The organism is Microbacterium sp. ARD31 (assembly GCF_031844425.1).
The window spans coordinates 340,292-443,742 of record NZ_JAUZVE010000004.1; the positions used below are offsets into that span (position 1 = coordinate 340,292).

Consider the following 103,451-nt stretch of genomic DNA (forward strand, 5'->3'; position numbering starts at 1 on the left):
GGGATCTGATCGGCGAGCCCCGTTCCTTCACCCACCCTGTGAAGTTCTACGAGAAGGGCGATCGGCCGCTCGAGATCGTGTCGACCCGCCAGTGGTACGTCCGCAACGGCGCGCGGGACGAGCAGCTCCGCGAGCGGTTGATCGGTCTCGGTCGTGAGATGCGATGGTTCCCCGACTTCATGCGGGTCCGATTCGAGAACTGGACCAACGGTCTCACCGGCGACTGGCTGGTCTCGCGTCAGCGGTTCTTCGGGGTGCCGATTCCGGTCTGGTACGGCCTCGACGCCGACGGGGAACGGGACTACGACCGCGTAATCGTGCCCGATGCCGCGCAGCTTCCGGTGGATCCCACCACGGACGTTCCGCCCGGTTTCAGCGCGGACCAGCGCGGCGTGCCCGGCGGGTTCGAGGGCGAGAGCGACATCTTCGACACCTGGGCGACCTCTTCGCTCACTCCGCAGCTGGCGGGCGGATGGCAGCGCGACGAGGAACTGTGGCAGCTGGTGTCACCCTTCGACCTGCGCCCGCAGGGTCAGGACATCATCCGCACGTGGCTCTTCTCGACGATGCTGCGCAGCGCCCTGGAGGATGCTCGCGCGCCGTGGCGGGATGCCGCCATCTCCGGCTTCATCGTCGACCCCGACCGCAAGAAAATGTCGAAGTCCAAAGGCAACGTCGTCACGCCCGCGGACATCCTGACCCAGCACGGTTCGGACGCTGTCCGCTACTGGGCGGCGTCGAGCCGCCTCGGAACCGACGCCGCGTTCGATCCGCAGAACCCGACGCAGATCAAGATCGGCCGGCGCCTGGCGATCAAGGTGCTGAACGCCGCCAAGTTCGTCTTGTCGTTCCCCGCCGCCGACGCCGCCGAAGTGACCCATCCTCTCGACGCGTCCATGCTCGCGACGCTCGACGGCGTCGTCCGTGAGGCCACGAAGGCCATGGAAGGCTACGACCACGCGCGGGCGCTCGAAGTCACCGAGTCGTTCTTCTGGACGTTCTGCGACGACTACCTCGAGCTGGTGAAGGAGCGCGCCTACGACCAGGCAGATCCGGGACAGGCATCCGCCGCCCTCGCGCTCCGCAGCGCGATGTCGACCATGCTCCGGCTGTTCGCCCCCGTGCTCGCGTTCGCGTCCGAGGAAGCCTGGTCGTGGTTCAACGACGGCTCGATCCACTCGTCCGCGTGGCCCGAGCCGCTGGGTATCGACGGAGACGCCGCCATCCTCTCCACCGCGAGCGAAGCGCTCATCGGCGTCCGCCGCGCCAAGACCGAGGCCAAGGCATCGCAGAAGACCCCCGTCGCCGCGCTCACGCTGCGCGCGGACGACCGCAGGATCGAGGCCCTGCGTCTGGCCGTCGACGATCTCAAGGCGGTCGGCCGGATCGCGTCACTGGAGCTCGTGCCGGGCGGTGACGGCCTCGCCGTCGACCACATCGAACTCGCACCACAGGAGGTCTGACATGCAACTCGGAACCCGATGGACGTCCGGAGACGAACCGCCGCGCGCGGTGCCGGACAGCCTTGCTCGCGGCATCCGCGATGTGGACTCCGTCATCCCCGGCGACCAGCTGGGGCAGCCGCGCCCGCGCTGGACGCTCACCTGGCTCGAGGGCAAGCCCATCGCCGAGCTGGACAGCGGCGTGCTGGTGTCACTCGACGACGACGGCAACGCGGTCGTCTCGCACGTCGGGGACGAGTCCCCGCTCAGCTGACGGTCGCCGGCGCGGTGGCCCCGTGCTCCGTCTGCTGCGACGCCTGAAGCAGCAGACGGGCAGCGACGACGACGGCTGTCAACGTCACGATCGCGGCGATCAGGTAGGGCAGCCGAAGATCCGTGCGGGCGACGAGCCCGCCCAGGAGCGTCGCGAAGGGGAAGACACCCCACGTGACGGTGCGGATCGTCCCGAGCACGCGACCGAACATCTGCGGAGGCACGAGGGCCTGGCGCAGCGACGCCCACGGAACGTTCCAGCACGATACCGCGCAGGCCATCACCGCGTACGAGACGATTCCCGCGGCGATTCCGGGCGCCGCCCACACCCCTGCGAGGCCGATCGCCGCGACGACGTTGGCGCCGAGCATGACCGGGCCACGGCCGAAGCGCGCCACCAGCCGCGGGGCGATGAGCGACCCGCCGAGCGCGCCCAGACCGATTCCGGCCGTGACCAGTCCGATCGCAACCGGCGCCACCGCGAGCTCGTCGAGGAAGTACAGCACGGTGGGCGCCTGCGCGAAGGCGAACGCCGAGCCGACGACCGCGGTGAAGCCCACGAGCGAGCGCAGGAATCGGTGGCGGCGGAGATAGTCCAGTGCCTCCCGGGTGGTCGGCTGTCGTTCCCGATCGCCCCGCGCGCCGCCCTCCCCGCCCAGGTGAGCCTGCAGCGCCCGTGACGCGCTCAGTGGCAGCAGCACGGCCAGGACGACCGGCACGAGGTATCCGCCGGCCCCGACCCACAGCGGAAGGGCGAGTGATACGGCGAAGAGCACGCCCCCGATCGGCGTCGCGATGAAGCTGTCGATCGTCACCTGTGCAGCCTGCATCCACCCGTTGGCCCGGTCCAGCGAGCGGCGCTCCACGATCGCGGGCACGATCGCATTCGCGGCGTTGTCGAAGAGCGTTTCGCCCAGACCGAAAACCAGGACCGCGAGGAACAGCCACCAGATCGTCAAGGTGCTGCTGACGGTCAGAACGGCGAGCACCAGAGCGACACCCGCGCGCAGGACGTTGGCGACCGCCATCATCCGGCGCCGATCGAACCGGTCCACGAGCATGCCCGCGGGAAGGCCGAACACGAGCCAGGGGACGAACGCGAGCGCCCCGATGGCGGCGATGGCCACCGGATCCCGCGTCAACGTCGTCGCGATCAACGGGACCGCGGTACGGCCGATGCCGTCTGCGAGGTTGCTGAAGGCGGCTGCGGTCCAGAGCTTTCGGAAGTCGCGGCCGAGCGGCGATCGCACCGTGTCGTCTCGGACCGCGTCGGAGGCGACCGTTCCGGTCATCGTGGAAGCATCCCGAGGGCACCGAGCGCCTGCGCGCGACGCCGTGCGTCGTCGGCGCGCTCCCACGCGCGGGCGGCGTCGATCGCGTCCACTCGGCGGACGATGCGGGCGGCGACGAGCCGGTCGATTCCGGATGCCGCCCGCAGGAGCATCCGATCGAGCGAGGTCGTGCCGAGGACGGTGTGGGTTGCGGTGAGCGTGCTCATGACGCGTCTCCTAGTTGGGGAAGGGGGAAGACGTCCGCGCGGATGGTGACGGGGCGGACGTCTTCCCCCGTCTGGTCGCGATACCGGTCGACGGTCTCGTCGATGATCGCCATGATGCGGTGCGTGAGCTCGTTGCTCTGCTCGGGCGTGAGCCGCGCCGTCGCGGTGGACACCATGCTGCCCTCGTGCCAGTCGCCGCCCTCCTCGGCCATACCCGAGCGCAAGAACCGCATCAACTGCTCCTGTCGATTGCGCAGGAACTCGCTCATGATCAACTGCGTGGCGGAGCGGCCGGCGGGCGTCTTCATGGCCTCGGGGTTCGCGAACGACACCCCGCCCACGGGCCGCTCCCACCAGCGCTCCCGAGCGGTGCCGCGCCCCTCGACCTCCCTGATGAGATCGTGCTTGGCGAGCGCCCGCAGGTGGTAGCTGGTCGAGCCGCTCGACTCTCCCAACCGCTCTGCGAGGGAACTGGCCGTCTGCGGTCCGTACTGGCTGAGGATGTCGTAGATCTGCACGCGCAGCGGGTGCGCCAGGGCGCGGAGAGCGCCGGTATCGAGCACGCGGTCGCCACGGTGACGCTCTTCCACGCGGGCGATCGCGTCGTGCACGTCAGCGGCGGCGCCTGGTTCTTCGCTCATGGTCACAGAGTATTACTACAAAGGGACCTTTGCAAGCATTCCTTTGCAATATTTTCTCTGCATGCCGGCTTGATCGGCGGAGTCGGCACCATAGGCTGGCTCGCATGCTCGACGACAACCCGCTTCTCACTCCGTCACCCCTCCCCTATCTCCTGCCCGACTACCCCGCCATCCGCGCCCATCACTACCTTCCGGCCTTCGAGCGCGCGTTCGCAGAGCAGACCGCCGAGGTGGCCGCGATCGTCGGTTCGCCGGACCCCGCGGACTTCGAGAACACCATCGAGGCGCTCGAACGCAGCGGGCGGCTTCTCGGCGATGTCGCGCGGACCTTCTACACGGTGTCTTCCGCGGACGCCACGACAGAGATCCAGGCGGTGGAGCAGGAACTCGCGCCGCTCATGTCCGCGCACCATGATTCGATCCAGCTCGACGCGGGGCTCTACGCGCGGGTGTCGGCGGTGCACGCGGCACGGGAGGATCTCGCGCTGACCCCCGAGCAGCGCTATCTCGTCGAGCGCCTCCACCGCGAGATGACTCAGGCCGGCGCGGGACTCGACGCGGAGGCGAAGGCTCGTCTCACCGAGATCAACCAGCGTCTGTCAACGCTGACGACCGCGTTCGAGAAGAACCTCCTGGCCGACACCAATGACCTGGCGGTGGTGTTCGAGGATGCGACCGAACTCGAGGGCCTCGGCGAAGGCGAGTTGTCCGCAGCTTCGCGCGCGGCCGCAGACCGAGGTCTGGACGGGGCATTCGTGGTCACGCTGACCCTGTTCACCGGTCACCCCTACCTCGCGTCGCTGACGCGGCGCGAAAGCCGCCGCCGGATCCTCGACGCCTCACGAGCACGGGGAGCCCGCGGCAACGAGCATGACAACCGCGACACCCTGCGTGAGATCGTCCGGCTCCGCGCCGAGCGCGCCGCGCTGCTCGGACACGACTCGCACGCGGCCTACGTCACATCCGACCAGACGGCGGGATCCCCCGCGGCCGTCCACGATCTGCTGCGCCGGCTCGCGGCACCGGCGGCGGCGAATGCACATGCCGAGCAGTCTGCCCTGCAGCGCATCATCGACGCCGAGGACGAGCCCTTCGCCCTGGAAGCGCACGACTGGGCCTACTACACCGAGAAGGTGCGCGCCGCGGAGTACGACCTCGACCGGGCTGCTCTGCGTCCGTGGTTCGAGGCCGAGCGCGTGCTGCACGACGGTGTCTTCCGCGCTGCGACCGCACTGTACGGCGTCACGTTCAGCGAGCGGCCGGACCTGCCGGCGTATCACCCCGATGCCCGGGTGTTCGAGGTTCACGAAGCTGACGGATCCGCGCTGGGGCTCTTCATCCTCGACCTCTACACGCGGGACACCAAGCGCGGTGGCGCCTGGATGAACTCGATCGTGTCGCAGTCCCGCCTGCGCGGCACCGCTCCCGTCGTGGTCAACAACCTCAACGTCTCACGTCCCGGTCCCGGAAAACCGACCCTGCTCACGCTGGACGAGGTGACCACCCTCTTCCACGAGTTCGGCCACGCCCTGCACGGGCTCTTCGCCACCGTCACCTACCCCCACTTCGCCGGCACCAACGTCTTCCGCGACTTCGTCGAGTTCCCCAGTCAGGTCAATGAGATGTGGATCTTCTGGCCGGAGGTCCTCGCGGCCTACGCCCGCCACGTCGAGACGGACGAGCCGCTCCCCGCGGACGTGGTCGACCGGCTCCACGCATCGGAGCGCTTCAACCAGGGCTTCGCCACCAGCGAGTACCTGGCTGCCGCATGGCTCGATCAGGTGTGGCACTCGCTCTCGGTCGAGGAGGCGTCGACCGACATCGACGTCACGGCATTCGAGGCTGCGGCACTGCGCGACATCGGCTTGGACAACCCTGTGGTCCCGACGCGGTACTCGTCGTCCTACTTCGCCCATGTCTTCTCCGGCGGGTACAGCGCCGGCTACTACTCGTACATCTGGAGCGAGGTGCTCGATGCGGACACGGTCGAGTGGTTCCGCGAGAACGGCGGACTCACCCGCGAGAACGGCGAGCGATTCCGTGAGCGGCTGCTCGGCGTGGGCGGATCGAAGGACCCCCTCGAGGCCTACCGCGACTTCCGCGGTCGCGATGCCGACATCGCCCCGCTGCTGGATCGCCGCGGGTTGAACGCCTGACGCCGGGAGCGCCCGACGGCCTCCGGCCGTCGGGCGCTCCCGGCTGTCGGTCGCGGAGAGCGTCAGGCGCTCTTGCGCTTCTGGCGCAGGACCAGTGTGGGGGCTGCGCCGTCCTGCACCGCCGCGCGGGTGATGACCACCTTGTCGACATCATCGGTCGACGGGATCTCGAACATGATCGGCCCGAGCACGTCTTCGAGGATCGCGCGCAGGCCACGGGCGCCGGTCTTGCGTGCCACGGCGAGGTCGGCGATCGCCTCGAGCGCTTCGATGTCGAACTCCAGCGCCACGCCATCGAGCTCGAACATGCGCTGGTACTGCTTCACGAGGGCGTTCTTGGGCTCGGTGAGGATCTCCATGAGCGCGGCGCGGTCCAGCGGCGAGACGGATGCGACGATGGGAAGGCGACCGATGAACTCCGGGATGAGGCCGAACTTGTGCAGGTCCTCGGGCTGAACCTCGCTGAAGAGGTTGAGGTCGTCGCCTTTGCTGTGCAGCGGTGCACCGAATCCGATGCCGTGCTTGCCCACGCGCGACGAGATGATGTCCTCGAGGCCGGCGAACGCCCCTGCGACGATGAACAGCACGTTCGTCGTGTCGATCTGGATGAACTCCTGATGCGGGTGCTTCCGGCCCCCCTGGGGCGGAACGGATGCGACCGTGCCTTCGAGGATCTTCAGCAGCGCCTGCTGCACGCCCTCGCCGGACACGTCGCGGGTGATCGAGGGGTTTTCGGCCTTCCGGGCCACCTTGTCGACCTCGTCGATGTAGATGATGCCGGTCTCCGCGCGCTTGGTGTCGAAGTCCGCCGCCTGGAGCAGCTTGAGCAGGATGTTCTCGACGTCCTCCCCCACGTAGCCGGCCTCGGTGAGTGCCGTGGCATCGGCGACCGCGAACGGGACGTTCAGCCGCTTCGCGAGCGTCTGAGCGAGGTAGGTCTTGCCGCAGCCGGTCGGTCCGAGCAGGAGGATGTTGCTCTTGGCGACCTCGATGTCGTCCGCCCGCTGTTCAGCGGTCTGCAGGGTGCCGTGGGCGCGGATCCGCTTGTAGTGGTTGTACACCGCCACCGACAGGGCCCGCTTGGCGTATTCCTGTCCGACGACGTACTCCTCGAGGAACGCGTAGATCTCGCGGGGCTTGGGGAGATCGAACTCTGCGACCTCGCCGGTGGCGGACTCCGCCATGCGCTCTTCGATGATCTCGTTGCACAGCTCCACGCACTCGTCGCAGATGTAGACGCCGGGCCCCGCGATGAGCTGCTGGACCTGCTTCTGACTCTTGCCGCAGAAAGAGCACTTGAACAGGTCGGCGCTTTCACCGATGCGTGCCATTGCGCTCCTCCTTCTCCGCTCAGGGAGAGTGCTCCCCGAACCGTCCTCCGAGCCTAACCGGTGCCGCCGACAAGCGCGGGGATTGCGACGCCCCGTCGTCACACCCGCGTCGGATCCCGCCGGCTGCACGCCGAAGCCCCGCCCCGGATTGCGTCCGGAGCGGGGCTTCGAGGATCGGCATCCGCTGCTACGAGGTCAACGCCGCCGGCACGCGCTTGCGCGTCGTGAGCACCTGGTCGACGAGGCCGTAGGTGACGGCCTCCTCGCCCGAGAGGATCTTGTCGCGGTCGATGTCCTTGTGGACCTCCTCGACGGACCTGTTCGAGTGCTTCGACAGCGTCGCCTCGAGCCATGTGCGCATGCGCATGATCTCCGCCGCCTGGATCTCGATGTCCGACGCCTGACCGTGACCCGCCTCGCCCATCGCGGGCTGGTGGATGAGCACGCGAGCGTTGGGCAGAGCCAGACGCTTGCCCGGCGCGCCGGCCGCGAGGAGCACAGCGGCAGCGGAAGCCGCCTGTCCCAGCACGACCGTCTGGATCTGCGGCGAGATGTACTGCATCGTGTCGTAGATCGCCGTCATCGCGGTGAACGAGCCGCCGGGCGAGTTGATGTACATGATGATGTCGCGGTCGGGGTCCTGGCTCTCGAGAACCAGCAGCTGAGCCATGACATCGTCGGCGGATGCGTCGTCGACCTGCACGCCGAGGAAGATGACGCGGTCCTCGAACAGCTTGTTGTAGGGATCCTGACGCTTGTAGCCGTACGCCGTGCGCTCCTCGAACTGCGGGAGGATGTAGCGGCTTCCGGGCATCTGGACGCCCTGACCGGTCGACGGGCCGAAGGTGGGGGTGTGCATTCCGGGTTCTCTCTCTTTCGCCTTCGGATCGTCAGTTCGCGGTTCCGCCGCCGCCGATGACGTCGGTCGCGGATTCGCGGATGTGGTCGACGAAGCCGTATTCCAGGGCTTCCTGAGCGCTGAACCAGCGGTCCCGGTCACCGTCGGCGTTGATCTGCTCGACCGGCTTGCCGGTCTGCGACGCCGTGATCTCTGCGAGACGCCGCTTCATGTCGAGGATCAGCTGCGCCTGGGTCTGGATGTCGCTGGCGGTTCCGCCGAACCCGCCGTGGGGCTGGTGCAGCAGCACACGCGCATTCGGCGTGATGTAGCGCTTGCCCTTCGTCCCGCTGGTCAGCAGCAGCTGTCCCATCGAGGCGGCCATCCCGATGCCGACGGTGACGATGTCGTTCGGCACGAACTGCATCGTGTCGTAGATCGCCATGCCGGCCGTGATCGAGCCACCCGGGGAGTTGATGTACAGGTAGATGTCCTTCTGCGAGTCCTCCGCGGCGAGAAGAAGGATCTTCGCGCAGATCTCGTTGGCGTTCTCGTCGCGCACCTCCGACCCGAGCCAGATGATGCGGTCTCTCAGCAGCTTGTCGAAGACGCTCGTCGCGACAAGGGGTTCTGCGGCCATGTGTGCTCCTGTTTCCTCGGCTTCGCATCGAATCTACCGGCGCGGCACGGACGACCCGCCCGTGTTCGCCCTCGGCAGATCGGATGCCGGATACGACGAAGGACGGATGCCGGAGCACCCGTCCCTCATCGGTGACTTTCGCGATTACTCGGCGTCGGCCTTCTCGGCCGGAGCCTTCTTCGCGGGCGCCTTCTTGGCCGGAGCCTTCTTCGCCGGAGCCTTCTTCGCCGGAGCCTCGTCGGCCGAGGAGTCATCGGCTGCGGCATCGGCGTCGTCGGCCTCGGCAGCTGCCGCCTTCTTCTTCGCGGGGGCCTTCTTGGCGGGGGCCTTCTTCGCGGGCTTCTCCTCGACGGCGTCGGCCTCGGCGGCGTCGGCTGCGTCATCGGACTCGTCCTCGACCGCGACGAATCCGGTCAGGTCGACGGCCTTGCCGTTGGTGTCGACGACGGTGACCTTGCCCAGGGCGACCGCGAGGGCCTTGTTGCGAGCCACCTCGCCGACCATCGCGGGAAGCTGGTTGTTCTCCTGGACGGCGTTGACGAAGTCCTGCGGGGCCATGCCGTACTGAGCCGAGGACTGCACGAGGTACTGGGTGAGCTCCTCCTGCGAGACCTGGACCTTCACCTTCTCGGCGATCGCGTCCAGCAGCATCTGCGTCTTGAACTGCTTCTCGCTGGCCTCGGCGACCTCCGCGCGGTGGACGTCGTCCTCGAGACGCCCCTCGCCCTCGAGGTGGTTGTGCACCTCGTCCTCGATCAGCTGGGCCGGGACGGGGATCTCGACCTGCTCGAGCAGCTGCTCGATGAGCTTGTCGCGCGCAGCCGAGCCCTGTGTGAAGACGCTCTGCTGCGAGACGCGCTCGGACAGGCTCTCGCGCAGCTCGGCGATGGTGTCGAACTCGCTCGCGATCTGTGCGAAGTCGTCGTCGGCCTCGGGGAGCTCGCGCTCCTTCACCGCCTGGACGACGACCGCGACCTCAGCCTCTTCGCCGGCGTGGTCGCCTCCGACGAGCTTCGAACGGAACGTGGTCTCCTCACCCGCGGTGAGCGAGTCGATGGCCTCGTCGATGCCCTCGAGGAGCTCGCCGGAGCCGACCTCGTACGACACGCCCTCGGCGCGGTCGATCTCGGCACCGTCGATCGTCGCGACCAGGTCGAGCTCGACGAAGTCGCCCGAGGCCGCCGGACGGTCCACCGTCACGAGCGTGCCGAATCGGGCGCGCAGGCGGTCGAGCTCCTCGTCGATCGCAGCCTCGTCGACCTCGAGCGCCTCGACCTCGACGGTGGTGCCCTCGAACGCAGGGAGCTCGAACTCGGGGCGGACGTCCACCTCGACCTGGACCTCGAGGTCGCCCGAGAAGTCCTTCTCGTTCGGCCACTCGGTGACCTCGGCGTTGGGGCGGCCGAGCACGCGCAGCTCGTTGGCGGTGACGGCCTCACGATAGAAGGCGTCCAGCCCCTCGCTCACCGCGTGCTCCAGCACGGCCACGCGACCGATGCGCTGGTCGATGATCGGCGCGGGCACCTTGCCCTTGCGGAAGCCGGGGATCTGCACGTCCTGTGCGATGTGCTCGTACGCGTGGGTGATGCTCGGCTTCAGCTCTTCCGGGCTGACCGTGATGTGCAGCTTCACCCGGGTCGGGCTGAGCTTCTCGACGGTGCTGGTGACCATGCCTGTTCGTTCTCCTCGTCTGTTCCGCGCGCATGCGCGGTCGGTCGTAAGGTGTGGATGCCTGAATTCTCGGGGGCCGCGAAGTCGGGGCGACAGGATTTGAACCTGCGGCCTCCCGCTCCCAAAGCGGGCGCTCTACCAAGCTGAGCTACGCCCCGGGCGGGCTGCGCACGCGGACGCACGCCGAACGGCCCACGCAAGTCTAGCCGACACACCCGCCGCCTGCCCGCGCTGTCCGAGAAGCGGCTCCGGTGCCGCTAGACTTGACCAGCCGCAGTTCGCTGCTGCGGGGATGTAGCTCAATGGTAGAGCCTCAGTCTTCCAAACTGATGGTGCGGGTTCGATTCCCGTCATCCCCTCCATACCGCGATCAGCCCGCCTGCGGGCTCGATCGACGTCTCGCCTCGAGGTGTGTCGCCGTGTGGGCGCGATACGCGTCGGCGTTGCGCCGAAGCCTCTCCCGCTCCTCGGCGGTGAGCGAACGTCGCACCTTCGCCGGGACCCCGGCGACGAGTGAGCCGTCGGGGATCTCGGCTCCTTCGAGCACAACCGCTCCCCCGGCGACGAGGCACTCCACGCCGATGCGGGCCCCGTTGAGCACCACCGCCCCCATCCCGATCAGCGATCCGTCGCCGATCGCGCAGCCGTGGATGACCGCGTTGTGTCCCACCGATACGTCCGCCCCGATCACGGCGGGGAAGCCGCGGTCGACGTGCACGGCGACCCCGTCCTGCACGTTGCTGCCCTCGCCGACGGTGATCGTCGCAGCCTCTGCTCGGAGGACGGCGTTGTACCACACGCTGGCGGCGGGGCCGAGCGTCACGTCGCCGACGATGCGGGCACCGTCAGCGACGAACGACGTCGGGTCGAGCCGGGGATCCCTCCCGGGAAGGGACAGGATGCTGGCACCTTCGGCGACGGTCATGAGACCGCACTCTACGGCGCGCTCGAGCTCAGCGCCTCTTCGATGGCGGCGGTGTACCAGGGCGCGAGCGTGTCGGCGAAGGTGACCGTCAGATGATCCTGGTCACGATAGATGTTCGCGCCGCCCACGACAGTGCGGCACCTGTCGGCGTCGCAGAACACGTCGGTGAAGTCCAGCAGCGTGACCCCCGGCATCCCCTCGGCGGCTTCGCGGAGCGGGTCGTCGGCGACGAGCACCTCACCCCGGCCGGCATCGCACTCGGCCTGGTCGCGCGTGCGCAGGCACTTGTTCGGGTCGGTCTCCCACACCGGATTGTCGACCACCGTCACCACCGGGATGCCGCGATCGAGCACCTGGCTCCATGCCTCGCGGTAACCGGCGACCGCGGCCTCGGCGGTCGACCCGAAACCGGCGGACGCGTATGGCGTGGTCGCGATCGCCGCGGTGAAGACCGCGTCGATCTGCTGCTCCGACATCGCGGTCGTCACGCCCTCGCGCCATTCACTGCACGCGGCGCCGAACGCACCCGGAGTGGCCAGCGGCGTGTTGTTCCACGGGCACGCGCCCTTGAAGTAGGTGATCAGCCGCCAGCCGTTGTCGTCTGCCATGCGCTGGAACGTGCTCAGCAGCTGGAAGGCATGACTGTCGCCGACGAGCGCGACGGTGGGGGCGTCCTCGGCGTCGGAGCCGAATTCGCACGAGACCGGGCGGGCATCGTTCAGCTGAACGAAGCACTGCCCGTCGGCCGGTCGATCGACGCCGGCGAACCCGGGGGCGGGGAGGATCGAGTCCGACGGCGCGGCATCCGCGCACCCCTCCTCCAGCACGGCGGCGGCGCCGAAGCAGTCCGGCGGGTCGGCGCGGAGGTCCTCGATCGCCTGCACACCCTGGCGGTACGCCGGTGCATTGACCGCCCACGCGCCGCCGGCGACGCCCGCGACGAGGACCATCGCGCCGAGAGAGGCCCACAGCGTGACCCGCGACGGACGCGAGGTGAGCACCCGCCACGATCTCACCGGGTCCTCGACGAAGCGTTTGGTGAGCCACGCGAGGACGAAGCACAGGGCGAGAAGGGCGACACGGTGGTAGATCGTCAGACCCCAGAAGGGCACGGACGGCGCGATGATGATGAGCGGCCAATGCCACAGGTACAGCGAGTACGAGATGTCGCCCACGAACTGCGCCGGACGCAGCGCGAGCACGCGCGTCGGGTACCACCACCGGTCGGTGTTGGACGCGGCGATGATCGCGGCCGCGCCGAGCGTCGGGGCCAGGGCCGCGTATCCGGGGAAAGGCGTCTGGCCGTCGAAGCGGAACAGCACCGCCAGCAGCGTCAGCACCCCACCCCAGCCGAGGACGAAGCTGATCAGCGGGTGGCGCACCCGCAGCAGCGGGATGAGGGCGACGAACGCCCCTACGCCGAACTGCCACATGCGGGTGAACGTCACGAAGTACGCCGGCGCCGGATCGGTCAGCGTGAAGACGACGCAGAAGACGAAGGATGCCGCCGTCACGACACCGAGGGCAACGAGGACGGCACGTCGGCGGGTGGCCCGGAAGTGCTTCACGCCGAGCCACGCGGCGAAGAGCAGGATCAGCGGCCACAGGACGTAGAACTGCTCCTCGAGCGACAGCGACCAGTAGTGCTGCACCGTCGTGGGGTCACCCGAGTGATTGAGGTAGTCCGCCGAGGTGAAGGCGAGATACCAGTTCTCGACGTAGAACGTCGCCGCGATGATCTCGCTGACCTCGTTCGGCAGCGCCGACAGCGGCATCAGGTAGGGCGAGCCCGCCACGACCGCGCAGAACAGCAGGACCAGGAGCGACGCGGGCAGCAGCCGGCGGGCGCGTCGGGCCCAGAACTGCGTCAGCCGGACCGTGCCCGTCTGCATCAGCTCGCGCGTCAGGTGCGCCGTGATGAGGAACCCCGAGATGACGAAGAACACGTCGACGCCGACGTACCCGCCGGGGAAGCGCCCCGGCCAGAAGTGATAGAGCACCACGAACAGCACGGCGATGGCGCGCAGTCCCTGGACGTGCGGGATGAACCGCGACGACGTCGCGTGCTCGGGAGACTGTTCGGAGCGCTTCGGCGAAGCCAGGGCATGATCGGCGGACGGCACCCCTCGACGTTAGTGCCTGATCCCGGTCGGCCCGTTCAGCGAACCACGGCTGCGGCACGTCGTTAGCCGAGCCTTCGCTTGCTTGCGGAATGGGAAGCGCTGAGTAGCGTTGCACCCAACGTGGCCGGCGCATCTCCGTCGGCCGAGAGGGAGGCAACCGTCATGACCGATATCACCACCACCCCCGCGACCGCCGCCGACCCCACCGTCGCCGCCGGCGTCGCACAGTTCCTCACCCCGGTCGTCATCGGACTCCAGGCACTCGCCGTGAACGGCAAGCAGGCGCACTGGAACGTCCGCGGCGCGAACTTCATCGCGATCCACGAACTCCTCGACACCATCGTCGAGAACGCTCAGAGCGGTGCCGACACCGCCGCGGAGCGCATCGTCGCTCTGGGTCTCCCCGTGGACGCGCGCGTGTCCACGGTCGCGGCCAAGGCGCAGGCGACCGCCGTCGCCGCCGGCTTCTCGCCCTGGACCGACACCGTGCGCGCCGTGATCGCCGACATGGACCGCGTCATCGTCGATGTGAAGGCCGCGATCGAGGGGCTCGACGAGATCGATCTGACCAGTCAGGACCTCGCGATCTCGATCATGCACGCCCTCGAGAAGGACCGCTGGTTCCTCTTCGCGCACGTCGCGGAGTGACGCTCAGACGCTGACGTGCGTCACGCGGCCGCCCACGATGGTCGCCGCGACGCGCTGACCCCGCAGCTCGGCGTCGTCCGCGATCAGCGGGTTCCGCTCGCACAGGACGAGGTCCGCCGCCGCGCCCGGCTCGATGCGATCCGGTTCCGACGAGCCGCCGTGGGTGGATGCCGCGAGTGCGGTGGCGGCATCCACGCGCTGGTCGGGCTGCCAGGGCGCGCGACCGTCACGGGTGCGATGCACGGCGGCCGAGATGGCGGCCCAGGGATCCAGCGGCGACACCGGTGCGTCCGAGCCGAAGAGCAGGTTGGCGCCGGAGTCGGCCAGCGCCCGCAGCGGGTACGGGCGCGCGGGCTGATCCGCCCACAGCGCGTCGGTCAGGTCACGGTCATCGACCGCGTGCTCGGGCTGGACGCTGGCCCCCACTCCCAGTCGCGCGAACCGCGGGATGTCGGTGTGGGCGACGAGCTGTGCGTGCTCGATCGTGCCCCATGCCCCTGTCGCCGCGAAGGCGTCGAGGGCGTGGGTGTTCGCGATGTCGCCGATGGCGTGGATGGCGCACGACAGCCCGGCCCCTGCGGCTCGCGCCATGAGATCGCGGAGCTCGTGCGGAGGCACGGTCAGCAGACCGTGTGGATCGCTTCCGCCGGCGTAGGCGTGGGAGCACGCGGCGGTGCGGGTACCGAGCGAGCCGTCGGTGATGACCTTGAGGGGTCCCACCCGGACCAGATCCGAGTCGGCGCCGCGCACCGGATCGCCGGATCTGAGCCCCTCGGCGATCGCGCGGTCGAGCATCGCCGGGTAGATCCCGAACTCGACGCGGAGGACGTCGAACCCGGCCTCCAGGCGCCGCGCCCACGCTTCTTCGTTCCATGCCATGTCGAGGTCGACGAGGCCGACCACGCCCCGTGCCGCCGCCTCACGAGACATGCGCTGGACGGCACGATCCGCCGCCTCGGGAGCGACGGCGTTCAGGCGACGTGAGATCTCGAAGGCGGGTTCTTCGCGGAGCACGCCTGTGGGGGACGGGTCCAAGCCCTCACGGCGCAGCGCCGCGGAATTCAGCCAGACGCTGTGGACGTCGGCGTTGATCAGGTAGGTGGGGGTCTCCCCCGTCCGCGCGTCCAGCACAGCGAGTGTGGGTTCGTCCGGCCAGAGCGCGTCGCGGAACCCCGTTCCCACCCGGATGCCGGTGTCACGCGGGTCCGCCTCGCCCATGATCGCAGCGGCATGCGCCGCGGACTCGGCGTGACCGAGCTTCACCCGCTCGGCCGCCAGCGCCCACTGCACGACGTGGACGTGGTGGTCCCACAGTCCCGGCACGAGCCAGCACCCGTCACCGTCGAGGACCGGCCCGTCGAGCGTGAGGAACCCGGCCGGCGCGATATCGAGGATCCGGCCCTGCGCGAGCACCAGGTCCATCGGGCCGGGCTCGGGCAGCAGCTCGCTGCCAGGGCCGACGATCCGGACGTTGCGCAGGCCCGAGACCGCGTCGCCGACGGCGTGCCTCATCGGCGTCCCCTCGCCTCTTCCGCCCGGCGCATCTCGTCGGCGAGGGCGGAGTCGAGCGGCAGGCCGCGCGCAGCCACTTCGCGCGCGATGGTCTCGACGGTCTCGACGGGCTTGTTCTGGCTGAGCTTGCGCTTGGCCACCACGCGCGACGGGGTGAGCCGGAACCCGACGGTGCCGCGCTCGAGACGGGTGACGAACTCCTCGTCGTTGGGGAGCTCCCACAGACCGCGCGGCTGCGGCATCCCCCGCTCGAAGCGATCGACGAGGCGCTCGAGGACACGGAGGTTCTCGTCGGCCGAAAGGATCTCGGGCACGCCCGACAGGTGCGCCGACACGAAGTTCCAGGTCGGTACCGCCGCGACGTCGCCGTACCATCCGGGCGAGATGTATCCATGGGGGCCCTGGACGACGACCAGCAGTTCGCGTACGCCCAGACCGTGGACGAGATCGTCGGGCTTGCCGACGTGACCGACGATCGTGAGGTCGTCCCGCTCGCCGTCGAGCATGACGGCGTAGTGCGAGGCGACCAGGCCGTCCTCGGCATGACTGACGAGGGTGACCCACGGATTCTCGTCGATCAGCCGTCGAAGCTCGGCGACGTCGGTCATGGCGAAGCTGGGGTTCTGCCGCATGGAGTCAGCCCTTCTGACAGTTCGGGCACCAGTACAGCTTGCGCCCGGCGGCCTCCTCGACGACCACCTCGGTCCCGCACACGCGGCACGGCAGTCCTGCACGGTGGTACACCCAGTGGCGGTCGTCGCGGTGAGCCATCGCCCGACGGTAGTCCTCGGGCGAGAGATCGTCCATGGTCATCATCTGACCCGTCTCGACACCGATCGACAGCAGGCGAACCCAATCGCGCCAGATTCCGCGGAGCACGTCGACGGGGACGTCCTTGCCGGGAGAATGAGGATCGAGCCGGGCGCGGAAGAGGAGCTCTGCGCGGTACACGTTCCCGATGCCGCTCACCACAGCCGGGTCCATCAACTGGAGGCCGATCGCCGTTCGCTTGGCGCGCACGGTGTCGACGAAGCGCGCCTCGCCCTCCTCGACGTCGTCCACGAGGGGATCCGGACCCAGCCGGGCGATGGCGGCGGCGACCTCGTCCGGCGTCTGCAGCTCGCACGCGGTCGGCCCGCGCAGGTCGGCGCACGTCGTCTCGGTGAGCAGCCGGAGCCGGACCTGTCCCACGACCGGCGGCGGCCACGTGCCGTCGTCATCCTGAAGGCCCGTGGTCTGCTCCGACATCCGGACGTGACCGCGTGCCCGACGGGGCGCGCCGATCGAGGTCAGCGAGTTCTCGCCGGCGGTGTCGAACACGGCATCGCCGGGGACGACGGCGCCGCGCTGGTTCGTCTGCCCCATCCGGCCGTTCGCCGCGGCGATCGTGGCGTCGATCGATATGTCGCCGGCGAAGTCCCACGCGCCGTACATGCCCAGGTGCACGCGGAGCCAGATGTCACCGTCGAACTCGAGGAACATCTGCTTGCCCACGGCCCGGACCGAGGTGGCCGTCCGCCCGTCCACGACCGAGGCGCCCTCGGCGAACCGGCCCTGCGGGCTGGAGGCCGACACGGCACGACCCACGATGTTGCGGTCGAACTGTCGGGCGATGCGGTGGACCGAATGCCCTTCGGGCATCGGGTCAGCCCGCTTCGGGGTCGAACGAGCTGTCGTCGGCGTCGAGGACGTCGGGCACACCCGTGACCGCACGCGGGTCGGGCTCCAACGTGCCGTCGGTCTCGTAAGCCGCAAGCTGCCGGATCCGCCTCGCGTGGCGCTCCTCGCCCGAGAACGGGGTGGCGATGAACCGGTCGATGAATGACAGCGCCTCATCGAAGGTGTGCTGGCGCGCGCCGATCGCGATGACGTTGGCGTCGTTGTGCTCGCGCGCGAGTTCCGCGGTCGCCACACTCCACACGAGGGCGGCACGCACCCCGCTCACCTTGTTCGCCGCGATCTGCTCGCCGTTGCCCGACCCCCCGAACACCACCCCGAGCGCCTCGACACCGGCCCGCTGGTCGGTCACGACCGCCTGCGCCGCGCGGATGCAGAAAGCGGGGTAATCGTCCAGCGGGTCGTACTCGACGGGTCCGTGGTCGCGGACCTCGTGGCCCTGCGTGGCGAGGTGATGCTGCAGCTGCGTCGAGAACTCGAGGCCGGCGTGATCGGTCGCGATGTGGATGCGCATGAGCCCAATCCTAGAGTCGCCTAGGGGGCGATCCCGGCCGCCGCCGGCTTGAAGCCGGCCCGGATGTTCTCGCAGCAGCCCGGCCGGCACACGTCGTACCAGGGGCCGAGCGCGGTGCGGTGAGGACGCTCCGCCGCCGGGGTTCCCCGAAGCCGCTCCTCGACGAGATCGATCAGCCCGCTGACGAAGGCCGGATCGATCCCGGGCGTGGGCGTGCGCACCGCGCGAAGGCCGGCGTCGGCCGCCGCCTCCATCGCCTCGGTGTCGAGATCCCACAGCACTTCCATGTGGTCGCTGACGAACCCGAGGGGCACGATCACGACGCTGGTGACGCCCGCGTCGGGGAGGGTCTCGATCACGTCGCAGACATCGGGCTCGAGCCACGGCTGGGTGGGCGGACCGGACCGCGACTGGTACACGAGATCCCACGCGATGCCGAGGGCTCCGTCGACCTCGGCGGCGACGGTGTCCATGACGACGTGCGCGACGGCCATGTGCTGTGCGGCATAGGCGCCGCCCTCGCCGAGCTCGAGATCGCGTGGACCAGATCGCTCCGCGTCCGCGAGGGGGATGCTGTGCGTGGAGAAGAGCACGCGGATCTCCGCGGCAGGCACACCCTCGGCCAGCAGCCCGGCGATCGCATCGCGCACGCCGTCGACGAAGGGGGCGACGAAGCCGGGGTGGTCGAAGAACTGGCGGACCTTGTCGATGGTCACCGTCTCGCCCAGGCCCGTGGCGGTCAGGACGCGGGCATAATCCTCGCGGTACTGCCGGCAGCTCGAGAACGACGAGTACGCGCTCGTGGCCAGCCCCAGCAGCGTGGTGTGCCCGGCCTCGGCGGCGTCGGCCACGGCCTCCTCGAGGTACGGCGCCCAGTTGCGGTTGCCCCAGTACACCGGCAGGTCGATGCCGCGGCGTGCGAGCTCGGCCTCAAGGGCCTGCTTGAGCGCGCGGTTCTGGGCATTGATCGGGCTCACGCCGCCGAAGTGCCGATAGTGATGGGCGACTTCTTCCAGGCGCTCATCGGGGATGCCGCGGCCGCGCGTCACGTTGCGCAGGAACGGGATCACGTCGTCCTGCCCTTCCGGGCCTCCGAATCCCGCCAGCAGCAGCGCGTCGTAGGCGACCGGGACCTCGACGTGGCGAGGACCGCCGGATGCGGCATCCGAAGAGAACAGGACGCGGTCGGAGGTGGCGGCGGGGGGCTCGGGATGCTGGTTCGCACTCACCCCACCATCCTGACACCGTTCCGGAGGGGCTGGCGTAGGCTTGAGCGGTTGCCGCCGGCGCCAGCAGCGCCCGCGTGCGGCACCAGAGCTCAGCTCATCGAAGCATCCACCCTCACCCATGGGAGCAAATGCAGTGCCTGGAGAGAACCTCACCCGCATCGAGGCGCAGGAGCGCCGCGCGATCATCGACCCGACCGCCGGTTCCGGCCTCACGTACGAGGTGGCCCTCGATCTGAACCGCGGGGCCGAGGTCTTCGGATCCCGCACCGTCGTGCGCTTCGCCGCGACCGAGGGAGCGTCGACATTCATCGACCTCATCGCCGGCGACGTGCGCGAGATCGTGCTCAACGGCCGCGCCCTCGACCCCGCCACCGTTTTCGCGGACTCGCGGATCGCCCTCGACGGCCTGGCTGCCCACAACGAGCTCGTCGTGGACGCCGACTGCCTCTACACCAACAGCGGTGAGGGCCTGCACCGATTCGTCGACCCCGTCGACGGCGAGGTCTACCTGTACTCCCAGTTCGAGGTGCCCGACTCCCGTCGCGTCTTCGCGGTGTTCGAGCAGCCCGATCTGAAGGCGACCTTCCGCTTCACGGTGAACGCGCCGGCGGCGTGGAAGGTCGTGTCGAACTCCCCCACGCCCGACCCGGTCGAGCACGGCGACGGCACCGCGACGTGGTCGTTCGCGCCGACCCCGGTGATCTCGTCGTACATCACCGCCCTCATCGCCGGCCCGTACCAGGCGACCTTCTCCGAGCTCACGAGCGCGTCGGGTCGTGTCATCCCGCTCGGCGTGTACGCCCGCAAGAGCCTGTGGCAGCACCTCGACGCCGACTACGTCTTCGACAAGACCCGCGAGGGGTTCGCCTACTTCGAGGACAAGTTCGACTACCCGTACCCGTTCGCCAAGTACGACCAGCTCTTCGTCCCGGAGTTCAACGCCGGTGCGATGGAGAACGCCGGAGCGGTGACCTTCACCGAGACGTACGTGTTCCGCAGCAAGGTGACCGACGCCGTGCGCGAGCGCCGCGTCGTCACGATCCTGCACGAGCTCGCGCACATGTGGTTCGGCGACCTCGTCACGATGAAGTGGTGGAACGACCTCTGGCTGAACGAGTCGTTCGCCGAATGGGCGTCGACGATCGCCACGGCCGAAGCCACCGAGTGGACCGAAGCCTGGACCACCTTCAACGCGATGGAGAAGACCTGGGCATACCGCCAGGACCAGCTGCCGTCGACGCACCCCGTGGTCGCCGAGATCAACGACCTCGAGGACGTGCAGGTCAACTTCGACGGCATCACCTATGCCAAGGGCGGCTCGGTACTCAAGCAGCTGGCGGCCTGGGTGGGGACCGACGCCTTCTTCGCCGGCGTCGCCGCGTACTTCAAGAAGCACGAATGGTCGAACACCGAGCTGGTGGACCTCCTCACCGAGCTCGAGACCACCAGCGGTCGCGAGCTGTCGGGCTGGTCGCGCAAATGGCTCGAGACCGCGGGTGTGAACACGCTGTCGCCCGAGGTCAGGGAGGACGCGAACGGCACCATCACCCGGTTCGCCGTCGTCCAGACCGCGCCTGCGGACTACCCCACGATCCGGCCCCACCGGCTCGGCATCGGCCTGTTCAACCTCGAGGGCGACGCCCTCGTGCGCGTTCACCACATCGAGCTCGACGTGGACGGCGACCTCACCGAGGTCGCCGAGCTGAAGGGTCACGCCCGTCCCGACCTCATCCTGCTGAACGACCACGACCTCGCCTATGCGAAGATCCGGCTCGACGAGCGCTCGCTCGCGACCGCGATCGCGCATCTCGGCAAGATCGCCGATCCCCTCGCCCGCTCGCTGGTGTGGGGTGCGGCGTGGGATCAGACCCGAGACGCGGAGGCCGCGGCATCCGACTACGTCGATCTGGTGCTGGGGAACATCGGCGCCGAGACCGAGTCGACCACGGTGCGCACGACGCTCGCTCAGCTGCTGCTGGCGGCGAACGCGTACGTGGCTCCGGAGCGACGCGATGCCACCCGCGCGAAGGTGGCCGACGGCCTGTGGGCGCTCGCCCAGAGCGCGGATGCCGGCAGCGACAGTCAGCTGCAGTTCGTGACCTCCTTCGCGGCGGCCTCGGCCACCGCGGCGCACGCCGAGACGGTGCGGGGCCTCCGCGACGGCGAGATCACCCTGCCCGGGCTGGAGATCGACACCGACCTGTCGTGGCAGCTGCTGGTGTCGCTCGCCGCGTCGGGCGCCGTGACCGCTGACGACATCGACGCCGCCCTCGCGGCGGACAACACCGCCAAGGGCGGCGAGTTCGCCGCGCAGGCGAAGGCCGCACTGCCCACTGCCGAGGCCAAGTCGCTCGCCTGGGAGTCCCTGATCGACAACGACGATCAGCCGAACACGATCGTGCGCTCGACCGCGCTGGGCTTCGTGCACCCGGCGGGGCTCGCGCAGCTCGAGGCGTTCGTTCCGCGATACTTCGACATGCTGCTGCCGGTGTGGGAGTCGCGCTCCTACCAGATCGCGCAGTACCTCATCGTCGGCCTGTACCCCGCGCCGCTGGCGAACGTCGAACTGCGCGAGGCCACTCGCGGCTGGCTCAAGGCGAACGCGGACGCACCTGCCGCGCTGCGGCGCCTCGTCCACGAGAACCTCGCCGGCGTCGAACGGGCGCTCGCCGTCCAGGAGCGCGACGGGGGCTGACCCGCGACCACGCACGGCTCGGACGCCTCGGCTGCACACAGGTGCCGCCGAGGCGTCCGTCGTTAGGATCGACCCGATGATGCCCCTCGCCTTCGACACCGCGCTGACCGACCCCGCCCTCTGGCAGGGGGTCGGCGCCTTCTTCATGAGCGTCGGATGGAACGTGTTGACGATCGCAGCGATCATCGTCGGCGCGCTCGTCCTCAGCGCCGTCCTTCGCATCGTCATCCGCCGCGTCGTGGACCGCATCGTGAACGGGGCGAAGTCCAAGGCCAACGTCGATGACACGCAGGCGCTCGAACGTTCTCCGCTGGCGTCGGTGCGACTGGTGCAGCGCACCCGCACCCTCGGCTCCATCCTGCAGAACGTCGTGAACGTCGCGATCGTCATCGTCGCGCTACTGCTCATCGTCGACGTCATCGCCCCCACGGCGCTGGGGTCCCTCACGCTGCTGACGGCGGCGATCGGCGCCGGACTCGGATTCGGCGCCCAGAACATCGTCAAGGACGTCCTCAACGGCATCTTCATCGTCGCCGAGGACCAGATCGGCATCGGCGACGTCGTGGACCTCGGGCTCGCAACGGGCATCGTCGAGTATGTGAGCGTCCGGGTCACGCACGTCCGCGACGTGAACGGCACGCTGTGGTACGTCCGCAACGGCGAGGTGACGCGCATCGGCAACATGTCGCAGGGATGGTCGCGGGTGATCGTCGACCTCGGCGTCCCGCCGGACTCCGACATCGAAGAGGTGGAGTCGGCACTCCTCGAGGCCGCGACGGCGCTGGCGAAAGACCCGAAGTGGCGCACGCGGATCATCGACAAGCCGGAGATCTGGGGCCTGGAGTCCGTGAGCGGCGACGCGCTCGTCATCCGCGTCGTCATGAAGACGCGCGCCGCGGCCAAGGACGATGTCGCGCGGGAACTGCGCGTGCGCCTGCGCGCGGCCGTCGACGCCATCGGCGTGGCGCTCCCCCAGCTCGCATCCGTCACGCTGAGCGGCATCGAGGGAGCCCAGCGCGTCCGCGGCGCCAATCCCCCCAAGACCAGGCCCAACCCGACGACGCCGGCCACCGACGAGGTGCCCGTGCGCCCCGTATGGCGACCGAAGCGTCAGACGAAGAAGCCCGGCACCACCGAGCCGCCGGCCCGCGGCCCGGCCACCGGCGGCGCCGAGCCGGCGAAGGAGAGCGAATGACCCCCGCCCCCATGTCCTTCTACGACGAGATCGGCGGTCACGACACCTTCGTCCGCCTCGTCGACGCGTTCTACCGAGGGGTCGCCGACGACGAGGTCCTGCGGCCGATGTATCCCGAAGAGGATCTGGGGCCCGCCCGGGAGCGCCTGACGCTCTTCCTCGAGCAGTACTGGGGCGGTCCGACCACGTACAGCCAGCAGCGCGGTCATCCGCGCCTCCGCATGCGCCACGCACCCTTCCACGTCAATCCGGAGGCTCGCGATCGATGGCTCGCCCACATGCGGGCAGCCGTCGACGAGCTCGCCCTGCCGCCGGTGCACGAAGCCACGCTGTGGGACTATCTCGAACGCGCGGCGTACGCGATGGTCAACACCTTCGAGCCCACCGGCATCGGCCCGTCGGCGGGGGCACGATCGAATTCATCGCTGCCGCTGCGCGCGGCGCCCGAGTCGCCGGCCTCAGGCCGGTGACGATCCTCCGGTCGCCCGGACAGCGGTGAGGCCGGACCTGACCGGGCCTCGCACCAGCACGTGGCCGCGGTCGAGGGTGAGCCGCCTCCAGGCGGGTGCGGTGAACACCCGGGCCTGCTCCTCGCCGGCGACGAAGCCCAGCGCGAACGCGGCGAAGGCCGCGCCCAGCGGGAGCTGATCGAGGGCGTCGTCGGCGACGCCCCACACCGATGCCCGGATGCTGCGCACGACGTCCTCGCCCGGATTCTGCGGCATCGCCTGGGCCACCGAGGCTATCCCCCACTGCGCCCGCTGCGCGAGGACTGATGCGGGGATGGGCGCGCCGGTCTGCCAGCCGGACCGCGGCGGAGAGACCCCCGCCCACGAGGCGGTCACCGCCGTCTCGGGGAGCACCAGAGCCGTGGCGTCATCGCCCGCACCGGCCACCTGGGCCGCGTCGACGACGAAGTCGCACTGCAGCTCGGGATCGATGGCCAGTGTCCGCATGCCGATGATGGTCGGGGTGGTGTCGAACAGTCCGCGCGGTGCGAGCGGGGCGCACGTCATGGCGAGCACGCCGCGCTCCGCCCGAAGGCGTACGGTTCCCTCGCCGAGAGACGCGGATCGCGCACAGAAGGTGAGGGCGTCCGCGGCGCCCGCGGCATCGGGGAAGAGAAGGCGCTGCGACATCCGCCCTAAACTACCAAGCGATCCGGGGACCACCGGACCGCGCGATACGAGAGGCGGACATTCTGTGACCGACGAGCATCCGATCGATACCCCGGTGTCGTCGAGCGACAGCGATCCCGTCGCGTCCATGCTCGCCGTGCTCGACCTCGCCGGATCGGACGCCCGCACCACAGAGGACATCTTCACGGGAGTGTCGCAGTCCATGCCGCTCGGCCGCGTGTTCGGCGGGCAGGTCCTCGCACAGGCCATCGTCGCCGCGGAGCGGACGCTGCCCGACGAGCGCATCGTCCACTCCATGCACGGATACTTCCTCCGCCCCGGCGACTCTGCGAAGGGCATCACCTTCGCGGTGGATCGGATCCACGACGGACGTTCCTTCTCGACCCGTCGGACCCAGGCGTTCCAGGACGGGGTCCCGATCTTCTCGATGATCGCGTCGTTCCAGGACGAGGACCCCGGCGTCGATCATCAGGCGGACATGCCCGCCGGCATTCCGGGTCCCGACGAACTGCCCGACATCGAATCGCACCTGAAGGGCCTGCATCCGATGTCCAAGCGGCTGTTCACGGATCGCCCGATCGACCTGCGCCACGTGCCCGGGCCGATCTACCTCGCCGCTGACGACACTCGTCGGCCCCATCAGGCGGTCTGGGTGAAGGTGCGCCGGCCGATCACCGACGATCCGGCCGTCCACCGTGCCGCACTCGCCTATCTCAGCGACCTCACCATCCAGGAGTCGATCCTGCGGGCCCACGGTCTGTCCTGGGCCACACCCGGACTGAAGGTGGCGAGCCTGGACCACGCGATGTGGTGGCATCGCTTCGGCCGCGCCGACGAGTGGATGCTGTACGCGCAGGAATCGCCCAGCGCCCGCGGCGGGCGGGGTCTCGCGACCGGGCGGATCTACTCGGCTGAGGGCACGCTTCTGGCGAGCGTCGCGCAGGAGATCATGGTGCGCACCCCGGCCGACGGCGGTGGCCGTCCGGCGTGACCGGCCGGCTAACCGCGGTGCGCGTAGTCGATCGCGGGCCCGAGGTACGGCTCCCAGGCGGCGCGCTCCTGCGCCGAAAGCCGCATCGGGCGTCCCGATCCGGCATCCACCTTGACCACGACGGTCGTGGCGCGCGCGTACAGGGTCTGCGCACGGCCGACGGGGCTCATCACGTCGTAGCAGACCTCGATGCTCGACCCGCCGAGCTTGCCGAACCACATCTGCACGTCGAGCGGGTCCCGCTGATACGGCACCGGGGCGAGGTACTCGATCTCCTGGCGCGCGATGAGGGTGAGCACTCCACTGTGGATGCCGGACTCCAGCACCGCCGTGGGCGGGGCCTGTTCGCCCAGGCCCGGGAGCCAGAACGCCCGCACCCGCGCCTCTTCGAGGAGCTTCAGCATCGCGGTGTTGTTGACGTGGTTGAACGCGTCCAGGTCACCCCATCGCAGGTGGATGGGGATGTGCAGCCGCCGCGCGCGAGGCTCGGCGGCTGCAGGCGCGGACGCGTCAGTCACGAGTGAGCTTGCGGTACGCGGAGCGGTGGGGCGTGGCCGCATCCGGTCCGAGGCGCTCGATCTTGTTCTCCTCATAGGCCTCGAAGTTGCCCTCGAACCAGTGCCAGCGGTCGGGGTCCTCGTCGGTCCCCTCGTAGGCGAGGATGTGCGTGGCGATGCGGTCGAGGAACCACCGGTCGTGCGTGATGACCACCGCGCAGCCGGGGAACTCCAACAGGGCGTTCTCGAGGGACTGCAGGGTCTCGACGTCCAGGTCGTTCGTCGGCTCGTCGAGCAGGAGGAGGTTGCCGCCCTCCTTCAGGGTCAGCGCGAGGTTGAGGCGGTTGCGCTCGCCGCCCGACAGCACACCGGCCTTCTTCTGCTGGTCGGGGCCCTTGAAGCCGAACTTCGAGACATAGGCGCGCGAGGGGATCTCGGTCTTGCCGACGGTGATGATGTCGAGCCCGTCGGACACGACCTCCCACAGCGTCTTGTTGGGATCGATGTTCGCGCGGGACTGGTCTACGTAGCTGATCTTGACGGTCTCGCCGATCTTCAGATCGCCGCCGTCGAGCGGCTCGAGTCCGACGATCGTCTTGAACAGCGTGGTCTTTCCCACACCGTTGGGGCCGATCACACCGACGATGCCGTTCGGCGGCAGACTGAAGCTCAGCCCGTCCATGAGCGATCGGTCGCCGAAGCCCTTCTTGAGATTCTTCGCCTCGATCACGATGCTCCCGAGCCGCGGACCCGGCGGGATCGTGATCTCCTCGAAGTCGAGCTTGCGAGTGCGGTCCGCCTCGGCGGCCATCTCCTCGTAGCGCGCGAGGCGCGCTTTGGACTTGGCCTGGCGGCCCTTGGCGTTGGAGCGCACCCACTCCAGTTCCTCGGCGAGGCGCTTGGCGAGCTTCGCGTCCTTCTTGCCCTGGATCGCGAGGCGCTCGGACTTCTTCTCGAGATACGTCGAGTAGTTGCCCTCGTATCCGATGAGGCGCCCGCGGTCGACCTCGGCGATCCACTCGGCCACGTTGTCGAGGAAGTACCTGTCGTGCGTGATGGCGATGACGGCACCGGGGTACTTCTGCAGGTGCTGTTCCAGCCACAGCACGCTCTCCGCGTCGAGGTGGTTGGTCGGCTCGTCCAGCAGCAGCAGGTCGGGCTTCTGGAGCAGCAGCTTGGTCAGCGCGACGCGCCGCTTCTCGCCGCCCGAGAGGGGGGCGATCTCCGCATCCCCGGGAGGAGTGCGCAGCGCGTCCATCGCCTGCTCGAGCTGGGAGTCCAGGTCCCACGCGTCGGCGGCGTCGATCTCCTCCTGGAGCGTCCCCATCTCGGACAGAAGCGTGTCGAAGTCCGCGTCCGGATCGCTCATGAGTGCGGAGATCTCGTTGAAGCGGTCCAGCTTGGCCTTGATGGCGATCCCGTCCTGGATGTTCTCCAGAACGGTCTTGGTCTCGTCCAACTCGGGCTCCTGCATGAGGATGCCGACGCTGAACCCGGGGCTGAGCTTGGCCTCGCCGTTGGAGGGTGTGTCCAAGCCCGCCATGATCTTGAGGATCGTCGACTTTCCGGCGCCGTTGGGGCCCACCATGCCGATCTTGGCGCCCGGGAGGAATGCCATCGTGACGTCGTCGAGGATCAGCTTGTCGCCGACCGCCTTACGAGCGCGGACCATCGAGTAGATGTACTCAGCCATGCGGGTTTCTGCTTTCGTCGGTCTTCACACGTCAGCCCCCCAGCCTACCGGCCGTGCTGTGGACCGACGTTCGACCGATCGCGGCAACGGTCGGCGGGCGCGGCTACCAGTCGATCGGACGGGTCTCGCCGACGAGGCAGCGCCCCTCGACGAGGACGGGCACGACGGTAGACAGCGGCTCGCCGGTGGCCGGGCCCACCTGGCCGATGAGGCAGTCATCTCCCCACCGCACCGAGAACTGGATGCTCTCGGCGGGATTTCCCACCGTCGAGGTGTCGGGCGTGAGCTCCATCTGCGTCTTGTCGAAGCCCGCCGTGACCAGCGCGTCGATGTAGGCCCGTCCCGCAGCCCGGTCACCGCTCCCCCACACGTCTTCCACCACCCCGCGGAACACCGGCAGGTTCGCTTCGGCCGACGCCTCCGGGTCAACCGTCGTCGGCTCCGGAACCGGCGTGGTCCCCGGTGAGGCCGACGGTGCCGGACCGGCGCTCGACGAGGCGGTCGTGGGCTCGGGTTCAGGCGTCGCAGCGCACCCGCTGAGGACGATCAGCACCGCCAGCGCGGCGACCGCCCGGCCCGCAGCCCGGGGTCGTGGACGATGATGCTCGAGGAATCGGACCACGGGGCGAGTCTAAAGCGCTCCGCGAAAGGGCTCCGACACCGCCCGCCTCGACGTTCAGAACGGCACCGGATCGGCGGACGTGCTCTCCGGCTCGGCGATGGCGTCGAGAGAGTCCGGCAGGGAGGTGGTCTCCCACGCGTCGGTCGACTCCGGTGCGGATCCGGGCACCGCCCATGCCTGCGGGCCCGCCCCGCCGTCGGATGCGCCGGCGTGCGGACGGGAGCGCTTCACGAACGCGCTCGTGCCGAAGCGCAGGTCGTGGCCGATCGACTCGGCATCGATGTCGACGGACGTCCCGCGCTTGGAGTCGTTCTCCCACTCCCGAACGAGCGGGCGGCCGGTGACGAGAACGCTCTCTCCCTTCTGCAGCGACGCCGCTGCGTGCTCGCCCAGTTGACGGTACGCCGATACCGAGTACCAGGACGTACCGGTGTCGATCCACTGACCGCTGTCGCGGTCGAGTCGACGCCGATTGCTCGCCAGTCGGAAAGAGGTGACCGTCACCCCGCTGGGCAGCGTCCTCTGCACCGGCGGCGTGGCGACGTTTCCGGTGATCGTGATCGTGTCGTACATGTCATCTCCCGTTCGTTGATCCGGGGACCGTCCCCGGTGGCATCGGTGGCCGGGTGCCCGCCGGTCACCGATGCCACGATCAGACTGTCCTGCCCGACGGGCGAACCCGACGCGGGAGCCGGCGCTGTGGAGGATCGCGACCGGGATCGGGGCTGGGGAGGACAGGGGGCGACACGGCCGGCCGCGAATGTCGGAGCCTGCCCATAGCGTGGGCGGACACGACAGGAAACGGGGCAGCCGATGCACACGCCACCCGCCCTCGCCGAGCCACGCACGCCGCCGGCGCTCGGGCGCCCCCGTCCGGTTCGCCTGATCGGCGCCGGCCCTTCGCTATGGCGCGTCGTCGACGGACGCGGGGTGGTGATCGGCCACCTGCAGCGCCTCGACGACGACCGTTACCGCGCGCGACGACTGCGTTTCGCGGCGCACGGATTCGTCGACATCGGCGATTTCTGGTCCGCCGACGACGCCGTCTCGGCGTTGCACGACAGCCGCTGACCCGTCGACGTCAGATGACCGGCTCCATCTGGCGGTGGACCGAGGTGGGGGCGCTGTCGCGCACGCGGGGCCACGCCTCGGCGAGGATCTCGACCGCGCGGACGAGGTCGCCGCCCGGCGCCGTGAACGGAATGCGCAGGTGACGCTCGTGTCCGCCGTCGACGGAGAACCTCGGCCCCGCCGAGAGCAGCAGTCCGCGTGTGCGCACATCCATGACGAGCGCCGGGCTGAGGGGAGCATCCAGCTCCGTCCACAACGACACACCCCCATGGACCTCCGGCACCCGCCACTGGGGCAGCGCCGCGCTCAGCGCGGTCACGAGCGTGTCCCGCCCCGCGCCGAGAAGCTGGGCTCGCTGCATGACGATGTCCTCGAACCGTTCCAGCAGGGACACGGCTACCGCCTGCTCGAACTCCGGAGTCCCCAGCTCGTGCGCGGGCCGCGCCGCAGCGAGCCGACGGATGAGTTCCGCATCGGCGCGGATCCAGCCCACACGGAGCCCGCCCCACACGGTCTTGCCGAGCGACCCGATCCGCACGATCCGTCTGTCGTTGAGCGGATCGCCCGCCCCCATAGGCGGCCGGTCGATGTCGAGCTCGGACGTGGTCTCGTCCACGACGATCACGGTGCCCGCGCCGTCGGCGGCGCTGCGGATCGTCGCCCGTTCGAGCGGAGACATCGACCGGCCCGTCGGGTTCTGGAAATCGGGCATCAGGTACGCCAGCACCGGGAGCGTGCGGGCGAACGCCTGCTGCGCACGATCGAGATCCCAGCCGTCGTCCGTCGTCACGGGGACCCCGACCAGCCGGGCCCCGGCGCGACGGAGCGCCTCAGCCGCGTGCGGATAGGTCGGAGTCTCCACGAGCACGCGGTCACCCCGACCGAGGAGGACCGCCGCCAGGAGGTGGATGGCGCTCTGCGCCCCGGTCGTGATGAGGATGTTCTCCGCACGTGTGTCGATCCCGCGCCGTGCGTAGCGCTCGGCCACGGCCGCGCGGAGCCCCGCGTTGCCGACGACGTCGTAGCCGACGCGGGCAACAAGCGCGGCGGCACCGCTCGCGGCCTCGGACATCACCCCCGCCAGGCCTGGCCACGCGGAGGGACTGGCCTGCTGCAGGTCGATCGCACCGACCCCGGGCTCGACGAGCGCGGGGTCGTGGCGACGAAGCGGCAGAGTGACGCTCCCCGACCCGCGCAGACTCGCGATGTGACCTGTGGAGCGCAGGCTCCCATACGCGGCGGCCACCGTGCTGCGACTGAGCTGCAGGATCGCCGCGAGCTCGCGCTCGGCGGGCAGCGTCGTCCTCGGGGGCAGACGATTGTCCAGACACAGCAGGCGGATGCCGTCCGCGAGCGCCTCGTACGCGGGTTCTCGCGTCCGCCAGCCCCCCAACGCCGACGCCAGCGCGCGAGCCGAGATGCGAGAGTCCATCCGGCCACGATATCTGAATTGGACTGCCGCGCAGCATCCAATAGTGGAGTTGGATCGACCTGTGACGAGAAGGATTCTGCAGCTGGTGGTCGGGCTCGCCCTCTACGGCGCCGGATGCGCACTCACGGTGCGCGCCGGACTGGGTGTGGACCCGTGGACCGTCCTCGCGGAGGGGATGTCGGCACTGACAGGCGTCGGTGTCGGGTGGGTCACCAACATCATCGGACTCGCCGTCCTGGCGGCGTGGATCCCGCTTCGGCAGCGACCCGGGATCGGCACCATCGCCAACATCCTGCTCGTCGGAACGTCCATGCAGCTCACGCTCGGCGCCCTGCCGCTGGCTCAGGGTCTCGTCGGGCAAGGGGCGATGCTTCTGGCGGGGATCGTGATGGTCGCGATCGCGTCGGGCCTGTACATCGGGGCGCGTTTCGGGCCGGGTCCGAGAGACGGGCTGATGACGGGCCTGCACACCCGCTTCGGATGGCCCATCTGGGCGTGCCGCGCCGGCGTCGAGCTGTCCGTGCTCGCGCTCGGATGGTCGCTCGGCGGCACGGTCGGCGTCGGAACCGTGCTGTTCGCGGTGCTGATCGGCCCGCTCGTGCACGTCGCGCTGCGCGCGCTCGACACCAGGCGCCCATGGCGGACTGCCGGCCGGAGCGGCGGATCCGATCGATCGCGCCGACGCATCGCCCCGGTCCGGTGATCCTGCGGCCGGCTGCCGGGACGGGTGGGGTCAGTGCTCCCGGAACTGAGGCCAATCGCTGCCCGGCGTCATGTGGGAATGCAGCGCGCCCTTGGCGATCTCCATCGTGGGATAGGTGCCGGCGGCCTCGTCGGCCCCGGCCATCGTGACGGTGTATCCCTCGTCGCTCTTGCGGATCGTGCCGACGACGCCGGACGCCCCGTAGGCGACCCAGAGGGCGTGGTGGGTTTCCGTGGTGCTCATGGGAGAACTCCTTCCGATGCTCCTGACACGAACGCTACGCCAGCTCACGGGTGGGCGGAAGACCCGATCCGCGATGTGCGAACCGGTAATCTGGAACGCGACCCCCAGTAGCTCAGTGGATAGAGCAGCGGCCTTCTAATCCGCCGGTCAGGTGTTCGAATCACCTCTGGGGGACGCGCGGACGGCGACCGTGTCCCGCCCCGTGGCTAGGATGGTCCCCATGGTGGGGGGCTCCGACAACGATCGTCTCGTATGGATCGACTGCGAGATGACGGGACTCGACCTCGCGGTCGACGAACTCGTCGAGATCGCCGTCGTGGTGACCGATTTCGAGCTTCGACCACTCGACCCGGGATTCCAGATCGTGATCCGCCCCGACGCCTCGGCGCTCGAGCACATGAACGACTTCGTGACGAAGATGCATGCCTCGTCCGGGCTGCTCGATGAGATCCCGCATGGCGTGACGGTCGCCGACGCCGAGTTCCAGGTCCTCGAGTACATCCAGCGGTTCGCCCCCATCGAGGGAAAGGCTCCGCTGGCCGGGAACACCATCGGCACCGACCGCATGTTCCTCGCCAAGTACATGCCGCGCGTCGACCGCTGGCTCCACTATCGGAACGTGGATGTCTCGAGCATCAAGGAGCTCTCGCGACGCTGGTACCCGCGTGCGTACATCCATGCGCCGGCCAAGGACGGCGGCCATCGCGCGCTCGCCGACATCCTCGAGTCCATCCGCGAACTCGCCTACTACCGGCAGGCCGTTTTCGTGCCCGAACCCGGTCCCACGAGCGACGGCGCACGCGCGGCCGCGGCCTCGGTCGTGTCGTCATTCGCGTCCGGAATATGAGAGAATCGTCTGGTTGCCCACGCGAGTGGGAGACATGGTGGGTATAGCTCAGTTGGTAGAGCACCTGGTTGTGGTCCAGGGGGCCGCGGGTTCAAGTCCCGTTACTCACCCCAATGCTTGAGATGGATGCCGTCGCGTTCGAACAGCTGGTCGTCGCCGAACTGGATGCGCTTCCGGACGACATGGTCGACGGACTGGACAACGTCGTGTTCGTCGTCGAAGACCGTCCCGACGACGGCAGTCTCGACCTGCTCGGGCTGTACGACGGATGGTCGCTCACCGAGCGCGACCGCTACGGCTCCGCGGGAGAACTGCCCGACCGGATCATCGTCTACCGCGAATCGCACCTGGCCGCATGCACCGATGAGGACGAGCTGCGCGACGAGGTCCATACGACCCTCGTTCACGAGATCGCCCACTACTACGGGATCGACGACGCCCGCCTGCACGAACTGGGCTGGGCGTGATGTCCCGCATCGCAGCTCCCCTCACCGACCTCGACCTCGACCTCGAGCGGGTCGTCGACCCGGACGTGCCGTGGCAGACCGTCGTCTGGGACGACCCGGTCAATCTGATGAGCTACGTCACCCACGTCTTCCAGGAGTACTTCGGCTTCCCCAAGGACGTCGCCGAGCGGCTCATGCTGGCGGTTCACCGAGAAGGCCGCGCCGTCGTGGCCGAGGGCGCGCGCGAGCAGATGGAGCTGCACGCGCAGGCGATGCACGACTACGGGCTGTGGGCCACGGTGAACCGGGTGTCGACGTGACGGGGCGCATCGTCGTCGTCGACATCACCCGTCTCGAAGCACGGCACCTGCGGCTCCTCGTGAAGCAGTTCCGCGACCTCGTGGCCGAGACGGACGCCGGCGGCGACGACCCCGCCCTGCGCCGCCTGTCACCCCCCGCCTACCCCGACGACGCCCGAGCCGCAGCCGAGTTCCGCTCGCTCACCGCGTCCGATCTCCTCGAACGGCGTCGCGCGGACGCCGAGACCGTCATGGAGTCGCTGACAGGTGCGGCGACCGTTGCGGACGACGATGCGGACGCGACCGACACCGTCGGGCTGGTGCTCGACGAAACCGAGACGCAAGCGTGGCTTCGCACCCTCGCAGCCGTGAGGCTGGTGCTCGCGACTCGTCTCGGCGTCGAGGAGGGCACCGCCCATGACGACGACGACCCTCGCTTCGGCGTCTACGAGTGGCTCGGCTACCGCCTCGAAGGGCTCGTCCGCGCCGTCGACGGCGCGAACTGAGTCACGGCACCTCGAAGACGTGGGTCGCTCGTGCCCGCGGGTCGTCCCGGTCGATGTGCACGCTCTCCTGATGCGCCCAGCGCTCCCAGTGGGGCCGGTACGCCTCCCCGTCGCGGTCGAGCGCACGGCGCCGTCGTGCGGCAGCCGGCGCGTCGAGCCACACGCTGACGTCGGCCAGCCTGGCCGTCTTCTCGGTCAGGATGCCCGCACCCTCGACGATCAGCGGAAGCGACGGATCGATGGCGTGGGCCTCCGCATGCTCGCTCCGCTCCCAGTCCCACCGCTGCCAGACCCCGATGAGCCCTCGCGCGTGCGGATGCAGGATCGAGGCGAAGGCGGCCTCGACCCCTGCGTCGAGGCCGTCCCAGCCCGGATAGATCGAATCCATGGCCACGGATTGCACGCGTCCCCGCCCAGGCCAGCGCGCCACGAGCCGGCGGGCGAGCGAGGACTTGCCGGCGCCGCTGCGACCGTCGATCAAGATGACCGGATTCGCGGCGGACAACCTGACGACGTCCGCCAGCACCTGCGTCGCGGCGGTGTCCAGCGCGCGGGCGAGGGGGTCCGGCTTACTTCTTGAGGGCGCGGATGACACGGCTGAGAGCACGTCCGGCGACCCAGACGAACGGGATGCCGACGGCCAGCAGCGATACCAGGTTGGGCTCGAAGCGCAGGTCATCGCCCCGGCGCACGTAGGCGCCGACCGGGAACGTGTATCCCCCTCCCCCGCCGCCGCCGTTGCCGGACTCGTCGGAGCCGCCGCCGAATCCTGTCCACGTAAGGGCGACAGGGATGAGCTTCACCCCATCCACGTCCTGCTGCTCTCCATAGGCGCTGGTGACTCCGAGCGCGGCGGACTGCTTGGCGAGTTCGAGTGCGATGTTGGGCATGTGTCCACGCTACTCGTCAGAGGCGCGCCTGCCCAGGCGCGCGCGATCGGTGTCCGATCCGTTCTCCTCGGGGTGCGGCACGCGTGGGTGCGAAGGCAGCGTCCCACCGCCTCGGGCGGTGCCGAGCAACGCTGCACGCGTCACAGCCCCCCGCCCGAATCGCGCTGCCGCTCCGTCGAGGGCGTCCTCGACCCGCCGCCACTCCTCGTCATCGTCCCAGAGGGCCGGAGGCGCCGCTCCGGCCGGGACCAGCCGTTCGGCCCGTACACCGATCAGCCGGACGGGAAGGGCCTGGTCCACGGCGGCGAACAGATCCAGAGCGGCCCGACCGATGCGTTGTCCGACTGCGGTCGGCTCGGACAGCGTCAGTGACCGGGAGATGGTGGTGAAGTCGGAGAACCGCACCTTGACAGCCACCGACGAAGCCTCCCACCCGCCGTGACGCAGGCGGGCACCCACCCGATCGGCGAGCCGACGCAGTTCGGTACGCAGGACGACGGCGTCCGTCACGTCCTCGTCGAACGTCTCCTCATGGCCGACGCTCTTCTCGACGCGAAGGGTGTCGACCTGTCGAGGGTCGATTCCGCGGGCGAGATGCCAGATCCGCTCGCCCATCGCGGGGCCGAGCGCCCGCTCGAGCACCGGCCGGGGAGTGGCGAGGACGTCGCTCACCGTCCGGATGCCGCGACTTTCCAGCGCCTCGGACGCCTTGGGGCCGACGCCCCAGAGGGCACGCACGGAGCGCGGCGCGAGGAATCGAGCGGTGTCCGCCTCCGCGACGATGAGGAGCCCGTCCGGCTTGCTGATCGTGGAGGCCATCTTGGCGACATGCTTCGTGGCCGCCGCGCCGATGCTGCACGTGAGTCCGGTCTCCTCCTTCACCCGGCGGCGAAGGTCACGGGCGATGACACCCGGGCTTCCCCACAGCCGTCGCACCCCCCGCACGTCGAGGAAGGCCTCGTCGATCGACAGCGGCTCCACCAGCGGCGTCACGTCTCGGAAGAGCTGCATGACCTGGCCCGAGAGCTCGACATACCTGGCGAAGTGCGGTGGCACCACGATCGCGGTCGGACAGAGGCGCAGAGCCTGTCCCACCGGCATCGCGGAGCGCACCCCGAACCGTCGAGCCTCGTACGACGCGCTCGAGACCACGCCCCGCCCCTCCGGGGCGCCGATGATGATCGGCTTGCCCCGCAGCGAGGGGTCGTCGAGCACTTCGACGGCGGCGTAGAACGCGTCCATATCGACGTGGAGGATGCCGGCGCCGGTGTCGTCGGCATCGGCCGCCGACACGAGCCGACCGGTTCCGTCTCCTCGTCCCATAGGCCGATTCTCTCCCGGACCGCCGACTCGCGCCGGGTGGACCGCGGCTACGCCGAGGCGCGCTCCAGCACGAGCTCCCGCACACGGGCGGCATCAGCCTGCCCGCGCATCGCCTTCATGACCGCACCGATGATGGCTCCGGCCGCCTGAACCTTGCCGTCGCGGATCTTGGCGAGGACGTCCGGCTGGGCGGCGAGGGCTTCATCGATCGCGGCGAGGAGCGGACCGTCGTCCGAGACCACGGCGAGTCCCCGGGCATCGACCACCTCCTGCGGAGTGCCCTCGCCCGCGATGACGCCCTCGAGCACTTGCCGGGCGAGCTTGTCGGTGAGCGTCCCGGTGTCGATGAGGCCCTGCAGGGCCGCGACATCCGCCGGAGACACGAGCTCGGCGGCTTCGCGTCCGGACGCATTGGCGAGTCGTGTGATCTCGCCCGTCCACCATTTGCGCGCGGAAGCGGGCGCGGCGCCGGCGGCGATCGTGGACTCGACCTCGGTCAGCAGACCTCCGTTGACCACATCCTGGAACTCCAGGTCGGTGTATCCCCACTCCGCCTTCAGACGGCGACGGCGGGCGGCCGGCGGCTCCGGCAGGGCTGCCCGGAGTTCTTCGATGAGATCGTCGGTCGGCTCGACGGGAAGGAGGTCGGGCTCGGGGAAGTAGCGGTAGTCGTCGGCGTCGGACTTCGGCCGGCCGGCACTGGTCGTGCCGGTGTCCTCATGCCAGTGACGCGTCTCCTGGATGATCGTCCCGCCCTCGGCGAGGATGGCCGCCTGACGCTGGATCTCGTAGCGGACAGCACGTTCGACCGAGCGCATCGAGTTGACGTTCTTCGTCTCGGTGCGGGTTCCCAGGGGTGCGGGTGCCTCTCCTTCGGGAGTGCGCGGTCGCAGTGACACGTTGGCATCGCATCGCAGATTGCCCCGTTCCATGCGCGCCTCGGATATGCCCAGCGACAGCACGATGTCGCGGATGGTCTGCACGTACGCCTTGGCGATCTCGGGAGCGCGGTGCTCGGCGCCGAAGATCGGCTTGGTCACGATCTCGACCAGAGGCACACCGGCGCGGTTGTAGTCCACGAGGGAGTACTCGGCCCCTTGGATGCGGCCGGTCGACCCGCCGACGTGCGTGAGCTTGCCGGCATCCTCCTCCATATGGGCGCGCTCGATCGGGACTTCCACGATCGAGCCGTCGGTCAGCTCCACCTCGATCCGACCCTCGAACGCGATCGGCTCGTCGTACTGGGAGATCTGGTAGTTCTTGCCGAGGTCCGGGTAGAAGTAGTTCTTGCGCGCGAACCGGCTGGAGGGCGCGATGGAGCATCCCAGCGCGAGGCCGAGGCTGATCGAGGATCGCACCGCATCGGCGTTGACGACGGGGAGCGCACCCGGAAGCCCCATGTCGACCGGCGCCACGAGCGTGTTGGGGCCGGCGCCGTGGTTGTCGGCGTGGGCGGGGTTCGCCGCCGCCGAGAACATCTTCGTCCGGGTGTTCAGTTCGACGTGGACTTCGAATCCGAGGACGGGCTCGAACAGTTCCAGTGCCTTGTCGAAGTCCATGAGATCGGCCTTGGCCATCAGCGGGCACCTCCCAGCGCCGGAGCGCGGTCGAGAAGACCGCCGCCCCATGAGTCGACGAGAAGAGCCTCCAGCGCGGCTCCGACGCGGTACAGGCGCGCGTCCTCGCGAGCGGGGGCGAGGAACTGGATGCCCACGGGCAGACCGTCTTCCTCGGCGAGGCCGGAGGGGATCGAGATACCCGGCACTCCCGCGAGGTTCGCCGGAATGGTGGTGACGTCGTTGAGGTACATCTGCATCGGGTCCTCGAGCTGTTCACCCAACCGGAAAGCCGTCGTCGGCGCCGACGGCGTCGCGATCACGTCCACCTCGGCGAACGCACGGTCGAAGTCGCGCTGGATGAGGGTTCGGACCTTCTGCGCCGAGCCGTAGTAGGCGTCGTAGTATCCGGCGCTGAGCGCATAGGTGCCGAGGATGATGCGGCGCTTCACCTCGTCGCCGAAGCCGGAGTCGCGGGTCGCCGCCATGACGTCCTCGACGGTGCCGCCCGGCACGTCCACCCGCATGCCGAAGCGCACCGAGTCGAACTTCGCGAGGTTGCTCGATGCCTCCGCGGGGAGAATGAGGTAATAGGCGGCGACTCCATACTCGAAGTGCGGCGCGCTGACGTCGACGAGTTCGGCGCCCTGCGCCTGCATGAGTTCCAGCGCGGCCCGGAAGGATGCCGCGACGCCCGGCTGGAAGCCGCTGTCAGGCAGCTCCGAGATGACGCCGACGCGAAGCCCCTTGAGGACGTCGCCTCGGGCACCCTCGCGCGCGGCGGCGGCGAAGGAGGGCCAGACGTCGGTGAGCGAGGTGGAGTCGTGAGGATCGTGACCGCCGATGACATCGTGCAGGATGCCGGCATCCAGCACGGTGCGGGTGACGGGCCCCACCTGGTCGAGGCTGGAGGCGAGCGCGATGGCGCCGTATCGGCTGACACCGCCGTAGGTCGGCTTGAGCCCGACGGTGCCCGTGACGTGCGCGGGCTGACGGATCGACCCGCCGGTGTCGGAACCGAGGGCCAAAGGCGCTTCGAACGCGGCGACCGCCGCGGCCGAGCCTCCTCCGGAGCCGCCGGGGATGCGATCCAGATCCCACGGGTTGCGCGTGGGTCCGTAGGCCGAATGCTCCGTGGAGGAGCCCATGGCGAACTCGTCCATGTTCGTCTTGCCCAGCGGAACCAGGCCGGCCTCGCGCGCACGCCGCACGACGGTGGCGTCGTAGGGCGACATGTAGCCCTCGAGGATCTTCGATCCGCTCGTTGAGGGCATGTCGGTGGTGACGAGCACGTCCTTGATGGCGAGAGGCACACCGGCGACCGGCCCCAGCGCCTCGCCTGCGGCACGTCGGCGATCGATGTCGGCCGCGACCTCGAGGGCGTGCTCGCTCACGTGGAGGAACGCGTGGATGTCGCCGTCGACGGCGGCGATTCGGTCGAGGTGCGCCCGGGTGGCCTCGACACTCGAGACGTCCCGCGCGGCGAGTCGGTCGGCGAGGTCGGCCGCGGTCAGCTTGGTCAGATCCGTCATCGTCATCCTTACTGCTCCTCACCGAGGATGGCGGTCACCCGGAAGCGTCCGTCGGCGGCATCCGGGGCGTTGGCCAGCACCTCGGCCTGGCTGAGCTGGTCGCCGACGGCGTCGGCGCGGAAGACATTCGTCAGCGCGATCGGGTGGCTGGTCGCCGGCACGTCGGGCGTGGCGACCTCGGACACCTTGGCGATGTTGTCGACGATGACATCGAGTTGACCGGTCAGGCGCTCGACCTCCTCGTCGCTCAGCTGGATCCGGGCGAGCACGCCGAGGTGGCGCACGAGATCTGGGGTGATTTCCGACACCCCACCATCCTACGAGCGCCCGCGGCGCACCCTGGACCGTGCCGGTGTGCTCACCCGGCATCCGGGGCGGGCTCAGCCAGCGCGGCGGGGCCTTCGGTCACCAGGCGATGGAACTGGTCGGCATCGATGATGCGGACGCCGAGCTCTTCGGCCTTGGCCAGTTTGGATCCGGCGCCCGGGCCCGCCGCGACGAAGTCGGTCTTCTTCGACACGCTCGAACCCGCCTTGCCGCCTGCACGGATGATGGCCTCCTGCGCGCCTTCGCGGGTGTACCCCTCGAGGCTCCCGGTCGCGACGACGGTGACCCCGTCGAGGACACCGCCGCTCGCGGCGGCGGCTCCGGGCCCGGGGTGGCCGGGCGTGCTCAGCTGCGCGCCGGCGGCAGCCCAGCGTTCCACGATGTCGCGATGCCAGTCGACCTCGAACCACTCCGTCACCGCGTCCGCGATGATCCCTCCCACGCCGTCGACCGCCGCCAGCTCGTCGCGCCCGGCTGCACGGATAGCGTCGAGCGAGCCGAACCACTGCGCGAGCGCGCGGGCGGCGACCGGGCCGACGTGCCGGATGTTCAGGGCGACGAGGAAGCGCCAGAGCTCTTTCGTCTTGGCCGTCTGCAGGTTGGCGAGCAGTTCGACAGCCGACTTCGACAGCACCGATGTCGCGTCCCCGTCGAACGGCAGGGACTCGTCGAAGGGAGGATCGGACTTCTTCCGCTGCCGCCGGAAGGGCGATCGGGTGTCGGGCGTCCCGTCTGCCAGCAGGCGCGGCAGACCGGTCTCGGCGTCGCGGACGACCACGTCGATGCCGAACAGGTCCTCGGCCCGGAGATCGAACAGGCCCGCCTCGGTGACCAGCGGCGGGGTGTCGGGGCGGACCGGCTGGGTGAGGGCGGCGGCCGAGACCTCCCCCAGACCCTCGATGTCGAGCGCCCCTCGGGAGCCTATGTGCTCGACGCGACCACGCACCTGCGCCGGACACGAGCGCGCGTTGGGACAGCGCAGATCGATGTCGCCCTCTTTGGCGGGGCGGAGCGGCGACCCGCACTCGGGGCACTCCCGAGGCATGACGAACGCGCGCTCGGTGCCGTCGCGCAGCTCGACGACGGGCCCGAGCACTTCGGGGATGACGTCGCCGGCCTTGCGGAGCACGACCGTGTCGCCGATGAGCACGCCCTTCGCCTTCACGACGTCCTGATTGTGGAGTGTGGCCTGCCGAACCACAGAACCGGCCACGCGCGCCGGTTCCATCACGGCGAAAGGCGTCGCACGACCGGTCCGCCCGACCGAGACGACGATGTCGAGCAGAATGGTGTTGACCTGTTCGGGCGGGTACTTGTAAGCGATCGCCCACCGCGGCGCGCGGCTGGTCTGTCCGAGTTCGGCCTGCAGAGCCAGCTCGTCCACCTTGACGACGATGCCGTCGATCTCGTGCTCCACGTCGTGCCGATGCTGCCCGTAATGGCGGATGAAGTCCGCGGCCTCCTCGGCGCCGGCTGCCACACGGAAGTACGGACTCGTGGGAAGGCCCCAGGAGCCCAGCAACCCGTACACCTCGCTCTGGGTCGTCACGGGCGGGTTCGGCCACGCGCCGATGCCGTGCACCGTCATCCGCAGGCGCGAAAGGCGCTCGCGCATCGCGTGCAGCTGGCGTTCGTTCTTGCCCTCGGTCTTCTGCCGGAGCGAACCGGATGCGGCGTTGCGCGGGTTGGCGAAGAGGCGGTCCCCCTGCTCCTGCTGGAACTCGTTGAGCGCCGCGAAGTCCGCGACGGTGAAGAACACCTCGCCGCGCACCTCGACGAGGTCGGGATGACCGTCGCCCGCAAGCGTCTCGGGTATCCCCGCGATACGCACGACGTTCTCCGTCACGTCCTCCCCCACGCGCCCATCACCACGGGTCGCCGCCGAGACCAGCCGGCCGCGCCGATACCGCAGCGACAAGGCCAGGCCGTCGATCTTCAGCTCGCACAGGAACGGCACATCCCGTCCCGCCGCCTTCTGCACGCGCGCGGCCCAAGCCGCGAACTCCTCGTCGCTGAAGACGTTGTCGAGGCTGAGCATGCGCTGCGCGTGCTCGACGGGCGCGAACAGCGTCTGCGTCGCGGCGCCGACGGTGAGGGTCGGGGAATCCTGCCCCTGGAGCTCGGGGTGGAGTCTTTCGAGCGCTTCGAGCCGCAGCATCCATCCGTCGTAGGTGGCATCGTCGACCAGCACCGTATCGGAGCCGTAATACGCCTCGCGGGCGTCGAGGATCCTGTCGGTCAGCAGCCGCGCCTGCGCGCGTGCGTCGTCGAGGCCCAGCGCCTCGAGCTCGGATGCGTCGATAGATTCGCCAGCCACCCGGCAAGTGTAGGCGCGGGCGCCGACATCACGCGGGGAGGGCCTCCGCGGAGACCGTCGTGTCGATCGTGAACTGGCCGATCACGCGTGTGCCGTCGTAGAGCACCGCGGTCTGCCCCGGGGCGACACCGTCGAACGGGACATCGGGGACCACGGCCAGGATGCCGTCCGCGAGGGTGGCGACCGCGGGGACGGGGTCGGCGTGCGCGCGGATCTGCACGTCGCAGACGAAGACGCCGTCGGGCTGCGGCCGACCCGCCCATGAGTAACGGGCGCCGGAGATGCGAGAGGTGGCCAGCGCCTCCTTGGGGCCGACCACCACGGTGTTGGTGATCGGGCGCACCTCCAGCACGAACCTCGGCTTGCCGTCCGGTGCGGGCACACCGAGCTGCAGGCCGCGACGCTGGCCGACGGTGAACGCGTGCGCCCCCGGGTGCGACCCCACCACCGCTCCCGTGCGGTCCACGATCTCGCCCGTCTCGGCCCCCACGCGCTCCGCCAGCCAGCCGCGCGTGTCGCCGTCCGGGATGAAGCAGATGTCGTGACTGTCGGGCTTCTGCGCGACCGTCAGGCCGCGCTCCTGCGCCTCGGCGCGCACCAGGGCCTTGCTGGGCGTGTCGCCCAGCGGGAACAGCGTGTGGGCGAGCTGCTCGGCGGTGAGGACGCCGAGGACATAGGACTGGTCCTTCGCGGCGTCGGACGCCCGGTGGAGCTCCCGCCCGTCGGGTCCGTCCACGAGCGCGGCGTAGTGACCCGTGCAGACCGCGTCGAAACCCAGTTCGAGCGCACGTTCGAGCAGTGCGGCGAACTTGATCCGCTCGTTGCAGCGCATGCAGGGGTTCGGCGTGCGGCCGGCCCGGTACTCCGCGACGAAGTCCTCGATGACGTCGTCGCGGAAGCGCTCCGAGAAATCCCACACGTAGAAGGGCATTCCGAGTCGGTCGGCGGCACGGCGGGCGTCCATCGCGTCCTCGATCGTGCAGCATCCGCGGCTGCCGGTGCGCAGGGTCCCGCCCGCGCGCGACAGCGCGAGGTGCACCCCGACGACATCGTGTCCGGCATCGACGGCACGCGCGGCGGCGACCGCGGAATCCACTCCACCGCTCATGGCCGCCAGTACACGCATCCGCCCAGTCTACGAATGCCCGGCTGAACGGGGGCCGGATGCACTCCCCCGGGCCCGCGCGACCGCGTCCGGGAGCGCGGCCGCCAGGGCAGCCACGTCGGCCTCGGTGGTCGTGCGCCCCAGAGAGATGCGCAGCACCTGGCGGGCCTCCTCTTCGGAGCGGCCCAGCGCCCGCACCACGTGCGAGGGCTCCGGCACGCCCGCCTGGCAGGCCGAACCCGTCGACACGCTGATCCCGGCCATGTCCAGGAGGAAGAGCAGCGACTCGCCTCGCGCTCCGGCGAACAGCAGATGCGCGTTTCCGGGAATGCGCTCCTCGGGGTCGCCCAGCAGCTCGACCCCGGGGATCGACGTGGCGGACGTCACGAGTCTGCGACGCAGCGCGGCCAGCCGCACCGCCTCCTGCGCGCGCTCCCGCTCGGCGAGTTCCGCCGCCACGGCGAAGGCTGCGGCCCCGGCGACATCCTGAGTGCCGGCGCGGAGCCCGCGCTGCTGTCCCCCGCCGCGGATCAGCGGTGCGAGGACCACCCGCCGCGACACCACGAGCGCGCCCACACCGGTGGGTCCGCCGACCTTGTGCGCCGACACGCTCATCGCCACCAGCCCCCCGCGGCCGGCGGGATCCCCCCGCCAGTCGGCGAAGTCGACGGGAACGTGTCCGAAGGCGGCGACGGCGTCGACATGGAGGGGGACGGCGGCCGCGGCTGCGGCGGCGGCGAGCGCGGCCACGTCGTTCACGGTGCCGACTTCGTTGTTGGCGGCGAGCGCGGTCGCGAGGCGCGCCTCGCCCAGCGAGGCTTCGAACGCGTCGACCGGGATGCGTCCCCGCCGGTCGAGACCGACCGGCCGGACCTCGGCCCCCTCGCTCTCGGCGAGGCCGGCGACGGTGTCGAGCGTGGCATGGTGCTCGCCGTCCGGGAGCACGATCGCCTGCCCTCGTGCCGCGGGAGCTCGCCACAGCCCGGTGACACCGAGATTGACCGCTTCGGTCCCGCCGGATGTGAACACGATCTCGATCGGGTCGCAGCCGAGGACGCCGGCCAAGCGCTCCCTCGCGTCCTCCAGCACGCGCCGCGCGGCCTGTCCGGACCCGTGGATCGACGACGCGTTGCCGGTCGTCTCGGCCGCGGCGATCCATGCCTCACGCGCCTCGGCCCGCAGAGGCGAGGTCGCCGCATGATCGAGGTAGATCACGGCCTTCACCCCCGTTCCGCCGGTACCCGAGCGACTCTTGGCGTCACTACTGTAGATCGCATGTCCCGACCCGAGCTGTCGGCCCTGGCAGCACCGGGCCTCCTCGCCGCCGATCTGGACGACCTCGGCGTCGTCCTCGGTCCTGCCGGCGGCACCCTGCGTGTGTGGTCCGGGCACGCCCAGGCGCTGGAACTCGTCGTCTTCGACGACAGCGACATCGATTGGGCCGTGGACGTCATACCGCTGGAACCGGACGCCGGCGGCGTCTGGACCGTGACGACGCCGCTCCTTCGTCCGGGCACCCGCTACGCCATCCGGGTGGACGGCCCGACCGGTCCGGGGAACGCGTTCAATCGCGGCGCACTGCTGGTCGAGCCGTATGCGAGGGGCCTCGTCGGCGACGGCATCGCCGACTGGCGCGCGGTGGTGGTCGACGGCGGCTTCGATTGGGGCGGCGTCCGCAAACCCGCCACCCCCATGGATCGCACCGTGATCTACGAGGGCCACCTGAAGGGTCTGTCCAAGCGGCACCCCGATGTCCCCCCGGCCCTGCACGGCACCTACGCGGGGCTGGCTCACCCGGCGATGATCGAGCACTTCCTCTCGTTGGGCGTGACGGCGGTCGAACTCCTCCCCGTCCACGCCTTCGCGACGGAGCCGCGCCTGCTCCAGCACGGGCTGTCGAACTACTGGGGCTACAACAGCGTCAACTTCTTCACCCCGCATGCTCCGTACGCGACGGAGAACGCGCGCCGCGAGGGCCCGGAGGCCGTGCTGCGGGAGTTCAAGGGCATGGTGCGGCTGCTCCACGAAGCCGGGCTCGAGGTCATCCTCGACGTCGTGTACAACCACACCGCGGAAGAGGGCTTCGGCGGGCCGCGCACCAGCCTTCGCGGCATCGACAACCGGTCGTACTACCGGCAGCAGGACGACGGGGCGTATGTGGACGTCACCGGGTGCGGGAACTCGGTGAACACCGCGACGGATGCCGCCGCGCGGCTCATTCTGGATTCCTTGCGGTACTGGGCGAACGACGTGCAGGTGGACGGCTTCCGATTCGACCTGGCCACCACGCTCGGGCGGGACGGTGCCCACCACTTCACTCCGGAGCATCCGCTGCTGCGGGCCATCCGCGAGGACCCCGCACTCGCGGACGTCAAGAAGATCGCCGAGCCCTGGGACGTCGGCATGGGCGGCTGGCAGACAGGCAACTTCGGTCCGGGCTGGCACGAGTGGAACGACCGGTACCGCGACCGCGTGCGCAATTTCTGGCTGAGCGATGTCGACTACGCCCGGCGGGCCTCGACGGCCCCCGTCGGCATCGGCGGCTTCGCCACACGTCTGGCGGGATCGTCCAACACCTTCACCCACGAGCGCGGCCCCCTGGCCAGCATCAATTTCGTCACCGCCCACGACGGCTTCACGCTGCGCGATCTCGTCTCGTACGACGTCAAGCACAACCTCGGCAACGGCGAGCAGAATCGCGACGGAGCCGACACCAACCGCTCCTTCAACCACGGCGCCGAGGGGCGCACGGACGACGAGGGCATCCTCGCCACCCGCAGGAAGGCGATGCGCAACCTCCTCGGCACCCTGCTGCTGTCGGCGGGCGTGCCGATGCTGACCGCCGGCGACGAGTTCGGACGCACTCAGCGAGGGAACAACAACGCCTACTGCCACGACTCCGCGCTCACCTGGCTGTCGTGGGACCACGCGCCGTGGCAGCGGGAACTCCACTCGCACGTGCGCCGCCTGATCCGGCTGCGTCAGGAGAACCCCGCACTGCGCCCGAGCCGGTTCGCCCGCGACGACGAGTACACGCCCTCGGCATCCGTGATGGATTGGTACGACGAGCACGGCGAGACGATGTCGATCGAGCGGTGGACCAACCCCGCCCACCGCACACTGCAGTACGTGGCGGCGTCCACCCCCGAGAACGAGGACTTCAACCGCATCCTGCTGATGATCCACGGCAACGAGACCCCGATCGAGGTGACCCTGCCCGCCATCGACGGCGTGAAGCGCTACGTGTCGCTGTGGTCCAGCGCGGACGAGATTCCGGACGAATCCTGCCCGGTTTTCGACCCGGGTGACATCGTCACCCTCACGGGTACGACGATGCGCCTGTTCCGCGCCGAGTGAGCCCGCACCCGGCCGGGCGGGTTCCGACCTGGCCCGACGGACGATAGGTTCGGAACGTGGCCAGCACCTCACGCACCGCGCATCCCCAGCCTTGGAAGAGCGCCTCGTCCATTCCCGTCCGCGATACCCGAGACCAGCAGCCCGTCCGGCAGACCCGCTCCTCGCGCATACCGATGGCCAAACCCGTTCCCTCGGTCCCCTGGGGCGATTTCCGGCCCAAGGCCTTCAGCGGCGAGGTCGTCCCGTTCCGCGTCACCGCCTTCCGCGAGGGACACGATCGCATCGGCGTGCAGCTGAGGTTGACCTCCCCCGGCGGAGACGTGTCGCTGCACCGTCTGACCTCGCTGGAGAACGGGCTCGACCAGTGGCAGACGCTCGTCGCCCTGTACGAGCAAGGCGTCTGGCGCTTCCGCTTCGAGGCCTTCGCCGACGACTTCGGCACCTGGAAGCACGCCGCCGCGCTGAAGATCGCGGCCGGCGTCGACGCGCCCCTCATGCGTGAGATCGGTGCACGGCTGTTCGATCAGGCGGCTCGGGAGCGGACCCGGCCGGCCCCGCAGCGCCGACTGCTTCAGGACGCGGCCGAGCGCCTGCGGGACGCCGGCGTGGATGACGCCGCGGCGCTCGACATCGTCGCGGATCCGGCCATCGCCGCGTCCTTTCACGATCGGCCCCTCACCTCGCTCATGACCTTCGGCGACGAGCTCGAGCTCCTGGTGGAACGCGAGCGGGCCGGAGTGGGCGCGTGGTACGAGTTCTTCCCGCGCTCCGAGGGAGCCAAGCTCATGAAGGACGGGTCGATCAAGAGCGGCACGTTCCGCACGGCCACCCGTCGCCTGCCCGAGGTCGCGCGGATGGGGTTCGACGTCCTTTACCTGCCCCCGATCCACCCCATCGGCCGCATCAATCGCAAGGGCCGCAACAACACGCTCGACCCGCAGCCATCGGATCCGGGCTCTCCCTGGGCCATCGGAGCCGCCGAGGGCGGTCACGACGCCGTCCACCCGGATCTCGGAACGCTCGCGGACTTCCGCGCGTTCGTCCGCGCGGCGCGCGCCGAGGGCATCGAGGTCGCTCTCGACTTCGCCCTCCAGGCCGCACCGGACCATCCCTGGGTGGCCGAGCACCCGGAATGGTTCACGACGCTTCCCGACGGGTCGATCGCATACGCCGAGAACCCGCCCAAGAAGTATCAGGACATCTATCCGATCAACTTCGACAACGACCCGGAGGGCATCCGCGCCGAAGCCCTGCGCGTGGTGAGGCACTGGATCGCCCAGGGAGTCAAGATCTTCCGTGTCGACAACCCCCACACCAAGCCGTTGCAGTTCTGGGAGTGGCTGATCGGCACGATCAACGCCGAAGACCCCGATGTCGTGTTCCTCGCCGAGGCCTTCACGCGTCCCGCACCGCTGCAGAGTCTCGCCTCGGCGGGCTTCCAGCAGAGCTACACCTATTTCACGTGGCGCAACACCAAGACCGAGCTCGAGGAGTTCCTCAGCGGACTCGCCCACGACACCGCGGACTTCCTGCGCCCGAATCTCTTCGTCAACACGCCTGACATCCTCACGGAGTACCTTCAGTTCGGAGGGCGACCCGCGTACCGGATCCGTGCGGCGATCGCCGCGACCGCCGCCCCCACCTACGGGGTGTACGCCGGCTACGAGCTCTACGAGAATGTCGCCCGCCCGGGCTCGGAAGAGAACATCGACAACGAGAAGTACGAGTACAAGCTGCGGGACTGGGCCGGAGCCGAGGCGCACGGCGATTCGCTCGCGCCGTATCTCGCGCGACTCAACGAGATCCGTCGCGCTCATCCGGCGCTGCGCCAGCTGCGCAACCTCAGCGTGCATTGGAGCGACGACGACGCGATCCTCGTCTATGCCAAGCACATCGACGCGGCGCTGTCGCCCGAGGGCAGAAGCGACACGATCATCGTCGTGGTCAATGTCGATCCCCACTCGGTGCGGCAGACGATGGTCCACCTCGACTCGCGTGTGTGGGGTGTGCCCCTCGGCGAGCCGTTCGAGGTCGAAGACCTCGTCACAGGCGAGCAGTGGACCTGGTCCGATCACAACTACGTCCAGCTCGACGCCTTCCGCGAGCCCGTCCACATCCTGCATGTCAAGGAGTCCCGATGACCATCGCACCAGAGCTGCTCGACGAGATCGCAGCCGGCGCCCATCACGACCCCCACGCCGTGCTGGGCCTGCACCCCATGACGGTCGACGGCGCCCCGGCGTGGACCGTCCGCACCCGCCGGCCGCTGGCGCGAACGGTCACCGCCGTGTTCGCAGACGGCACGCGCGTGCCGCTCGAGCATCTGCACGCCGGCATCTGGGAGGGCGTGAAGAAGGGGACCGGCGGACGTTACGAGATCGAGACGACCTACGAGGACGGCTCCGACTACGTCGCCGACGACCCGTACCGCCACCCGCCGCTGCTCGGCGACCTCGACCTCCATCTCATCGCCGAGGGCCGTCACGAGCAGCTCTGGCAGGTTCTGGGCGCGCACGTGCGCGAGCACGACGGCGCCACGGGCACCGCGTTCGCCGTCTGGGCCCCCAACGCGCGCTCGGCACGCATCGTGGGCGACTTCAACGGGTGGGACGGCTCCGGCCACGCGATGCGTTCGATGGGCGCCAGCGGAATCTGGGAGCTCTTCATCCCGGGCGTCACCGCCGGCCAGAACTACAAGTTCGAGTTCCGCACGCGCCACGGGCACTGGGTCGTCAAGGCCGACCCCATGGCGCGCTTCGCCGAGGTCCCGCCCGCCACGGCATCCGTCGTCGTCGACGATTCGTCGTACCGCTGGCAGGACGACGAGTGGATGACCCGTCGCGCCCGCTCGACGCCCCTCTCCCAGCCCATGTCCGTGTACGAGCTCCATCTCGGATCGTGGCGCCCGGGCCTCGGCTACCGCGAGGCCGCCGACGCCATCGTCGACTACGTCACCGACCTCGGCTTCACCCACGTGGAGTTCCTGCCACTGGCCGAGCACCCCTTCGGCGGCTCGTGGGGGTACCAGGTGACCGGGTACTACGCGCCCACCAGCCGCTTCGGCAACCCCGATGATCTGCGTTACCTGATCGACCGGCTGCACCAGGCGGGCATCGGCGTGATCATGGACTGGGTGCCGGGTCACTTCCCGAAGGACGACTTCGCCCTCGCCCGATTCGACGGCGACCCGCTCTACGAGCACGCCGACCCGCGTCGCGGCGAGCATCGCGACTGGGGCACCTACATCTTCGACTACGGCCGCCGCGAAGTGCGCAACTTCCTCGTCGCCAACGCCCTCTACTGGTTCGAGGAGTTCCACGTCGACGGGCTGCGCGTGGACGCGGTGGCGTCCATGCTCTACCTGGACTACTCCCGCGAAGACGGCGAGTGGGTGCCGAACGTGCACGGCGGCCGTGAGAACCTCGAGGCCATCTCGTTCCTGCAGGAGGTCAACGCCACCGCCTACAAGCGCTATCCCGGCATCGCCATGATCGCCGAGGAGTCGACGAGCTTCCCCGGCGTCACCGCCCCCACCGACCACGCCGGACTCGGCTTCGGGTTCAAGTGGAACATGGGGTGGATGAACGACTCGCTGCAGTACATCTCGCGCGACCCGATGTATCGCTCGCACCACGAGGGTGAACTGTCGTTCTCGTTCGTGTACGCGTTCAGCGAGAACTACCTCCTGCCCATCAGCCACGACGAGGTCGTGCACGGCAAGGGGAGCCTGTTCACCCGGATGCCGGGCGATCACTGGCAGAAGCTGGCGAACATGCGGGCGTTCCTGGCCTACATGTGGGGTCATCCCGGCAAGCAGCTGCTGTTCATGGGCCAGGAGTTCGGGCAGCTCTCCGAGTGGTCGGAAGGACGCGGCCTCGACTGGTGGATCCTCGACCAGCCGTCCCACGCCCAGCTGCACAGCTTCGTCGGGACGCTGAACAGCACCTACCGCTCCCTCTCCGCGCTGTGGGCGCGCGACACCGACGGCGCCGCCTTCGCACGCCTGGGCTCGCCCTCGTGGAATCCCAACGTCCAGGCCTTCGCCCGCCGCGACTGGCACGGAAACGCCGTCGTGGTGGTGTGCAACTTCTCCGGAGTGCCGATCCACGGGTTCGAGCTCGACATGCCCGAGCAGGGCGCGTGGCACGAAGTCCTCAACTCGGACGCCCAGGAGTACGGCGGATCGGGAGTCGGCAACCTCGGCATGGTCCACACCGACGCCGCCGGGCGGGCCCACATGGTCCTGCCGCCACTCGGAGTGCTGTGGCTGCGGCACGATCCGCAGGCGCACATCCCCTCGCCGACGCGCGGCTGATCATTCCGGCCCGGCGTCTGAGGCGCCGGGCCGGAATGATCAGAACATCAGCGAAGCCAGGCGAGCCCGGGCACGGACGACACGGGGGTCGGTGTCGCCGACGACCCCGAACAGCTCGAGCAGTCGCTCGCGGACCGGCCCGCGCTCATCGGTGGGGAGTGCGCCGAAGAGGTCGAGCAGTCGCCCGAAGGCGTCGTCGATGTGCCCACCCGCGACATCGAGATCCGCAACGGCCAGCTGCGCGTCCGCGTCGGCGGGATTCTGCGCGGCCGCAGCGCGGACATCGCTGAGGCCGGCCTGCCGCACCCGCTCGAGAAGGCGCACCTGGCCGAGCCCGGCACGAGCATCCGCGTCTCGGGGATTCTCTGCGAGGGCCTTCTCGAACGCCGCGATGGCACGGGGATAGTCCCCCGCCTCGATCGCATCGTGCGCCTCCGCATGAAGCGGGGGCAGCGGAGGCTCCTCTGGAGCCGCCTCGTCCGCGGCCGGCGCATCGCCGACGGGAACGACGCCGGTGACCCCGTGCTGGCCTGCGAGCTGGAGCAGCTGAGCGAACACGTCGCGGACCTGCTGCTCCGGGACCGCGCCGTTGAACAGCGGGACCGGCTGACCGGCGACCAGGGCGACCACCATCGGGATGGACTGGGCGCGGAAGGCCTGAGAGATCTGCGGATTCGCGTCGACGTCGACCTTCGCCAGAACCAGACGGCCGCCGAGCTCCTGCACCACACGCTCGAGGACGGGACTCAGCTGCTTGCACGGGCCGCACCACTCCGCCCACAGGTCGAGGACGACCGGCACGGTCCGCGACAGCTCCATGACCTGGGGGAAGGACTCGTCCGTGACGTCCATCACGAGCGAGACGTCGGGCGCGCCCGGCGACGCGCCCTGAGCCACCGCCGGGTCGGGGCGGTTGCGGAGAGCGGAGAGGTCCACGGCGCCGCGCATCGCGGCCCCGGCGGCTACATCGGTCACTTGATCACCTTCGCGTCGAGGATGTCGGATGCATAGCCGAGAAGACGGATCTTCTCGGTCGAGCCCTGTCCGGGCACGTAGAAGAAGAGCTGGTCGCTGAATGTCGTCGTGAACCCGGTGGCCGACTGCTCTGCCCCGGCGAGCGTGCGCACTGTCGCGTTTCCGTCGAGCTTGATCACGGCTTCTTCGTTCGTCGGCCTCACCGTGTCGGTCTCGTTGATGGTGACGGCCACGACGGCGCCGCTCTCGAGAGTGGCGATCGCGAACGGGTCGTACGCCCCGGGCTCGGACGAGAACGTCAGGCGACCGGTACGGGATGCCGTCTCGTTGAACTCCTCGAGTCGGCGTTCGCGGTCGGCGGTGATGCTCGCGCGGAACTGATCGGTCTCGGCGTCGAACATCGCCGCGAACTCGCTCTCCTCGCCGTTGTTGATGACGTCCGAATAGGCCGCTGCGATCTGCTCGGGGGGCATCACGAGGAATGGGGAGTCCGGCGCCACCTGGGTCGCCCCGATGTAATAGGGGGCGAGATCCGGCATGAGCGTGTCGGCTTCGAGGCTGGCGAGATAGCTGAGCTTGTAGCTCGACCACGGATCGTCCTGCGTGAGGACCATGATGCTCGACGTGCGCGTCTCGGCGTCGTCCACCACGGTCAGGACCGATCGAGGCCAGCTGTCGGAGGCCTGAGGGAGGACGAGCGACAGGTCGCCGTCGAGGATCGCCGCCGGCGCCGCGTAGTCGTCGATCTCCGCTCGCAGCGTGTAGTTGGTCTCTCGGGCGGCCAGAGGGGCGCCGACGAGCCGGGTGGCGGCGAGGTCGATGTCGAGGTCCTCGTCCGCCTGCGCGACCGTGGTCGCGACCCGGGCGAGGATCCGCTCCGCCTGCACGGCCGTGACCGCGGGCGCCTGCTGGCCTTCGGGGACGATCACCGAGGCGCTCGGCGACGGGGTCGGCGAGGCGCCGAGCTGGGGCCAGGCATCGGCCGAGCAGCCCGAGACAGCCAGAGCCGACACCGCGATGACCGGGAGGGCCATGCCCACGCGGCGGCCGCGGGTGAGGGCGCGGCGGGCACGCGATGTGGAGCTGATCATGCCTTTGCCCTCGGCGTCGTCCGACACGTCTATGGGCTGCGTCTGCTGCAGCGGCAGCCCCTTGCGCCGCGGGCCGCGCGAGCGCCGGGCATGGCGGATGCCGAGGATGTAGAGCAGGACGCCGACGGCCATGACGACGCTTCCGGCGAGGATGAGCGGGCCGGCCCACGGCGTGGTGCTCGAGATCGGCCACGACACGCTCACGCTCGAGGGGGCGGGTGCCGTGCCGTCGGCGGCGAGGATGACGCTCATCTCCGAGGGCAGCTGCAAGGGTGCGACGAGTTCGTCCGCCTGGACGAACTCCTCGAGCCAGAGGTCCGACCCCGCCGGGTCGCGACCGGCGTCCGCGGCTGCGTCGTCGGCCGCGGCACCTTCGGACTCCTCCGGCGCATCGGTCGCGGTCGTCTCGGGCGTCGGCGTCGCAGCCGGCGCCTCCTCTTCCGGAGCCTCGGGCTCCACGAGGGCGACCGACACGGCACCTGCCTCATCAACGGTGACGGCGTTGTACGAGTCATCCGACAGCCAGGCGCGGACGTCGGCCGTGCGACCGTACGCGGCGAAGATCTCTCCGGTGCCCTCGGCGCGCAGCGACTGGGCACCGGGCAGCCGGTTCAGAACAGCGCCGTCGACCACCAGATACGGTGCCTCCTGCTCGGCCTCCACGGCCACCGTCTCGGTGTCGGGTCCTTGGAAGAGGGTGCGCTGGGCGATGCCCGCACCGATCATCAGAGCGGCGAGGACGAATGCCGCAACGGCCCACACGAAACGCACTCGAACACCTCTCATGAGTCCGCGCATAGGCGGCGCGGACCCTCGACTCGACGTTCCAGCGTAGCGAAAACGACCTGAAAGCGCCGTGGGAGGAGCCATTGCCGGGCTCGACGACTTCCCCTGCGTATCCTGACACCATCGAGTCGGCGCATCGCCGAGAAGGGCTGCGCGCCGATGAAGATCCACAACCCGTTCCGGGTCGCCCTGGTCGCGACTCTGGGCGTCGGCCTGGGACTGCTGCTGATCGGAAGCGTCCAGACGCTGTCGACGATCCTGCTGTACGTCGGCACCGCGCTCTTCCTCTCACTGGGCCTGGATCCGGTGGTCGGCTGGCTGGAGCGGCGGAAGCTGCCGCGCTGGGCCGCGGTGCTGGTGACGATCCTCGGCGTGCTCGCCGCCTTCGCGGGCATCATCCTCATGATCGTGCCGATCATCGTGCAGCAGATCTCCCAGCTCGTGGCGCAGATCACCGAGCTCGTCGAGGACGGGTCCTGGGACCCGGTGTCGGAGCTGCGGCAGTGGATGACCGAGAACTTCCCCCAGCTCGCCGTCGACGACGTCTTCGAGTACGTGCAGGAATGGCTGAACTCGCTGGACTACAGCCAGATCGGCGAACAGGTGGGCGGCAGCATCATCGTGATCGGCGGCGCGATCCTGGGTGGGCTGGCCGGGGCGTTCATCGTGCTCATCCTCACGATCTACTTCACCGCCTCCACGCCGAGCCTGAAGCGCGCGGTCTATCAGCTCGTGCCCGCCTCCAAGCGCGAGAGGTTCATCGATCTCGGCGAGCAGATCACCGACTCGGTGGGATATTTCGTCATCGGGCAGCTGAGCCTCGGGGTGATCAACGGCGTGCTGAGCGCGATCTTCCTCTCCATCATCCAGGCACCGTTCCCGGCGGTCCTGGCCGTGATCGCGTTCTTCTTCTCGATCATCCCGCTGGTGGGAACGCTCACCGGATCGACGATCATCGTGCTGACGTGCCTCATCCCCGGTCTCGGATCGCCGCAGACGGCGCTCATCGCCGCGATCTACTACCTCATCTACATGCAGATCGAGGCGTACGTCATCGCTCCCCGGATCATGGGCCGTGCGGTCTCGGTGCCCGGCGCCGTCGTGGTGATCGCCGCTCTCGCCGGCGGCTCGCTGCTCGGGCTCCTGGGCGCGCTCGTGGCTATCCCGGTGGCGGCCAGCATCCTGATCATCTACCGCCAGGTGATCATCCCTCGGCAGAACGAGCGCTGACTCAGTCCCGGTGCGCCGCGCCGCCGTGCCACTCCACGGGCAGCGGCAGCGCCTCGGGATGCACCGCGCCGACGATCTCGGTGAGCACTCGCCGCGTCTGGTGCTCGCCGACCCACAGGTGCTTTCCGCCCTCGACGGGGATGAGCGTCGCGTGTGGGACGGTCGAGAAACGGCGCATCGCGGCATCCGGGCGCAAGTAGTCGTCGAACTCGGGCACCAGCACCACCATGGGCCGCGTGTCCCCCGCCCACGCCGCCACGTCGTCGTCCGTCGCCCGATGCAGGGGCGGCGAGAGCAGGATGGTTCCCTCGATCTCGTGATCGCGCCCGTACTTCAGCGCCAGCTCGGTCCCGAAGGACCAGCCCACCAGCCACGGTCGCGGGAGTCCGCGCTCCCGGACGAAGTCGACAGCCGCGGCCAGGTCGAACGCCTCGGCCCGGCCGCCGTCGAACTCGCCGTCACTGCGCCCGCGCGGAGACTCGGTACCGCGGGTGTTGAAGCGCAGCACGCCGATGTCAGCCAGTGCGGGAAGGCGAGCCGCCGCCTTGCGCAGGATGTGGGAGTCCATGAATCCGCCGGCGGTCGGCAGCGGATGCAGGGTCACGAGCATCGCCCGCGGTTCACCGTTCTCGGGCAGCGCGAGCTCGCCGACCAGCCGCAGACCGTCGATGGTCTCGAGCTCGATGTCCTCCCGCCGCGCAGGGAGCATGAGGGGTCCGCGTATCTCCATATCAGCCGATCCTCCAGCAGTGTCCGTGCCAATGCCGCCGCGCCGCCAGGTCGGCCTCGTCTCCGAGCACGCCGTCCGCTCGCCAGGTCACCACATGCGCGACCCCGACGTCGATGGATCGACCGCATCCCGGACAGATGTAGGACTTCTGCGCCTGAGCCGCCGAGACGGGCTGCACGGTCCATTCGACACCGCGGCGCAGTTCCGTCCGCTTCCACCCGGCGAGCAGCCGCTCGAAGGAGTCGTCGCCGGCCGGTTCGGGCCGGCGACGGTGAGATCGCGGCATCGGATCAGTACCAGCCGACCGACTGCGAGTGCGCCCACGCGCCGCAGGGAGCGCCGTAGCGGCCACTGATGTAGCCCAGACCCCACGTGATCTGCGTGGCGGGGTTCGTCTCCCAGTCCGCACCGGCGGTGGCCATCTTGCTGCCGGGAAGGGACTGAGGGATGCCGTAGGCACCGCTCGAGGCGTTGTAGGCGTTCACACGCCAGCCCGACTCCTTGTTCCACAGCGCGACGAGGCAGGAGAACTCGTCGTCGCCCCAGCCGCGGGCCTTGACCATGTCGTACGCGATCGCCTGCGCTGATCCGGGATCCGGCGTCACGAACGGGGGCGTCCACACGACCGGTTCGGCGGGAGCGACAGGCTCGGCCGGCGCGGCAGCGTCGACGGCCGTGATGACGGGCTCGGGCTCCGGCTCGGGAGTGGGGGTGGGCTTCGGTTCGACGTAAACCGTGTACCCGCCGCGATCGAGGTCGCGCGGCTCCGCCGGCTCGGCATCGCCGGCGACGACCCGGGTCTGGATGTCGGCCATCGAGCTGGCGTACAGCGACATCGGGGGCGCCTCCTCGGCGCTCGCCTGCGATATCGCGAGGCCCGTGGGTCCGGCGTACGCGGCGACGAATCCGAAGGCGGCGAAGGCGGCGAACACGCCCAGCACGCTGCGACGGCGTGACCACCGCTGCGGAGCCGAACTGCTCGCCGGGACCTGCCGAGAGGAGGACCGCGTGACGCGCTCCGCGTGGGTGCGGAGCTCGCGTCGTGTCGGAAGGATCTCGTCGCCGGAAGTCACAGTGAGCCGAGTCTAGCGACCAAGTCCGACGCCTGCCATCCGGCAGGACGGGCTACCGGACGGCGAGCATCACTTCCACGACCGCGTCCAGAACCGCGTCGACCTGGAGCTCCCGGTAGCCCCCGCGCTGCATGCGGAACGCCACCGAACGCACCTGGTCGACGGTCACGGCGTCACCGCGCTCGAGGTAGCGTGCCAGCTTGTCCGCCACGAGGTCGACCTCGTCGACGCGGTAGCCGTAGTGGAGGGCGCCGACGCGGTCGAAGCGCTGCCCGCGGGGCCTGCTGAGACGGTCCAGCACCGTCTGGCCGGTCTGCTTCACGCGGCCGACCCACGCACGTGCACCCGCGGCGGACAGCGCGTGCTCGCGCTCCCGCGCCGCGAAGGCGTCTTCGATCCGGCTGAGCGCATTGTCGACTGCATCCACGACGTATCCGTGGCGGACGAGGGGGAAGGCGACGGAACGGACGTCCGCGGCGGTCAGCGGCGACGCCGTGCCCTCGAAGGCACCGCGTGCCCGCGCGAGGAACTCGTCGACGGCTGCGACGTCGTAGCCCTTGGAGCGCCCCACGGCGCGCGGAAAAGTCGCCGCGGCGGCGACGGTCTCTGCGGCGGTCACGACACCGCCAGCGGCGAGAGCACGTAGTACATGGCCAGAGCGGCGGTCACCGACGGGAGGATGGAGTCCAGCCGATCCAGGACGCCGCCGTGGCCGGGCAGCCACGAGCTCATGTCCTTGATGCCGAGGTCGCGCTTGATCATGGATTCGCCGAGGTCGCCCGCCGTCGCGGTGCCGAGGATGACCAGGCCGAAAACCACTCCGGTCCACCACGGCAGGCCCAGCATGAACAGCGCCAGCAGGACGCCGGCGACCGTGGCGGCCACTGCCGCCCCGGCGAATCCCTCCCACGTCTTCTTCGGGCTGATGTGTGGCGCCATGGGGTGGCGGCCGAGCGTGAGCCCGGCGATGTACGCGCCGGTGTCGGAGGCGACCGCGACGATGATGAACGCCAGCACCCACCACTCGCCGCCGTCCTGGCGGAGAAGGACGACGCACAGGCTGGCGAGGAAGGACACGTACATCTGGATGAAGCCGGCGACGAGCACGTCCCCCAGCACCTGGTCGTAGTCGCGTCCGTCCGCGGTCACCATCTGGGCGACCAGACGCCACACCACCACGAATGCCACCGCGACGAAGACCATCACCCAGACGAGCCACAGATCCAGCAGATAGCCGGACACCACCAGCACGACGGCGGCCGCAAGCTGCGGAATGACATCCACGCGTCGTCCGGCGCCGATGAGAGCTCGCGAGAACTCGAACACCCCCAGCAGTGCGGCGGCCAGTGCGAACAGCACGAAGAGCGCCTTCACGAACAGCAGGCTCGACAGCACCACCGCCCCGATGGCGAGACCGATCGCGATCGCGACGATGAGGTCGCGGCCGGTGCGGGCCTTGATGCGCTCGTTCGCCTCTTCGAACTCCGCGCGCGCGTGGGCGACCTGGTGCTCGAACTCGGAGCGGGCCGCCCGCACGTGCGACTGGAAAGCCTGCGAGGGGTCGGCCGCAGCATCCGCTCGACGCGCCTGCGCGAAAGCACGCCGAGTGGCCGGCGGTTCAGCCGGACTCGGTTCGGGCACTCCCCCGGGCACGTCGGACATGGACCTGCTCAGACTTCGAGGAGTTCGGCTTCTTTGCGCTTGAGCGCGTCGTCGATGGCGTCGACGTGAGCGCGCGTGAGGCTGTCGAGCTCCTTCTCGGCCCGCACCAGCTCGTCCTCCCCGACGTCGCTCTTGAGCGCGTCGAGGTCGTCCTTGGCCTTGCGTCGGATGCCGCGGACGTGGACCTTCGCGTCCTCGCCCTTGGTGCGCACGAGCTTGACGTACTCCTTGCGGCGCTCCTCGGTCAGCTCCGGCATCGTCACCCGGACCAGATTCCCGTCGTTGGTCGGGTTCGCCCCGAGATTGGGGGTGTCGCGGATCGCCTGCTCGATCGCCTTGAGGGCCGACTTGTCGTACGGGGTGACGACGATCGTGCGTGCTTCGATGTTGTTGAGCGACGCCAGCTGCGCCAACGGCGTCGGGGAGCCGTAGTAGTCCACCAGGATCTTCTGGAACAGCTGCGGGTTCGCCCGTCCCGTGCGCACCGTCGCGAAGTCCTCCTTCGCAGCCTCTACGGCGCGGTCCATGCGCGCTCCGGTATCGGCCAAGACGTCCGCGATCACTGTGTCTCCTTCGCGTTGATGAGCCCGTTCAGTCTACTCAGGCGGGCCGCGTCACGCCGTGACCAGCGTGCCGATGGTCTCGCCGCGCAGCGCCTTGGTCACGTTGCCCGCAGGCTCCATGCCGAACACCCGCATGTCCATCTTGTTGTCCATGCACAGGCTGAACGCCGTCGAATCGACGACCTTCAGTCCCCGCTGGAGGGCATCCCGGTAGGTGATGCGGTCGATGCGTGTGGCGGACGCGTCCTTCTTGGGGTCGGCGGTGTACACCCCATCGACGCCGTTCTTGGCGACCAGGACCTCCTGCGCGCCGATCTCGAGGGCACGCTGCGCGGCGACGGTGTCGGTCGAGAAGTACGGCAGACCCGCGCCCGCACCGAAGATGACTACGCGGCCCTTCTCCATGTGACGGGCCGCACGGCGCGGGATGTACGGCTCGGCCACCTGTGTCATCGAGATCGCCGACTGCACGCGCGTGGCTGCGCCGGCCTGCTCCAGGAAGTCCTGCAGGGCGAGCGCGTTCATGACCGTCCCGAGCATCCCCATGTAGTCGGCGCGCCCGCGGTCCATGCCGCGCTGGCTGAGTTCCGCGCCGCGGAAGAAGTTTCCGCCGCCCACCACGACCGCGATCTCCACGGTGTCGACGGCGGCGGCGATCTCGCGCGCCATCTGGCTCACCACGTCCGGGTTGACTCCGAGCTGGCCCCCGCCGAACGCCTCGCCGGAAAGCTTCAGAAGGACGCGACGGCGCCCGGTCGACTCACTGCTCACAATTGGTCCTCTCGTCACCTTGGAAACTACCGAACGCATGAGAAAAGGCCCGCATCGCGACTCGATGCGGGCCTTTCCGGAGTGTTACGCGCCGACCTTGAAGCGGGCGAACCCGGTGAGGGTCAGCCCCGCGTCCTTGGCGACCTGCGCGACGGAGAGCTTGTTGTCCTTCGCGTAGTCCTGGTCCAGGAGCGACACCTGCTTGAAGAACGCGTTCACGCGCCCCTCGACGATCTTGGGCAGCGCCGCTTCGGGCTTGCCCTCGCTGCGCGAGATCTCGGTCACGATCTCGCGCTCCTTGTCCACATCGGCCTCGGGGACCTCGTCGCGGTTCAGGTAGGACGGGTTGGCGAACGAGATGTGCTGCGCGAGGCTGCGCGCGGTCTCGGCGTCATCGCCCGAGTAGGCCAGCACGACGCCGACCTGCGGGGGAAGGTCCTTGCTGGTCTTGTGCAGGTAGACCTCGAACTTGTCGCCGGAGAGCGTGCGGACGCGTCGCAGCTCCACCTTCTCGCCGATGATGGCGGCCTCGTCGTCGATCAGCTGCGCGACGGTCTGGCTGCCGGCGGGGGCGGCGAGAGCGGCGTCGACCGAGTCGGCGGCCACGGCGGCGACAGCGTCGGCCACCTTGTCCGCGAGGGCGATGAAGCGGTCGTTCTTCGCGACGAAGTCGGTCTCGCACGCCAGCTCGATGAGGGTGACCTTGTCGCCCTGCTCGCGCGCGGCGATGAGGCCTTCGCTCGTCGAACGGTCAGCGCGCTTGGCGTTGCCCTTCGCGCCCTTCAGACGCAGGATCTCGACGGCCTTCTCGACATCGCCATCGGCCTCTTCGAGGGCCTTCTTCGTGTCGACCATGCCGGTGCCGAGCTGCTCGCGCAGCGCCTTGATGTCGGCGATCGTGAAGTTTGCCATGGGTGGCGGCTCCTATGTTGTGATGCGTTCTCGTGGATGCCTCGGCGGGATCCCGATCGGGAATCCCGCCGAGGCGATGATCGTGCGGAGTGCTTACTTCGCGGCGGTCTCGTCGGCGACCGCGGTCTCGGCCTCGGGCGCCTCGGCCTCGGGTGCCTGAGCTTCCTCCGTCTGGCCCTCGGCGACGATCTCCTCGGCCTCAGCCTGGGCGACGTTCTCGTCGGCGACCTTCTCGGTCTCAGCGGACGACTGCTCCGGCGTGGGCTGCTCGAGCAGCTCGCGCTCCCAGTCGGCGAGGGGCTCGGCGGCCTCGGCCTCGTCGGAGGGCTGGTGACGCTGGATCAGACCCTCGGCGGCGGCGTCGGCGATGATGCGGGTCAGCAGGCTGACCGAGCGGATCGCGTCGTCGTTGCCGGGGATCGGGTACTGGAACTCGTCCGGGTCGGCGTTGGTGTCGAGGATGCCGATCACGGGGATGCCGAGCTTGACCGCCTCGTCGATCGCGAGGTGCTCGCGCTTGGCGTCGACGACCCAGATCGCCGACGGCGTCTTCTGCAGGTTGCGGATGCCGCCCAGCGACTTGTGCAGCTTGTCGAGCTCGCGCTTCTTCAGCAGGAGCTCCTTCTTCGTGAAGCCGCTCGCCGCGGGGTCTTCGAAGTCGAGCTCCTCGAGCTCCTTCATGCGCTGGAGTCGCTTCGACACCGTCTGGAAGTTGGTGAGCAGTCCGCCGAGCCAGCGCTGGTTCACGTAGGGCTGGCCGACGCGCGTCGCCTGCTCGGCGATGATCTCCTGCGCCTGCTTCTTGGTGCCGACGAAGAGGACGGTGCCGCCGTGGGCGACGGTCTCCTTGACGAACTCGTACGCCTTGTCGATGTACGACAGCGACTGCTGCAGGTCGATGATGTGGATGCCGCTGCGCTCGGTGAGGATGAAGCGCTTGACCTTCGGGTTCCACCGGCGGGTCTGGTGTCCGAAGTGCACGCCGCTGTCGAGCAGCTGGCGAATGGTGACGACGGCCATGGCCGTTCTCCTTCTCTGGCGCACGGGGCGCCGTTCTTGCGGTTGATTCGCGTCGTCGTGTTCGACGACGTGCCTGGTGCCCGGCGCACGCCCGCCTCGAGGTTTCGAGGACCGATGGGGGTGGATGCCGCGCCGCACGCTTCTTTCGAAGGTGCCGCGCTCTGGGCACGCGGAGTCATCCCGACGAGCGGGATGCGGGGTCCAGTGTATCAGTCACCGGTTCCTCCACAGGCTCGCGCGGGCGACGGTTCGTCCACGGTGGCCGGGCGTCGGGTCGGGGACACGGCACGGGCCGTCACGCTGTGGAGATGTTCCTCCGTGGTACCCGGATCAGAGCCGCGCGCCGGGCGGCGGGCGTCGTCCTGGCTGTGGCCGTCGCGCTGCTTCCCACGAGCACGTGGTCGCGCGATCCGCCGGTGCCGACGCCGCCGGCGCCCGACGGCGGCGCGACCTCGTCTCGATGGTCGTGGCCGCTGGAGCCGTTCAGCCTGGAGCGACCCTTCGAGGCGCCGGCGCACCGGTACGCCAGCGGTCACCGCGGGGTCGACGTGCGGGCGATGGGCGTGCTCACGGTGCGCGCACCCGCCGGAGGCGTCGTCGCCTTCGCCGGTCGGGTCGTGGATCGCGACGTGCTCACGATCGATCACGGCGGCGGGCTCGTCACCACGCTCGAACCGGTGACATCCGCCCTGTCGCCCGGCGAACCCGTCGCCGCGGGCGACACCGTCGGGAAGCTCTCCGTCGGCGGACACACCGAGCCCGGCGCGCTCCACATCGGCGTGCGCATGGATGGGGAGTACATCAACCCGATGACTCTCTTCGGCGAGGTGCCGCGGGCGGTGCTTCTGCCCTGCTGCTGAGACTCCCCGTTCAGGCGCGCGGGTGCGCGAGCCGGTAGGCCGCGTTCAGTCGCTCGCTCGAGACGTGCGTGTAGATCTGCGTGGTGCCAAGGCTCGCGTGCCCGAGGATCTCCTGCACCGTGCGCAGGTCCGCGCCGCCGTCGAGCAGATGGGTCGCCGCCGAGTGCCGCAGCGAATGCGGGCCGGTGTCTCCGCCCACGAGCGGGCCGACCGTGCGGGCGACCAGGTCGTACACCGCGCGCGGGCCGATACGGCCGCCGCGGGCACCCAGGAAGACGGCGCCCGCCGGCACCGGACGTTCCACCGACGACCGTGGTCCACCGGCATCCCGAGCAGCACCCCGCGGGCCGACCTCGGCACGCGCCGCCAGGGCCGGACGCCCCCGCACCAGGTATGACTCGAGCGCGCGGGATGCGGGAGCCCCGTACGGCACCACGCGTTCCTTCGCGCCTTTGCCGGTGACCCGCACGGTTCGGCGCTCGCCGTCGACGTCATCGATGTCGAGCCCGCACAGTTCGCTCACACGGACACCGGACCCGTACAGGATCTCGAGGATCGCGTGATCCCGCAGAGCGACCGGGTCGCCGCCGGCGGCTCGCGTCGCCATGTCTTCCAGCAGGTTCCCGAGATTCGCTGCGGTTGCCACGGTGGGCAGCGTGCGACCGCGTTTGGGTGCCACGAGACGCAGGCTGGGGTCCTGCGCGACGTGGCCCTGCTCGAGTGCCCAGGCGAAGAAGCCGCGAGCGGTCGCGGTGCGGCGGGCGACCGTCGATCTGGCATCGCCGCGCTCGGTCGACCGCCACAGCCAGTCGCGCAGATCCTCGAGGTCGAGTGATGCGACGTCGCGGTCGTCGCGGGTGGCGGCCAGATCGGCGAGATCGGCGCGGTACGCGCGCACCGTCGCCGGCGAGAGCCGTCGCACCCGGGCGAGGTGCTCCGCGTACCGGTCGGCGGCTTCGGACAGGCGCATACCGTCAGTGTGCCAAGAAGGCCCGGGTGTGCTCGCGGGGCGCACCGCGGCGGCCGGATCGCGTCAGCGGGCCCGCGCGCCGTTGGGGCGGCGCCACCCGGCTGAGCCGTGCTCGGCCGTGCCTTCGAGTTGCAGGAGGCCGAGGACGGCCGTCACCTCGTCGAGGGGCATCCCGCAGCGTGCGGCGATCTCGTCGATGGAGCGGTGCGAGCGCGACGACAGCGCATCCCGCACGCGTGTGACGTCGTCGGTCCTGCCGTCGCCCGTGAGCGAGAGCGTCGGGCGGTCGACGCCCAGCATCTCGCGCACGTCCGCGGCGCCGGTGACGCACACGGCATCGTACTCGCGCAGCAGCCGATGCGTCCCCGCCGAAGCGGCGCTGGTCACCGGACCGGGAACCGCACCCAGCAGGCGGCCGAGGGCTGCAGCGTGCCCGGCCGTGTTGAGCGAGCCGCTGCGCCAGCCGGCCTCGACCACGACGGTGACATCGGAGAGCGCGGCGATCAGCCGATTCCGCTGGAGGAACCGCCATTTCGTCGGCGCACCGCCGCACGGCACCTCGCTCATCACCGCGCCTGAGCGGGCGATCCGGTCGGACAGCTGGGCATGACCCGACGGATAGGGGCGCTCCACCCCACCGGCCGAGAGCGCGACGGTCGTCCCCCCTGCGCCGAGTGCGGCCCGGTGCGCTGCGCCGTCGATGCCGTAGGCGGCACCCGACACCACCAGGATCCCGGCGCCGGCGAGCTCGGCGGCGAGTTCGCCCGCGACGAGCTCTCCGTACGAGGTCGCCGCGCGGGCACCCACGATCGCCACGCTCGCCGCGGCGCTCGCCGCGGCGGGGTCTCCCCGCACCCACAGGCAGGCCGGCCCGTGTATGCCGAGGTCGTCGAGCCGCCCGGGCCATTCCTCGTGCCCGGGGGTCAGCAGCCTGATCCCGGCGGCGCGGGCGGTGGCCAGCCCCGCAGCGATGGCGCGCTGATCGAGCCGGGGCTTCCAGCGCGCGCGGGCTCGATCGAACTCTTCGCGCGTGACGCCGGCCGACGCCGGCACCGCCTCTCCGTTCAGCCCGACGCGCAAGGCGGCCTCCGGCCCGAGCGCCAGGCGCAGGCACCCGGCGATCCCGTCGCCCGGCTCGGCGAGGAACGACCAGATCGCCCGCGCGTAATCGGCTACCGCGTCCGTCGACCGGCTGTCGGGAGTGAGCCCCCGCAGGGCCGCGCGTGCCGCGGTCTCGGTGAGATCGGTTCCGGCGTTCATGCGGCGATCCCCTTCTTCAGGTACAGCGCCCGGCCGATGTGGGCGGGCGTCAGCCGGCTCTCCTCTTCCAGATCGGCAAGGGTCCAGGCGACGCGCAGGACGCGGTCGTACCCGCGCAGCGTGAGCGCTCCGCTTCGCAGTGCCGTGTCCAGCGGACGCCGCACGTCGGGCGCGGGCGCCATCGGGCCCGTGCGCAGCCACGTGCCCTTCACATGCGCGTTGACCCGCCACGGCGTGTCCTTCAGCCGGCGGGCCGCGCGGGCGCGCGCCGCAGTGACGCGCACGCGCGAGCTCGCGGTCGTCGGGCGCGGGACGGAGTCATCCGCATGGGCGACGACGACGCGGGTCAGCGAGAGCTGGATGTCCATGCGATCCAGCAGCGGACCCGAGAGCCTCCCCAGATAGCGGCGGATCGCGGAGGGCGGGCAGGTGCAGTCGCCCCCGCGTATGCCGTAGTCGCCGCACGGGCAGGGGTTGGTCGCCAGGACCAGCTGGAAGCGGGCGGGGAAGGTCGCCGTGATCCCCGCGCGATCGATCGTGATCTCGCCCTTCTCGAGCGGCTGGCGGAGCGCGTCGAGGCAGTGCGCGGGGAACTCCCCCGCCTCGTCGAGGAAGAGCACCCCCTCGGACGCACGGGCGATGGCACCCGGCCGGACGATCCGCGAGCCACCGCCCACCAGTGCCGCGACGCTCGCGGTGTGATGCGGCGCCTCGAACGGCGGCGTGTGCGAGATGCTCGCGATCGGCTGGCCCGACAGCGATCTGATGGACGCCGCCGTCAGGGCGGCGGCGTCGTCGAGGTCGGGGAGGATGCCGGGGAGCCGACGCGCCAGCATGGTCTTCCCGGCCCCGGGCGGGCCGCACATCATCACGTGGTGGCCGCCCGCCGCGGCGGCCACCATCGCCTCGACCGCCTCCCGCTGTCCGATCACGTCGGCGAGGTCCACGTCGTCGCCCGACGCGGGCGCCGCCGCCTCGTGGGTGACCGGCTCCATCGGCACCGGAACCACATCCGCGCCGTGCCATGCGGCGACCTCGGCGAGGTTCACCGCGCCGAGCACCTCGACGCCCCGGATGAGCTCGGCTTCGGCGCGGTTCGCGTGCGGCACGACGACGCGGTGCACGCCGGCCTGCGCGGCGGCGTGCACCGCCGGAAGCACCCCCGGGACAGGACGCAGCCGCCCATCCAGCCCGAGTTCGCCGACGTGCATCGTCCGACTGAGCCGCAGCGCGTCCATGCGCATCTCGGTCGCGAGAGACGCGATCGCGATCGCCACGTCGAACGCAGAGCCCTGCTTGGGAACGCTCGCCGGCGACAGGTTCACCGTCAGCCTCCGTCGCGGAAGCGGCAGTCCGTTGTTCGCGCACGCGTTGTGCACCCGCTGCACGGCTTCGCCGAGCGCCTTGTCCGGCAGTCCGATGATGCGGAACCCCGGCGTCTGGTTCGACAGATCGGCCTCCACCGCGACGAGGCCGCCGTCCAGCCCGGTCAGTCCGGCCGCCCACGTGCGCGCGACGGTCACTGCAGATCCATATCGACCAGATGCTCGAGCGCGCCGGTGGCGGGATCGGGCCCGACCACTGCGATCGCGTCCAGCCTCAGCCTGCGCCCCTGCGCGAGGGGGCGATGAGCGGCGATCCATGCGACGGCCAGACGCCACAGCCGCTCTCGCTTCCGCTGATCGATCGCCTCGAGGGGATGGCCGAACGCCTCACCGCGACGGGTCTTGACCTCGACCACGACGAGGTCGCGCCCGCGGGCCACCACCAGATCGATCTCTCCGGCCGCGCACCGCCAGTTCCGATCCAGCACGGTCCAGCCGTCGTCGGCGAAGTAGCGGGCCGCGCGGTCCTCACCGGCGCGCCCGAGCACATCCTTGTCTGCCATGCCGGCCATGCTCGCGCGCGGACGTGGTCGAGACGGCGCTGCGGGACCGTCCCGTGGACAGGTGAGCGGTTGCGACCGGCTGTGGGGTCGAGGATGACCCCGGAATGTCAGCTGTCGAGCGACAGCTCTTCCGGCAGCTGGAAGTCACGGCGGGACAGCTCTTCGACGTTGACGTCCTTGAACGTGAGGACGCGAACCGACTTGACGAAGCGATCCGCTCGGTAGATGTCCCACACCCACACGTCTGTCATCGAGATCTCGAAGTAGAAGTCGTGCTCGGTGTCGCGGCGGACCACGTTCACCTCGTTGGCGAGGTAGAAGCGTCGCTCGGTCTCGATCACGTACTGGAACTGCGATACGACGTCGCGGTACTCCCGATACAGGGCCAGCTCGAGCTCACGGTCGTAGTCTTCGAAGACGTCGTCATCCATGGTGAGTCCATCCTAGGGCGCGCTCAGAAGAGCGTCGGCGCGTCGGTGATCGCCCAGGACGCGCGGTGATGAGCCGAGATGCCGTGCTCGCGGATGGCAGCCCGGTGGTCCGGGCTGGCATAGCCCTTGTTGCGGCCCCACCCGTACGCGGGGAACTCGTCGTGGAGACCGGTCATGAGACAGTCCCGGGCCACCTTGGCGATGACGGATGCCGCCGCCGCACTCGCGCAGTCCCGGTCGGCCTTGATCACCGGACGTACGCGCAGGTCCGTGCCGCCGGCCGGCGTGATGTAGTCGTAGTTCCCGTCCAGGAGCACGATCCCGTCCTCGGCAGCGACGCCGTGGGCGCGGAGATCCGCGAGCGCACGCAGCGTGGCCAGGCCCAGTGCGCGGATGATGCCGATCTCGTCGATCTCGCGGGCGCTGGCCCACCCCACGGCGCTGGCGGCGACCCAGTCCGCCGCCCGCGCGGCGACCTCGGGGCGGCGGTGCTCCGGGACGAGCTTGGAATCGCGCAGGCCCACGGGGACGCGTTTGCGAGACCGCGGAGCGTCCACGGCCACGGCGCCCACGGCGACGGGCCCCGCCAGGGCGCCGCGTCCGACCTCGTCGCACGCGATGACCAGGGTGTGCTCCTTGAGCAGACGCCGTTCGAGCGTCAGCCGCGGCTCGACGACGGTCATGGGGACGCCTGGGGCTCCGTCACGACCGGCTCCGGCACACCCGCGAAATCGGCGCTGTGACTGTCGACCGTGCCGAAGCGGTTCAACGGCCAGGTGATGAGGAAGACCCGGCCGACGACGTTGTCGACCGGCACGAATCCTGCGCCGGGCTGATCGGTGTTGTACCGGGAGTCCTTCGAGCGATACCTGTTGTCGCCGAGGACCCAGAGGCTGTCGGCGGGAACGGTCACGTCGAACTGATCCGCGGATGCCGCGGAGTCGGCCGTCGGGGTCTTGATGTAATCGCTCTCGTCCACAGGGACGCCGTTGACGGTGATCTGCCCGATCGCGTTGCAGCACACCACGTTGTCGCCGGGGAGCCCGACGATCCGCTTGACGAGATGGTCGTCGCTGTCGGGGGCGGACAGCCCGACCAGGGAGAGCACCCAGTCGATCGCCTCGACGACGGGTGGCCGATCGGGTTCGGGCGTCACCGGGAGCCACCCGCCGGGGTCGCGGAACACCACGATCTCGCCCCGCTCGTAATCGGTGAATCGCGGGGTGATCTCATCGACGAGGATCCGATCGCGGATCTCGAGCGTGTCCTCCATCGACCCGGACGGGATGTAGAACGACCGCACCAGGAAGGTCTTGACCAGGAACGAGACGAGCACCGCGATGACGATGATGACGACGACGTCGCGCAGGAATCTGACCCAGCTGCGACGACGTCGGGCTCCCGCTGACGCGCGCCCGACGTTCGGCGGCGCCGGGGCGGTCTTCTCGCTCGTCATGCAGGTTCCTCCAGCGGGCTCGCCGCCGGTCGGAGGGCCACCATCCAAGGTTCGCACATTCCCGACGCGCCGCGGCAACGACGAAGCCCCGGTCCGACCGGACCGGGGCTTCGTCGGAAGAGCGTCAGTTGCCGCGCTTCTCCTTGATCTTGGCCTTCTTGCCGCGGAGGTTCCGCAGGTAGTAGAGCTTCGCGCGACGCACGTCACCACGGGTGACGACCTCGATGTGGTCGATCACCGGGCTGTGGACCGGGAAGGTGCGCTCGACGCCGACCTGGAAGCTGATCTTGCGGACGGTGAAGGTCTCGCGCACGCCGTCGCCGGAGCGGCCGATGACGACGCCCTGGAAAACCTGGATGCGGGAGCGGTTGCCCTCGGTGATGTTCACGTGCACCTTGACGGTGTCGCCGGGGCCGAAGGCGGGGATGTCGGAACGCAGGGATGCGGCGTCGACGGAGTCGAGGATCTGCATGATCGTATCTCTCTGCGGCCGCCACAGGTCGACCGCGGGATGGTGGGTGAAGGATGTCGTGTGCCCGGTGCCCGCCGGAGGCATCCGGTGGGCGGGCTCCCCTGAGGCAGAACCTGGTCAGGGCACAAACGCCCATTCTGCCACGGATGGCACGGCCGGCCAAACCGCGGTTCAGCGGCCGCCGGGCTCCTGCCTCTCGCTCACGACGATGATCTCCTGCGGGGGCGTCGGTTGCGCCTGCGGGCCGGACACGGTCATGTATCCGCGGATGTCCGCGGTGCGCAGAAGTCCCGTCGGACGCGCCTCGCGCCACAGCTGCCACAGCGTGGACCAGAAGAGCCCCAGGCCGGCGAGGATCGCGATGACGAACGTGGCTCCCCACCAGTCCTGGCTGAAGAAGCCGAGCGCGATGACGAGGCCGTGCCAGAGTGCGAGTCCCAGCACGTCCTGCCACGACACCGCCCGATGGGCGCGCACCGTTCCGCGAGCTCGAACGAGCAGAGTGATGAGCAGCTGCCAGACGATCACGCCCGGGATGGCGAGGAACAGGACCCAGAGGAAGGCCCACGCCCCCGCGCCGGTGACGGCCCAGCCGACCAGTAGCCACAGGGGCAGCACGACGGCGGCGGGAAGCATCCATCCGAAGAACACGCGACGCACCAGCATGGGTCGATGCTACGCCGCGCGAGCAGCGCCCGCCCGGCGGTGCGGTGACCCGGGGCATCCTCCCAGGTCGACGCCTTCGCATCCGACAGAATGGACTCCGACGAGAGGACGACACGCATGATCGAGTTGCGCACCCCGGCAGAGATCGAGGCGATGAGGCCCGCGGGACGTTTCGTCGCGGAGACGCTCGCAACGCTGCGCGACGAGACCACGGTCGGCACGAACCTGCTGGCGATCGACCGCCGCGCGCATGACCTGATCCGCCGCGCCGGGGCGACATCGTGCTACATCGACTATCACCCCTCCTTCGGGGCGAGCCCGTTCGGAAAGGTGCTCTGCACGTCGGTGAACGACGCCGTCCTCCACGGTCTTCCGCACGACTACGCGCTGAAGGACGGCGATCTGGTGTCGCTCGACTTCGCCGTCTCGATCGACGGCTGGGTGGCCGACTCCGCCATCTCGTTCGTCGTGGGCACGCCGCGCGACGAGGACCTCGCGCTCATCGACACGACCCGACGCGCACTGGATGCCGCCATCGCCGCCGCTGTCGTCGGCAACCGCATCGGCGACATCTCGCACGCCATCGCCGACGTCGCCCACGGCGACGGCTATGCGATCAACACCGACTTCGGCGGTCACGGCGTCGGACGCGTGATGCACGGCGACCCTCACGTGCCCAACGACGGCAAGGCCGGACGCGGCTATCCGCTGCGTGAAGGCCTGGTCGTGGCGCTCGAGCCCTGGTTCCTGCAGACCACGGACGAGCTCATCACCGATCCCGACGGCTGGACCCTGCGCAGCGCCGACGGCTCCCGCGGCGCCCACTCCGAGCACACCGTGGCGATCACGGCGGACGGCCCGCTCGTCCTCACCGATCGCTCGTTCCTCGGGGTCGACTGAGACCGGAGCCCTCAGCGCACGTCGCCGCCCTCCACGACGGCGGCGGCGACGGCCGGGAGCGTGAGCGACCCCGACACGATGACCGCGGCGGGGTCGGTGGCCACCAGCACGTCGCTCACCGCGTCGAAGGTCACCGGTTCGTCCGACAAGTTCACCAGGATCTCGAGGCGTCCGCGTGACAGGCGATAGACGCGCCCGTCCACCGTCGTGCCGCCGACGACGCGGCCCGAGAGCTGCGCCGCGTCGGGGTCGGTGAGTTCGGGTCGCTCGCGGCGCAGGTGCGCCAGTCGTCGATAGAGCTCGAGCAGGCGCGCGTGGTCGCCGGCCTCGGGCTCGCTCCAGTCCAGCTTGGACCGCTCGTAGGTGCGCGGATCCTGGGGGTCGGGGACGACCGACTCGTCCCATCCCATCCGCGCGAACTCCGCGACGCGCCCGCGAGCGGTGGCTTCGCCGAGCTCGGGCTCGGGATGGGACGTGAAGAACTGCCAGGGCGTCCGCGCGCCCCACTCCTCCCCCATGAAGAGCATCGGGGTCCCCGGCGCGGTCAGCGTGAGCACCGCGGTCACCGCGAGACGTTCGAGGCTCAGCGTCTGCGAAAGCCGGTCGCCGGTGGCGCGATTGCCGATCTGGTCGTGGTCCTGAGCGAAGGTGACCAGCCGCCAGGATGGCACGTCCGCGGGAATCGGCTTGCCGTGCGCCCGCTCGCGGAAGGACGAGAAGGTCCCATCGTGGTAGAACCCCCGCGTCCAGACCTTCACCAGCGCCTCGGGGTCGGCGAAGTCGGCGTAGTAGCCGGCGGTCTCACCGGTGACCGCGACGTGCACGGCGTGGTGCCAGTCGTCGCTCCACTGCGCTGTGAGGCCGTAGCCGCCGGCCTCGCGGGGAAGGATCAGCGTCGGGTCGTTCATGTCGGACTCGGCGATGAGCGTCAGCGGGCGGCCCACGTGGGCCGCGAGGGCGTCGGTCGCCACCGCCAGTTCCTGCAGGATGTGCACGTCGGCGTCGTCGACGAGCGCGTGGACGGCGTCCAGCCGCAGACCGTCGACGCGATAGTCCCGCATCCACATGAGCGCGTTCTCGACGATGAACGACCGAACGGCCGCTTCGTCTAGATTCACCGAGTCTCCCCACGTGTTGCGCTGCGCGCTCCGCAGGTACGGACCGTACTCGGGCAGGTAGTTCCCGCTCGGACCGAGGTGGTTGTGGACGACGTCCTGGATGACGGCGAGACCTGCACCGTGGGCGGCGTCGACGAAGCGCTGATAGGCGGCGGGCCCGCCGTAGGCCTCATGGACGGTGTACCAGAGGACGCCGTCGTAGCCCCAGTTCCACACCCCGTTGAAGCCGTTGACGGGGAGCAGCTCGATGTGCGTGACCCCCAGCGACACCAGGTGCTCGAGCCTGCCGATCGCAGCGTCCAGCGTCCCCTCAGGGGTGAACGTGCCGACGTGCAGCTCGTAGATGAGACCACCCGCGAGTTGCCGGCCGGTCCAGGCGGAGTCGGTCCAGGCGAACGTGCTCGGATCGAACCACGCCGACGCGCCGTGGACGCCGTGCGGCTGACGGCGCGAGCGGGGATCCGGACGCAGATCCTCTCCGTCGCCGAGCACGAATCCGTACTCGTCGCCGTCCGCCAGCTGGACGGGCGCACGCCACCATCCGGCATCCATCTTCTCGAGCTCGACATCGATCGCGCCGGGGCGGCGCAGCCGCACGCGCTCGGGACGGGGTGCCCAGACCTCGATCATGGATCCTCCTCAGTCGTGGTCGGCCGCCAGCAGCGCGACCGGGTAGGTCTCGAGCAGCGCGCTCATCGGCACCGCTCCTCCATCGAATCGTCGCCCGGTCAGCACGTCGGTCATCGTGCCGGGGGGCAGCATCAGCGCCGCGTCGCCCCAGCCCCCACGACGGACGAGGCCTTCCGGCAGCCGCGTCACCACAGCCACCGCCCCACCGCGATCGAAGGCGACCGCATGCTCCGCCGCCTGCCCGGCGACGGTCATGGGCGTGTAGCGGGTGAACAGCTGGGGCCGATCGCGTCGCAGACGAAGCGCTCGGGAGGTCAGCAGGAGCTTCGCGGCGCCGGATTCGTCGACAGGGGGCGTCCATCCGCCGTCCACCCGCGAGAGGAGCCCGCGACGCGCGCCGAAGTCCACCGGTCGCCGGTTGTCGGGATCGACGAGCGACGTCTCCCACAGCTCCGAACCCTGGTAGACGTCCGGCACCCCCGGGCCCGCCAGCTGCAGGAGCTTGGCCGCGAGGGAGTTGGACCACCCCGACGGCGCCACGCGCTCGACGAAGGACTCGACCTCGGCGCGGGCCGGACCGAACGCGGCATCCACCAGGGCGTGCATCCGCGCTTCGAAGACCTCATCGGGGTCCCACCATCCCGTGGACTCGGCGGCCTCGCGTGCCGCTTTCTCCGCGTACGCGTGCAGGCGCTCCGGCGTCGCGGGCCACGACCCGACGATGGCCTGCCACAGCAGGGCGTCGAAGGGCCCGTGGCCGGTGGACGCGATACGCCGCAGCCGCCCGAGCGTCTCGGACCACTCCCCCGGCACTTCGGCGAGCACCGAGAGACGCGCGCGCACGTCTTCTCCGCGCTTGGTGTCGTGCGTCGACAGCGAGGTGAGAGCGTGGGGCCACGCGGCCTGGCGCCGGGCGAAGGCCGTGTGGAACCCGTCGACGTCGAGGGCGAACACCGACGGGTCGCCGCCGACCTCGGTCAGCGTTCCGAGGCGCGTCGCACGGTAGAACGCGGTGTCCTCCACGCCCTTGGCCATGACCGGGCCCGTGGTCTGCTGGAACCGTCGCGCCAGCTCACTGCCGGCATCGAGCAGCAGCGGCGCGAGTTCGCTGATCGCGGCGGAGAGCTCCGGCCGGCGCTGCGTCGCCTCCCGCACCGCCCGGTCGAACCACTCCCGCCCTGCGGGAAGGTACGAGCGGTAGACGGGGTAGCAGGCCAGCAGCTCCGCGAGTGCGTCCTCCGCACGGTCCACCGGGTGCGCGAGGCAGCGGACGAGCCGGCTGATCTCCGCGACCTGGATCGTGTCGGCGATCATCCGCTTCGTCCCATGGATGAGGTCGGGCCATGTCGGCGCGGGCCCTCCCCGCAGCTCGGCGTCGAGCCTGTCCAGGCCCGCCTCACCGGCCGGGTCGACCAGGACGCGATCGATCTCGGCCATGGCGTCGTAGCCGGTGGTCCCGTCGGTCCGCCACCAGGCGGGCAGCATCTCGGGGTGCGCGGTCGCGCTGTGCTCGAGGATCTTCTCCACGAGCACGTACGCACCGCCGGTGGCGTCGGACAGCCGTTCGAGGTAGGCGCCCGGATCCGCCAGTCCGTCCGGGTGGTCGACGCGCAGCCCGTCGGCGAGTCCCTCGCGGAGCCAGCGGAGGATCTCGGCATGGGTCTCGTCGAACACCCACGGCACCTCCACCCGGACGCCGGCGAGTGTCGTCACGGCGAAGAAGCGCCGGTAGTTCAGCAGCGTCGCCTCGTCGCGCCAGAAGAGGAGCTCCCAGTGCTGGCGCGCGAGGACGGCACGGACGTCGACGCCCTCGCCGGCGTCGAGACCGTCCAGCGATCCCGGCGCCAGCGGCAGCTCGTGATCGAAGTACCGGACGACGCCCGCTGCCGCATCCACCTTCACATCTTTCAGGGCCTCGTCCAGCGACGATCCGAGGATCGGCACCCGCACCCGCCCTCGGCCGAACTCCCAGTCGATGTCGAATGCGTCGGCGTAGCGCGAAGCCCGCCCGTGCGTCAGCACATCCCACCACCACGGGTTCTGCCGCGGGTCCGCCACCCCCATGTGGTTGGGGACGACGTCGACCAGGATGCCGAGACCGGCCTCGCGGGCGTCGCGGGCGAACCGGCGCAGAGCCTCCGGCCCGCCGCGCGCGGCGTCCACACGGGTCGGTTCCACCACGTCGTAGCCGTGATCGGAGCCCGCGGTGGCCGCCAGCAGCGGCGACAGGTACGCCCAGTCGACCCCCAGGTCGCGCAGATACTCCACGACGCCGCGGGCGGCATCCAGGTCGAACGATTCGCGGATCTGCAGCCGATAGGTGGATACGGGTCGCCGGGACATGGGATCCCCTATCGCTCGAGCTCGGGCTTCGACGTGTGGGCGGGGGCCTCGGCGTCGGCGAGCGCGACCAGCGACGCCGCCACCGAGTGGTCGACCTCGGGTTCGGGCAGATCGTGCTGGCACAGCACCATCAGCGCCTTGGCCTCGAGCAGCACCGCGGCGCCGGGTTCGATCGCGGTCGCATCGGCCTGGACGCCCGCGGTGTCGACGAGCACGTCCCACTTGGGGCTGTACTCGTCGGTGGGGAGCGTGAAGTCCACCGCCTCGTCGCCCGCGTTGAACAGCACGATGAAGTGCTTGTCCGAGAGCGGCTCACCACGGCGATCCCGCTCGCGGATGCCGTCTCCGTTGAGGAAGACCCCGACGGCGCGGCCGAAGCCGGAGTCCCAGTCCTCGGGCTGCATGACGGAGCCGTCCGGGCGCAGCCACACGATGTCGGGGATCGGCGCGCCCTCTTCGCGGCGGACCGGGCGGCCGTTGAAGAATCGGCTGCGCCGGAAGGTGGGATGGTCGCGGCGGAGCCGGGCGACCGCCGCGGTGAACTCCAGCAGCGGCTGATCCACGGTCTCCCAGTTCACCCACGTGAGTTCGTTGTCCTGCGCGTAGCCGTTGTTGTTGCCCTGCTGGGTGCGTCCGAGCTCGTCGCCGTGCAGCAGCATCGGGACGCCCTGCGACAGCAGCAGCGTCGCGATGAAGTTCCGCTGCTGGCGCGCCCGCATGGTCAGCACCGCGGCGTCGTCGGTCGGGCCTTCGACGCCGTGGTTGTTCGACCGGTTGTGGGACTCCCCGTCGTTGTTGTCCTCGCCGTTCGCGTCGTTGTGCTTCTCGTTGTAGGAGACGAGGTCGCGCAGGGTGAAGCCGTCGTGCGCCGTGACGAAGTTGATCGAGGCGACCGGGCGGCGCCCGGAGTGCTCGTAGAGGTCGGCCGAGCCGGTCAGCCGCGAGGCGAACTCCCCCAGCGCCTGGGGCTCGCCGCGCCAGAAGTCGCGCACCGTGTCGCGGTACTTGCCGTTCCACTCGGTCCACTGCGGCGGGAAGTTGCCGACCTGGTAGCCGCCCGGGCCCACGTCCCACGGTTCGGCGATGAGCTTGACCTGCGAGACCACCGGATCCTGCTGCACGAGCTCGAAGAAGGTCGCCAGGCGGTCGACGTCATAGAACTCGCGCGCGAGGGTGGAGGCCAGGTCGAAGCGGAATCCGTCGACGTGCATGTCGAGCACCCAGTAGCGCAGCGAGTCCATGATGAGCTGCAGCGCATGGGGGTTTCCCACGTTCAGGCTGTTCCCCGTGCCGGTGTAGTCCGTGTAGTAGCGCTTGTCGTCGTCTTCGAGCCGGTAGTAGGCGGCGTTGTCGATGCCGCGCATCGACAGCATGGGGCCCAGGTGGTTGCCCTCTGCCGTGTGGTTGTAGACGACGTCGAGGATGACCTCGATGCCGGCGGCGTGGAGGGCCTTGACCATCCCCTTGAACTCCTGCACCTGCTGGGCGCGCTGCCCCGTCGAGGCGTAGGTGTTCTGGGGGGCGAAGAACGCGATGGTGTTGTAGCCCCAGTAGTTCGAGAGCCCCTTGTCCTGCAACGTCGAATCGTTGACGAACTGGTGCACCGGCATGAGCTCGATGGCGGTGACGCCGAGCTTCTTGAGGTGGTCGATGACCGCGGGGTGCGCGATGCCGCTGTAGCTGCCGCGCAGCTCTTCGGGGATCAGCGGGTGCAGCTGCGTCATGCCCTTGACGTGTGCTTCGTAGATGAAGGTCTCGGCGTACGGCGTCTTCGGAAGCCGGTCGCCCGCCCAGTCGAAGAAGGGGTTGATGACGACGCCCTTCATCATGGCGGCCGCGGAGTCCTCGTCGTTGCGGGAGTCCGGGTCGCCGAAGTCGTAGCTGAAGACCGACTGCCCCCAGCGCACCTGACCCTCGACGGCCTTGGCGTAGGGATCGAGCAGGAGCTTGTTCGGGTTGAAGCGCTGCCCGCTCTCGGGGTCGTAAGGGCCGTGCACGCGGTAGCCGTACCGCTGCCCGGGGCCGACGTTGGGCAGATAGACGTGCCACACGAACGCATCGACGTCGCGCAGCTCGACGCGGGTCTCCTTCCCGCGGTCGCCGAAGAGGCACAGCTCTACGCGTTCGGCTCCTTCGCTGAAGAGAGCGAAGTTCGTGCCGTTGCCGTCGAACGTCGCTCCCAGGGGATAGGCGGAACCGGGCCAGGTCTGCATGCAGCCTCCAAGTTGGCGGGAGTCTCACGATAGCGCCCGCTCCTGCACGGTCGTGGCGCGTTCTCACATCTGCTATAGGGGCGCAGTGAGGGAAACGTTCGCTGGGGGTAACGACGCGCGCAGGGGCGGTGAAACACCCCGCTCGTAGCGTGGCCGCCACACGACATCCCGACACCCTCAGGAGGCGTCATGACCGAGGCAGCATCCCGCCCGACCGGCGACCGCGCCGTCGAAAACTCGAAACATGGCGCTGACGCCCGCGCAACACCGGCCGCGTACGGTGACCCCATGAGCTCCACCCCCGCCACCGGACCCCACATCGTGGTGGTCGGGGCGGGGATGGTCGCCCACCGCTTCGTCGAGTCGCTGCTCTCGCGCGCCGACGATTCGTGGCGCGTGACCCTCATCGGCGAGGAGCAGCGTCACCCCTACGACCGTGTGGGGCTCACGGCGTTCTTCGCCGGCTCGACGCCCGACGACCTGACACTGGACCCGGCGGTCGTGGACGACGACCCGCGGGTGCGCTTCGTCCGCGGCGATGCGGTGGTGCGGATCGACCGCGAGGCACGGCGCGTGACGACGGCCTCGGGACTCAGCGTCGCCTACGACCGGCTGGTCCTGGCGACGGGGTCGTACGCGGCGCGCCTGGCCGTGGACGGTTTCGACCTGCCCGGATGCTTCGTCTACCGGACCCTGGACGATGTCGAGTCGCTGCGCACCTTCGTGACGCGGCGCTCGGCCGAGCTCGGCCGTCCCCTCACCGGAACCGTCATCGGCGGCGGTCTGCTCGGGCTCGAGGCGGCGGGCGCGCTGCAGGGCCTGGATGTGACGTGCACCGTGGTGCAGTCCTCGGATCGGCTCATGAGCGCACAGCTCGACCTCGCCGGGGGCAACGCCCTGCGCAGGCTCATCGAGGCGCGCGGGATCTCGGTGCGCACCGACACCGTGACCACGCGCCTGGACCCCGATCGCAGCGGGAGCGTCGCCGGTCTGGAGTTCCGCGACGGCTCGTACGGAGCCACCGACGTGGTGGTGTTCACCGTCGGCGTGCGTCCGCGGGACGAGCTCGCCCGGGCGGCGCGTCTGGACGTCCACCCGCGCGGCGGCGTGCTCATCGATGAGCACTGCGAGACGACCGATCCGCGCATCCTCGCGATCGGCGAGGTCGCGAACTTCGACGGGGCGTGCGTCGGGCTCGTCGCCCCCGGCTACGCGATGGCCGAAGTCGCCGCCAGCCGACTGCTGGGCGGGCTGGCGACGTTCCCGGGGTACGACCTCTCCACGAAGCTCAAGCTCAGCGGGGTCGACGTCGCGAGCTTCGGGGATGCGTTCGCCGAGACGCCGGGCGCCCTCGACGTCGTGTACGCCGACCCGGTCGCCGGGGTATACAAAAAGCTCGTCCTCTCGGACGACGCCAGGACGCTTCTCGGCGGGATCCTCGTCGGCGATGCGTCGGCCTACGGATCGCTGCGGCCGCTCGTGGGCGGTGCGCTCGGCGGGGATCCCGCCGCCTACCTGATGCCCGAGGGCGCGGTCGCTCCGCCCAGCGGCGACCTGCCCGACGCGGCGCTGGTGTGCTCGTGCAACAGCGTCACGGCCGGGGCCATCCGCGGCGCCGTCCACGACGACGGGTGCACCGACGTCGCGGCGGTGAAGGCCTGCACGAAGGCCGGCGCGGCGTGCGGATCGTGCCTCACCACGGTGAAGAAGATCGTCGGCAGCGAACTGACCAAGCTCGGGGCGTCCCTCAGCACCGCCATGTGCGAGCACTTCGACATGTCGCGCCGTCAGCTCTTCGACGCCGTGCGCGTCTCGCAGCTCACCACCTTCAGCGCGGTCATCGACCGGTTCGGGACCGGCCGCGGATGCGACATCTGCAAACCTGCGCTCGCCAGCATCCTCTCGACCCTCGTCCGCACGCACGTGCTCGACGGCGAGAACGCCACGCTGCAGGACACCAACGACCACGTGATGGCGAACCTGCAGAAGGACGGCAGCTACTCGGTGGTCCCCCGCATCCCCGGTGGGGAGATCACTCCGGAGGGCCTCGTGGTCATCGGGCAGGTCGCGCAGGACTACGGCCTCTACACGAAGATCACCGGCGGACAGCGGATCGACCTGTTCGGCGCACGCCTCGAACAGCTCCCCGAGATCTGGAAGCGCCTCGTCGACGCCGGCTTCGAGTCGGGGCATGCGTACGGCAAGTCGCTGCGGACGGTGAAGTCGTGCGTCGGCTCGACCTGGTGCCGCTACGGCGTCCAGGACTCCGTGGGCATGGCCGTGCAGCTCGAGCTGCGCTACCGGGGCCTGCGCTCGCCGCACAAGATCAAGCTCGGCGTCTCGGGCTGCGCACGCGAATGCGCGGAGGCGCGCGGGAAGGACGTCGGCGTCATCGCCACCGAAGCCGGGTGGAACATGTACGTCGGCGGCAACGGCGGATTCACGCCCCGCCACGCGGTGCTCCTTGCGGAAGGACTCAGCGACGACGAGCTGCTCACCGCCATCGACCGCTTCCTGATGTACTACATCTTCACCGCCGACCGGCTTCAGCGGACCGCACCGTGGTTCGAAGAGCTCGACGGCGGCGTCGAAGGACTGCGAGACGTGATCTTCGACGACAGCCTCGGCATCTGCGCCGATCTCGACGAGGCCATGGCCGCCCACATCGACGCGTACGAGGACGAGTGGAAGGCCACTCTGGAAGACCCCGACAAGCTCCGCCGCTTCGCCTCGTTCGTCAACGCCCCGCAGACGCCCGACCCCTCCCTGGCCTACACCGCCGAGCGCGGTCAGCCCCGCCCCGCGACCGAGAGCGAGCGCGCCGAGGGCCGCGTCCTCATCGCCGGAACCACCCTGGAGGTGCGCCGATGACCATCACCGACACGCAGCGCCCGGCGCAGCAGACGCCGCGCACGGACTGGGTGCGCATCTGCGCGCTCGCCGACCTCGAGACCGAGCGCGGGCGGGCGGCCCTCCTCGGGGACACCCAGATCGCCCTCTTCCTCCTTCCCGGCGGTCGCGTGCACGCGGTGTCGAACCTCGACCCGTACAGCGGCGCGCACGTCATCTCGCGCGGCATCGTCGGAACGCGCCAGGATGCGCCCACGGTGGCGTCGCCGATGTACAAGCAGGTGTTCGATCTGCGCACCGGCGCGTGCCTGGACACCCAGGGCAAGGAGTCGCGCACGCTGCGGGTCTGGCCGGTGGCGGTCTCGGACGGTCAGGTGCTCGTCCGGCAGGAGGCGGCGACGTGACGACGATGCTGGGTGTCTCGCTCGCCGGCCGAACCGTGGTCATGGTCGGCGCCGGGGCGGTCACCGCCCGGCGCCTGCGCCGATTCGTCGCGGACGGCGCGCGGATCCGGATCGTCGCCCCCGAGGCGGGGACGGACGTGCGGGCGCTGATCGCGGAGCACGACCTGGTGTGGATCCCCCGGCGCTTCCGCGCGGGCGACCTCGCCGGCGCGTGGCTGGTGCACACCGCCACCGGCGACGCCCGCACCGACGCGCGGGTCGCGGCGCTGTGCGAACGGCGTCGGATGCTGTGCGTGAACGCGTCGGACGGCGCGCACGGCTCGGCCCGGCTGACCGCGGAGGCACGCTCCGGCGACGTCGTCGTGGGTGTCGTGTCGGACGCCGCTGTCGATCCGTCCCGAGCTGCGCGGGTGCGCGACGCGGTCGCCGCGCTGCTGGACGAGGGACGCCTCCCCATCCGCCGACGGCGCCGGACCCCGCTCGGGCGGGTGGACCTCGTCGGCGGCGGTCCCGGACCCGTCGACCTCCTCACGGTCCGCGGTCGACGGCTCCTCGCCGAGGCGGACGTGGTCGTCGCCGATCGCCTGGGTCCCGTGGACGTCCTGCGCGAACTGGATCCCGACGTCGAGATCGTCGACGTCGGCAAGCGCCCCGGCGCACACACCGTGCCCCAGGAGGAGATCAATCGCATCATCGTCGAGCGCGCGCAAGCCGGGAAACGCGTCGTGCGGCTGAAGGGCGGCGACCCCTTCGTCTTCGGCCGGGGCGGCGAGGAAGTCGCCGCGTGCCTCGCCGCGGGCGTCCCCGTCGAGGTCGTCCCGGGGCTGACCAGTGTCGTCTCGGTGCCGCAGTCCGCCGGGATCCCCGTCACCCACCGCGGCACGGCGGCCACCCTGCACGTCATCAACGGCCAGGGCGAGATCGCCTCGGCCTCCTCACGCGCCGCGCTCGCCGATCCGGCCGTGACGACGGTGATCCTCATGGGGGTCGCCGCGCTGCCTCGTCTGGTCGCCGAGGCCCTCGCGGCGGGTGCGGCGCCCGAGCAGCCGGTCGCTGTCATCGAGCGCGGACACACCCCGTCGCAGCGCACCACGCGCTCCACCCTGGGTGCGGTGGTCGAGGACGCCCGCCGCGCCGCGGTGACGAACCCGGCGGTCATCGTCGTGGGCGACGTCGCCCGCGCGGGACTCCTCCTTCCCGACCGGCAGCTGGCGGGTGACGCGCTCCGTTGACCTCTCCAGCTCCACCCCCGCGCGCTCCCCTCTCGGCCGCTCTCGACGGCTGCACGGTCGTCATTGCCGTCGACCGCAGGTCGGGCGAGCTCGCCGCAGCTTTGGAGCGCCACGGCGCTCAGGTGCGGCACGCGCCCGCCCTCACGATCGTGCCGCACATCGACGACGAGGCGCTGCTGACCGCCACGCGAGAGCTCATCGCGCATCCACCCGACGTGGTGGTGGCCACCACCGGCGTGGGGTTCCGGGGGTGGATGGAGGCGGCCGACGAGGCCGGCGTGCTCGACGAGCTGCACACCGCCATCTCGGGCGCGCAGATCGTGGCGCGCGGGCCCAAGGCACGTGGTGCGATCCAGCAGGCCGGATTCACCGCCGACTGGGTCGCCGAATCCGAGACGTCCGCCGAGCTGGGCGAATTCCTGGTCGCAGAGGGTCTGGCGGGCCGGCGCGTCGCCGTGCAGCACCACGGCTCGGGCGCCGACGGCCTCGACGAGCTGTTCGCCGCCCACGGCGCGGACGTGGTGAGCCTCACCGTCTACCGGTGGGGGCCTCCCCCCGACCCCGACGCAGTCATCCGCTCGGTGCAGGCCACCGCGCAGGGCGAGGTGGACGCCGTGCTCTTCACCTCCGCCCCCGGAACGGCCGAGTGGCTCGCCGCAGCCGCGCGGGAAGGCGTCGTGGCCGACATCGCCGAGCGCGCCCGCAGCGGCCGCCTCCTCCTGGCCGCCGTCGGCCCGATCACGGCCGGACCCCTCGAGCAGGCCGGTATCACGCCCCTCATCGCCGAGCGCGGACGCCTGGGTTCCCTCGTCCGTGCGGTCGTCACGCACTTCGGCGGCGGCCACGCCGCATCGGTGACGACCGGCGTCGGGCGCCTCGAGATGCGAAGCGGCGGAGCTGTCCTCGACGGCGTGCACATCCCGCTGTCACGAACCGGCGTCGACGTGCTCGGGGCGCTCTTCGACGCCTCGGGGAGCGTGGTGCCTCGCGCGCGCCTGCAGAACGCGCTGCCCCGCTCGGGCGCCAACACGCATGCGGTCGAGATGGCCGTCGCGCGGGTGAGGGAGGCGATCGGCGCACCGGAGCTGATCAAGACCGTGGTCAAGCGCGGCTACCGGCTGAACGTCCTCGACCCCGACGACTGAACGCCGCGGCATCCGCGGGAGGCTAAGGGAGCAGGTCGGGCCGCACAGAGCGCGTGCGCTCGATGCTCTGCTCACGCCGCCACCGGGCGATGGCGGCGTGGTTCCCGCTCAGCAGCACCGGCGGCACCTCGCGCCCGCGCCACTGCGCGGGCTTGGTGTAGCTGGGGTATTCGAGGAGACCGTCCTCGTGGGATTCCTCCACGAGGCTCTCGGGGTTGCCGACCACACCGGGCACCAGTCGCGAGATCGCCTCGACCATCGCCATCGCGGCGACCTCACCGCCGTTCAGCACGTAGTCGCCGAGACTCATCAGCCGCACGCGTCCGCGGTCGGCGTAGTCGTCGACGACCCGCTGGTCGATGCCCTCGTAACGGCCGCAGGCGAAGACGAGGTGATGCTCGGCGGCGAGTTCCCGCGCGACGCCCTGAGTGAACCGCTCGCCCGCCGGGGACGGCACCACGAGGACGGCCTCGTCGGTGATGACCGAGTCCAGCGCCTCGCCCCAGGGCTCGGGCTTCATGACCATGCCCGCTCCCCCGCCGTACGGGGTGTCGTCGACGGTGCGGTGGCGGTCGTGCGTGAAGTCCCGCAGGTCGTGCACCCTCATGTCCAGGATGCCGCGATCGCGAGCCTTGCCGATGAGCGAGACGTCCAGCACATCGAAGAACGCCGGGAAGATCGTGACGATGTCGATGCGCATGGGATCGAGTGTAGGCATCCACGCCATGTTTCCCGGATGTGACGGAACCCTAACCCGTCACGCGAGGGGCGCGTGACCCGACGTTGACCGAGAAGTAACCGGCCGGAGGTCGGCGGTGAAACACGCCGTTCATAGCGTGAGGGCACACTCTCACTCAGGAGGAGCCATGACCACCACCGTCACCCCGTCCCCCGCGGGTGCTGCAACTCCCACGACCGCATCGACGGTCACCCTGACCCACCGACCCGGACGCTGGATCGACGGCTGGAACCCCGAGGACTCGGCGTTCTGGAAGGCCGGAGGCCGCGCCATCGCCCATCGCAATCTGCGCTGGTCCATCTTCGCCGAGTTCCTCGGCTTCATCGTGTGGCAGCTGTGGAGCATCGTCGTCGTGATGCTGCCGGCCGCCGGCTTCACCCTCACCAGCTCCGAGCTGTTCTGGCTCATCTCGCTGCCGAGCCTCGTCGGAGCCACCCTGCGGTTCCCGTACACCTTCATGGTGGCGATCTTCGGCGGCCGCAACTGGACGATCGTGTCGGCGGCGCTGCTGCTGATTCCGGCGGTCCTCCTCGGCATCGTCGTCTCGAACCCCGAGACCCCCTTCGGGATCCTGCTGCTCGTGGCCGCCCTCGGCGGCGTGGGCGGCGGCAACTTCGCCAGCTCGATGGCCAACATCACCTACTTCTTCCCGCAGAAGGAGAAGGGCTGGGCCCTCGGTCTCAACGCCGCCGGCGGCAACCTGGGCACGTCGGTGGCGCAGTTCGCGGTGCCGATCGCGGTCACCCTCGGCGCGGGCGCCACCCTCAACATCGCTCTGGCCGGCTGGATGTGGATCCCGCTCATCCTGCTCGCCATCTGGGGCGCCTGGCGCTACATGGACAACCTGTCGTCGGCCAAGGCGGACTTCGCGGGGTCTGCGGCGGCGCTGCGGGAACCTCACCTGTGGCTGATGGCCCTGCTGTACATCGGCACCTTCGGCTCGTTCATCGGCTTCGCGAGCGTCTTCCCGAAGCTCATCGCCGATCAGTTCCCGACGTTCAGCACCTTCCAGGTCGGGCAGGCGGCGATCTCGCTCGCGTTCCTCGGCGCCCTGATCGGCTCGGTGGTCCGCCCCTTCGGCGGCCGGCTCGCGGATCGCTTCGGGGGCGCGCGGGTCACGGTCGTCACCTTCGGCGTCATGGCCCTCGGCGCGCTCGCGCTGATCTGGATGCTCTCGCTGCAGAACTTCTGGCTGTTCCTCGGATGCTTCCTCGTGCTGTTCGCCGCGACGGGCGCGGGCAACGGGTCGACCTACCGCATGATCCCGAGCATCTTCGCCGGCCGGGCGATCGCCCGGGGCATCGACCCCGGGACGCCGGAGGCCGCGGCCGTGCAGCGCAAGTCCGCGGCGGCGCTCGGGCTCATCAGCGCCATCGGCGCCTACGGCGGGTTCGTGATCCCCCAGGTGCTGAACGCGTCGCAGCTCACGTCGGGCAGCTATGTCCCCGCGTTCGCCGGATTCGTCGGAGCGTATGTGCTGCTCGGGGTCCTCACCCTCGTCGTCTACGTGGTGCCCCGCGCCGCCCTCGGCCACCAGCGCATCTGACCCGAGGAGACATGACGAGCGGGTCGCACCGGAAGGTGCGACCCGCTCCGTCGTGCGGTGCCGGCGGGACGTCAGTAGATGTCGCGCACGTAGCGCTTGTCGGCGGCCAGACCCCGGACGTGCTCGGCAGCCGCTTCGGCCGACACCCCGCCGTGGCGCTGGACGATCAGCTGCAGCGCGGCGTCCACATCCGGCGCCATGCGCGTGGCGTCGCCGCACACGTAGACGTGAGCGCCGTCTTGAAGCCAACGCCAGAGCTCGGCGCCGTGCTCGATCATCCGGTCCTGCACGTACACCTTCTGGCGCTGGTCGCGGGAGAAGGCGAGGTCGAGGCGGGTGAGGAACCCGTCCGCGTGCATGCCGACGAGTTCGTCGCGGTAGTAGAAGTCGGTCGCCTCGTGCTGCTCTCCGAAGAACAGCCAGTTGCGGCCGGGGTGGCCGTCGGCCCGGCGGTCCTGCAGGAAGCCCCGGAACGGTGCCACCCCCGTCCCCGGTCCGATCATGATCATCGGCGTGGCAGGGTCGGCCGGCGGCCGGAAGTTCGGCGAGCGCTGCAGGTACAGCGGGGTGCGTCCCTCCGGATCGTCGGCGAGGAAGGTCGAGCAGACCCCGCCGCGCCGTCGTCCCTGCTCGGTGAGGAACCGGACGACCGAGACGGTGAGCTGGACCTCGTCGGGCGATGCCTTCGGGCTCGACGAGATCGAGTACTGCCGGGGCTGCAGCCGCCCGAGCACGTCCACCCACTCCTGGGGGTCGGCCTCGGCCGGGAACGCCTGCAGAACGTCGATGGCCTGCATGCTCCAGAGGTACTGCTCCAGCCGTGATCTGTTCTCGCGCCGCAGGAGTGCGCCGAGCGCCGAGTCCGCCGTGCGGTCGGCGACGAACCGCAGGAAGTCGGGAGTGATGCGCGTGATGTCCAACCGCGTGCGGAGGCTGTCGCCCAGCATCCGCTCTTCGCCGTCGACCTCGACCACCGTGCGGGCGCTGAGGCCCGTGGCGGCGAGCCACTCCGCGACGACCGCGGTGTCGTTCGCGCAGACGACGCCCAGCGCATCGCCCGCTTCGTACGCCACACCCCAGTCCGACAGGTCGAAGCCGAACTGGCGGACCTCCTTCTGCGACCCTGCGCCGCTGAGCAGGAGGTTCGTGGTCAGTGGCGCGTGCACGGGATTCGCGCGCGTGAACAGCCGTTTCGTCGGCGAGGCGAGCGACGCGGCCCCGGCATCGCCTGCACCCGGGTCCGCCCCGAGCGCGGTCAGCATCTGCTCGAGCCAGGCGATCGCGCGGGCCTCGAAGTCGGGCTCGCAGTCGACGCGGGCCGCGAGGGGGGAGGCGCCGAGTGCCGCCAGACGCTCGTCCATGCTGCGGCCGTGTCCGCAGAAGTCGTCGTAGCTGGAGTCGCCCATCGCCAGGACCGCGTACGAGGTGCCCGAGAGGTCGGGCGCGTCCGGGGCCTGAAGCGCGCGCCAGAGGTCCGAGGCGTTGTCCGGGGGCCCGCCGTCGCCGAACGTGGAGGTGATGACGAGCAGGCGACGCGCGCCCGCGAGATCCGCCGGCTGCGCCTCGGACATGTCGAGCGCGCGGGCGGCGAGCCCGCGCTGCACCAGAGCGGCCACGCAGCGCTGGGCGAACTCCTCGGCGTTCCCGGTCTGCGATCCCCACAGCACGATGACCTCGTCGGCGTCCGGATCGAGAGCGGGAGCCGACGTCGCGGGGGCGGAGTACGTCCCCGCGAGAAGTCCGTCGAACCAGCGCCGCACGGCATCCGTCACCGGGGCCGTCGCCGGGAGCACCGGCACGGCGCCCGCCTCGAGGTGGCGCGTCTCCAGCGCCGCCAGGAACCCGCCGAGGAATGCGCTCTCGTCGATGGACAGCGCGGGCGGCGGCGAGAGGGTCAGGCCCGCCTCGCCGACGGCCGAACGGACCTCGGCGACCGCACTCGCGCTCCCCCGCTCCGAGGCGGACGGCGCAGGACCCACCCGGCGCACCGACACGGCGGAGACCTTGAACTCAGGCTGCAGCGATGCCTCGTCGACGGCGTCGTTGGTGACGGCGTTCACCGTCAGGTACTCGCCGTGCTCGTCGTTCCAGTGGAACGGAGCGAACAGACCGCCCGGCCGGACGCGATCGGTGAGGACGGCGGGGAGCACGACGCGGCCCCGCCGCGATGCCACCTCGACGAGGTCGCCGTCCGCGATCGCGAGCGACGCGGCGTCGTCGGGGTGCACTTCGACGAACGGAGAGGGGTTGAGCCTGTTGAGTTTGGCGACCCGGCCCGTCTTGGTCATGGTGTGCCACTGGTGCTGCAGACGACCGGTGTTGAGAACGAACGGATAGTCGTCGTCCGGCAGCTCCGCGGGCGGCAGATGCGGGCGGGCGAAGAACTGCGCCCGCCGCGAGGGGGTCGCGAACGCCAGACGCGGTGCGAGGCCCTGCTCGTCGGTGTGCAGATGCTGGCTCACCCCGTCGTTGAGGTAGCGGATCGGATGCCGGTCCGCGGCGTCCTCCGGGGGCGACGGCCACTGCACCGGACCCTTTCGCAGGCGCGCGTAGTCGACCCCGCGCAGATCCCAGCCGGTCTGGGGGTTCCAGAAGCGCCGGATCTCCTCGAAGACCTCCTCGCTCGTGGCGAAGTCGAAGCCCCGGTCGAATCCCATCGCAACGGCGATGTCGCAGATGGTCCGCCAGTCCGGGCGGGCCTCGCCGGGAGGGTCGGCGACCTGCTGCACGAGGGTGAGCGTGCGGTCGCTGTTGACCGTCACCCCGTCCGCCTCCACCCAGAGCGTGGCCGGCAGCAGGATGTCGGCGTAGGCGTTCGTGGCCGTGTCGGCGAAGACGTCCTGCACGATGACGAGTTCGGCGGCTTCCAGGCCCTCGATGACCGTGCGCCGATTGGCCACCGAGGCGACGGGGTTCGTGCAGATGATCCATGCCGCCTTGATGCGGCCGTCCGCCAGCCCTCGGTACATCTCGATCGTGCCGGTGCCGGATTCGGGGCGGATCGTGCCGGGCTCCAGCTCCCAGATCTCCTCCGCGAACGCCCGATCGGCGGGGCTGAAGACCGCACGCTGGCCGGGCAGGCCCGGACCCATGTAGCCCATCTCGCGACCGCCCATGGCGTTGGGCTGCCCGGTGAGCGAGAACGGACCGCTGCCCGGGCGGCAGATGGCACCGGTGGCGAGGTGCAGATTGCAGATCGCATTGGTGTTCCATGTGCCGTGGGTCGATTGGTTGAGCCCCATGGTCCACAGGGTCATCCATTCGCCCGCCTCGGCGATCCACCCCGCCGCGGTGCGGATGTCGCTCTCGTCCAGCCCCGTGATCTCGGCGACGCGCTCGGGCGGATACTCGGCGAGGAACGTGGGCATCTGCCCCCATCCCTCGGTGTGGGCGGCGATGAAGTCCTCGTCGATGTGCCCGCCCGCGACGAGGAGGTGCAGCAGGCCGTTCAGGAGGGCCAGGTCGGTGCCGGGGGCGATCTGGAGGAACAGATCCGCGCGGTCGGCCGTGGCCGTGCGACGCGGGTCGACCACGATGAGCTTCGCGCCCTGCTTCAGCCGATCGGCCATCCGCAGGAACAGGATCGGATGGCAGTCGGCGGTGTTGGAGCCGATGACGAAGAAGAGGTCGGCCCGGTCGAAGTCCTCGTACGAGCCCGGTGGGCCGTCCGCACCGAGCGACTGCTTGTAGCCGGTGCCGGCCGAGGCCATGCAGAGACGGGAGTTGGACTCGATGTGCAGGCCCCGCAGATAGCCCTTCACGAGCTTGTTCGAGAGGTACTGCGCCTCCATCGTCATCTGGCCCGAGACGTAGACCGCGACCGCGTCCGGTCCGTGCTCATCGACGATGGCGCGCAGGCGTCGTCCGGCGTCGGCGATCGCCGCGTCCATCGGCGTCTCGACCGGGGCCTCGCCCCGAGCAGGCCGGACCGCGGCCGATGTCATGCGTCCAGGCGCCTGCATGAGATCGAGGTGCGTGGCGCCCTTGGTGCACAGCCGGCCCGCATTGGTGGGATGGGCTCTGTCCCCCACGACGGCGCCGACGGCGCGCGGCTCGCCACCCGGACTCTCGGTGGCGGTGACGCTGACCCCGCACCCGACGCCGCAGTACGAGCACACGGTGCGCACCTGCTGCGTCTGCCGGAGCACCGGCAGCGCACGCGTCGAAGAGGTGGCGCCCATGCATACGATGATCGGCGTCCGAGGTTCCGGGAGGTTTCCCGTGATGTTTCCCGCAGGTCACATCTCTCGCATCGGCGGGCTCGGCCGGTTGTGAGTGCGGGGCCTCAGTCCTGCGCCGGTGCGGAGCCGGCGGCATCCGTCTCTTCGGGGATGTCCTCGAACAGACCCGCCGGCGGGGTCACGGTGACGCGGCCCGCGGCGATGTCGACCTCGGGCACGATCGCTTTCACGAACGGCACGAGAACCTCGCGTTCGGCATCCATCCGGACGATCAGCAGGTCCTGTGCGGGCATGTGCTCGACACGTGCGACGCGGCCGATCACCGCACCGTCGCGGATGACGTCGAGACCGACGAGCTGGTGGTCGTACCACGCGTCGTCCTCATCGGGCGCCTCCGCGGTGTCCTGGTCGATCCACAGGATCGCACGCACCAGCTCCTCCGCCTGAGAGCGATCCTCGACGCCCTCGAAGAACGCCACCGGGTGGCTGTTCATCCACCTGAACTCGCGGACGGTGAGCGGCTTGCCGTGCCACGGCGAGGATTCCGGCACCTGCAGCGTGAAGGTGGCGCCGGGAGCGAAACGGCCCTCGGGGTCGTCGGTGTACAGCTCGAGCTTCAGCGCGCCTTTGAGTCCGTGGGCTTTGACGAGGCGCCCGACGCGCAGCTGCGTCTTGCCGGCGGCCGGTCCACCCGGCGCACGACCCGACGGCGCGGTGCCGGGGGCGTTCTCCGGCATGTCAGTCATCAGCGACGTCGACGCGCACGCGCCGGCCGTCGGCGAGCGCGCTGATGAGCGTGCGGAGGGCTTTGGCCGTGCGACCGCCGCGCCCGATGACCCGTCCCCGGTCCTCCGGGTGGACGTGCACCTCGAGCACGTCTCCGCGCGGTGAGGCGGACGACTGGATACGCACATCCTCGGGGTGATCGACGATCCCCTTGACGATGTGTTCGAGCGCGGCGGCGAGCACTACTCTGCGTCGGTCTCGTCGGCGGCGGGCGCCTCGGCGACGGGCTCGTCGGCCTTCTTCTCGGCCTTGGGCTTGACGACGGACTTCTTGGCCGCGTCGATCTCGAACGCCGGCTTGGCCTCGGGGGACTTGACCGTCGAGACGGCGTCCTTGTCGCCCTTGAAGCGACCCCAGTCGCCCGTGAGCTTCAGCAGCGCGCGGACCTGCTCGGTCGGCTGCGCGCCGACACCCAGCCAGTACTGCGCGCGCTCGGAGTCGACCTCGATGAACGAAGGCTGCTCGGTGGGGTGGTACTTGCCGATCTCCTCGATCACGCGACCATCGCGCTTGGTGCGCGAGTCGGCGACGACGATGCGGTAGTAGGGCGCACGGATCTTGCCCAGGCGCTTGAGACGGATCTTGACAGCCACGATTCTCCTGAATGTGTGGGAAGCGGACGAACTGGACGTCCGGGAGCGTGGGGTGCACACCCGGAGGAAAGCTCTGAGATGGACGGCGGGGCTGGATAGAGGGTCGAGCACCGCATCCGACCCTTTATTCTGCCAGATCGGAAGGGATGCCGCGAACCGGACGCGACGCGCCCGCGCGGGGGCACTCGCGTGCCAGACTGTGCCTGTGACGGTGCCCTTCGCGACATCTGCGCGGTCGTCGGTCGGTCTCGAATGGGAGCTCATGCTCGCCGACGAGGTCGGCGGCGACCTGGTGCCGCGCGCTCCCGAGGTGCTGTCGGGCCTCGAGGAGGCCTCAGCGCTGGAGCGCTACACGGTGACCGGCGAGCTGCTGACGAACACGGTCGAGGTCACCAGCGGTGTGGGCCGCACGGTCGCCGCCGCCGTGGACGACATCGCCGACGCGATCGCCGCGGTGCGGACGGTCACCGATCCTCTCGGCATCGCACTGCTCTGCGCGGGCAGCCACCCGTTCGCCCAGTGGTTCGACCAGCAGGTCAGCGACAAGACCCGCTACCACAAGCTCATCGAGCGGACGCAGTGGTGGGGCCGGAACATGATGATCTGGGGCATCCACGTGCACGTGGGCGTCGACGACGTCGACAAGGTCTTCCCCATCATCAACGCTCTGTCGACGTATCTGCCCCATCTGCAGGCGCTGTCGGCATCCAGCCCGTTCTGGGCGGGCGAGCGCACCGGCTACGCCTCGAACCGCGCGCTGGTCTTCCAGCAGCTGCCGACCGCGGGGCTGCCGTGGCCGCTAGCCGATTGGGCGCAGTTCGAGGGGTATCTCGACGACATGGTGCGCACCGGCGTGATGCGGGACGTCTCGGAGGTGCGCTGGGACATCAGGCCGGCGCCGCGATGGGGCACGATCGAGGTGCGCGCGTGCGACGGGATGTCGACCCTTCCGGAGCTGGCCGCCGTGGCCGCCCTCGTGCAGGTGCTGGTGGAGCGCTTCTCGCGCGACCTCGACGAGGGGCGGGAGCCGGTCGTTTTGCAGCCGTGGTTCGTCCGCGAGAACAAGTGGCGAGCGGCCCGCTACGGTCTCGACGCCCGCGTCATCGTGGGGGCCGACGGCCGGCAGGCGGCTGTGCGCGATCATCTGCGACAGACCATCGCCGAGGTCGAGGACATCGCCGTCGAGCTCAAATGCGCCCGCGAGCTGGCCGGTCTCGAGCCGATCCTCTCCGGCGGCGCAAGCTACGAGCGCCAGTTGCGCGCGGCGGCAGCGGCCGACGGCGACCTGCGCGCGGTGGTCCAGCACCTCATCCGCGAGTTCCGCGCCGGGCCGACCCTGCGCGACCACCTGGCCGCGCCCGACCGCTGACGCGACGAGCGGTCAGCCGCGTCCGAGCATCTTCTGCAGCTCGGCCAGGTCCGCCTCGCTCGGCGTCCCCGTGCCACCGCCCAGGCCGAACCCGGACCCGGTCGGCTGAGCCGCGCGGTCGGCGGCGATGCCCGCGTTCTCGGCGGCGCGCTTGGCGGGGTTCCCCGACCGCGATCCGCCGCTCTTCTTCTGCTTGTTGCCGCGCTTGGCCGACGCGCCGGGCCGACCGGCGCCGGGGACCGGCCCCATGCCGGGGATCGACGGCACCCCGCCGCGCGCCACGGTCTTCATCATCTTCGCGGCCTGGTCGAAACGCTGCACGAGCTGGTTCACGTCGGTGACCGTCATACCCGAGCCCCGTGCGATCCGCAGCCGGCGCGAGCCGTTGAGGAGCTTGGTGTTGCGTCGCTCCGCAGGGGTCATCGAGCGGATGATGGCCTCGGTGCGGTCGATGTCGCGCTCGTCGAAGTCTTCGAGCTGCTGCTTCATCTGCCCCATGCCCGGGAGCATCCCGAGCATCTTCTTCATCGAGCCCATCTTGCGCATCTGCTGCATCTGCTCGAGGAAGTCCTCGAGCGTGAACTGCTCGGTCGCGAGCTTCTCGGCGACCTTCATCGCCTCTTCCTCGTCGAAGGCCTGCTGGGCCTGCTCGATGAGGGTGAGGATGTCGCCGAGGTCGAGGATGCGGCTGGCCATGCGATCCGGGTGGAACGGCTCGACGTCGTCGAGCCCCTCGCCGGTCGAGGCGAAGATGATGGGCCGGCCGGTCACGGACGCGACCGACAGGGCCGCACCGCCGCGCGCGTCGCCGTCGAGCTTGGTCAGCACGACTCCGGTGAAGTCGACGCCTTCCTGGAAGGCCTTGGCGGTGTTGACGGCGTCCTGGCCGATCATGGCGTCGATGACGAAGAGGACCTCGTCGGGGTCGGTCGCCGTGCGGATGTCGGCGGCCTGCTTCATGAGGTCGGCGTCGACGCCGAGGCGTCCGGCCGTGTCGATGATGACCACGTCGTGCTGCTGGCGGCGGGCGAGCTCGACTCCTTCGCGGGCGACGCGCACCGGGTCGCCGATCCCGTTGCCCGGCTCGGGGGCGTACACCGCGGCTCCGGCGCGCTCGGCGACGACCTGGAGCTGGTTCACGGCGTTCGGTCGCTGCAGGTCGGCAGCGATCAGGAGCGGCGTGTGACCGTCCTTCTCGAGCATGCGGGCGAGCTTGCCGGCGAATGTCGTCTTTCCCGATCCCTGCAGGCCCGCCAGCATGATGACGGTGGGGGCGGTCTTGGCGAAGCGCAGGCGACGCTGCTCGCCGCCGAGGATCGCCACGAGCTCCTCGTTCACGATCTGGACGACCTGCTGCGCGGGATTGAGCGCGCGGTTCACCTCATCGCCGAGCGCGCGCTCGCGCACCTTCGCCGCGAAGTCCTTCACGACCGGCAGCGCGACGTCGGCGTCCAGCAGGGCGCGCCGGATCTCGCGGACGGTGCCGTCGACGTCCGCGGGGGTGAGCTGCCCCTTCTTGCGGAGGTTGCGGAAGGTCTCGGTGAGCCGGTCGGAGAGTGTGCCGAAAGTCGCCATGATCCCCCGATTCTAGACGAGCGGATGCCGCATCCCCCGCCGCGGGCTAGGGTTCGAGCTCCTGGAAAAGAGTCAGCTGCAGATCGGCCGGGCCGCGCAGACGCGCGTTCATCGACCGCCACGGCGTCTCGCGCGGCCGCGCTTCGACGGCGGCGCCGCCGGCGACGAGACGGCGGACGGCCGCCTCGGTGTCGCCGACCTCCAGCGCCAGCCGGATCCGGTCGCTCGCTCCGCCGTCCGTTTCCACGCGGTCGATGAAGTCCACCTGCGCGCTGTTGGCGATCTCGAGCGTGGCGCGACCGGCGTCGAGAATGGCCACGCGCGCGCCGCCTTCCGCCTCATAGGCCTCGGCCTGCGGCATCCCGACCACGTCGCGGTAGAACGACAGAGCCTCGTCGAACCGGTCGGCGCGCACGACCACCCGCAGCTGCCGCACCGCGCCGGCGCGAGGCAGGGCCGGGACGCCGGATGCCGCGTCCGCGGCGCGCGCCAGGAACCGCTCGAGCGAGGTGACACCTGCGCCGTCGCGCGCCCACGCTTCGAGGGAGGCCAGGACCGCGCCGCCCCAGGCCGCGCCCGCCACGTCGGCGTGGAGGCGGTCGGCACCCGCCCGCGCGAGGCGTTCGGCCACTGCGCGCGCGATGCGCGCCCGTCGCAGCGCCGCCTCTCCGGCCAGCTCGTCCGCCAGACCCATCGCAGTGGCGTTGACGATCGCGAGAGCCAGGGTGTCAGGGGCGAAGTCTGCGCCGAGGGCGATGACGGCGGCCCGGACGTCGGTGGCGGCATCCGGGCCCATGTCGTCGGCGAGGCGCGCCTCGAGCCAGCCGAGCCGGTCGTCCAGACCCGCCCACAGGATGTCGGACTTGGCGCCGAAGTAATTGAAGAAGCTCGAGCGACTCACGCCCGCCCGTCGGGTGATGTCGGTGATGGAGGTCGCGTCGTAACCCCGCTCGAGGAAGAGCTCGCACGCTGCCTCGGCGAGCATCTCGCGCGACGAGGCGCGTGGGCGTCCGCGCTTGGCCCCGGTGTCCACTCCTTCACCCTAGCGACACGCGTCGGGGGCATGGTGAGCCGGATCACGCCCGGTGACGTAATCTTGGACGCGATCCAGAAAGTCGCCACAAGCGAAGGGCCGTCATGCTGCAGATCGAGACCGTCGGGCTCTCCCCCGACGTCGTGCCGTACCAGGAGGGGTGGGATCTGCAACGACGGATCCATGCCGAGGTCGTCGCCGGGTCACGGCCCGACACGCTGCTGATGCTGGAGCATGAGGCGGTGTACACCGCGGGCAGGCGCACCGCCGCGCACGAGCGCCCGACCGACGGCACGCCCGTGATCGACGTCGATCGCGGCGGCAAGATCACGTGGCACGGACCCGGCCAGCTCGTCGGCTACCCGATCGTCCGGCTCCCCGAGCCCGTCGACGTCGTCGCGCACGTGCGCCGCCTCGAGCGGCTCCTCATCGACGCGCTGGGCGCGCACGGGGTGGACGGCTACCAGGTCGATGGGCGCAGCGGCGTGTGGGTCAAGCGCCCGCTGTCCGAGGACAAGGTGGCAGCGATCGGCGTCCGCGTGGAGCGGGGAGTAACGATGCACGGGTTCGCGGTCAACTGCGACAACAGCCTCGCCGGCTTCGGCGGCATCGTCCCGTGCGGCATCACCGACGCGGGCGTGACGACCGTCAGCGAGGTGGTCGGCCGCACGGTGACGCCGCGCGATCTCCTCCCCACCGTTTCTGCGGTCTTCGCCGCCGAGTACGCGGGGGTGGCGGCGTGAGCGCGTGCGGCACACCCGTGTCGGGTCCTGCGGCCGCACCCGAGGGGCGGCGGATGCTGCGCCTGGAGGTCCGCAACGCCCAGACGCCCATCGAGCGCAAGCCCGAGTGGATCAAGACGCGCGCGAAGATGGGCCCCGAGTACCAGGCGCTGCACTCGCTGGTGAAGACCGAGGACCTGCACACCGTCTGCCAGGAGGCGGGCTGCCCCAACATCTACGAGTGCTGGGAGGATCGCGAGGCGACCTTCCTCATCGGCGGCTCGCAGTGCACGCGAAGGTGCGACTTCTGTCAGATCGACACCGGCAAGCCCGCCGACTACGACGTCGACGAGCCGCGCCGCGTGGCCGAGAGCGTCGAGCGGATGCAGCTGCGCTACGCCACGGTGACCGGCGTCGCGCGCGACGACCTGCCCGACGGCGGCGCGTGGCTCCACGCCGAGACGGTGCGTCAGATCCACGAGCGCAACCCCCGCACGGGCGTGGAGATCCTCGCGACCGATTTCAACGGCGAGCCCGCTCTGCTGGACGAGGTGTTCGACAGCCGGCCGGAGGTGTTCGCGCACAACGTCGAGACCGTGCCGCGGATCTTCAAGCGCATCCGCCCGGCATTCCGGTACGACCGCTCGCTGGGCGTCCTGACCCGCGCCCGCGCGGCGGGACTCATCACCAAGTCGAACCTCATCCTCGGGATGGGCGAGACCCCGGAGGAGGTCGTCCAGGCGCTTCAGGACCTCCACGACGCCGGAACCGACATCATCACGATCACGCAGTACCTGCGTCCCACCCCCCGCCACCTCCCTGTGGATCGCTGGGTGAAGCCGCAGGAGTTCGTCGAGTTCAAGGACGAGGCCGAGCGCATCGGCTTCCTCGGGGTGCTCGCCGGACCGCTGGTGCGGTCGTCGTACCGCGCCGGGCGGCTGTGGGCGCAGTCCATGATGTCGAAGGGCCGCGAGATCCCGCCGCACCTGGCCCATATCGCCGAGGGAGTCGACAGCGGATTCGCTCAGGCGGTGTGATCGCCGGAGCGTCCGAGGTGCCCGTCAGTCGGCGCTCGTGACCGAGAGCACGGCACCGTCCGAGCCCAGGTTCACCAGCAGCACGTCGTCGGCGGCATCCGGGTCGAGCGCGTACTCGAGTACGGCGAACGGATCCTCGCCGCCGTGCTCGTCCGCGAGGATCGTCATGCTCATCAGCTGAAGCGACCGGATGACATCGATGTGCACGTCGCCCGAGATGTCGACCAGCACGTCCTCGATCTCTTCACCCATCGCCTCCTGCTGCTGCAGGATGTACTCGGTCACCTCGCTCGTGCGATCGCTGAGCTCGTCGACCATGGCGTTGCGGGCGCTGAGGTCGATCGCCTCGATCGCCGAGATGAGTCCTGCAGCGACATCCAGCGCCGCCGCCGAGACGTCGTCCTGATCGGGCGCCGTCAGATCGACCGTGACGGACTGATCGCCCAGCTCCACGTTCTCGGACCAGAAGATCGATCCGTCGGGCCCCGATTCCAGAAGTCCGAAATAGTCGTGCTCGATCGCCATTCCCCCATGAAACCAGCCTCGGCGGCGCCGCGATAGCCCCGCGCGGGCGTGGCGCCGATCCCGGTTCGATCAGTCGACCAGAGCCGCCGCGAAGACGTGCGGCGTGAAGCCGGTGAGGTCGCCGATCCCCTCGCCCTGGCCGAGGAGCTTCACCGGGATCCCGGTCTTCTCCTGCACCGCCAGGACGAATCCGCCCTTCGCGGAGCCGTCCAGCTTGGTGAGCACGAGACCGGTCACGCCGGCGTGCTCGAGGAACGCCTGCGCCTGCATCACGCCGTTCTGGCCGGTGGTGGCGTCCAGCACCAGCAGAACCTCGCTGATGGGAGCCTGCTTCTCGATGACGCGGCGGATCTTGGTGAGCTCGTCCATGAGCCCGCCCTTGGTGTGAAGGCGTCCGGCCGTGTCGACGAGCACGATCTCGGTTCCGGTCCGCTTGGCGTAGTCGATGGTCTGGAAGGCGACGGACGCCGGGTCCTGGCCTTCCTGCTGGGGCCGCACGATCGCGGCGCCGCCCCGCTCGGCCCACGTCGCCAGCTGGTCCACGGCCGCGGCGCGGAACGTGTCGGCCGCCCCCACCACGACCGAGCGGCCGTAACGCTGCAGGAACTTCGCGAACTTGCCGATGGTGGTGGTCTTGCCGACTCCGTTGACGCCGACGACGAGGACGACCGCGGGTCGCTCCGAGAGGCGCAGCGTCGTGTCGAACTTCGCGAAGTGCTCCTCGAGCGTCTCTCGCAGCATGCGCTGGAGGTCGCGGGGATCGGTCGTGCGGAACCGCTCGACCTTCTCGCGCAGCTCGTCGATGATGCGTTCGGTGATGTCCGGGCCGAAGTCGGCGGTCAGCAGCGCCGTCTCGAGGTCGTCCCACGTGGTCTCGTCGATGGTCGGCTTGACGAACATCCCGCGCAGGGCGCGGCCGAGCGACCAGGAGCTTTCAGCCATGCCTCCAGCCTATGGCTCAGGCGCCCGCGTGCTCGCGCACCCGCTGCCCCACCACCGCGGACACGCCGTCCTGCCGCATCGACACGCCGTACAGCGCGTCGGCGATCTCCATCGTCCGCTTCTGATGCGTGATGACGATGAGCTGGCTGCTCTCCCTCAGCTGCTCGAAGACCCCGAGCAGGCGACCGAGATTGGCGTCGTCGAGAGCGGCCTCGACCTCGTCGAGGATGTAGAACGGGCTCGGCCGCGCCTTGAAGATGGCGGTGAGCAGCGCGACCGCCGCGAGCGACCTCTCGCCGCCCGACAGCAGCGAGAGCCGTTCGATCTTCTTCCCCACGGGGCGCACGGCGACCTCGATCCCCGTGGTGAGCGGATTGTCGGGGTCGGTGAGCGAGATGCTCCCGGTCCCCCCGGGGAACAGGATGGGGAAGACCTCGCCGAAGGCGACGCGGGTGTCTTCGAACGCCGCGAGGAAGATCGTCTGCATCCGCTCGTCGAGTTCGTCGATGATCGTCAGGAGATCTTTGCGCGTCTGGGTGAGGTCGGCGAGCTGCTCGGTGAGGAACGCGTGACGCTGCTCCAGCGCGGCGAACTCCTCCAGCGCCAGTGGGTTCACACGGCCGAGCTGCACCAGCTTGCGCTCCGCGTCCTGCAGTCGTCGACGCGCGGCGGCGCGATCGAAGGGCGGGGATGCTTCATCAACCGCCTCTTCCTCGGGGGCATCTTCAGCCGGAAGAGGCTGATCGGGACCGTATTCCGAAATCAGAATAGTTTCGTCCAGGCCCAGTTCGGACTGCACTCTCTCGAGGAGACCCGTGACGTGGAGCCGCTTCTCGTGGATCTTGAGCTCCAGCCCGTGCACGCTTTCGGTGAGCGCGGCCAGGCGCTCGCGGGCGGACGTCTCCTGCGCGCGCAGGCGAGAGAGCTCCGCGGTGATGGCCGTACGCGCGCCCTCGCGCGCGGTCAACTCGACCCGCGCCTGCGACACCGAGCGGTCGACCGAATCGAGCACGGTCGGCAGCTGAGCCAGGACCCCCTCGGCCACGTCGCGCTGCGCCCGGCGGATCACCGCGCGACGCGCGGCCTCCGCGGCAGCCTCGCGCTCGCGCTCGCGCTGGCGCTGCATCTGCACGACGCGCGCTTCCTCGGCTCGGATGCGCTCCCGCATCGTCTCGACGTCCAGTCGCGTGCGCATCTCTGCGTCGCGGGCGGCCTCGAGCGCTTCCAGAAGCCCCTCCCGCGCAGACGCGTCGAGAATCGGTCGCGGCGCTTCGAGTGCGGACGTCAGCCGATCCTGCGCGACGCGTGCCGACGCTGCCGCTTCATCGACGGCGGCCCGCGCCTGCGCCAGCCCGGCTTCGAGCCGCTCGCACTCGGCGATCGCCGCCTCGTGGCGCACCGTCGCTCGGTTCACCTGCTCGGCGTGCGCGGCGAGGGCGGCATCGAACGAGCGCAGGGTGTGCAACGCCGTCTTCGTGCGCTCGCGAGCGGACGTCAGCTCGGACGAGGCGTCTGTCAGCCCCTCCCGGAGGGAATCGACGACGACGGCGAGCTCGTCGCGCCGCTCGGCGGCGGCATCCCGCTCTGCGGCCAGCTCCAGCCGGGATCTCGACGACCCCGCCCCGGCGCGGACGGTCCGTGCGGTGCAGACCTCCCCCGCGCGGGTGACCACCGTCGGATGCCGGCCGGCAGCGGCTTCGACGTCGATCGCGCGCCGCGCCTCGGTCAGGTCCTCGGCGATGTAGACGCCCGCGAGGATCGCGGAGATCCCCGTGGGACCGGCCACGACATCCCGAGCAGCGGTCAGGCCCGATACCGCGGCCGGCTCGGCTGCGACGCCGGCGGTGGCGGCGGGGTCCGGCGCATCGGCGATCACGACATCGACCACGCCGAGCTCGGCGGTGCGAAGCTCCTCCGCCAGCCCGAACGCGTCCTCAGCGCCGTCGACCAGCACCCCCTCGGCCAGAGTGCCGAGAACAGCGGCGATCGCCGCTTCGAATCCGGCAGCCACCTGCACGGCGTCTGAGACGAGCCCACGAACACCGGCCCGGCCCTCGGCCAGCACCACGGCCGCCGCGCTCTTGACCTCCAGGGCGCGGGACAGGGCTGCGGTCTGGGCGGTGAGCGCTTCGACCTCGCGCTCGGCCGCGTGCAGTCGTTCCCGCAACGACGCGACCGTCCCCTCCGCCTTCGTCGCGTCCCGCTGTGCCCGCTCGTAGTCGGCGGCGTGCTCGGCAGAAGAGCCTTCCGGCACGAGGTCGGGATTGACGCCGTCCACATCGGCTTCGGCCTCGGCCCGGCGTGCGAGGGCCGCGTCCAGCGCCTTCTGCTGGCGTGCGACCGCAGCCTCGACGGCTGCGAGAGCGGATGCCGCGGCCTCGGCCGTTCCTCGCAGAGCGGTGAGGCGCATGTCGTGCTCGGAGACGAGGGCGCTCTGGGCGGCGATGTCGGAATCGAGCGCGTCGAGTTCGGCACGGGCGCGCATCACGTCCCGAGCGGCGTCGGCCGCGGCATCCTGCGCACCGCCGAGAGCCGTCGACAGCTCATCGACCTCGGCGCGCGCGTCGTCGATCATCCCCTGCGACACGGTCGTGCGCTCGATGCGGTCGTCGTCATCGTTGTCGGTCAGGAGCGCCAGGCGCTGGCCTGCGAGGTTGTAGAGGGCCCGAAGGCGCTCCTGCGCGCGCTCGAGCCCGAACGCGACCCGCCGGGCGTCGTCGACCGCCTCGGACCTCTGCTCCGCCTCGAGTCGCTCGATCGCGGCCCGCACGTTGGAGAGCTGGTCCTGCAGCACCATGCGCTCCGCGTGGCGCTCCTGCTCGTTGCGGGCATGGTCGGCGAGCTCAGCCCGCAGGGTGACGAGGTCGTCCGCGAGCAGCCGTGCCTTCGCGTCGCGGACGACCGCGGCGATCGTGGCCGCCTCGCGAGCGATCTCGGCCTGGCGGCCCAGCGGCTTCAGCTGCCGGCGCAGTTCCCCCGCGAGGTCGCTCAGCCGGGTGAGGTTGGCCTCCATCGCCTCGAGCTTGCGCAGCGTCTTCTCTTTGCGGCGCCGGTGCTTGAGGATGCCCGCGGCCTCTTCGATGAAGCCGCGCCGGTCCTCCGGCGTGGCCTGGAGGACGCTGTCCAGCCGCCCCTGTCCCACGATGACGTGCATCTCGCGACCGAGCCCCGAGTCGCTCAGCAGCTCCTGGACATCGAGCAGGCGGCAGGTCTGCCCGTTGATGGCGTACTCGCTGGCGCCGTTGCGGAAAAGGGTCCGGCTGATGGTCACCTCGGCGTACTCGATCGGCAGGGCGCCGTCGGCGTTGTCGATGGTGAGCTGGACCTCGGCCCGCCCGAGGGGTCCACGGGTCGCCGTCCCCGCGAAGATGACGTCCTCCATCTTGCCGCCGCGGAGAGTCTTCGCCCCCTGCTCCCCCATGACCCAGGCGAGCGCGTCGACGACGTTCGACTTGCCCGACCCGTTCGGCCCGACGATGCAGGTCACCCCGGGTTCGAGGGCGAAGGTCGTCGGCTGGGCGAACGACTTGAACCCTTTGAGCGTGACGCTCTTCAGGTGCATGGGCGCGCCCTCCAGCCGGTCGATTACCGACCTACGCTACCCGAGCGCGAGGGCAGCGCCCGGATGCCGGGCCGCGCAGCACCGACACGCCGACACGCCCGGGAGATCAGGGAATCTGAGAAAGTCCTTGACGTACGTCGCATCCTCGCGCTAATGTCCTCACCGCGTCTGAAGTCGAGAAAGGAGGTCCCCGATGATGCTGATGAACCCCACCGGAGCGTTCGCTCCCGTTGCCCGCGTGTTCGCACTGGGGACCGACTCCTTCGACGTCTTCCCCGACGGTCGCGGCCACACCGCCTCCTGACCCCCGCAGGGGAGAGCTCCGCCCGTCTCCGGGCGTGACATCCCGCGCCGCCGCCTCGGCAACCGAGGCTCTCGGCGACTCTCCCCGCCCTGTTCGCGTCGTGCTGCGGCACGGCACCTCCGCCCGAGCCTGCCCGGCTCGGGCACCTCACCACCTCACATCGGAAGAGATCCATCATGAACACACTGCTCGCGCCGCAGCGACCCTCGGGCATCCCCGATACGCTGCGGCTCCCCGGCCGCGACATCCGCGTCTCGCTGATCGACCGCCTCGCTCTGCGCATCGGTCTGCGTCTGCTCCTGTGGAGCACCCGCTCGCCGCGGCTCGCGGACGACCGCGGACGACACGCCGAGATCCGGCGGACACTGGCCGCCAACGAAGCGCGCGAACGCGCTTATCTCCGCGAGGCCTTCCTCGCACCCCGGCCGTGACGGCCACGGGGGTCGCCTTCCGGCTGCATGGGCGGCGACCCCCTCTCCCCCGCTTGCTCAATCAACCCGAGGTCCCATCGATCATGAACACCCTCACCTCCGTCGAGTTCCGGCCGCTCATCGTGCTGGCGACCATCGACGCCCCTGACGCCGCCGATTTCGTCGAGATGGTGCACGTCCGCAACCGGATCTACCGTGAGATCTCCGGCCACGACGATCACCGCATCGCCCCGGACGAGCTCCTACCCCACTACCGGGTGACCGAGTACGAGCGCAGGCTCGCATGGGTCATCGTCGACGACGGCGCGATCATCGGGCGGATCGGGGTCGACCTTCCCCTCGAGAACGACTCCAAGGTCGCTTTCTGGCTCATCGAGCTCCTGCGCGACGCGTGGGGCCGCGGCATCGGCTCCGCCGCCCACGACCTGGTGGAGCAGGTCGCGCGCGAGAACGGCCGCAGCGTCCTGCAGTCCTGGGCGGAGCACCCCGAGGCGCCCGGGCCCCGGCTGGCCCCGCCGACCGGGTTCGGCGAGATCCCCCGCGACCACGCCGCCCGCTTCTTCCTGCGGCACGGATACGCGCTCGAGCAGGTCGAGCGCAACAGCGCGTTCGATCTGACCGCGCCGTTCGAGACCGTCGAGCGCCTCCTCGCCGAGGCCGAGGCCGCCTCGGGCGACTACCGCGTCGTGCAGTGGTTCGCCCCCACACCGCCCGAGTACGTCGACGGGTACGCCTGGATGAAGTCGCGCATGGTGACCGACGCCCCCGCGGCGGGTCTGGAGTTCGACGAGGAGACGTGGGATGCCGCGCGCATCGCCGAGCACGACGCCGTCTACACGGACTCGGGCCGCACCCTGCAGGTGACCGCGGCGCAGCACATCGCGACAGGCGAGCTCTGCGCGTTCAACGAACTCGTCGTCGGCAAGGACCGGACCGAGGCGAGCCACCAGGAGGACACGCTCGTCCTCAAGCACCACCGCGGCCACAAGCTGGGCACCCTCGTGAAGTGCGCGGGTCTGCTGTCGTGGCGGGACGTGGCCCCTCGGTCGCCTCGCGTGATCACCTACAACGCCGAGGAGAACCGGCCGATGCTCGACATCAACGAGGCCATCGGGTTCGCCCCGATCGCGTACGAGGGGGCATGGAAGAAGGTGCTGACATGACCGTGCCTGACGGTGTGGTCATCGAGCGGGTCGTCGTCCCCGCGGCCATGGACGCTCCCGACGCGGCGGCTTTCGCCGATATGGCCGAGGTTCGCAACCTCGTCGCGCGCGAGCGCAATGGTCACGACGACTTCGCATACGCTGCGGAAGAACTCCTGCCCATCTGGCAGAACCAGGAGGACGTGGCCCACGCGGGCTGGATCGCGAGGCGGGAAGGGGTCCCGATCGCCCGCTTCGTGACCACCTTGCCGCAGGAGGCGGGGTCGGAGGTCGCGGAGTTCGCACTCGAGATCCGCGAGGCGGACTTCTCGCCCGAACTCGTCGACGCCGGATTCGCCTTCGTCGAGGGGCACGCCCGCGCTCACGGACGTCGCATCATGCAGGGCGAGACGGATCACCGCCCGGCGGACGGCGATACGGTCACGGCCGCGTCCGGGCACGGAGCGCTGCCCCGCGACGAGTACGCCCGCGCGTACCTCGCTCGCGGATACTCCCTGGAGCAGGTGGACCGGGCGAGCGCGTTCGACCTGCACGGGGATTGGGCTCGCGTGGAGAAGCTGGAGGGTGAGGCCCGGGCGGAGGCGGCCGGGTACCGGCTGGTGTCGTGGACGGTGCCGACGCCCGAGGAGTACGTGGCCGGCTACGCGGCTCTGATGTCGCGCATGTCCACGGATGCCCCGAGCGCCGGTCTCGTGTGGGATGAGGAGCACTGGGACGCCGCCCGGCTGCGTCGGCACGAGAGGGAGATCCTCGACGGCGGCCGGTTCGGAAGCATCATGGCGGCCCAGCACATCGCCTCCGGTGAGCTGGTGGCATTCACCGAGCTGTTCGTGGATTCCACGCGGACGGGCGTGACCGAACAGGCGGCCACCCTGGTGCGCCGTGCGGATCGCGGCCACCGTCTGGGTCTGTGGATCAAGGCGGCGAACCTCCTCGCCTGGCGAGAGGTCGCGCCGCGATCGCCCCGCGTGTCGACGATGAACGCCGAGGAGAACCGGCCGATGCTGGCGATCAACGAAGCACTCGGCTTCGTCGCGGTCTCCTTCACCGGCGGCTGGAAGAAGGTGTTGGCG

General features: G+C 70.1%; 94 protein-coding genes and 4 tRNA genes (1 of these 98 cut by a window edge). 34 read left to right on the forward strand and 64 right to left on the reverse strand.

From position 1 onward, the window contains the following. Positions 1-1,463: the 3' portion of a valine--tRNA ligase gene (gene valS, locus Q9S36_RS15195; protein WP_311285815.1), read on the forward strand. Its footprint begins 1,114 nt before the window's first position; only the last 1,463 of its 2,577 coding nucleotides appear in the window; its start codon lies off the left edge, out of view; it ends in the stop codon at positions 1,461-1,463. Between the two features lies 1 nt (position 1,464). Beyond that, complete coding sequence (locus Q9S36_RS15200; RefSeq protein WP_251449885.1) at positions 1,465-1,716, forward strand: hypothetical protein; 252 nt, start codon at positions 1,465-1,467, stop codon at positions 1,714-1,716. Here the strand turns inward: Q9S36_RS15200 and Q9S36_RS15205 are convergent. From Q9S36_RS15205 to Q9S36_RS15215, 3 genes are read right to left on the reverse strand one after another with little or no spacing between them, the layout of a single operon-like run. After that, a complete protein-coding gene (locus Q9S36_RS15205; RefSeq protein WP_311285816.1) occupies positions 1,709-3,007 on the reverse strand; it encodes an MFS transporter in 1,299 nt (432 codons plus the stop codon). The two genes, Q9S36_RS15200 and Q9S36_RS15205, sit on opposite strands and share 8 nt — an antisense overlap. Beyond that, the gene (locus tag Q9S36_RS15210) at positions 3,004-3,213 is read right to left on the reverse strand and encodes a hypothetical protein (protein ID WP_311285817.1); all 210 of its coding nucleotides are present in this window, start codon (positions 3,211-3,213) and stop codon (positions 3,004-3,006) included. Before Q9S36_RS15210 ends, Q9S36_RS15205 begins: the two co-directional genes overlap by 4 nt. After that, positions 3,210-3,854: a helix-turn-helix domain-containing protein gene (locus tag Q9S36_RS15215; RefSeq protein ID WP_311285818.1), complete on the reverse strand. Its 645-nt coding sequence runs from the start codon at positions 3,852-3,854 to the stop codon at positions 3,210-3,212. The genes Q9S36_RS15210 and Q9S36_RS15215 overlap by 4 nt, the downstream gene beginning before the upstream one ends. A 104-nt stretch (positions 3,855-3,958) precedes the next feature. Here Q9S36_RS15215 and Q9S36_RS15220 point away from each other — a divergent pair, with 104 nt between their 5' ends. Next, entirely contained in the window at positions 3,959-6,010 is a 2,052-nt protein-coding gene (locus Q9S36_RS15220; RefSeq protein ID WP_311285895.1) for a M3 family metallopeptidase, read from the forward strand. Between the two features lie 62 nt (positions 6,011-6,072). On the opposite strand, the gene clpX is transcribed toward Q9S36_RS15220, so the two are convergent. The 5 genes from clpX to Q9S36_RS15245 form a co-directional block, all read right to left on the reverse strand. Continuing rightward, a complete protein-coding gene (gene clpX, locus Q9S36_RS15225; protein WP_311285819.1) occupies positions 6,073-7,341 on the reverse strand; it encodes an ATP-dependent Clp protease ATP-binding subunit ClpX in 1,269 nt (422 codons plus the stop codon). Between the two features lie 187 nt (positions 7,342-7,528). Continuing rightward, positions 7,529-8,200 carry an ATP-dependent Clp protease proteolytic subunit gene (locus Q9S36_RS15230; RefSeq protein ID WP_311285820.1) on the reverse strand — a complete coding sequence of 224 codons (672 nt, stop codon included), beginning with the start codon at positions 8,198-8,200 and terminating at the stop codon, positions 7,529-7,531. 31 nt (positions 8,201-8,231) lie between these two features. Beyond that, positions 8,232-8,819 (reverse strand): ATP-dependent Clp protease proteolytic subunit, encoded by a 588-nt coding sequence (locus Q9S36_RS15235; protein WP_251449895.1) that lies wholly within the window; start codon positions 8,817-8,819, stop codon positions 8,232-8,234. A 144-nt stretch (positions 8,820-8,963) separates the two neighbouring features. Then, positions 8,964-10,490 carry a trigger factor gene (gene tig, locus Q9S36_RS15240; RefSeq protein WP_311285821.1) on the reverse strand — a complete coding sequence of 509 codons (1,527 nt, stop codon included), beginning with the start codon at positions 10,488-10,490 and terminating at the stop codon, positions 8,964-8,966. Positions 10,491-10,574: 84 nt separating this feature from the next. Continuing rightward, a tRNA-Pro gene (locus tag Q9S36_RS15245) sits at positions 10,575-10,648 on the reverse strand. Positions 10,649-10,778: 130 nt separating this feature from the next. On the opposite strand from Q9S36_RS15245, the gene Q9S36_RS15250 reads away from it, so the two are divergent. Next, positions 10,779-10,852, forward strand: a tRNA-Gly gene (locus tag Q9S36_RS15250). 8 nt (positions 10,853-10,860) lie between these two features. Here the strand turns inward: Q9S36_RS15250 and Q9S36_RS15255 are convergent. Both Q9S36_RS15255 and Q9S36_RS15260 read right to left on the reverse strand, forming a co-directional pair. Further along, positions 10,861-11,415, reverse strand: a complete 555-nt coding sequence (locus tag Q9S36_RS15255; protein ID WP_311285822.1) for a gamma carbonic anhydrase family protein — start codon at positions 11,413-11,415, stop codon at positions 10,861-10,863. Positions 11,416-11,426: 11 nt separating this feature from the next. Next, positions 11,427-13,538, reverse strand: a complete 2,112-nt coding sequence (locus Q9S36_RS15260) for an acyltransferase family protein (RefSeq protein ID WP_311285823.1) — start codon at positions 13,536-13,538, stop codon at positions 11,427-11,429. A 162-nt stretch (positions 13,539-13,700) separates the two neighbouring features. Here Q9S36_RS15260 and Q9S36_RS15265 point away from each other — a divergent pair, with 162 nt between their 5' ends. After that, entirely contained in the window at positions 13,701-14,186 is a 486-nt protein-coding gene (locus Q9S36_RS15265) for a DNA starvation/stationary phase protection protein (protein WP_311285824.1), read from the forward strand. A 3-nt stretch (positions 14,187-14,189) separates the two neighbouring features. Here Q9S36_RS15265 and Q9S36_RS15270 read toward each other — a convergent pair whose 3' ends face one another. Genes Q9S36_RS15270 through Q9S36_RS15290 form a run of 5 tightly spaced genes read right to left on the reverse strand, consistent with a single transcriptional unit; the run spans position 14,190 to position 19,118 of the window. After that, positions 14,190-15,698: an amidohydrolase gene (locus Q9S36_RS15270; protein ID WP_396653772.1), complete on the reverse strand. Its 1,509-nt coding sequence runs from the start codon at positions 15,696-15,698 to the stop codon at positions 14,190-14,192. Beyond that, positions 15,695-16,330 (reverse strand): FMN-binding negative transcriptional regulator, encoded by a 636-nt coding sequence (locus tag Q9S36_RS15275; protein WP_311285825.1) that lies wholly within the window; start codon positions 16,328-16,330, stop codon positions 15,695-15,697. The genes Q9S36_RS15270 and Q9S36_RS15275 overlap by 4 nt, the downstream gene beginning before the upstream one ends. A gap of 4 nt (positions 16,331-16,334) precedes the next feature. Continuing rightward, positions 16,335-17,339, reverse strand: coding sequence for an Fpg/Nei family DNA glycosylase (locus Q9S36_RS15280; RefSeq protein WP_251449907.1), 1,005 nt, complete (start codon positions 17,337-17,339; stop codon positions 16,335-16,337). A 4-nt stretch (positions 17,340-17,343) separates the two neighbouring features. Next, positions 17,344-17,889 (reverse strand): ribose-5-phosphate isomerase, encoded by a 546-nt coding sequence (locus Q9S36_RS15285; RefSeq protein WP_311285826.1) that lies wholly within the window; start codon positions 17,887-17,889, stop codon positions 17,344-17,346. Between the two features lie 20 nt (positions 17,890-17,909). Further along, positions 17,910-19,118: a ferrochelatase gene (locus Q9S36_RS15290; protein ID WP_396653773.1), complete on the reverse strand. Its 1,209-nt coding sequence runs from the start codon at positions 19,116-19,118 to the stop codon at positions 17,910-17,912. Between the two features lie 133 nt (positions 19,119-19,251). On the opposite strand from Q9S36_RS15290, the gene pepN reads away from it, so the two are divergent. The 3 genes from pepN (at position 19,252) to Q9S36_RS15305 (ending at position 23,478) form a co-directional block, all read left to right on the forward strand. Then, the gene (pepN, locus tag Q9S36_RS15295; protein ID WP_311285827.1) at positions 19,252-21,813 is read left to right on the forward strand and encodes an aminopeptidase N; all 2,562 of its coding nucleotides are present in this window, start codon (positions 19,252-19,254) and stop codon (positions 21,811-21,813) included. A 76-nt stretch (positions 21,814-21,889) separates the two neighbouring features. Further along, the gene (locus Q9S36_RS15300; protein ID WP_396653774.1) at positions 21,890-23,008 is read left to right on the forward strand and encodes a mechanosensitive ion channel family protein; all 1,119 of its coding nucleotides are present in this window, start codon (positions 21,890-21,892) and stop codon (positions 23,006-23,008) included. After that, the gene (locus Q9S36_RS15305; RefSeq protein ID WP_311285828.1) at positions 23,005-23,478 is read left to right on the forward strand and encodes a globin; all 474 of its coding nucleotides are present in this window, start codon (positions 23,005-23,007) and stop codon (positions 23,476-23,478) included. The genes Q9S36_RS15300 and Q9S36_RS15305 overlap by 4 nt, the downstream gene beginning before the upstream one ends. Here the strand turns inward: Q9S36_RS15305 and Q9S36_RS15310 are convergent. Next, positions 23,467-24,147, reverse strand: a complete 681-nt coding sequence (locus Q9S36_RS15310) for a hypothetical protein (protein ID WP_311285829.1) — start codon at positions 24,145-24,147, stop codon at positions 23,467-23,469. The two genes, Q9S36_RS15305 and Q9S36_RS15310, sit on opposite strands and share 12 nt — an antisense overlap. Positions 24,148-24,274: 127 nt before the next feature. Between Q9S36_RS15310 and Q9S36_RS15315 the strand changes: the two genes are divergently transcribed. Beyond that, positions 24,275-25,138 (forward strand): acyl-CoA thioesterase II, encoded by an 864-nt coding sequence (locus Q9S36_RS15315; RefSeq protein ID WP_311285899.1) that lies wholly within the window; start codon positions 24,275-24,277, stop codon positions 25,136-25,138. Between the two features lie 8 nt (positions 25,139-25,146). On the opposite strand, the gene Q9S36_RS15320 is transcribed toward Q9S36_RS15315, so the two are convergent. The 4 genes from Q9S36_RS15320 to Q9S36_RS15335 form a co-directional block, all read right to left on the reverse strand. Continuing rightward, positions 25,147-25,656: a thioesterase family protein gene (locus Q9S36_RS15320; protein WP_311285830.1), complete on the reverse strand. Its 510-nt coding sequence runs from the start codon at positions 25,654-25,656 to the stop codon at positions 25,147-25,149. Further along, on the reverse strand, positions 25,649-27,328 hold the full coding sequence (gene ettA, locus Q9S36_RS15325; RefSeq protein WP_251449921.1) for an energy-dependent translational throttle protein EttA: 1,680 nt from the start codon (positions 27,326-27,328) through the stop codon (positions 25,649-25,651). Before ettA ends, Q9S36_RS15320 begins: the two co-directional genes overlap by 8 nt. 103 nt (positions 27,329-27,431) lie before the next feature. Continuing rightward, entirely contained in the window at positions 27,432-27,950 is a 519-nt protein-coding gene (locus Q9S36_RS15330) for a DUF6993 domain-containing protein (RefSeq protein WP_311285831.1), read from the reverse strand. Between the two features lie 54 nt (positions 27,951-28,004). Then, a complete protein-coding gene (locus tag Q9S36_RS15335; protein WP_311285832.1) occupies positions 28,005-28,523 on the reverse strand; it encodes a single-stranded DNA-binding protein in 519 nt (172 codons plus the stop codon). Between the two features lie 240 nt (positions 28,524-28,763). Here Q9S36_RS15335 and Q9S36_RS15340 point away from each other — a divergent pair, with 240 nt between their 5' ends. Continuing rightward, entirely contained in the window at positions 28,764-29,021 is a 258-nt protein-coding gene (locus Q9S36_RS15340) for a hypothetical protein (protein WP_311285833.1), read from the forward strand. A gap of 10 nt (positions 29,022-29,031) precedes the next feature. Here the strand turns inward: Q9S36_RS15340 and Q9S36_RS15345 are convergent, their stop codons facing one another. Next, positions 29,032-30,453, reverse strand: a complete 1,422-nt coding sequence (locus tag Q9S36_RS15345) for a PLP-dependent aminotransferase family protein (protein WP_311285834.1) — start codon at positions 30,451-30,453, stop codon at positions 29,032-29,034. A gap of 61 nt (positions 30,454-30,514) precedes the next feature. On the opposite strand from Q9S36_RS15345, the gene Q9S36_RS15350 reads away from it, so the two are divergent. Beyond that, positions 30,515-31,156: a hypothetical protein gene (locus Q9S36_RS15350; protein WP_311285835.1), complete on the forward strand. Its 642-nt coding sequence runs from the start codon at positions 30,515-30,517 to the stop codon at positions 31,154-31,156. A 30-nt stretch (positions 31,157-31,186) separates the two neighbouring features. Here the strand turns inward: Q9S36_RS15350 and Q9S36_RS15355 are convergent, their stop codons facing one another. Further along, positions 31,187-31,399: a methyltransferase gene (locus tag Q9S36_RS15355; protein ID WP_311285836.1), complete on the reverse strand. Its 213-nt coding sequence runs from the start codon at positions 31,397-31,399 to the stop codon at positions 31,187-31,189. Between the two features lie 101 nt (positions 31,400-31,500). On the opposite strand from Q9S36_RS15355, the gene Q9S36_RS15360 reads away from it, so the two are divergent. From Q9S36_RS15360 to Q9S36_RS15385, 6 genes are all read left to right on the forward strand, one after another. Beyond that, positions 31,501-31,573, forward strand: a tRNA-Arg gene (locus Q9S36_RS15360). A 46-nt stretch (positions 31,574-31,619) separates the two neighbouring features. After that, entirely contained in the window at positions 31,620-32,246 is a 627-nt protein-coding gene (gene orn / locus Q9S36_RS15365) for an oligoribonuclease (protein WP_251449929.1), read from the forward strand. A gap of 37 nt (positions 32,247-32,283) precedes the next feature. Next, a tRNA-His gene (locus Q9S36_RS15370) sits at positions 32,284-32,359 on the forward strand. Continuing rightward, on the forward strand, positions 32,360-32,713 hold the full coding sequence (locus Q9S36_RS15375; protein ID WP_251449930.1) for a metallopeptidase family protein: 354 nt from the start codon (positions 32,360-32,362) through the stop codon (positions 32,711-32,713). Further along, positions 32,713-33,012: an ATP-dependent Clp protease adapter ClpS gene (gene clpS / locus Q9S36_RS15380; RefSeq protein WP_311285837.1), complete on the forward strand. Its 300-nt coding sequence runs from the start codon at positions 32,713-32,715 to the stop codon at positions 33,010-33,012. Before Q9S36_RS15375 ends, clpS begins: the two co-directional genes overlap by 1 nt. Further along, entirely contained in the window at positions 33,009-33,497 is a 489-nt protein-coding gene (locus Q9S36_RS15385; protein WP_311285838.1) for a DUF2017 family protein, read from the forward strand. The genes clpS and Q9S36_RS15385 overlap by 4 nt, the downstream gene beginning before the upstream one ends. A gap of 1 nt (position 33,498) precedes the next feature. Here Q9S36_RS15385 and Q9S36_RS15390 read toward each other — a convergent pair whose 3' ends face one another. The 9 genes from Q9S36_RS15390 to Q9S36_RS15430 are packed head-to-tail and all read right to left on the reverse strand — an operon-like array spanning position 33,499 to position 43,762. After that, a complete protein-coding gene (locus Q9S36_RS15390) occupies positions 33,499-34,092 on the reverse strand; it encodes a hypothetical protein (RefSeq protein WP_311285839.1) in 594 nt (197 codons plus the stop codon). Beyond that, complete coding sequence (locus Q9S36_RS15395) at positions 34,067-34,387, reverse strand: hypothetical protein (protein ID WP_251449936.1); 321 nt, start codon at positions 34,385-34,387, stop codon at positions 34,067-34,069. Before Q9S36_RS15395 ends, Q9S36_RS15390 begins: the two co-directional genes overlap by 26 nt. A 9-nt stretch (positions 34,388-34,396) precedes the next feature. Next, complete coding sequence (locus Q9S36_RS15400; RefSeq protein ID WP_311285840.1) at positions 34,397-35,710, reverse strand: DNA polymerase IV; 1,314 nt, start codon at positions 35,708-35,710, stop codon at positions 34,397-34,399. A 47-nt stretch (positions 35,711-35,757) separates the two neighbouring features. Next, positions 35,758-37,287: an Asp-tRNA(Asn)/Glu-tRNA(Gln) amidotransferase subunit GatB gene (gene gatB / locus Q9S36_RS15405; RefSeq protein ID WP_311285841.1), complete on the reverse strand. Its 1,530-nt coding sequence runs from the start codon at positions 37,285-37,287 to the stop codon at positions 35,758-35,760. Further along, positions 37,287-38,798 carry an Asp-tRNA(Asn)/Glu-tRNA(Gln) amidotransferase subunit GatA gene (gene gatA, locus Q9S36_RS15410; RefSeq protein ID WP_311285842.1) on the reverse strand — a complete coding sequence of 504 codons (1,512 nt, stop codon included), beginning with the start codon at positions 38,796-38,798 and terminating at the stop codon, positions 37,287-37,289. Before gatA ends, gatB begins: the two co-directional genes overlap by 1 nt. 8 nt (positions 38,799-38,806) lie before the next feature. Continuing rightward, a complete protein-coding gene (gene gatC, locus Q9S36_RS15415) occupies positions 38,807-39,106 on the reverse strand; it encodes an Asp-tRNA(Asn)/Glu-tRNA(Gln) amidotransferase subunit GatC (protein ID WP_311285843.1) in 300 nt (99 codons plus the stop codon). Positions 39,107-39,156: 50 nt separating this feature from the next. Next, on the reverse strand, positions 39,157-41,442 hold the full coding sequence (gene ligA / locus Q9S36_RS15420) for an NAD-dependent DNA ligase LigA (RefSeq protein WP_311285845.1): 2,286 nt from the start codon (positions 41,440-41,442) through the stop codon (positions 39,157-39,159). Between the two features lie 28 nt (positions 41,443-41,470). Then, positions 41,471-42,568: a tRNA 2-thiouridine(34) synthase MnmA gene (gene mnmA / locus Q9S36_RS15425; RefSeq protein WP_311285846.1), complete on the reverse strand. Its 1,098-nt coding sequence runs from the start codon at positions 42,566-42,568 to the stop codon at positions 41,471-41,473. A 9-nt stretch (positions 42,569-42,577) separates the two neighbouring features. Then, complete coding sequence (locus Q9S36_RS15430; RefSeq protein WP_311285847.1) at positions 42,578-43,762, reverse strand: cysteine desulfurase family protein; 1,185 nt, start codon at positions 43,760-43,762, stop codon at positions 42,578-42,580. A 60-nt stretch (positions 43,763-43,822) separates the two neighbouring features. Here Q9S36_RS15430 and glgX (Q9S36_RS15435) point away from each other — a divergent pair, with 60 nt between their 5' ends. From glgX (Q9S36_RS15435) to glgB, 3 genes are all read left to right on the forward strand, one after another. Continuing rightward, entirely contained in the window at positions 43,823-45,904 is a 2,082-nt protein-coding gene (gene glgX / locus Q9S36_RS15435) for a glycogen debranching protein GlgX (protein ID WP_311285848.1), read from the forward strand. Between the two features lie 173 nt (positions 45,905-46,077). After that, positions 46,078-48,045: a maltotransferase domain-containing protein gene (locus tag Q9S36_RS15440; protein ID WP_311285849.1), complete on the forward strand. Its 1,968-nt coding sequence runs from the start codon at positions 46,078-46,080 to the stop codon at positions 48,043-48,045. Next, positions 48,042-50,219 (forward strand): 1,4-alpha-glucan branching protein GlgB, encoded by a 2,178-nt coding sequence (gene glgB, locus Q9S36_RS15445; RefSeq protein ID WP_311285850.1) that lies wholly within the window; start codon positions 48,042-48,044, stop codon positions 50,217-50,219. Before Q9S36_RS15440 ends, glgB begins: the two co-directional genes overlap by 4 nt. Before the next feature lie 39 nt (positions 50,220-50,258). On the opposite strand, the gene Q9S36_RS15450 is transcribed toward glgB, so the two are convergent. Further along, positions 50,259-51,194, reverse strand: a complete 936-nt coding sequence (locus tag Q9S36_RS15450) for a tetratricopeptide repeat protein (protein WP_311285851.1) — start codon at positions 51,192-51,194, stop codon at positions 50,259-50,261. Then, the gene (locus Q9S36_RS15455; RefSeq protein ID WP_311285852.1) at positions 51,191-53,056 is read right to left on the reverse strand and encodes a glycosyl transferase; all 1,866 of its coding nucleotides are present in this window, start codon (positions 53,054-53,056) and stop codon (positions 51,191-51,193) included. Before Q9S36_RS15455 ends, Q9S36_RS15450 begins: the two co-directional genes overlap by 4 nt. Positions 53,057-53,230: 174 nt before the next feature. Between Q9S36_RS15455 and Q9S36_RS15460 the strand changes: the two genes are divergently transcribed. Next, positions 53,231-54,301, forward strand: a complete 1,071-nt coding sequence (locus Q9S36_RS15460; protein ID WP_251449959.1) for an AI-2E family transporter — start codon at positions 53,231-53,233, stop codon at positions 54,299-54,301. 1 nt (position 54,302) lies between these two features. Here the strand turns inward: Q9S36_RS15460 and Q9S36_RS15465 are convergent, their stop codons facing one another. From Q9S36_RS15465 to rpsB, 9 genes are all read right to left on the reverse strand, one after another. After that, entirely contained in the window at positions 54,303-55,031 is a 729-nt protein-coding gene (locus Q9S36_RS15465; protein WP_311285853.1) for an alpha/beta hydrolase, read from the reverse strand. Between the two features lies 1 nt (position 55,032). Further along, positions 55,033-55,317 carry a hypothetical protein gene (locus Q9S36_RS15470; RefSeq protein WP_251449963.1) on the reverse strand — a complete coding sequence of 95 codons (285 nt, stop codon included), beginning with the start codon at positions 55,315-55,317 and terminating at the stop codon, positions 55,033-55,035. Positions 55,318-55,321: 4 nt separating this feature from the next. Next, a complete protein-coding gene (locus Q9S36_RS15475; RefSeq protein WP_396653777.1) occupies positions 55,322-56,104 on the reverse strand; it encodes a lytic transglycosylase domain-containing protein in 783 nt (260 codons plus the stop codon). Positions 56,105-56,156: 52 nt separating this feature from the next. Continuing rightward, complete coding sequence (locus Q9S36_RS15480) at positions 56,157-56,723, reverse strand: DivIVA domain-containing protein (RefSeq protein WP_311285855.1); 567 nt, start codon at positions 56,721-56,723, stop codon at positions 56,157-56,159. After that, positions 56,720-57,766: a phosphatidate cytidylyltransferase gene (locus Q9S36_RS15485; RefSeq protein WP_311285856.1), complete on the reverse strand. Its 1,047-nt coding sequence runs from the start codon at positions 57,764-57,766 to the stop codon at positions 56,720-56,722. Before Q9S36_RS15485 ends, Q9S36_RS15480 begins: the two co-directional genes overlap by 4 nt. Before the next feature lie 8 nt (positions 57,767-57,774). Continuing rightward, on the reverse strand, positions 57,775-58,329 hold the full coding sequence (gene frr, locus Q9S36_RS15490) for a ribosome recycling factor (protein ID WP_311285857.1): 555 nt from the start codon (positions 58,327-58,329) through the stop codon (positions 57,775-57,777). Positions 58,330-58,380: 51 nt separating this feature from the next. Beyond that, positions 58,381-59,100: a UMP kinase gene (gene pyrH, locus Q9S36_RS15495; protein ID WP_311285858.1), complete on the reverse strand. Its 720-nt coding sequence runs from the start codon at positions 59,098-59,100 to the stop codon at positions 58,381-58,383. A gap of 84 nt (positions 59,101-59,184) precedes the next feature. Then, complete coding sequence (gene tsf / locus Q9S36_RS15500) at positions 59,185-60,012, reverse strand: translation elongation factor Ts (RefSeq protein ID WP_251449975.1); 828 nt, start codon at positions 60,010-60,012, stop codon at positions 59,185-59,187. Positions 60,013-60,105: 93 nt separating this feature from the next. Beyond that, positions 60,106-61,032, reverse strand: coding sequence for a 30S ribosomal protein S2 (gene rpsB, locus Q9S36_RS15505; protein WP_311285859.1), 927 nt, complete (start codon positions 61,030-61,032; stop codon positions 60,106-60,108). 308 nt (positions 61,033-61,340) lie between these two features. Here rpsB and Q9S36_RS15510 point away from each other — a divergent pair, with 308 nt between their 5' ends. Then, on the forward strand, positions 61,341-61,892 hold the full coding sequence (locus tag Q9S36_RS15510) for a M23 family metallopeptidase (RefSeq protein ID WP_311285860.1): 552 nt from the start codon (positions 61,341-61,343) through the stop codon (positions 61,890-61,892). A gap of 10 nt (positions 61,893-61,902) precedes the next feature. Here Q9S36_RS15510 and Q9S36_RS15515 read toward each other — a convergent pair whose 3' ends face one another. From Q9S36_RS15515 to Q9S36_RS15555, 9 genes are all read right to left on the reverse strand, one after another. Continuing rightward, positions 61,903-62,862, reverse strand: a complete 960-nt coding sequence (locus Q9S36_RS15515) for a tyrosine recombinase XerC (RefSeq protein ID WP_311285861.1) — start codon at positions 62,860-62,862, stop codon at positions 61,903-61,905. Positions 62,863-62,925: 63 nt separating this feature from the next. After that, entirely contained in the window at positions 62,926-64,122 is a 1,197-nt protein-coding gene (gene dprA / locus Q9S36_RS15520) for a DNA-processing protein DprA (RefSeq protein WP_311285862.1), read from the reverse strand. Beyond that, the gene (locus Q9S36_RS15525; RefSeq protein ID WP_311285863.1) at positions 64,119-65,645 is read right to left on the reverse strand and encodes a YifB family Mg chelatase-like AAA ATPase; all 1,527 of its coding nucleotides are present in this window, start codon (positions 65,643-65,645) and stop codon (positions 64,119-64,121) included. Before Q9S36_RS15525 ends, dprA begins: the two co-directional genes overlap by 4 nt. After that, positions 65,642-66,010, reverse strand: coding sequence for a YraN family protein (locus Q9S36_RS15530; RefSeq protein WP_251449987.1), 369 nt, complete (start codon positions 66,008-66,010; stop codon positions 65,642-65,644). Before Q9S36_RS15530 ends, Q9S36_RS15525 begins: the two co-directional genes overlap by 4 nt. Positions 66,011-66,117: 107 nt before the next feature. Then, positions 66,118-66,441 (reverse strand): DUF2469 family protein, encoded by a 324-nt coding sequence (locus Q9S36_RS15535; protein WP_121149251.1) that lies wholly within the window; start codon positions 66,439-66,441, stop codon positions 66,118-66,120. A 23-nt stretch (positions 66,442-66,464) separates the two neighbouring features. Further along, on the reverse strand, positions 66,465-67,124 hold the full coding sequence (locus Q9S36_RS15540; RefSeq protein ID WP_311285864.1) for a ribonuclease HII: 660 nt from the start codon (positions 67,122-67,124) through the stop codon (positions 66,465-66,467). Further along, positions 67,121-67,897 (reverse strand): signal peptidase I, encoded by a 777-nt coding sequence (gene lepB / locus Q9S36_RS15545; RefSeq protein ID WP_311285865.1) that lies wholly within the window; start codon positions 67,895-67,897, stop codon positions 67,121-67,123. The genes Q9S36_RS15540 and lepB overlap by 4 nt, the downstream gene beginning before the upstream one ends. A gap of 124 nt (positions 67,898-68,021) precedes the next feature. After that, a complete protein-coding gene (gene rplS, locus Q9S36_RS15550; RefSeq protein WP_251449993.1) occupies positions 68,022-68,369 on the reverse strand; it encodes a 50S ribosomal protein L19 in 348 nt (115 codons plus the stop codon). 171 nt (positions 68,370-68,540) lie between these two features. Continuing rightward, on the reverse strand, positions 68,541-69,035 hold the full coding sequence (locus Q9S36_RS15555; protein WP_311285866.1) for an MFS transporter permease: 495 nt from the start codon (positions 69,033-69,035) through the stop codon (positions 68,541-68,543). 117 nt (positions 69,036-69,152) lie between these two features. On the opposite strand from Q9S36_RS15555, the gene map reads away from it, so the two are divergent. Next, positions 69,153-69,935, forward strand: a complete 783-nt coding sequence (gene map, locus Q9S36_RS15560) for a type I methionyl aminopeptidase (RefSeq protein WP_311285867.1) — start codon at positions 69,153-69,155, stop codon at positions 69,933-69,935. An 11-nt stretch (positions 69,936-69,946) separates the two neighbouring features. Here the strand turns inward: map and treZ are convergent, their stop codons facing one another. Genes treZ through glgX (Q9S36_RS15575) form a run of 3 tightly spaced genes read right to left on the reverse strand, consistent with a single transcriptional unit; the run spans position 69,947 to position 76,239 of the window. Next, positions 69,947-71,683 carry a malto-oligosyltrehalose trehalohydrolase gene (gene treZ, locus Q9S36_RS15565; RefSeq protein WP_311285868.1) on the reverse strand — a complete coding sequence of 579 codons (1,737 nt, stop codon included), beginning with the start codon at positions 71,681-71,683 and terminating at the stop codon, positions 69,947-69,949. Between the two features lie 9 nt (positions 71,684-71,692). After that, the gene (gene treY, locus Q9S36_RS15570) at positions 71,693-74,026 is read right to left on the reverse strand and encodes a malto-oligosyltrehalose synthase (protein WP_311285869.1); all 2,334 of its coding nucleotides are present in this window, start codon (positions 74,024-74,026) and stop codon (positions 71,693-71,695) included. An 8-nt stretch (positions 74,027-74,034) separates the two neighbouring features. After that, positions 74,035-76,239 carry a glycogen debranching protein GlgX gene (gene glgX, locus Q9S36_RS15575; protein WP_311285870.1) on the reverse strand — a complete coding sequence of 735 codons (2,205 nt, stop codon included), beginning with the start codon at positions 76,237-76,239 and terminating at the stop codon, positions 74,035-74,037. A 288-nt stretch (positions 76,240-76,527) separates the two neighbouring features. On the opposite strand from glgX (Q9S36_RS15575), the gene nirB reads away from it, so the two are divergent. From nirB to Q9S36_RS15595, 4 genes are read left to right on the forward strand one after another with little or no spacing between them, the layout of a single operon-like run. Beyond that, positions 76,528-79,110 carry a nitrite reductase large subunit NirB gene (nirB, locus tag Q9S36_RS15580; protein WP_311285871.1) on the forward strand — a complete coding sequence of 861 codons (2,583 nt, stop codon included), beginning with the start codon at positions 76,528-76,530 and terminating at the stop codon, positions 79,108-79,110. Further along, the gene (nirD, locus tag Q9S36_RS15585; protein WP_311285872.1) at positions 79,107-79,493 is read left to right on the forward strand and encodes a nitrite reductase small subunit NirD; all 387 of its coding nucleotides are present in this window, start codon (positions 79,107-79,109) and stop codon (positions 79,491-79,493) included. The genes nirB and nirD overlap by 4 nt, the downstream gene beginning before the upstream one ends. Positions 79,494-79,498: 5 nt before the next feature. Continuing rightward, complete coding sequence (gene cobA / locus Q9S36_RS15590; RefSeq protein WP_311285900.1) at positions 79,499-80,725, forward strand: uroporphyrinogen-III C-methyltransferase; 1,227 nt, start codon at positions 79,499-79,501, stop codon at positions 80,723-80,725. After that, positions 80,722-81,870, forward strand: coding sequence for a uroporphyrinogen-III synthase (locus Q9S36_RS15595; RefSeq protein WP_311285873.1), 1,149 nt, complete (start codon positions 80,722-80,724; stop codon positions 81,868-81,870). Before cobA ends, Q9S36_RS15595 begins: the two co-directional genes overlap by 4 nt. Before the next feature lie 22 nt (positions 81,871-81,892). On the opposite strand, the gene trmD is transcribed toward Q9S36_RS15595, so the two are convergent. Next, entirely contained in the window at positions 81,893-82,570 is a 678-nt protein-coding gene (gene trmD, locus Q9S36_RS15600; RefSeq protein WP_251450010.1) for a tRNA (guanosine(37)-N1)-methyltransferase TrmD, read from the reverse strand. 166 nt (positions 82,571-82,736) lie between these two features. Here trmD and Q9S36_RS15605 point away from each other — a divergent pair, with 166 nt between their 5' ends. Further along, complete coding sequence (locus Q9S36_RS15605; protein WP_251450012.1) at positions 82,737-84,155, forward strand: MFS transporter; 1,419 nt, start codon at positions 82,737-82,739, stop codon at positions 84,153-84,155. A gap of 71 nt (positions 84,156-84,226) precedes the next feature. Here the strand turns inward: Q9S36_RS15605 and Q9S36_RS15610 are convergent, their stop codons facing one another. The 4 genes from Q9S36_RS15610 to rpsP all read right to left on the reverse strand — a co-directional run bounded on the left by Q9S36_RS15610 (position 84,227) and on the right by rpsP (position 89,715). Further along, positions 84,227-88,336, reverse strand: a complete 4,110-nt coding sequence (locus tag Q9S36_RS15610; protein WP_311285874.1) for a bifunctional nitrate reductase/sulfite reductase flavoprotein subunit alpha — start codon at positions 88,334-88,336, stop codon at positions 84,227-84,229. Positions 88,337-88,440: 104 nt separating this feature from the next. Beyond that, positions 88,441-89,073 carry a ribosome maturation factor RimM gene (gene rimM, locus Q9S36_RS15615; protein WP_311285901.1) on the reverse strand — a complete coding sequence of 211 codons (633 nt, stop codon included), beginning with the start codon at positions 89,071-89,073 and terminating at the stop codon, positions 88,441-88,443. A 1-nt stretch (position 89,074) separates the two neighbouring features. Continuing rightward, complete coding sequence (locus tag Q9S36_RS15620) at positions 89,075-89,305, reverse strand: RNA-binding protein (RefSeq protein ID WP_251450018.1); 231 nt, start codon at positions 89,303-89,305, stop codon at positions 89,075-89,077. Then, positions 89,305-89,715 (reverse strand): 30S ribosomal protein S16, encoded by a 411-nt coding sequence (gene rpsP, locus Q9S36_RS15625; RefSeq protein ID WP_251450020.1) that lies wholly within the window; start codon positions 89,713-89,715, stop codon positions 89,305-89,307. The genes Q9S36_RS15620 and rpsP overlap by 1 nt, the downstream gene beginning before the upstream one ends. A 205-nt stretch (positions 89,716-89,920) precedes the next feature. Here rpsP and Q9S36_RS15630 point away from each other — a divergent pair, with 205 nt between their 5' ends. Further along, positions 89,921-91,084, forward strand: coding sequence for a glutamate--cysteine ligase (locus Q9S36_RS15630; protein ID WP_251450022.1), 1,164 nt, complete (start codon positions 89,921-89,923; stop codon positions 91,082-91,084). 12 nt (positions 91,085-91,096) lie between these two features. Here the strand turns inward: Q9S36_RS15630 and ffh are convergent, their stop codons facing one another. Next, positions 91,097-92,659: a signal recognition particle protein gene (gene ffh, locus Q9S36_RS15635; protein WP_311285875.1), complete on the reverse strand. Its 1,563-nt coding sequence runs from the start codon at positions 92,657-92,659 to the stop codon at positions 91,097-91,099. 46 nt (positions 92,660-92,705) lie between these two features. Then, positions 92,706-93,692, reverse strand: coding sequence for a TetR family transcriptional regulator (locus Q9S36_RS15640; RefSeq protein ID WP_311285876.1), 987 nt, complete (start codon positions 93,690-93,692; stop codon positions 92,706-92,708). Positions 93,693-93,796: 104 nt separating this feature from the next. On the opposite strand from Q9S36_RS15640, the gene lipB reads away from it, so the two are divergent. Both lipB and lipA read left to right on the forward strand, forming a co-directional pair. Beyond that, the gene (gene lipB / locus Q9S36_RS15645) at positions 93,797-94,435 is read left to right on the forward strand and encodes a lipoyl(octanoyl) transferase LipB (protein ID WP_396653778.1); all 639 of its coding nucleotides are present in this window, start codon (positions 93,797-93,799) and stop codon (positions 94,433-94,435) included. Between the two features lie 53 nt (positions 94,436-94,488). Further along, positions 94,489-95,451, forward strand: coding sequence for a lipoyl synthase (gene lipA, locus Q9S36_RS15650; protein WP_311285877.1), 963 nt, complete (start codon positions 94,489-94,491; stop codon positions 95,449-95,451). Positions 95,452-95,475: 24 nt separating this feature from the next. Here lipA and Q9S36_RS15655 read toward each other — a convergent pair whose 3' ends face one another. The 3 genes from Q9S36_RS15655 to smc form a co-directional block, all read right to left on the reverse strand. Then, complete coding sequence (locus Q9S36_RS15655) at positions 95,476-95,976, reverse strand: DUF2004 domain-containing protein (RefSeq protein ID WP_251450031.1); 501 nt, start codon at positions 95,974-95,976, stop codon at positions 95,476-95,478. A gap of 69 nt (positions 95,977-96,045) precedes the next feature. Next, complete coding sequence (gene ftsY, locus Q9S36_RS15660) at positions 96,046-96,918, reverse strand: signal recognition particle-docking protein FtsY (RefSeq protein ID WP_251450032.1); 873 nt, start codon at positions 96,916-96,918, stop codon at positions 96,046-96,048. 16 nt (positions 96,919-96,934) lie between these two features. After that, positions 96,935-100,480, reverse strand: a complete 3,546-nt coding sequence (gene smc, locus Q9S36_RS15665) for a chromosome segregation protein SMC (RefSeq protein WP_311285878.1) — start codon at positions 100,478-100,480, stop codon at positions 96,935-96,937. A gap of 480 nt (positions 100,481-100,960) precedes the next feature. Here smc and Q9S36_RS15670 point away from each other — a divergent pair, with 480 nt between their 5' ends. From Q9S36_RS15670 to Q9S36_RS15680, 3 genes are all read left to right on the forward strand, one after another. Beyond that, positions 100,961-101,215 (forward strand): hypothetical protein, encoded by a 255-nt coding sequence (locus tag Q9S36_RS15670; protein WP_251450034.1) that lies wholly within the window; start codon positions 100,961-100,963, stop codon positions 101,213-101,215. Positions 101,216-101,298: 83 nt separating this feature from the next. Next, positions 101,299-102,378, forward strand: coding sequence for a GNAT family N-acetyltransferase (locus tag Q9S36_RS15675; RefSeq protein ID WP_311285879.1), 1,080 nt, complete (start codon positions 101,299-101,301; stop codon positions 102,376-102,378). Then, on the forward strand, positions 102,375-103,451 hold a 1,077-nt coding region (locus Q9S36_RS15680), incomplete at its 3' end, for a GNAT family N-acetyltransferase (protein WP_311285880.1). The genes Q9S36_RS15675 and Q9S36_RS15680, both read left to right, overlap by 4 nt.

Excerpts from the sequence above, each read along its gene's own strand:
- Q9S36_RS15200 (WP_251449885.1), top strand. The coding sequence starts at position 1,465 with ATGCAACTCGGAACCCGATGGACGTCCGGAGACGAACCGCCGCGCGCG.
- Q9S36_RS15220 (WP_311285895.1), top strand. The coding sequence starts at position 3,959 with ATGCTCGACGACAACCCGCTTCTCACTCCGTCACCCCTCCCCTATCTC.
- Q9S36_RS15465 (WP_311285853.1), bottom strand. The coding sequence starts at position 55,031 with ATGGAGATACGCGGACCCCTCATGCTCCCTGCGCGGCGGGAGGACATC.
- Q9S36_RS15395 (WP_251449936.1), bottom strand. The coding sequence starts at position 34,387 with ATGCCCAACATCGCACTCGAACTCGCCAAGCAGTCCGCCGCGCTCGGA.
- gatA (WP_311285842.1), bottom strand. The coding sequence starts at position 38,798 with ATGACGGATCTGACCAAGCTGACCGCGGCCGACCTCGCCGACCGACTC.
- cobA (WP_311285900.1), top strand. The coding sequence starts at position 79,499 with ATGCTGGGTGTCTCGCTCGCCGGCCGAACCGTGGTCATGGTCGGCGCC.
- Q9S36_RS15275 (WP_311285825.1), bottom strand. The coding sequence starts at position 16,330 with ATGCGGCAGAACCCCAGCTTCGCCATGACCGACGTCGCCGAGCTTCGA.
- Q9S36_RS15310 (WP_311285829.1), bottom strand. The coding sequence starts at position 24,147 with ATGTCGCAGCGCCTTCTCTTCCCCGATGCCGCGGGCGCCGCGGACGCC.
- Q9S36_RS15255 (WP_311285822.1), bottom strand. The coding sequence starts at position 11,415 with ATGACCGTCGCCGAAGGTGCCAGCATCCTGTCCCTTCCCGGGAGGGAT.
- Q9S36_RS15235 (WP_251449895.1), bottom strand. The coding sequence starts at position 8,819 with ATGGCCGCAGAACCCCTTGTCGCGACGAGCGTCTTCGACAAGCTGCTG.
- clpS (WP_311285837.1), top strand. The coding sequence starts at position 32,713 with ATGTCCCGCATCGCAGCTCCCCTCACCGACCTCGACCTCGACCTCGAG.
- Q9S36_RS15345 (WP_311285834.1), bottom strand. The coding sequence starts at position 30,453 with ATGGACTCTCGCATCTCGGCTCGCGCGCTGGCGTCGGCGTTGGGGGGC.
- Q9S36_RS15375 (WP_251449930.1), top strand. The coding sequence starts at position 32,360 with ATGCTTGAGATGGATGCCGTCGCGTTCGAACAGCTGGTCGTCGCCGAA.
- Q9S36_RS15555 (WP_311285866.1), bottom strand. The coding sequence starts at position 69,035 with ATGCTGGTGCGTCGCGTGTTCTTCGGATGGATGCTTCCCGCCGCCGTC.
- Q9S36_RS15355 (WP_311285836.1), bottom strand. The coding sequence starts at position 31,399 with ATGAGCACCACGGAAACCCACCACGCCCTCTGGGTCGCCTACGGGGCG.
- Q9S36_RS15230 (WP_311285820.1), bottom strand. The coding sequence starts at position 8,200 with ATGCACACCCCCACCTTCGGCCCGTCGACCGGTCAGGGCGTCCAGATG.
- lipB (WP_396653778.1), top strand. The coding sequence starts at position 93,797 with ATGCTGCAGATCGAGACCGTCGGGCTCTCCCCCGACGTCGTGCCGTAC.
- Q9S36_RS15440 (WP_311285849.1), top strand. The coding sequence starts at position 46,078 with ATGGCCAAACCCGTTCCCTCGGTCCCCTGGGGCGATTTCCGGCCCAAG.
- Q9S36_RS15400 (WP_311285840.1), bottom strand. The coding sequence starts at position 35,710 with ATGGGACGAGGAGACGGAACCGGTCGGCTCGTGTCGGCGGCCGATGCC.
- Q9S36_RS15530 (WP_251449987.1), bottom strand. The coding sequence starts at position 66,010 with ATGGCAGACAAGGATGTGCTCGGGCGCGCCGGTGAGGACCGCGCGGCC.
- Q9S36_RS15285 (WP_311285826.1), bottom strand. The coding sequence starts at position 17,889 with ATGCGCATCCACATCGCGACCGATCACGCCGGCCTCGAGTTCTCGACG.
- map (WP_311285867.1), top strand. The coding sequence starts at position 69,153 with ATGATCGAGTTGCGCACCCCGGCAGAGATCGAGGCGATGAGGCCCGCG.
- tsf (WP_251449975.1), bottom strand. The coding sequence starts at position 60,012 with ATGGCAAACTTCACGATCGCCGACATCAAGGCGCTGCGCGAGCAGCTC.
- Q9S36_RS15655 (WP_251450031.1), bottom strand. The coding sequence starts at position 95,976 with ATGGCGATCGAGCACGACTATTTCGGACTTCTGGAATCGGGGCCCGAC.
- clpX (WP_311285819.1), bottom strand. The coding sequence starts at position 7,341 with ATGGCACGCATCGGTGAAAGCGCCGACCTGTTCAAGTGCTCTTTCTGC.
- Q9S36_RS15305 (WP_311285828.1), top strand. The coding sequence starts at position 23,005 with ATGACCCCCGCCCCCATGTCCTTCTACGACGAGATCGGCGGTCACGAC.
- Q9S36_RS15610 (WP_311285874.1), bottom strand. The coding sequence starts at position 88,336 with ATGGGCGCCACCTCTTCGACGCGTGCGCTGCCGGTGCTCCGGCAGACG.
- Q9S36_RS15335 (WP_311285832.1), bottom strand. The coding sequence starts at position 28,523 with ATGTACGACACGATCACGATCACCGGAAACGTCGCCACGCCGCCGGTG.
- ffh (WP_311285875.1), bottom strand. The coding sequence starts at position 92,659 with ATGGCGACTTTCGGCACACTCTCCGACCGGCTCACCGAGACCTTCCGC.
- rpsB (WP_311285859.1), bottom strand. The coding sequence starts at position 61,032 with ATGGCCGTCGTCACCATTCGCCAGCTGCTCGACAGCGGCGTGCACTTC.
- Q9S36_RS15675 (WP_311285879.1), top strand. The coding sequence starts at position 101,299 with ATGAACACCCTCACCTCCGTCGAGTTCCGGCCGCTCATCGTGCTGGCG.
- Q9S36_RS15215 (WP_311285818.1), bottom strand. The coding sequence starts at position 3,854 with ATGAGCGAAGAACCAGGCGCCGCCGCTGACGTGCACGACGCGATCGCC.
- Q9S36_RS15210 (WP_311285817.1), bottom strand. The coding sequence starts at position 3,213 with ATGAGCACGCTCACCGCAACCCACACCGTCCTCGGCACGACCTCGCTC.
- treZ (WP_311285868.1), bottom strand. The coding sequence starts at position 71,683 with ATGATCGAGGTCTGGGCACCCCGTCCCGAGCGCGTGCGGCTGCGCCGC.
- treY (WP_311285869.1), bottom strand. The coding sequence starts at position 74,026 with ATGTCCCGGCGACCCGTATCCACCTATCGGCTGCAGATCCGCGAATCG.
- mnmA (WP_311285846.1), bottom strand. The coding sequence starts at position 42,568 with ATGCGTGTACTGGCGGCCATGAGCGGTGGAGTGGATTCCGCGGTCGCC.
- nirD (WP_311285872.1), top strand. The coding sequence starts at position 79,107 with ATGACCATCACCGACACGCAGCGCCCGGCGCAGCAGACGCCGCGCACG.
- glgX (WP_311285848.1), top strand. The coding sequence starts at position 43,823 with ATGTCCCGACCCGAGCTGTCGGCCCTGGCAGCACCGGGCCTCCTCGCC.
- Q9S36_RS15510 (WP_311285860.1), top strand. The coding sequence starts at position 61,341 with ATGTTCCTCCGTGGTACCCGGATCAGAGCCGCGCGCCGGGCGGCGGGC.
- rimM (WP_311285901.1), bottom strand. The coding sequence starts at position 89,073 with ATGCCGGAGAACGCCCCCGGCACCGCGCCGTCGGGTCGTGCGCCGGGT.
- gatB (WP_311285841.1), bottom strand. The coding sequence starts at position 37,287 with ATGGCCAAGGCCGATCTCATGGACTTCGACAAGGCACTGGAACTGTTC.
- Q9S36_RS15280 (WP_251449907.1), bottom strand. The coding sequence starts at position 17,339 with ATGCCCGAAGGGCATTCGGTCCACCGCATCGCCCGACAGTTCGACCGC.
- lepB (WP_311285865.1), bottom strand. The coding sequence starts at position 67,897 with ATGACGAGCGAGAAGACCGCCCCGGCGCCGCCGAACGTCGGGCGCGCG.
- Q9S36_RS15205 (WP_311285816.1), bottom strand. The coding sequence starts at position 3,007 with ATGACCGGAACGGTCGCCTCCGACGCGGTCCGAGACGACACGGTGCGA.
- ettA (WP_251449921.1), bottom strand. The coding sequence starts at position 27,328 with ATGGCTGAGTACATCTACTCGATGGTCCGCGCTCGTAAGGCGGTCGGC.
- ftsY (WP_251450032.1), bottom strand. The coding sequence starts at position 96,918 with ATGGCTGAAAGCTCCTGGTCGCTCGGCCGCGCCCTGCGCGGGATGTTC.
- Q9S36_RS15265 (WP_311285824.1), top strand. The coding sequence starts at position 13,701 with ATGACCGATATCACCACCACCCCCGCGACCGCCGCCGACCCCACCGTC.
- Q9S36_RS15470 (WP_251449963.1), bottom strand. The coding sequence starts at position 55,317 with ATGCCGCGATCTCACCGTCGCCGGCCCGAACCGGCCGGCGACGACTCC.
- Q9S36_RS15670 (WP_251450034.1), top strand. The coding sequence starts at position 100,961 with ATGAACACACTGCTCGCGCCGCAGCGACCCTCGGGCATCCCCGATACG.
- dprA (WP_311285862.1), bottom strand. The coding sequence starts at position 64,122 with ATGAACGCCGGAACCGATCTCACCGAGACCGCGGCACGCGCGGCCCTG.
- Q9S36_RS15270 (WP_396653772.1), bottom strand. The coding sequence starts at position 15,698 with ATGAGGCACGCCGTCGGCGACGCGGTCTCGGGCCTGCGCAACGTCCGG.
- Q9S36_RS15535 (WP_121149251.1), bottom strand. The coding sequence starts at position 66,441 with ATGGATGACGACGTCTTCGAAGACTACGACCGTGAGCTCGAGCTGGCC.
- glgX (WP_311285870.1), bottom strand. The coding sequence starts at position 76,239 with ATGCAGACCTGGCCCGGTTCCGCCTATCCCCTGGGAGCGACGTTCGAC.
- lipA (WP_311285877.1), top strand. The coding sequence starts at position 94,489 with ATGCTGCGCCTGGAGGTCCGCAACGCCCAGACGCCCATCGAGCGCAAG.
- rplS (WP_251449993.1), bottom strand. The coding sequence starts at position 68,369 with ATGCAGATCCTCGACTCCGTCGACGCCGCATCCCTGCGTTCCGACATC.
- Q9S36_RS15515 (WP_311285861.1), bottom strand. The coding sequence starts at position 62,862 with ATGCGCCTGTCCGAAGCCGCCGACCGGTACGCGGAGCACCTCGCCCGG.
- tig (WP_311285821.1), bottom strand. The coding sequence starts at position 10,490 with ATGGTCACCAGCACCGTCGAGAAGCTCAGCCCGACCCGGGTGAAGCTG.
- Q9S36_RS15340 (WP_311285833.1), top strand. The coding sequence starts at position 28,764 with ATGCACACGCCACCCGCCCTCGCCGAGCCACGCACGCCGCCGGCGCTC.
- orn (WP_251449929.1), top strand. The coding sequence starts at position 31,620 with ATGGTGGGGGGCTCCGACAACGATCGTCTCGTATGGATCGACTGCGAG.
- Q9S36_RS15605 (WP_251450012.1), top strand. The coding sequence starts at position 82,737 with ATGACCACCACCGTCACCCCGTCCCCCGCGGGTGCTGCAACTCCCACG.
- Q9S36_RS15460 (WP_251449959.1), top strand. The coding sequence starts at position 53,231 with ATGAAGATCCACAACCCGTTCCGGGTCGCCCTGGTCGCGACTCTGGGC.
- Q9S36_RS15300 (WP_396653774.1), top strand. The coding sequence starts at position 21,890 with ATGATGCCCCTCGCCTTCGACACCGCGCTGACCGACCCCGCCCTCTGG.
- Q9S36_RS15485 (WP_311285856.1), bottom strand. The coding sequence starts at position 57,766 with ATGTCCGACGTGCCCGGGGGAGTGCCCGAACCGAGTCCGGCTGAACCG.
- Q9S36_RS15315 (WP_311285899.1), top strand. The coding sequence starts at position 24,275 with ATGCTCGCCGTGCTCGACCTCGCCGGATCGGACGCCCGCACCACAGAG.
- trmD (WP_251450010.1), bottom strand. The coding sequence starts at position 82,570 with ATGCGCATCGACATCGTCACGATCTTCCCGGCGTTCTTCGATGTGCTG.
- glgB (WP_311285850.1), top strand. The coding sequence starts at position 48,042 with ATGACCATCGCACCAGAGCTGCTCGACGAGATCGCAGCCGGCGCCCAT.
- nirB (WP_311285871.1), top strand. The coding sequence starts at position 76,528 with ATGAGCTCCACCCCCGCCACCGGACCCCACATCGTGGTGGTCGGGGCG.
- smc (WP_311285878.1), bottom strand. The coding sequence starts at position 100,480 with ATGCACCTGAAGAGCGTCACGCTCAAAGGGTTCAAGTCGTTCGCCCAG.
- Q9S36_RS15540 (WP_311285864.1), bottom strand. The coding sequence starts at position 67,124 with ATGACCGTCGTCGAGCCGCGGCTGACGCTCGAACGGCGTCTGCTCAAG.